Below are 113745 nucleotides of genomic sequence, written 5' to 3' on the forward strand. Positions count from 1 at the left end.
GGTTGGCGGGGCCGGCCTGAGGGGCGCTCCGCGGGGTCGGCGGGTCTGCTGGGGCGGGGTGGGGTTTTTCGCCCCCGCCGCCCCTACCCGTCCCATCCCTGGGGGCTGTGCCCCCAGACCCCCCTTACGGCCCTGAACGGGCCTCGTCCTCAAACGCCGGACGGGCTGGAAGTGCCGCTGGACGGGCTGGGAGGGTCGTCGACGGGCTGGAAGTGCCGCTGGACGGGCTGGGAGGGTCGTCGGACGGCTGGGAGGGTCGTCGGATGGGCTGATGGGACCGGCTAGTCTCGGGCTATGTTCTGGCCGATGTTCGCGATCGCTGTGGGGTTTTTGGGGCTTGTCGTTCTCGGGGTGCTTGCCGTTCGGGTTTTTCTGGAGGCGCGGCGTCTGGGGGTGCAGGTCGCGGACTCGGCTCGGCGGATCAATCGGGCCGCCGAGGATCTGGAGCGGGCCGCCGTGCATACGGCACGTTCCGTCGATGCGCTGTGACTGTGCGGCGGCAATTCTGTGAGTCCATGGGTTGATGTGTTTTGGGCGACTTCGCCCTGTCACCTTGTCGGGGTCGGCAGGTACGCTGCTGATCGCGGTCGGAAAACGAGGCCCGGACCGCAAACCGGGAGTACGCACAGGGATTGCCTCAGGTTTACCCCCGAGCGTTACGATCGCTGTGAACACGACGGTCGGACACCTGTCCGAACGATCGGACAGCACCCCCACCCAGCCGCCTCGGTGAGAAGGTAAAGACTTATGTTCGGAAGGCTCGGAGCTCCCGAGATCATTCTCATCCTCGTCGTCATCATCCTGTTGTTCGGCGCGAAGAAGCTTCCGGACATGGCGCGCTCGCTCGGCAAGTCCGCGCGCATCCTGAAGAGCGAGGCCAAGGCGATGAAGTCCGAGGGCCAGGACCCCGCCCCCGCCGCTCCGCCGCACACCGACGAGCAGCCCCCGGCACAGCGCACCATCCAGGCCGCCCCCGGTGACGTGACCAGCTCGCGCCCGGTCACCGAGCCGACGGACACGACCAAGCGCTGACGCTGACGCAAGGCCGGATCCCCTCCGGCCTGCCGCACGAGATGAGGACGTGGGTTGCTCAAGTCTGCCCGCAACAAGGAGGAGAAGGAGAAGGATCCCGAGGGGCGGATGCCCCTCGTGGAGCATCTCCGCGAACTCCGCAACCGGGTCGCGAAGGCCATGCTGGCCATCGTGATCGTCACGGTCGTGGCCGCCTTCTTCTACAACGACATCATCAACTTCTTCACCAAGCCGGTGCTCGACTCGGTCGGATGCCCGTCATCCTTCTCCGAGCTGGCGAAGCAGCAGAAGCAGGGGGACACCCCCTGCGCGCAGATCACGATCAACGGCCTGCTCGCGCCCTTCACGCTCGCGCTGAAGGTGTCGCTCATGGCCGGTGTCGTGCTCGCCTCGCCGATCTGGCTCTACCAGCTCTGGGCGTTCGTCGCGCCGGGTCTGCACAAGAGTGAGAAGAAGTACGCGTACGCGTTCGTCGCCTCCGGTGTCCCGCTGTTCCTCGGTGGCGCCTACTTCGCCTACCGGGTGCTCCCCACCACCGCGAAGGTCCTGATCGAGTTCACGCCGTTCGGCGTCGACAACCTGCTTCCGCTGGACGACCTGCTCGACCTCGTCACGCGCATGGTGATCGTCTTCGGTCTTTCCTTCGAACTTCCGCTGCTGCTGATCATGCTCAACCTCACCGGGATTCTCACCGGTAAGCGTATGGCCGGCTGGTGGCGCGCCATGATCATGGGCATCACGGTGTTCGCGGCGATCGCTACGCCCAGTACGGACCCGCTGACCATGATGGCGCTCGCGGGACCCATCTGGATCCTGTACTTCGGCGCGGTGGCCTTCTCGCTGGCGAACGACCGGCGCAAGCGTCGGCGTGACGAGGCCGGCCCCGGTGACGACGAGGCCTCCGACCTGGACCTTACCCCCGAGGACATCGGCGAGGTCGAGACCGTCTCCGCCAGCCGCGCCCTGCCCGAACAGGCGGGCACGGACCGGGTCAACGGCTACGACGACGTGACCTGAGGTTCGCCCCCAAAAAAACCTGACGCGGAAGCGGCCAGGGTGCCAACCCGGCGCCCCGGCCGCTTCCGCGTCTGCCTGAGCTGCGCGGATCCCGGGTTTACCAGGCATCGATCCGGATAATGATCGTCCTGTTGTCAGTGGGGGCCGGTAGTCTCGAAAGCACGATGACAGAGGACCTCTCCCCGGCCGAGCGGTATGCGGCAGCACGCAAGCGCGCTGTCGAGCAGGCCACCGCGCTCGCGTCCTTCCGCGAGATGTACGACTTCGGCCTCGACCCCTTCCAGATCGAGGCCTGCCAGGCGCTCGAAGCCGGGAAGGGCGTGCTGGTGGCCGCCCCCACCGGGTCGGGCAAGACGATCGTCGGCGAGTTCGCCGTCCATCTCGCCCTCCAGCAGGGCAAGAAGTGCTTCTACACGACACCCATCAAGGCACTGTCGAACCAGAAGTACTCGGACCTGTGCCGTCGTTACGGCGCGGACAAGGTCGGCCTGCTCACCGGCGACAACAGCGTCAACTCCGATGCCCCCGTGGTCGTGATGACCACCGAGGTGCTGCGGAACATGCTGTACGCGGGCTCACAGACCCTCCTGGGCCTCGGCCATGTGGTCATGGACGAGGTGCACTACCTCTCCGACCGCTTCCGCGGCGCCGTCTGGGAGGAAGTGATCATCCACCTTCCCGAGTCGGTCACCCTCGTCTCGCTGTCGGCGACCGTGTCCAACGCCGAGGAGTTCGGCGACTGGCTCGACACCGTGCGCGGCGACACCCAGGTGATCGTCTCCGAGCACCGGCCCGTTCCCCTGTTCCAGCACGTGCTCGCCGGACGCCGGATGTACGACCTCTTCGAGGAGGGCGAGGGCAGCCGCAAGGCCGTCAACCCCGATCTCGCCCGGCTCGCGCGGATGGAGGCCCAGCGGCCCTCCTTCCAGGACCGCAGACGCGGACGCGCCATGCGCGAGGCCGACCGTGAGCGGGAACGCAGATCGCGCTCACGCGTGTGGACGCCCGGACGCCCCGAGGTCATCGAACGGCTCGACGCCGAGGGCCTGTTGCCCGCCATCACGTTCATCTTCAGCCGCGCCGCCTGCGAGGCCGCCGTACAGCAGTGCCTCTACGCGGGACTGCGGCTGAACGACGACGAGGCGCGGGAGCGGGTGCGGGCCATCGTCGAGGCGCGCACCGCGTCCATCCCCACCGAGGACCTGCACGTCCTCGGGTACTACGAGTGGCTCGAAGGCCTGGAGCGAGGGATCGCGGCCCACCACGCGGGCATGCTGCCCACGTTCAAGGAGGTCGTCGAGGAACTCTTCGTACAGGGCCTCGTGAAGGCCGTGTTCGCCACCGAGACCCTCGCGCTCGGCATCAACATGCCCGCCCGCTCGGTCGTGCTCGAGAAACTCGTCAAGTGGAACGGCGAACAGCACGCCGACATCACCCCCGGCGAGTACACGCAGCTGACGGGGCGTGCGGGGCGGCGTGGCATCGACGTCGAGGGTCATGCCGTGGTGCTGTGGCAGCGCGGGATGAGTCCTGATCACCTCGCGGGACTGGCCGGCACGCGCACGTACCCGCTGCGCTCCAGCTTCAAGCCGTCGTACAACATGGCGGTCAACCTCGTGGACCAGTTCGGGCGCCACCGTTCGCGCGAGCTGCTGGAGACCTCGTTCGCGCAGTTCCAGGCCGACAAGTCGGTCGTCGGGATCTCCCGGCAGGTGCAGCGCAACGAGGAGGGCCTGGACGGCTACAAGCAGTCCATGACCTGCCACCTCGGCGACTTCGAGGACTACGCGCGGCTGCGCCGCGAACTCAAGGACCGGGAGACCGATCTGGCCCGGCAGGGCGCCGCCCAGCGGCGCGCCGAGGCCGCCGTCGCGCTGGAGAAGCTCAAGCCCGGCGACATCATCCACGTCCCCACCGGCAAGTACGCGGGCCTCGCCCTCGTCCTGGACCCCGGGCTGCCCGCCGGCCGGTCCAACGGCCACCGCGGGTTCGAGCAGCACGACGGCCCGCGCCCGCTGGTGCTGACGTCCGAACGGCAGGTGAAGCGGCTCGCGTCCATGGACTTCCCGGTACCCGTCGAGCCGTTGGAGCGGATGCGGGTTCCCAAGTCCTTCAACCCGCGCTCTCCGCAGTCCCGTCGCGACCTCGCCTCCGCGCTGCGCTCCAAGGCCGGGCACATCCCGCCCGAGCGGGCCCGCAAACAGCGGTCCCAGGCGGCCGACGACCGCGAGATCGCCCGGCTGCGCACCGCGATCCGCGCCCACGCCTGCCATGGCTGCAACGACCGTGAGGACCACGCGCGTTGGGCCGAGCGCTACTACCGGCTGCTGCGCGACACCTCGCAGCTGGAACGGCGCATCGAGGGCCGCACCAACACCATCGCCCGTACCTTCGACCGCATCGTGGCCCTGCTCACCGAGCTGGACTATCTGCGCGCCGACGAGGTGACCGAGCACGGCAAGCGACTTGCCCGGCTCTACGGCGAGCTGGATCTGCTGACGAGTGAATGCCTGCGCGCGGGCGTGTGGGACGGGCTGTCGCCCGCCGAACTCGCCGCGTGCGTCTCGGCGTTGGTGTACGAGTCCCGGGCGGCCGACGACGCGATGGCACCGAAGGTGCCCTCCGGCAAGGCCAAGGCCGCGCTCGGCGAGATGGTCCGCATCTGGGGCCGGCTCGACGCGCTGGAGGAGGAGTTCCGGATCACCCAGAGCGAGGGCGTCGGCCAGCGCGAGCCCGACCTCGGCTTCGCCTGGGCGGCCTACGAGTGGGCCTCCGGCAAGGGCCTCGACGAGGTGCTGCGCGAGGCGGAGATGCCGGCCGGTGACTTCGTACGGTGGTGCAAGCAGGTCATCGACGTCCTCGGGCAGATCTCGGCTGCGGCACCGGTCGTCGGCGGCGAGTCGTCGACGGTCGCGAAGAACGCGCGCAAGGCCGTGGAGGGGCTGCTGCGGGGGGTTGTGGCTTACTCGTCGGTGGGGTAGCCGCCGACGGTTCGGCGGGGTCGCCCCCGGCGGTTTGGCGGGGTAGCCCACCGGCGGATGGGTGGGTTGTGGTTTGGCTTGGTGGGGTTGGGCCCCGGTGGTTCGGTGGGGTAGCCCACCGGCGGGTCGGTGGGTGTGGTTCGGTTCGGTGGGGTCGCCCCCGGCGGTTTGGCGGGGTAGCCCACCGGCGGGTGGGTGGGTTGTGGTTGGGCTTGGTGGGGTTGGGCCCCGGTGGTTCGGTGGGGTAGCCCACCGGCCCGTCGGTGGGTTGTGGTTTGGCTTGGTGGGGTTGGGTTTGGCGGGTCGGTGGGTGTGGTTCGGCTTGGTGGGGTAGTCCCGGCGGTTCCGTGGGTTGTGTTTGGCGGGGCGGCCGGTTGGGCTTGGTGGGTGCGGGCGGGTTTGTTGTGGCTTCGCTCGCACCCCAGTAGTGGAGTCGCAAAGGCCGTCAGGGGCGGTTGTTCAGGTACGCGCGCCAGCCGCCGTACGTCGTGATGTCCTCGGCGCCGGCCAGGGCCGCCGGTTCGCACAGGAAGCCGGGTACGTGCGTGCCGTCGGCGAGTTCGAGGCGGCCCAGGGTCATCGGGCGGGGCAGGGCGGCGAGGAAGTGGCCGAGGCCTTCCGCGGGCAGGCGCCATACCTCGGCCTCGATGGCCGCTCCGCCGGTTCCCCCTTCGCCCACGTGCACCAGCCCCGGCTTCGGCGGGGTCGTCGGGAGGGCGTGCAGTCGGTAGACGGGGGCCGTCGTGGTCGTCCGCTCCAGTCGGGCGCCCAGGGCGAGGAGCTGGGGATTGAGCGGCTGGCCCGCGAGATGCGCGCCGACCACCGCCAGGCGGGCCTCGGGCTGGAACAGGCGGGCGATCGTGGCGAGCCGGTCGTCGGTGAACGCCGGGCCGATCAGCATCACGCCGAACGGGAGCCCGTCCACCTGGCCCGCGGGTACGGCCACCGCGGCCAGGTCGAAGAGGTTGGTGGAGTTCGTGAAACGGCCCAGCCGGGCGTTGGCGCCCAGTGGATCGGCGGCGACTTCGGCGAGGGTCGGGTGACCGGGGGCCGTGGGCAGCAACAGGGCGTCCGCGTCGGCCAGTTCGGTCAGTGCACGGGTGCGCAGGGCGGCCAGTCGGTCCTGGTCGGCGTAGAGCTGGTGGGCGGGGATGTCGCGGGCACGGGTGATGATGCCGGCGACGGTGGGATCCAGCGTCGCGCTCGCCTCACCTCCCTCGGCGAGCACCTTGTCGACGAAGGCGCCCACCGCTGTGTAGCGCTCGGCGACGAACGCGCCCTGGTACAGCATCTCGGCGGCCTCGGTGAAGGGCGTGAGGTCGAGGGTGCGGACCGAGACGCCTGTGGCGCGGAGGGCTGTCACGGCTGCCTCGTACGCCTGTGCCCAGCCCGGGTCGAGTTCGCCGAGCTGGGCGAGCGGCGGGACGGCCACCCGCCAGGGGCCGGGGGCGCGCTGGGGCAGGGGCGGCAGGTCACGGGCCGGCGGGGACACCATGTGTGCGAGTGCCCGCTCGGCCTCGGGGAGCGTACGGGCGAAGACGGTTACACAGTCGAGGGACGCGCAGGCCGGGACGACGCCGGTCGTGGGGACCAGGCCTCGGGTGGGCTTGAGGCCGACGATGCCGTTGAAGGCGGCGGGGACGCGGCCCGAGCCGGCGGTGTCGGTGCCGAGGGCGAAGTCGACGAGGCCCAGGGCCACGGCTGTGGCGGAGCCGGAGCTGGAGCCGCCGCTGATGCGGGTGGGGTCGTGGGCGTTGCGGACGGGGCCGTAGGGGGAGCGGGTGCCGACCAGGCCGGTGGCGAACTGGTCGAGGTTGGTGGTGCCGAGGAGGAGGGCGCCGGCGGCTCTGAGGCGGGCGATGACGGGGGCGTCGGTCTCGGGGTGGTAGGCGTAGGCGGGGCAGCCGGCGGTGGTGGGGAGGCCTTGGACGTCGATGTTGCCCTTGGCGGCGAAGAGGGTGCCGGCCAGGGGGAGGTGGTCGCCTGCGGCGAGGCGTTCGTCGATGTGGGTGGCTTCTGCTTCGAGGTCGGCCTGGGGGCGTAGGTCGATCCAGATTTCGGGGCGGTTCACTGCGGTGATGCGGGTGTAGGCGAGGTGGACTCGGGTGAGGGTGGGGGTGGGCATGGGGGCTCCTTGGGGTGTCTGTGCTTCTTTCGCCCCCGCCGCCCCTACCCGTCCCATCCCTGGGGGCTGCGCCCCCAGACCCCCGCTTTCGCGCTGAACGCGCTCGTCCTCAAACGCCGGACGGGCTGACTTCCAGCCCCTCCGGCGTTTGAGGAGCGGGGTGGGTAGGGGCGGCGGGGGCGAGAGAGCGGGCGGGGTCAGGGGGTTGGGGTCAGGATGAGTAGTGCTGTGCCTGCTTCCACCTGGGCGCCCGGTCTCGTCAGGATCTGGTGGATCACTCCCGACGCCGGGGCATGCACCCGGGACTCCATCTTCATCGCCTCCAGGGCGAGCAGCGGCTGGCCCGCTGTCACCTCGTCGCCGGGGGACACGTTCAACTGCCATACCGACGCGGCGAATTCGGCCTCGATCAGCCGGCTCCCAGGGGGAACCGTCACCTCGGGCGCGGCAGCGGCCGGTGCCGTGGCCGTCTCCGCCCTCGTGAACTCGCCCGCCGCCTCCCACGCGTCCCGTTCCGCCGCGAACGCCGCGCCCTGGCGGGAGCGGAACCCGGCGATCGACTCGGCGTTCCGGGTCAGGAAATCCTCGTACTCGGCCAGGGAGAACACGCCCTCCTCGATGCGGGGGACGAAACGGCCCGAGGTGATGTCGGCCCGCAGTTCGAGGAGTTCGTCGGGCTCGACGGCGTACCACTTGATGCGGTCGAAGAACCGCAGCAGCCACGGTGACCCCGGCTCGAACGCGCCGCGCTGCTGCCAGCCCGACCACACCTGGGTGGTGCGGCCGACGAACTGGTAGCCGCCGGGGCCCTCCATGCCGTAGACGCAGAGATAGGCGCCCCCGATGCCGACCGAGTTCTCCGCGGTCCAGGTGCGGGCCGGGTTGTACTTCGTCGTCACCAGGCGGTGGCGGGGGTCCAGCGGCGTGGCGACCGGGGCGCCCAGGTAGACGTCTCCCAGGCCCAGGACGAGGTACTCCGCGTCGAAGACCGTGCGGTACACGTCGTCGACCGAGTCCAGGCCGTTCACGCGGCGGATGAACTCGATGTTCCAGGGGCACCAGGGGGCGTCGTCGCGGACGCCCGCCATGTAGCGGGCTATCGCCTCGCGGGTCGCCGGGTCGTCCCAGGAGAGGGGGAGGTGGACGGTCCGGGAGGGGACCGTGAGGCGGTCCGCCGGGGGCAGGGCGGTGGCCGTCCGCCGTATCGCGGCGAGGAGTTCGGGCTGCGGGAGGACGGCCGGGTCGGCCTGGATCTGGAGGGAGCGGATGCCCGGGGTCAGGTCCTTCACCCCGTCCAGGTCCAGCTCGGCCACCGCCTCCATCAGGGCGTGGACCCGCATCCGGAGGCCCAAGTCGAGCTGCATGGGGCCGAATTCGACCAACAGGTTGTCGTCGCCGCTGCGGCGATAGGTGATGTCGCCGTCACGGGCCAGGACGCCACCGTCCTCAATTTCCGGCCTTGGTGCGCCCGTTGTGTCCACGGGGGTGAAGCGGACCGTGTCGCCGGGGCGCAACTGGCCCAGTTTCCAGCGTTCCGTGCTGAGGACAGTCGCCGGGCACACGAAACCGCCCAGGGATGGGCCGTCCGGGCCCAGCAGGACCGGCATGTCGCCGGTGTAGTCGACGGCGCCCACTGAGTACGGCGTGTCGTGGATGTTGGAGGGGTGCAGGCCCGCCTCACCGCCGTCGGTGCGTGCCCAGCGGGGCTTGGGGCCGACCAGTCGTACGCCGGTGCGGGCCGAGTTGAAGTGGACCTTCCAGTCGGCCGCGTAGAAGTCGTGGATGTCCTCCTCGGTGAAGAACTCCGGTGCCGCGTGGGGGCCTTCGACCGAGCCGAGGTGCCAGGTCGAGGTGAAGGCGGGGCGGTCCTCCGGGGCGACCGTTTCCGCCGATTCCGTCGCCGCTCCGCCGTGCAGGACGTCGCCCGTGCGCAGCGCCCGGCCTCCGTGGCCGCCGAACCTGCCCAGTGTGAAGGTGGCCGCGCTGCCGAGGAACGGCGGCACGTCCAGGCCGCCGCCCGCGAAGAGCACGTACGTCCGCAGGCCCTGTTCCGTCGGGGCGCCGATCGTCAGTACGGCGCCCGCCGGTACCGTCACCGGCTCCCACTGTGCGACCGGCGTGCCGTCCAGCGTGACCGGTGCCGGGGCCCCGGTGACGCACACCGTGGTGGGGTGGGTGAATCTCAACGACGGCCCCTGGAGGGTGCATTCGAGGCCGGGGGCGCCCTCGGCGTTGCCCAGGGCCCGGTTGCCGAGCCGGAAGGAACGGTCGTCCATCGGGCCGCACGGGGGGACGCCGACCTGCCAGTAGCCGGTGCGGCCCGGCCAGTCCTGGACGGTGGTGAGGGTGCCGCCGGAGACGACCTCGATGCGTGGAGTCGGGTCGCTCACCCCGGCCAGGGTCGCCGTCGAGTGCCTCGCGGAGCGGAAGTCGCGGTTCGCCAGCGCCGCCCGGACCAGGCCGAGGTTGGTTTCGATGCCGTCTACCCGGGTGCGGGCCAGCGCCTCGTCCAGCCGGCGCAGGGCGTGCTCCCGGTCGGCGCCGTAGGCGATCACCTTCGCGAGCATCGGGTCGTACGACGTGGTCACCTCGGTGCCCGTCTCCACCCAGCCGTCGACCCGTACCCCGGCCGGGAACTCCACCCGCGTCAACAGGCCCGCGCTGGGCCGGTGTTCGCGCGAGGGGTCCTCGGCGTAGACGCGGGCCTCGACGGCGTGACCGCGCGGGGTGCCCGGGTCCCGTACGACATCGCGCTCACCGCGCGCCAGGCGCAGCATCCAGGCGACGAGGTCGACGCCGTAGATCTCCTCCGTGACCGGATGTTCCACCTGGAGCCGGGTGTTGACCTCCAGGAAGTACGCCTCCTCGCGCGCGGCGTCGTACACGAACTCCACCGTACCGGCGGAGCGATAGCCGACCGAGGCGCACAAGTCGCGGGCCGAGGCGGCGAGTTGTGCGCGGACGTGGGCGGGGATGCCGGGTGCCGGCGCCTCTTCCAGCACCTTCTGGTTGCGGCGCTGGAGTGAGCAGTCGCGGTCGCCGAAGGTGACGACCCTGCCCTCGCCGTCGCCGAAGACCTGCACCTCGACATGGCGGGCGTGTTCGACCAGCCGTTCCAGGAAGACACCGGCCGATGAGAAGGACGCGGCGGCTACGCGCTGCACCCGCTCCCAGGCGTCGGCGAGTTCGGCAGCCGAGGCGCACGCCGACATGCCGATGCCGCCGCCACCGCCGGTCGCCTTGAGCATCACGGGATAGCCGATGGCGGCTGCCCGCGCGTACGCCTCGTCGAGGGAGGCCAGCAGTCCTGTGCCGGGGGCCAGAGGCACGCCCGCCGCTTCCGCCGCCGCACGGGCCGTGTGTTTCGCGCCGAACAGTTCCAGCTGCCCCGGCGTCGGGCCCACGAACACGATCCCGGCGTCCTCGCAGCGCCGCGCGAAGCCGGCGTCCTCGGACAGGAAGCCGTACCCGGGATGGATCGCCCCCGCACCCGTCGCCTTGGCCGCCGCCAGCACGAGGTCGGCGTCGAGGTACGACTCCTTCGCGGGCGCCGGCCCCAGGCGCACCGCCTCGTCGGCGAGCCGGACGTGCGGGGCCGAGCGGTCGGGGTCGGAGTAGACGGCGACCGTGCGCAGGCCCAGCTCCCGTGCCGTACGGATGATGCGGACGGCGATCTCGCCCCGGTTGGCGACCAGCAGCGTGTCGAAGGTCATGCCGTGCCTGCCTCTGTGCCCGCCTCGGTGATGGTCATCTCCACCTCGGTCGGGTCGAAGCCGTTGCAGGGGTTGTTGATCTGGGGGCAGTTGGAGACGAGGACCAGGACATCGCGTTCGGCGCGGAGCGTGAGGGACAGGCCGGGCGCCGACAGGCCGTCCACGATGCCGAGCGTGCCGTCCTTCTCCACCGGCACGTTCATGTACCAGTTGATGTTGGAGACCAAGTCCCTTTTGCCCAGGCCGTGTCTGGCGCCCTCGGCGAGGAAGTTGTCCACGCACGCGTGCTGCGACCAGGTGTGGTGGCCGTAGCGCAGGGTGTTCGACTCCTTGGAGCAGGCGCCGCCGACCGTGTCGTGCCGGCCGACGTCGTCGGCGGCCACGGTCATCAGGGGCGTGTGTTCGTTCGACATCAGGACACTGCCGGTGGTGAGGAAGATGCCGCCCTGCGCGTGGATCGTGTCGGGCGCGCTGTAGCGCACGGATGTGTCGTGGGCGTCGTACACCAGGAAGTCGACGGCCTGGTTGCCGTGCAGGTCGGTGATGGTGAGGGTGCCGCCGGCCCGGACGACCGACGACCAGGCGGCGCGGGCGGGAACGACGGTCTTCCGGACGATCGGCGTGCTCATGCGAGCCCCCTCGCGGCAAGGAATTCGGCGGTGTTCAGGAACGCGCGGCGGCCTTCGGGCGTGGCCTCCCACAGGGGGTCGCCGGGGCGGGTGGCCTCGGCGCGCCAGGCCAGCACCTCCAGCGGGGTGCTGACGTAGTCGTCGCGCGGGTCGGCGGGGTGCGGGACGTTCGCGATCAGCACGGTGACGTCCTGCTCGGCGCGCAGCGTCACACTGCCGCCCGGTCCGGCCGAGCCGGTGAAGTCGAGGGCGCCGTCCTCGCGTATCTGCACGCCCTGGAAGAAGGAGAGCGACGGCGGCAGATCGCGCGGCTGGAGGCCGTTCTTGGCCGCGGCCAGCTTGAACAGCTCACGTCCGGCGGGGGAGGGCGACTGCGGGGTGCCGTCGCCGTACCGGGCGGTGTTGCGTACGAGGGTCGAGGTGCCGCAGAGCGCGTCATGGCGCCCCGAGGTGTCGGCGACCAGGGAGGCGAGGACGCGGCCCTGGTCGGAGAGGAGCAACTGGCCCTCGCCGAGGTAGGCGTTCCACTGCACCTTGACCGTGTCGGCGACGTTCAGCCGCTCCCAGGGCCGGTCCGCGACGAAGAGCAGCAGATGGGCGCAGGCGTCACCGCGCAGGTCGGTCAGGCGCAGCTCGGTGCCACGGGCCAGCACCCGGTGTGTGTAGTTGCCGCCTGCCACGGTCTCGGCCCACACCAGATGGCCGGCGGCGCAGGGTGGCGACGGCCAGTCGGCGGCCGGGACGACGGGCATGGCCTCGGCCTGAGCGCCCTCCTGGGCGCGGGCGTGGTCGCGGGCTCCGTACGTGGTCGATGTCCCCATCGAGGGTCCTCCGGCTCCGAAGTCGTACTGCGGGTGGTGTCGGGTGCGGGGCGGGTCGGCGGTGTGCTGGTCGTCGGTCCGGGGTCCGCCGCGCTATTTCTGTCGCCCGACAGAAATTAGGCGCGCGGCGAGACACCGCAGTTGCCCGTGCGTTTCGTCCCCGTTACCGATTGCTCACGAAGATCGTCGGGCGGCGCGGTGTGCGAGGATCGAACGCATGGGAACGACGGGTGGGCCGGGCGGACGGCGGGTCGGCAGACCGCGGGCCGCGCAGCGGCCGGACAGCGGGCTCGCCCCGCGGGCGGAACTGCTGACCGCGGCCGCCGAGTTGTTCACCACCCGGGGCTATGCCGCCACCACCACGCGGACCATCGCCGAGCGGGCGGGGATGCGCCAGGCGTCCATGTACCACTACGTCTCCGGCAAGGAGGAGCTGCTCGCCGAGCTCCTGGAGTCCACCGTCACGCCGTCCCTGACGTACGCCCGCGGGCTGCTCGCCGACGACGCGACCCCGGCCGAGAGCCGGCTGTGGAAGCTGTGCCGCACCGACGTCGAGCTGCTCTGCGGCGGCCCGCACAACCTCGGCGGCCTCTACCTCCTCCCCGAGGTGCGCGCCGAACGCTTCGCGGGCTTCCATGCCGTACGGGCGGAACTCAAGGACGCCTACCGGCAGTTGCTGGCGGCGACGGCGGCCGGGGGCGCGCTCGCCAAGAGTGAGCTGGACCTGCGGACGGATCTGCTCTTCGGGCTCATCGAGGGCGTCATCCTCGTGCACCGCTCCGATCCCGAGCGCCCGGCCGCGGTCTTCGCGGAAGCCACGGCGGACGCGGCGCTGCGCATCGCCGGAATCTGAGGCTCAGGGCGCTTCCGGGCCTCCAGGAGGCCTTTGTTCACCCGTCACGGTGAGTGGTCCTCGCACATCCATGCGCCGTTACTCAGCGTGTGCGATTGCATCCGCAGCGTGTAAATGGGCCGAGGGTACTCCAGTTGCGAAGGGCATTTCAGAGGCTTGCCGAATATGACACGGCGTTGATCCGGTCGGACTAAGCTCGCCCGCAGCGCACCGAGTTGGGATGTATTCGTGCGCTTGTTCCCAAAGATGCGGAAGATCCAGAAACTCCTGACAGTTCCCAGACGTACCCCCAAGCAAGTTCCCCCAACCCCAGCCGATTTGTCTCAGAGGGCATACATGGTGAGTGTTCAATCGCCCCCCGGTGGCCGTGAACTTCCCTACGCGCGCGTGCTGTTGCTACCTGCCATAGCTATGGCCGGGGCGACCGGAGCCGCCGTCGCCCTGGTGACGGGCCCGGCCCGGTCCGCCGTCGGCTGGTTCGGGGCCATGGCCACGCTGCTGGTCGTCGCGGTCGCCGCCGAAGCGGTCCGCCGCGGCCGTACCGTCCGTGATCTGCGTGCCGGGCACGCCCGTGACACCGCGTATCTGGAACGGCGCATCGCCGCCCACGACGAGGACTTCGTCCGGCTCGGCGAGGAGATCCTGCCGTACGCGCTCCGTCTGATGCGCGGAGTCGGTTCACCCTCAGAGGTGATTCGCCACCTGGGTCTGCCGGACTCCGCGTACCCCGGGCTGCCCGTGCCGCAGCTCCGGCTGCTGGAGCACGTCCTGGAGATCGTCGACCGCGAGGAGGCCATGCGGGACGGCTCCGAGCGCGCGTTCGTCAGCATCGCCCGGCGAGTGCAGTCGATCGTCCACCAGCAGGCCAACGAACTCCGCGAGATGGAGGAGGACCACGGCCGCAACCCCGAGGTCTTCGACGACCTCCTGCGCATCGACCACGGCACCGCGCTGATCGGCCGCCTCGCCGACTCCATCTCCGTGCTCGGCGGCGGCCGGCCCGGACGCCAGTGGCCCGAGCCGGTCGCGCTGTACAGCGTGCTGCGCGGCGCGATGTCCAGGATCCTGGAGTACCGCCGTATCGACCTGACCTCCATCGCGCAGGTCAACGTCGACGGCAACTCCGTCGAACCGGTCATCCACGCGGCGGCCGAACTCCTCGACAACGCCACGCGCTACTCGCCGCCCCACACCAAGGTGCATGTCACGGCGACCGAGGTGCAGACCGGCATCGCCATCGAGATCGAGGACGCCGGCGTCAGCCTCAGCGAGGAGTCCCGCAAGCGCGCCGAGGGCATGATCGCCCGCGCCCAGGCGGGCTTCGACCTCAACGACCTCGGTGAGGCGCCGCGCCTCGGCCTGGCGGTCGTGGGACGCCTCTGCGAGTCGTACAACATGCAGATCTCGCTCAGGCAGTCCGCGTACGGCGGTGTCCGCGCCATCCTGGTCGTGCCGTCCGAGATGCTCACCACCGACCCGGCCGTCGGCCTCGCCCACGGCATCGGTGCCACCGCCGCGCCCAAGATCGAACTCGGTGCGCTGGAAGGCCCCAAGCGCCCGCCCAAGAAGCGCCGCCCCACGACCGGCCCGCGCATCCCGGCCTCCGTCTCCATGGAGGACGACATCCCCGAGGTCACCGAGTGGACCGAGAACGGCCTGCCGCAGCGCCGCAGCCGGGTCAAGACCCCGCTCAGCGAGCGGTACGCCCGCTCCCGGGCCGCCGAGGCCGAGATGGAGGCCAACCCGGAGCTGCGGAAACTGTGGGAGCCCGAGTCGCAGAAGAAGAAGGACAAGAAGGACGAGCCCCTGCCGGGCCTGTGGGTCGAGGCGTTCATGGAGGGGCTCAAGGGCGACCCGGACCCCACGGCCTACACCCGGAACCCCGACGACCCCACGACGCTCTCCGGCCACCCGGACGACGCGCCCGACTTCACCGGGTTCCCGGGCGGTTCCACGACCCCGGGCGGCCACCCGGACGACCTGGCGGCCTTCGGCGGCCACCGGGAAGACCCCACCGCAGCCAGTGCGACCAACCAGCAGCCGGCCCACGCTGAGGCCGACGACGAGGGGGACCTCAAGTGATCTCGCAGCGAGCCAACTTCGACTGGATGCTCAAGGCGCTCGCCGACGGCGTACCGGGTGTCCAGCAGATCGTGGTGCTCTCCGCCGACGGACTGCGCATCGCCCGCTACGGCGGCGACCCCGACGCCGCCGACCGTGTCGCCGCCGCCTGCGCGGGGCTGCAGAGCCTCGCGGGCGCCGTCGCGCACGAGATCCCGGACAGCGACGGCACGATGCGCATGGTCATCATCGAGGTCACCGGCGGCTACTTCTACCTGATGGCCGCCGGCCCCAACGCCTACCTCGCGGTCCTCGCCAACGTGGTCGCCGAACCCGGCAGCATGAGCCACCACATGCGTGACCTCGTCGTCCGGATCGGCGAGCATCTCACCAGTCCGCCCCGGCGGAACGGGCAGAGCGTATGACTCCTCCGCAGCGTCGACGGCGCTACCCACTGAAACAGGACCCCCCGCCGGAACGCCTGCTGAGCCTCGCCGGCACGGAAGGCGGCACGGGCCCGGAAGGCAAGGGCGGCGCGGAGGGCAAGGAAGGCGCCGAGGGAGAAGAAGGTGAGCGCAGGAATCCCGAGCGGCTCTATGTGCTCACCGGCGCGGCCCCGGGCGGCGAACGCGCCTCTCTCGACCTCGTCACGTTAATCGTGGCGTGCGCCGAACCCCCGCCCTCCGCTCCGCCGGAGCAGTCGGCGCTGCTCCGCCTCTGCAAGGCACCACTGTCCGTGGCCGAGCTCTCGGCTTACCTCAACCTGCCGTTCAGCGTGGTGACCGTCCTGCTCACCGAGCTGCTGACGGCCGAACTGGTCCAGGCGCGCGACCCGCTCATCAGCCAGTCGCTCGCCGACCGTTCCCTCCTCGAAGCGGTGATGCATGGACTTCAAAAGCTCTGACACCATCACGGGTCCACGAACCGAGGACCGGCTGCCGCAATCCACCCAGGCCGCGGTGAAGATCGTGATCGTGGGCGGTTTCGGCGTCGGCAAGACGACCATGGTCGGCTCGGTCAGCGAGATCAGGCCGCTGACCACCGAAGAGACCATGACGCAGGCCGGCATCGGCGTCGACGACAACTACGGCTCCGACTCCAAGACGGCCACCACCGTGGCCATGGACTTCGGCCGCATCAGCATCACCGACCAGCTGGTGCTGTACCTGTTCGGCACCCCCGGCCAGGAACGCTTCTGGTTCCTGTGGAACGGGCTGTTCGAAGGCGCCCTGGGCGCGGTCGTCCTGATCGACACCCGGCGCCTGGAAGTGAGCTTCGACGTGATGGGGCGACTGGAGGAACGAGGCGTCCCCTTCGTCATCGCGGTCAACTCCTTCCCGGACGCGCCCCGTTACCCGGTCGAGGACCTGCGCTCGGCTCTCGACCTGGCCCCGGAGATCCCCATCGTGGAGTGCGACGCCCGCCGCCGGGCCTCCAGCCGGGACACGCTCATGACGCTGATGCGCTTTCTGCACTCGCTGGAGATGAGGAAGGCGTCCGTCTGAACACGCCGATCAACGACCCCCGAGCAACTCATCTGACACCGGATCCATTTCAGTTTCGGAGCGATCACCGTGACGCTTGAACCCCACCCCTCGACCACCACGGACGACCCCCCGCTCGGACCACCCCCCGGTTGCCCCGCCCACGCCGGCGGCGGCGTCAGCGGCACCGGGCCCGGCGGGCTGCGTCGGCTCTACGGTCCCGAGGCGGAGGACCTGGGAGCCGTGTACGAGAAGCTCCGCGCCGAACACGGCGCGGTGGCTCCCGCGCTGCTCCACGACGACGTGCCGATCTGGGTCGTGCTCGGCCACGGCGAGAACCTGCACATGGTGAGCACCCCCTCGCAGTACTGCAAGGACAGCCGGCTGTGGACACCCATGCTGGAAGGCAAGGTCAAGCCCGACCACCCGCTGATGCCGCACTTCGCCTGGCAGCCCATCTGCGCCCACGCCGAGGGCGACGAGCATCTGCGGCTGCGCGGAGCGGTCACCGGCGCCATGTCGACCATCGACCACCGGGGCATCCGCCGCCACATCAACCGCGCCACCCAGCACCTCGTCAACCAGTTCTGTGAGGACGGCAGGGCCGACCTGGTCGGCCAGTTCGCCGAGCATCTGCCGATGGCGGTCATGTGCGAGATCCTCGGCATGCCCGAGGAGTACGGCGACCGGCTGGTGCAGGCCGCCCGCGACTGCCTCAAGGGCAGCGAGACCGCGCTCGCCAGCCACGCCTACCTCATGGAGGTCCTCAGCCGGCACGCCGTCCGCCGCCGGGCCCAGCCGCAGGACGACTTCACCAGCCATCTCGTCACCCACCCCGCCGGGCTGTCCGAGGACGAGGTCAGGGAACACCTGCGCGTGGTGCTCCTCGCCTCCTACGAGACCACGGCCAACCTGCTCGCCAACGTGCTGCGCATGGTGCTCACCGAACCGGGCTTCCGGGCGCAGCTGAACGGCGGCCAGATGACCGTGCCCGAGGCGGTGGAGCAGTCCCTGTGGGACGAGCCGCCGTTCAGCACCGTGTTCGCCTATTTCGCCAAGCAGGACACCGAGCTGGGCGGCCAGCGCATCCGCAAGGGCGACGGACTCCTCCTCGGCATGGCACCGGGCAACGTCGATCCGCGGGTCCGCCCCGACCTCAAGGCGAACATGCAGGGCAACCGCTCGCACCTCGCCTTCAGCGGCGGCCCGCACGAGTGCCCGGGCCAGGACATCGGCCGCGCCATCGCCGACGTCGGCGTCGACGCGCTGCTGACCCGTGTCCCCGACATCCAACTCGCCTGCGCGGAGCACGAGTTGCGCTGGCGGTCGACCGTCGGGAACCGGCATCTGGTGGAACTGCCCGTGAAGTTCGCGCCGAAGCCCCAGCAGGACGTCATGGAGCGGCCCGCCATCAACCCGTTGCAGCGGCAGCGCCCGACCAGCTGGCAGATCAGCTCCGAGCAGCCGCAGCCCACGGTTCCGGCACCCGCGGCTCCGGCCGACGAGCCCACTGCGCCGCCCGTGCCCGAGCCGGTCCGCCGACCGGGCGTGCTGCGCCGCGTCCTGCGCTGGTGGCGCGGCGAATGAGCCGGCCGGCCGGCGAGGTCAGCCGGCCCACTCCTCGTACGAGGACCAGGCCTCGAGCACACGCGGGCTGACGAACCGATGCTCGAGCCCCGTGACCGGATCGGTGAACTCCAGCACCCGGGCCAGCAGTTGGAGCGGGCGCCGGAAGTCACCGACGGCCACGGGGCCGGTCACCACCGGATAGAGGGGATCGCCGAGGATCGGCACCCCCAACGCGCTCATGTGCACCCGCAGTTGGTGGGTCTGTCCGGTGGCCGGCGTCAGCCGGTACCGGGCCCGACCGTCCCGGTGCTCGAGCAGCTCGACCCGGCTCTCGGCGTTGGGCTCGCCCTCTACCTCGTAGGCCGCCGGCACCCCGCGCTCCTTGACGATCCGGCTGCGCACGGTACGCGGCAGGACCAGCGCCGGATCGTGGGGGGCCACCGCCTCGTACTCCTTCGCCACCCGCCTGTCGCGGAACAGCGTCTGGTAGGCGCCGCGTTCGTCCGGTCTGACCGTGAACAGCACCAGGCCGGCCGTCAGCCGGTCCAGGCGGTGGGCCGCGCCCAGCGCCGGGATTCCCAGCTGACGGCGCAGCCGTGCCAGGGCCGTCTCGGCGACATGGCTGCCGCGCGGGGTGGTGGCCAGGAAGTGCGGCTTGTCGGCCACCACCACGTGCTCGTCCCGGTACACGACCTCGATCGGGAAGGGCACGTGCTCCTCGTCCGGCAGATCCCGGTGGAACCACACGAACATGCCCGGCACATACGCCGTGTCCCGCGTCACCGGGCGCCCGGTGACGTCCACGACGCGTCCCTCGTCGAGCATGCCGTCGATCACCCCGGCCCCGGCCGCGAGCCGCGCCACGAGGTGGTCCCGTACGGTCGCCCAGGTGTCACCGGGCGGCAACCGCACCCGCACCGGGTCCACTCCGTCACACTGGGGCAGTGGAGAGGGCGGGGGCGGGGTGCGGCGTCTCATCACGGTGAAGCGTACGTGGCGGTTCTGACAGGACGCCGGTCATCCCCGCCGGCGTCCCTCGGGTCGTCAGGAGCCGAGGGACGCGGACGGGACGTCTCCCGGGGCAGGGGCCTGGTACCGCTCGGCGATCGTCGTCCAGACGTCGACGGCGGCGAGGTGGTAACGCATCACTTCCAGCACGGCCGACAGCTGCTCACGGTCGTTGCCGTTCAGCTGCAACTGTTCGCAAAGCGCCGGGAGCTGGGTGCGCTCAAGATGGTCGTACTCCGACTGCCTGGCCGCTCGCAGCCGGGTGACCACGGCCGCGGCCTCGTCGACGGAGATGTCCAGAAACCTCGCGTACACGAGGACGAAGTTGCATGTCTCGTCCTCGTTCTCGACCTCTCGGCGGTAGGAGCGGACGTCGTTGTAGAGGGTCTGCAGGTCCGTCCAGGCGTCCATCAGCGCACGGAACTGACGGGACTGGCGCACCCGCGGCGGCACCTCCGCCGCTGCCACGTGCTCGGCGAGGCAGATCCCGACGTGGCCGCCGAACGAGCCGCGGCGGCGGACAAGGTACTCGGCAGGATCAGGAATTCGCCCGTCGCACATGCATTCAAGCTCCCAGCATTGTCCGTCGGCATATTCCATCACGGCGTTCAGCATGTTGTGTTTCCAGGCTGTCGACCGGGTCGGCCTCATTCGAAGCCATATGTCGGCGAGGGACCTCTCAATGGGGTGCTGCGGTATCGCGTGCGAGGTGCCTTCCTGTGGCATGAACCGGGAGAGTCCGTCCACCATGGCCCGCGCCCCCGGAAGGTCGCGTTCGGCTTTGAATGTCCTGACGAACATCAGGTCGAGGGCGAACATCCACGCGTACAGGTGGTAAGCCAGGAACAACTCGTCCTTTGACGCGAAGGGATAGCACCACGCGGTGCAATCGGCGAGTCCGATGGCCGCCCACTCGTCCGGGTCGGCCGCGAGGGGCAGCAGCCCCATGCTGTGCGTCCACGCGTCGCCGTCGCGGTTCAGCAGGTCGACGTTCGGGTTCCCCTGCCATGAGTAGAGCATGCGGAGCGAGGGTGTGCTCATCGTGCTGATCTCCTGTCGGGTATTCAAGACCTGGCACGAGCGGTAATTCGCGGATCCTTCGGCTTGGACGGAACACGGAACCGGAGGCTTTCGGGGGATACGGGAACCGGGCGGGAGCGGAGCCTTCCACAATGCCCTCCGGGTGACGGAGCCGACCAAGTCCATGAACTACGCGCTGTGCTCCGTACGCTGCGACCGCGGCCTGGCTGACCAGTACGGGAAAAGGGCCCGCCGGCTGAACCGGTCGAGCGGGGTTTCAGCGGCACGGTCGCGGATCGTCTCTACATTCCGGTGCGCCTGCGGTTTAGTCAACTGTTCGAGGCGATCGGAGCTTGTGCGAGGCGACTTGGCGCGGTAGCGCGGGAGGGTGCCCCGGGCGGCACCCGGTCCCGCGTTCTCGGAGATCGACTGGATGACCCGGCGAACGGTGTGCGCATCCGGACACCACCTCCACGGGCCCGGGCGCGGCACCCCTTCATGCCGTCAATTCGCCCTGAAGGCCGTCACTTTGGACCATGCGATGGTTTTCGGCCTTCGGACAGGGCGCCCGACCCCGGCGCATGGGGTTGCCCCGGCGCATGGAGCGGTCCTCCACCGGCCGGATGCGCGGCTTCGCGCTCCGCCCAATGCGCCGTCCGTGCGCTGCCCGGTTTGCACAACAAGGCTTACTGCAACGGCAATTGAGCCTTCTACGAGAGGGATCGAGCAGGATCCGCGCCAGAGCGCACGCGTCGTGCGCGCATGAGCCGGTACAGAGCTCCGAGCACTACCGTGACCACCAGGAACAGCACCGTGAACCACTGGAAGTACCAGTGTCCGCCCGCCGGGTCGTACACCGCCGCCCGCGGCCAGGCCAGGTTGACCGTCATGAACAGGCCGTACAGGAGTGCCAGCACGTTCACCGGGACGCCCCAGCGGCCGAGGGAGAAGAGGGGCTTGCCGGTCTCGTCGGTGCCGTCCGCCGTGAAGGAACCCTTCAGACGCCGTACGAGCAGTGGGCCCGTCACCATCGCGTACGCCAGGTACAGCATCACGATGCAGGTGGTGCCGATGGCCAGGAACGCCTCCGGGGACGCGAAGTTGAGGAGGAGCAGGGCCGCAGCCAGTATGCCGACGACCAGGGCCGGGGCGCTCGGCATGCCTGTGCGCGGGTTGACCTTCGCCAGTCGGGACGCGAAGGGCAGCTGGCCGTCGCGGGCCATGGAGAACAGCATCCGGCAGGCCGCCGTCTGGATCGCGAGGGTGGCCACCGCGATCGCCACCACCACGTCGACCAGCAGGGCGCGGCCCACGCCGTCGCCCAGGCTGCTCGTCAGGACGTAGCTCAGGCCCTCGACGCCGAGCCGGCCGTCGGTGAGGCTCGGCGCGGCGAGCAGGCCGGCGAGGATGATCAGGCCGCCCAGCAGGCCCGCCGAGGCGAGCGCGGTGAGGATCGTACGGGGTGCGGTACGCCGGGGATGGTGCGTCTCCTCGCTCATCTCGCCCGCGCTGTCGAACCCGATCATCACGTACGCCGCCGTGAACGAGCCCACCAGCAGCGCCCCGAACAGGCCGGACTCCAGGGCCGTACCCGTGTGGAAGGTGATCCCGGGAGTGCGCTCGGAGTGGGTGAGCAGGAGGACGATTATCAGGACGGCGCCGATGATCTCGGCGGTCACGCCGACCCGGTTGACCAGGGACATCACCCGGTTGTCGATGACGTTGACGAAGGTCGTCAGGAGCAGCAGGAGCACGCCGAGGATCGCCGCGTTGGCCGCGCCGCTCGCCGAGGTGGGCGCGGGGTCGTCGCCGACCAGCTGGAAGCCGGACCAGATGGCCGGCATGACGACCTGGAGCGCGAGGGCTGCCGCCGCGACGACCACGATCTGCCCGATCACCATGATCCAGCCGGCGAACCAGCCGAAGGTGAGGTTGGAGAGCCGGGACGACCACTGGTAGATCGCGCCGGAGATCGGATAGCGCGCGGCCAGTTCCGCGAAGCACGCGGCGACCAGCAGCTGGCCGATCAGTACGGCCGGCCAGGCCCAGAAGAAGACCGGGCCGCCGAAGGCGTACCCGAAGGCGAAGAACTGGAAGACGGTGGTCAGGACGGAGATGAAGGAGAAGCCGGCGGCGAACGAGGCGTACCGGCCGAGGCTGCGGTGCAGTTCCTGGCGGTAGCCGAACTCGGAGAGGGAGCGGTCGGCGGACGGCTCCGGCGGGTCGGGGCGTAGGTCGGAGGGAGCGGTCGTGGTCACGGTGGGACCTGCCTTCGGCGCGGTATTCCTGTCGGGTGACAGAAATTAGGGACGCGCTGTTTCGCAGGGATGTCGTGGCCGTGTCCAGGCGGGGCCCAAGTCCTCACGTGCCCGCGGCGGCGCGGCAAGTGGGAGGGCCCGGCGGTGCCCGGCGGCGGGAGGCCGGCTCGGGGAGCGTCCTCGGTCGATCTCCGCCCGCTCCGCCCCGGGCCGTCAAGTGGGCGGTGGGAGAGGGTAGTTCGGAGAAGCCCGCGACTCGAGCGAGGTTCGGCGAGGTACTGAGGCATTCGGAGGGGTTCAGCCGAGCTCGGGAGTGTCGCGCCGCCCGGACCGGGGGAATTCGCTCGGTCGGGGCGGCGGGGGAGGGGAGTTCGGCGGGACTCGGGGAGCGTTCCGCCGCCCGGACCGGGGGAATCCGCTCGCGACTGGGCGACTGGGCGACTCGCAGCGAGGTTCGGCGAGGTGCGGAGGCATTCGGAGGGGGTCAGTGGAGTTCAGTGGCGCTCATGAGCGTTATGCCGCCCCGGCCGGGGGGAATCCACTCGGCCGGGGCGTCTGGTGGCTCGGGGAATCAGGAGGTCGCCGGTGCGGCCGTCTCCTGCTCCGCCTCGACCTGCGCGTTCCAGTCCCGCTTGGACGCCTGCCAGCCGTCCTCGTCGTGGCCGAGGCGCCAGTAGCCGGAGATCGAGAGGTCCTCGCGCGGGATACCGCGCTCCACGCGCAGCAGCCGGCGCAGCTCCTTCACGAAAGCCGCCTCGCCGTGTACGAACGCGTGCACCCGGCCCGGGGGGAACTCCAGGGCGCGTACGGCCTCGACGAGGGCCTGGCCCAGGGGGCGATCGCCGCGGTGCAGCCAGCGGACCTCCACGTCGGAGTCGATCTTCTGCTCCTCCTCGGGGCCCGCGACCTCGACGAACGCGTAGGCCTTCGCGCCGTCCGGCAGTGACTCCAGGGAGCAGGCGATCGCGGGCAGCGCGCTCTCGTCACCGACGAACAGATGCCAGTCGGCCTCCGGGTCGGGGGCGTAGGCGCCGCCGGGGCCGCCGAAGGCCAGCGTCTCGCCCGGCTGGGCGCGCATCGCCCAGGGGCCGGCCAGGCCCTCGTCGCCGTGCAGCACGAAGTCGAGGGTCAGTTCGCGCAGTTCGGGGTCCCAGGCGCGCACCGTGTAGGTGCGGGTCACCGGCCACTGCTCGCGCGGGAACTCCTCGCGAATGCGCTGCATGTCGAAGGGCTGCGGATAGGTGACGCCCTCCGCCGGGAACAGCAGTTTCACGTAGTGGTCGGTGCGGGTACCGGCCGTGAACTCGGCGAGGCCGTCGCCGCCCAGGACCACGCGCTGCATGTGCGGTGTCAGGCGCTCGGTGCGGACGACCTGCGCGGAGTGGGTCTTCGGGGCCCTGCGTTCCGGGCGCTCTGCCATGACGGCCTCCCTGTTACCTTGCTTAGGCTTACCTAAGTTAGCATCTCCCCCTTGGAAATCCCTGTTACCCGAGACAATCTTCGTCCTGATGCCGGGGAAGCGGTACCTCACCTTCCGAGCGTTGTGAGCAATCTCTCCAGCGACCCCCCAAGTCCCCAGCGGGCAGCGAGCAGTTCGAGTGCCTCGGGGTCGCGTGGAGCATGCGGCACCGCCGTGTCGACGTCCGGCAGCGGGACATCGGCCGCGACGAGTACCACCTTGGGCGCGACCTCCACGTACGGCCGTGACTCGTCGAGCCGCTTCCGCTGCGACGGCGTCAGCTTCGCCCTCGGATCGTCGACCGCGGCCATGATCCCGGCCAGGTCGCCGAACTCTGCCAGCAGCTTCGCGGCCGTCTTCTCGCCGATGCCCGGCACACCCGGCAGCCCGTCGCTCGGGTCGCCGCGCAGCAGCGCCAGATCCGCGTACCCCTTCCCGTCCACCCCATACCTCTCGCGCAGCCAGGCCTCGTCGGTCAGCTGCAGGGACCCCACGCCCTTGAGCGGGTACAGGACACGCACCCCCCGATCGTCGTCGACCAGTTGATACAGGTCCCGGTCGCCGGTGACGATGTCGACAGGGCCCTTCGCGCGCGCGGTGAAGGTGCCGATCACGTCGTCCGCCTCGTAGCCCGCGACGCCCACGCGCGCGATGCCGACCGCGTCCAGTACCGCCTCGATGACCGGCACCTGCGGCGACAGCGTGTCCGGCACCTCCTCCTCGTCCGGCCCCACCTCGCGCTCCTCGGCGACGCGGTGGGCCTTGTACGAGGGGATCAGGTCGACCCGCCACTGCGGCCGCCAGTCCGCGTCCATGCACGCCACCAGGTGGTCCGGGCGATGGTCCTTGACCAGCCGGTCGATGAACTCGAGCAGCCCGCGCACGGCGTTCACCGGCATGCCGTCCGGAGCCTTCACGGACTCCGGGACGCCGAAATAGGCGCGGAAATAGAGCGAGGCGGTGTCGAGAAGCATCAGTCGTCCGGTCACGCCTCGCATCATGCCGTACGCCACTGACAGTCACCCGGCGCGCCACTTGCGGACGCTCCCCGAGGTCCGCACCGGAGGTCGCGCGTTACCTGTGCGAAGCGCTGTGAACTGGCCCACTCCTCTGTTTGCCCACGTCGAGCAAGGGCAGGCGCGGCCACGGAGGGGGTCGGTTGTTCGCTCGACATCGCACCCGAAAACGTCAGCACCCCGCACTACCCAGCACCACCACACAGCACCACGAGGAGCACCCCTTGTCTTCCAGGCTTGAGGCCGAACATCTGTACAAGGTCTTCGGCAGACGACCGGGCGACGCGGTCGCCCGACTAGAACAGGGAACCGACCGCGACGAACTGCGCGACGACGGCACCACCGCCGCCGTCATCGACGCGTCCATCACGGTCGAACCGGGCGAGATCTTCGTCGTCATGGGCCTGTCCGGCTCGGGCAAGTCGACGCTGCTGCGCATGCTCAACGGCCTGCTGGAACCCACCGCGGGACACGTCCGCTTCGACGGCCAGGACCTGACCGCGCTCGGCGACCGCGAACTGCGCGCACTGCGCGCGAACAAGATCAGCATGGTCTTCCAGCACTTCGCGCTCTTCCCGCACCGCAGCGTCCGCGAGAACGCCGCGTACGGCCTGTCCGTGCAGGGCGTGCCCCGCGCCGAGCGCGAGCGCCGCGCCGACGAGGCGCTCGCCCTGTGCGGCCTGGCCGGCTGGGAGGACTCGTGGCCCGACGAGCTGTCCGGCGGCATGCAGCAGCGCGTGGGCCTCGCCCGCGCCCTCGCGACCGACGCCGACCTGCTGCTCATGGACGAGTCGTTCAGCGCCCTCGACCCACTGATCCGCCGGGACATGCAGGACCAGCTCCTGGAACTCCAGAAAACCCTGAAGAAGACCATCGTGTTCATCACCCACGACCTCAACGAGGCCATGCGCCTGGGCGACCGCATCGCCGTCATGCGCGACGGCCGCATCGTCCAGACCGGCACCGCCGAGGACATCCTCGTCCGCCCCGCCGACGACTACGTGGCGTCCTTCACCAAGGACGTCGACCGCACGCGCGTGCTCACCGCCGGCGCCGTCATGGACCCGGCGACGCGCGGCGACGAGGCCGACTGCGACTGCCCGACGGCGACGCCCGACACGCCGTTCACCGAACTGTGCGCGCTCAGCGCCCGCCTCTCCCATCCGGTGGCCGTGGTCACCGCGCCCCCGGACCGCCGACTCGTCGGGGTCGTACCGCGACAGCGCCTCGTCGGGTTCCTGGGCGACGAGCAGGGAGACCCCGAGCCCTGCGGCAGCCCGAGCGCCCCGGCCCACCCGGAGGGGAAGGTGACCGCCCGTGCCCAGGCTGCGGCTCGGTGACTGGGTCGACGACGGCGTCAGCTGGCTCGTCGCCCACATGTCCTGGCTCTTCGACGCGATCAAAACGGTCGTCGAAGGCCTGTACGACGGCATCAACGCGGTACTCACCGCCCCGGAGCCCCTCCTCCTGGCCGGCATCCTCGCGGTTGCCGCCTGGTGGCTGCGCGGCCTGGTCGCGGGTGTCCTCGCCTTCGCCGGATTCGCGCTCGTCGACTCCATGGCCCTGTGGGACCGAGCCATGTCGACGCTCGCCCTGGTGCTCGTCGCCACCCTCATCGCCCTGGTGATCTCGATCCCGCTGGGCATCTGGGCGGCCCGCTCCAGGACGGTCGGCGCCGTGCTGCGGCCCGTCCTGGACCTGCTCCAGACGATGCCGTCGATGGTGCTGCTGATCCCGGCGATCCTGTTCTTCGGCATGGGCGTCCCGGCGGGCGTCGTCGCCACCCTGATCTTCGCCCTCGCTCCCGGCGTACGCATGACCGAACTCGGCATCCGCCAGGTCGACGCCGAACTCGTCGAGGCCGCCGAGGCGTTCGGTACGCCGCCCCGCGACACACTGCTGCGCGTGCAGCTGCCGCTCGCCCTTCCGACGATCATGGCGGGCGTCAACCAGGTCATCATGCTCGGCCTGTCCATGGTCGTCATCGCCGGCATGGTCGGCACCGGCGGGCTCGGCGGCGCCGTCAACGAGGCCATCGGCCAGCTCGACATCGGGCTCGGCTTCGAGGCGGGCCTCGGCATCGTCGTCCTCGCCATCTACCTCGACCGGATGACCGGCGCGCTCGGCGCCCAGATCTCCCCGCTGGGCCGCCGCGCCGCCGCCAGGGCCCGAGCCGCGGGCACCCCGAAGCTCTGGAACCACCGCCCCAGCCCGGTCGTCGCACTGGCCGGCGTACTCGTCCTGGCGCTCGTCGCCGGCGGCCTCGGCGTCTTCGGCTCCTCCTCGCAGACCACCCGGGCCACCGGGACGGACGTGGGCCGGGGCAAGAAGGTCACCATCGGCTACATCCCCTGGGACGAGGGCATCGCCACCACGTTCCTGTGGAAGGAGCTCCTCGAGGAGCGCGGCTTCGACGTCACGACCACCCAGTACGCGGCCGGCCCGCTGTACACGGGCCTGGCCACCGGCCAGATCGACTTCCAGACCGACTCCTGGCTGCCCGTGACCCACGCCGAGTACTGGAAGAAGTACGGCGACCAGCTCGACGACCTGGGCAAGTGGTACGGCCCCACCTCCCTGGAACTGGCCGTCCCGTCGTATGTGAAGGGCGTCGACTCGCTCGCCGACCTCAAGGGACAGTCGTCGAAGTTCAAGGGGCGGATCGTCGGCATCGAACCCAGCGCCGGGATCATGAGCCTCCTCAAGGACAAGGTCCTGGGGGAGTACGGCCTCGGCGACGAGTACCAGGTCGTCGACGGCTCCACCCCGGCCATGCTCGCCGAACTCAAGCGCGCGTACGCCAAGAAGGAACCGATCGTCGTCACCCTCTGGTCGCCGCACTGGGCGTACAGCGACTACGACCTGACGAAGCTCAAGGATCCCAAGGGCGCCTGGGGCAAGGGCGACGGTCTGCACACGCTCGCCCGCAAGGGCTTCGCCGACGACAACCCCGAGGTCGGGGCCTGGCTGAAGAACTTCTCCATGACCGAGGCACAGCTCACCGGTCTGGAGGCGCGCATCCAGCAGGCGGGCAAGGGCGGCGAACAGGACGCAGTCCGCGCCTGGCTGAAGGCGAACCCCGGGCTCGCCGAGAAATGGGCACCGGCCGCCGGTCCCGAGGGGAAGAGCGGCGCGAACGGGGTATCGAACAACTGAGGGAGCCGCTCAGGAGGGGTGGGTCGAAACCGGCGACACGCGCGCGTGCGGGTGTCTCCGGTGCGGCCCACCCCTCGCGTCGTTCCCGGGCACGGATGTCTCCGCGTACGAAAAGGATCCGGACAACCACGGAGCGCTATGCCCTCACCCCGGCCTGACCGGCGTGGTAACCCGTTCCGCTGGTCAGCTCGGCCGCCCGCGCGCGTGGGACGGTCGTACAAGGGGCTCAGCCGCCCCTCCGACGGCGTGAACCGTGGGGGTCGTATCCGACTGCGGACGGTACCGATCTGACGGGCGCATGAAACGGTTTGACGAACATGCGTAGGGTGCAAGGAAGTCATCAGGGAACGCGTCGTGCATGCTTCGGGGACGATCCGGCGAACAGCCACCGAACACGCGGCGCGATGCGCTGTGATGGACGTACACGAACCGGGCGCGACGACGAGCCGAGGAGGGAGCCGGAGCTATGGGCGACCACAAAGAACAGCCCCTCCGGGTGGGCGCGGCCGTCCGGCGGCGGCGCCGGGCGCTGGAGCTCACCCTCGCCGTCGTGGCCGAACGCAGCGGGCTGTCGGTGCCCTTCCTGAGCCAGATCGAGAACGAGCGGGCGCGGCCCAGCCGCAGCTCGCTGGAGAAGGTCGCCGACGCCCTGCGCACCACGGCGGTCGAACTGCTCGCCGCGGCGGACCCGGCCTGCAGCGTCGACGTCGTCCGCGCGGACGCCCTCGAGCCCGCCCCCGACGAACCCCGGGTGCGCTCCCTCGTCCGAGGACACCAGCAGCTGCACGCGATGGAGTTCACCGGCGACCACGACGCGGGCCGCGAGTTCCAGCACCGCAACGACGAGCTGATGTACGTCGCCGACGGCGCCGTGGAGATCGAGGCGGAGGGCCGCGCACACCGGCTCGGCCGCGGTGACACGCTGTACCTGACCGGTGGCGTACGGCACCGCTGGCGGGCGACCGTGCCGGACACCCGGGTGATCGTGGTGGCCGTGGCCGAGCACATCGAGGCGGTGCAGGAAGGGCGCCGCTGAGACGCGGCAGGCGCGTTCGCCGTCAACTCGTATCCCGCGAGCAGCAGTTGAGGAAACCCACCATGAGAGTGATTTCGCTGGTGCCGTCCCTGACGGAGGCGGTGGCGGTCAGCGTGCCGGGCGCTCTCGTCGGGGTCACCGACTGGTGCAGCCACCCGGCCGACCTCGGCGACGACGTCGTACGCGTCGGCGGCACCAAGAACCCCAAGGTCGAGCAGATCGTCGCGCTCGCCCCGGATCTGGTCGTCGCCAACGAGGAGGAGAACCGCGAACCCGACCTCGCCGCCCTGCGCGAGGCGGGCATCGAGGTGCTGCTCACCGAGGTGCGGGACGTCCCGCAGGCCTTCCGGGAACTGGAGCGGGTGGTGACGGCGTGCGGGGCCGCGTCGCGCCCCCGGTGGCTCGACGAGGCGCAGACGGCGTGGGCGGCGCCGGAACGCTGGTGGAGCACGTCCACCGACCTGCGGACCACCGCCGTCGTGCCGATCTGGCGGCGACCGTGGATGGTGTGCGGCCGGGACACCTTCGCGGGTGACGTGCTGGCGCGGCTGGGCGTCGACAACGTGTACGCGTCCCACGCCGAACGCTATCCGCGCGTGCCGCTCGAGGAGCTGCGAGCCGCCGCTCGGCCAGGAATCGTCGTGCTGCCGGACGAGCCGTACCGCTTCACGGCCGAGGACGGTCCCGAGGCGTTCGACGGGGTGCCGTACGCCCTCGTCAGCGGGCGCCACCTCACCTGGTACGGGCCGTCACTGGCCGAGGCGCCGAGAGTGCTGGGCGAGGCCCTGCGAGCAGCTCACCGCTGAGCACACCCCGGACGGTACGGACGGCGGCCCCCGCCCAGGCGGCGACGAGCAGGACGTACAGGGCGACGGCGAGCACGCCGAACACGGCGAGCCCGGTGTGCCGGGCGAGACCCGCCGCCCCCGTCACACAGGTGCCCACCGGGAAGGTGAAGGCCCACCAGGTCATCGCGAAGCCCATGCCCCGGCTTCGGGCACGCAGCACCAGAACGCCGGCGAGGGCGAGCCACAGCAGGGCGAAGCCCATGACGGGGACGCCGTAGAGGACGGCGGCGCCGGCGGCGGCATGCGGGACGGGTACGACGCCCGGGGCGAGGTCGGCGAAGTTGCCGGCGGCGGTGGTGGACTGGCCGAGCGGGCCCAGCGCCAGGAACAGGGTCGGGGTGAGGACGAGCGGGAGCGGACCGCTCGTGAGGAGGCGGGCCACGACGACCGGCAGCATCACCAGGGTCGCGAGCAGACTCGCGCCGAACATGGCCAGGCAGGCGATCAGCAGCGACCGCTGACCCTGCCCGGGCGGGAGGTGCGGGACGAGAAGCGGACCGAGCGCCGCGGACACCATGGGCGCGACGACGGGCAGCAGCCATACGGGGCTGGGGGTCCCACCGCGCACGACCAGGAGGCAGGGGATCGCGACGGCCGCGACGAGCCCGACGAGCGTCCCGGCGGTGAAGAGGACGGCGTCGAGGGCGACGGCTGCCGGTACGCCGATCCAGTCCCGCCCGACGATGAGGGCGCCGCCCCCGACCGCCGTCAGGGCCATGGCGAGACAGCCGTAGAAGGGTGCCGTGGACGGGTCGAGGAGGTGGGCTCGGCCCTGGTCGCGGTGGTGGACCCAGTGCAGGGCACGGGCGCAGAGCAGCGCGAGCAGGAGGGCGAGGGAGAGGGCCCAGACGGCCGCGCAGACGGTACGCAGTCCCGGGACGCCGTCCGCGCCGGGGAGCCCGGCGCCCGCGGTGCCCACGATGGCGGTGCCCATGACCGGGGCGTACCAGTTGGGGCCTAGGTGGCGGAGGCCGGCGAGGGGGAGGGGGCGCTCGGAGTGGGGGCGCCGGGTGTGGGGGCGCAGGGAGTGGGGCTCGAGCGCGGCCGGCGGGAGTGTGTGGGCGGCGGTTGCGGTGACTGCGGTTGCCATGGCCCCACGCTCGCGCGGGGTGAGGGCGATCACCAGGGGGTTCGGATGAATGAGGGCATAAGCTGGATCTATGGGCGATGTGGAGGGCAGGGCCGCGCGGTCGGCGGGGGTCGCGCACCGGGTCCCGGACCTTGGCGCGATGGAACTGCTGCTCGCGGTCGCGCGACTGGGCAGTCTCGGGCGGGCCGCGCAGGAACTCGGCGTCACACAGCCGGCCGCCAGCAGCCGCATCCGGTCCATGGAACGCCAGCTGGGCGTGGCCCTCGTGGACCGCTCACCGCGCGGCTCCCGGCTCACGGACGCCGGTGTGCTCGTCACCGACTGGGCCCGACGGGTCGTCGAGGCGGCGGAGGCGTTCGACGCCGGGGCGCAGGCCCTGCGGGCGCGGCGCGACTCCCGGCTGCGGGTGGCGGCGAGCATGACGATCGCCGAGTACCTGCTGCCGGGCTGGCTGCTGGCGCTGCGCGCGCTGCGACCGGAGACAGCGGTGTCGCTGCTGGCCGGGAACTCGGCGACGGTGGCGGAGCGCGTCCTGGCGGACGAGGCCGACCTCGGGTTCGTGGAGGGGACGGGCGTACCGAGCGGTCTTGACTCGACGGTCGTCGCGAAGGACCGGCTGATCGTCGTCACCGCGCCGGGACATCCGTGGGCGCGGCGGCGGAAGCCGGTGGGGGCGCAGGAGTTGGCGGTGACGCCGTTGATTCTGCGGGAGGAGGGGTCGGGGACTCGGCAGGTGCTGGACGCCGCGTTGGGTGGGTTGGCGCGTCCGCTGATCGAGTTGTCGTCGACGACCGCGGTGAAGGCTTCGGCGGTGGGTGGGGCGGGGCCGGCGGTGCTGAGTGAACTGGCCGTGGGGGAGGAGTTGGCTACGCGGCGGTTGGTGTGTGTGCCGTTGGACGGGGTGCGGTTGGATCGGGAGTTGCGGGCGGTGTGGCCGGTGGGGCATCGGCCCGTTGGGCCGGCTCGGGAGTTGTTGGGGTTGACCCGGGGGTGAGTTCGCCCCCGCCGCCCCTACCCGTCCCATCCCTGGGGGCTGTGCCCCCAGACCCCCCTACGGCCCTGAACGGGCCTTGTCCTCAAACGCCGGACGGGCTGAGAGGAGCCGGCCGGGCTGAGAGGAGCAGCGCCTCCATTACCCGCGTGTCCTCTCCCATCTCCGGATGCCACTGCACTCCCAGGACCCACCCGGCGCCCGGATCCTCCAGCTCCACCGCCTCCACCGTGCCGTCCGTCGCGTATGCCGAGGCCAGTAGGCCCCGGCCCAGGCGGTCCACTGCCTGGTGGTGGTAGGTCGGGACCGATGTCTCCTCGGGGACCGCCTCCTCGTAGCGGGTGCCCGGTACCGGCTTCACGGTGTGGTGGCCGAAGGTGCCCGGGGTTCGCGCGTGGCCGTCGATGTGCTGGACGAGTGTGCCGCCCAGGGCGACGTTGAGGAGCTGCATGCCACGGCAGATGCCCAGCAGTGGCGTGCCGGACGCCAACGCCGCCTCGATCAGGGCGAGTTCCCACGCGTCCCGCGCCTCGGCGGGCGGGCCCGTGCGCGGGTCGCGCTCCGCGCCGTAGCGGGACGGATCGACGTCGGGGCCGCCCGCGATCACGACCCCGTCGAGCCGGGCGACCGTCGCCGCGGCGTGTGCCGGGTCGTCCGGCGGGAGCATCGCGGCGATGCCCCCCGCCCGCTGCACGAGTCGCGGATAACCGGCCGGCAGCAGCGCCGCGGGCAGCTCCCAGACCCCCCAGCGCGTGCCGGCCTCCAGATATGTGCTGACGCCGATGAGCGGTCGTCGTCCGGTCGTCGGTGTCACGAGGGGCTCCCTGGCATCCGGTAGGGAATCAATGGCGTACGGCCATACCTTTGCCGACCTTCGCCCCGGGTGGCAACCCCATCACGCCAGGAACCCCCGCAACAGGGCCGCCGTCCCCGAACAGTGCTCCCGCATCATCTCGCGCGCACCCTCCGCGTCCCCGTCGAGCACCGCGTCGACCAGTGCCGCGTGCTGGCGCTGCGAGTGCTCCAGGTTGCGTACCAGCAGCGGGATGCAGTCCAGCAGGTCGTTCACCTTCGCCCGTACCGCCGCGTACTGCGAGGTCAGCGTCGGGGAGCCGCAGAGTTCGGCCAGGGTGAGGTGGAGCAGCGTGTCCAGGCGGCGGTAGTCCGCGAGGGGGGCGTCCTGGGTGCGGACCAGCGCGTCCCGCAGTCGGTCCGCCTGGTCCGGCGACAGCCCGTGCTGGGCGCACAGCCCCGTCGCGCCCACCTCAAGGACCTCCCGGAAGCGCAGCACGTCCTCGAGGTCCACCGCGCTGATCCGACGCCGCAGCTCGTCCTCGCCGCCCGCGTCACCGCGCGGCAGCACGAACGTGCCGCCGTACCGGCCGCGCCGCGACTCCACGAGCCCCTGGTCCTGGAGCACCTTCAGCACCTCGCGCAATGTCACCCGGCTGATCCCGAGCCGGTCCGCGAGTTCGCGCTCGGCCGGCAGCCGCTCGCCGCCGGGGACCAGGCCCAGCCGAACGACCTGCAGGATCTGTTCCAGTGCCTCCTCGAACCCGTTGCCCGCCCGCACAGGCCGAAGTACCGGCGTCAACCGGTCCTCCAGGCCGCCATCGGCGTCCAGCGACATCTCGCCGTGCCCCCTTCCCAAGCAATGGTTCTCGGCAATACCTTATGGCTTCCGGGCCCGGCCGAAAAAACGCGCAGAAGCCGAAGGAGCTTTCCCGTGGCAGACCGCACACCCCCGCTCGGCGTCGAGGAGCTGCACGCCCTCGTCGCGAGCGGTGAGATCGACACTGTTGTCCTGGCCTTCCCCGACATGCAAGGGCGGCTCCAGGGCAAGCGGTTCGCCGCTCGCTTCTTCCTCGACGACGTCCTGGAGCACGGCACCGAGGGCTGCAACTACCTCCTCGCCGTCGACACCGAGATGAACACCGTCGACGGCTACGCGATGTCCTCCTGGGAGCGCGGGTACGGCGACTTCGCCATGCACCCCGACCTGTCGACGCTCCGGCGGCTGCCCTGGAACGCGGGCACGGCGTTCCTCGTCGCCGACCTCGCCTGGAACGACGGGACCCCGGTCGTCGCGGCTCCCCGCCAGATCCTCCGCCGTCAGCTGGACCGGCTCGCCGAGCTCGGGTTCACCGCGAAGGTCGGCACCGAGCTCGAGTTCATCGTCTTCAAGGACACCTACGAGCAGGCCTGGGACGCCAACTACCGCGGGCTGACCCCGGCCAACCAGTACAACATCGACTACTCGGTCCTCGGCACCGGCCGTATCGAGCCCCTGCTGCGCCGCATCCGCAACGAGATGACGGCCGCCGGGCTGATCGTCGAGTCCGCCAAGGGCGAGTGCAACCCGGGCCAGCACGAGATCGCCTTCAAGTACGACGACGCCCTCGTCACCTGCGACCAGCACGCCGTCTACAAGACCGGCGCCAAGGAGATCGCCAGCCAGGAGGGCGTCTCGCTCACCTTCATGGCCAAGTACAACGAGCGCGAGGGCAACTCCTGCCACATCCACCTCTCGCTGGCCGACGCCGACGGCACGAACGTCATGGCCGGTACCGCCACCGACCCCGGCGGCATGTCCGAAGTCATGCGGTACTTCCTCGCCGGGCAGCTCGCCGCCCTGAGGGACTTCTCACTCCTCTACGCGCCCAACATCAACTCGTACAAGAGGTTCCAGCCCGGTTCCTTCGCGCCGACCGCCGCCGCCTGGGGGTACGACAACCGGACCTGCGCGCTGCGGGTGGTCGGCCACGGGCGGTCCATGCGGTTCGAGAACCGGCTGCCCGGCGGTGACGTCAACCCGTACCTCGCCGTCGCGGGGCTCGTCGCCGCCGGGCTGTACGGCATCGAGCAGAAGCTGGAGCTGCCGGAGGCGTGCGCGGGCAACGCCTACGCCGGCGACTACGCCCACGTCCCCACCACCCTGCGCGAGGCCGCCGAGCTCTGGGAGAACAGCCCCATCGCCCAGGCCGCCTTCGGTGACGAGGTGGTCGCCCACTACCGCAACATGGCCCGCGTCGAACTCGACGCGTTCGACGCCGCGGTGACCGACTGGGAGCTTCGCCGCTCCTTCGAACGTCTGTGAGAGGTCCTTTCTTGTCGTACGAGCCTGAGCGCGAACTCGCGTACGAACGTGAGCTGCGCGTCCTCAATCCCGCCACCGAGGACGTCATCGCCACCGTCCCCGCCGCCACCCGCGAGGACGTCGACGCGGCTGTCCGGCGGGCCACGCACGCGCAGACGCGCTGGGCGGCCCTCGCACCCGGCGAACGCGCCCGCCTGCTGCGCCGCTTCGCCGCCACGGTCGACGAACACCTCGAGGAACTGGCCCAGTTGGAGGTGCGGGAGGCCGGGCACGTCATCGGCAACGCGCGCTGGGAGGCCGGCAACGTCCGCGATCTGCTCGACTACGCGGCCGGGGGAGTGGAGCGGCTGACCGGACGCCAGATCCCGGTCGCCGGCGGCCTCGACATCACCATCCTCGAACCGCTCGGCGTCGTCGGTGTCATCGCGCCCTGGAACTTCCCCATGCCGATCGCCGCCTGGGGTACGGCTCCCGCGCTCGCCGCCGGCAACGCGGTGCTCCTCAAGCCCGCCGAGACGACCCCGCTGACCGCTCTGCGGCTGGCCGAACTCGCCCTGGAGGCAGGCCTTCCCGAGCACCTCTTCCAGGTGCTGCCCGGCCACGGTCCCGTCGCGGGCAACGCGCTCGTCGAACACCCGGGCGTCGCGAAGATCGTCTTCACCGGGTCGACCGGCGTGGGCAAGCAGGTGCTGGCGAAGGGGTCCGCGCTCCTCAAGCGCGTCACCCTCGAACTCGGCGGCAAGAGCCCCAACATCGTCTTCGCCGACTCGGACCTCGAGGCCGCCGCGGCCGCCGCGCCCATGTCGTTCCTCGACAACTCCGGCCAGGACTGCTGCGCCCGCACCCGCATCCTCGTCCAACGCTCCGTGTACGACCGCTTCCTCGCCCTCCTCGCCCCCGCCGTGGAGTCCGTCCTCGTCGGCGACCCGGCGGACGAGAAGACCCAGATGGGCCCGCTGATCTCCAGGGCCCAACTGGACCGCGTACGCGCGTACGTCACCGACGACCTGACCGGCATCCGGGGCGAGGCGCCCACGGGACCCGGCTTCTGGTTCCCGCCGACCGTCCTCACCGATGTCGACCCGCACGCGCGCGTGGCCGTCGAGGAGGTCTTCGGCCCCGTCGCGGTCGTCCTCCCCTTCGACGACGAGGCGGACGCCGTAGCACTCGCCAACGGCACCGACTACGGACTCTCAGGGTCCATCTGGACCCGGGACGTCGGCCGCGCCCTGCGCGTCTCACAGGCCGTCAGGGCAGGCAACCTGTCCGTCAACTCGCACTCCAGCGTGCGCTACTGGACCCCCTTCGGCGGTTTCAAGCAGTCCGGGATCGGGCGGGAGCTCGGGCCGGACGCCCTGACCGCATTCACCGAGACGAAGAACGTCTTCATCAGCACGGAAGGCCCCGCACAGTGACCGAATCGACCGAACAGAACGTCTGCCGCCGCCTGGTCGGCCGTACCGCCGTCATCACCGGCGCGGGCAGCGGCATCGGCCTCGCCACCGCGCGCCGGCTCGCCTCCGAGGGCGCGCACGTCGTCTGCGGCGACGTCGACGAGGCACGTGGCAAGGCCGCCGCCGACGAGGTGGGCGGGATCTTCGTCAAGGTCGACGTCACCGACCCCGAGCAGGTCGAGACGCTCTTCAAGACGGCGTACGACACCTACGGCAGCGTCGACATCGCGTTCAACAACGCCGGTATCTCGCCGCCCGACGACGACTCCATCCTGGACACCGGCCTCGAGGCGTGGAAGCGCGTCCAGGAGGTCAACCTGACCTCCGTCTTCCTGTGCTGCAAGGCCGCGATCCCCTACATGCGCCGCCAGGGCAAGGGCTCGATCATCAACACGGCCTCGTTCGTGGCGAGGATGGGCGCGGCGACGTCCCAGATCTCGTACACCGCGTCCAAGGGCGGTGTCCTCGCCATGACCCGTGAACTGGGCGTGCAGTTCGCCCGGGAGGGCATCCGCGTCAACGCCCTCTGCCCGGGGCCGGTCAACACCCCCCTCCTCCAGGAACTGTTCGCCAAGGACCCCGAGCGCGCCGCCCGCCGGCTCGTCCACATCCCGGTCGGGCGGTTCGCCGAGGCCGAGGAGATCGCCGCCGCGGTGGCCTTCCTGGCCAGCGACGACTCGTCCTTCGTCAACGCCACCGACTTCCTGGTGGACGGTGGCATCGCGGGTGCGTACGTCACGCCGGTGTAGGCCGTACGCGCAGCCGCCCCCGCCGCATCCCGGCGGGGCGCTGGCGCGCCGGCAACGGGCCCGGTCAGCGGCGCGGGCAGCCCTGAACGAAGCCCGCCGGGGGCGATTTCCGCAGGACAGGGGGACGATCCGGGCAGAAGCCCCAGGTGCCCCGGACTGGTTCCCGTTCGGTGGGTGTCAGCCCGTAGAGTGACGCTTCACGCAGGGAGGAGCCACCGCGCGCGGAGGTACGCGCCCGGATGGGCGCCCGCCCGCGCGGGTATGCGTGCCCGGGACGGCCGCGTCCCGCGCCGCACGGACTCCGCCGGCCCTGCGCCGGTACGAGGAAACGGGGGGTGCATGAGCACGGAAGCGCGCCGCGCCTCCATCCCCCCGCGCCCGGCCACGCCCCCGTCCGAGCCGCAGCCGACGGACACGACGGGCGAAACGCCCCGGGACGCGACGACCGACGAAGCGCCGAACACGCCCCGAGGCGGTGAAGAGGGCACACGAACGCCCGGCACGCCTTCGAATCCGCTGCCCCCCGGCTCGACGCCTCCCGGTGCCCCCGCTGCCGCCCCCGCACAGACACCGAATCCGGCGCGATCCGCCGCCCCGCCCCGCTTCCCGTACCTGCGCGCACCCTCCCGCGAGGGCACCGACCCGATAGCCCCGCCCCCGCCGCCCTCCTCGGCCCGGCTCCCCGACGCACCGCCCGCAGGCCGTGCCCCGACACCGCCGCGCCCCCGCCCCGACCTCCCGCCGCGCCCGACGCACCAACCGCCGGTGGCGCCCTGGCGCCCGACGGTCCCCACCGACCCCGAGTCGGACACGACCAGGCGCCTGCGCAAGTTCCCCCCGCCTGCCCCGGGCGGGACACCCCCCGCCCCGAACAACAGACTGCGCACGCCTCGACAACCGCGCCCCACAGGCACGCCTTCCACACCGCGCGCTTCGGACCAGCCCCTGGCCCCGACGGGCCGCCCATACCTCGCGGACCAGCAACCGAACGGCCGTCCAGCCACCACTGAACAGCCGACACCCCCCGCTGACCCACCACGCCCGCCGAACACGCCCACCAGCCGCCCGTACCGCCTGGATCCGCCGTCGAACACCCGCCCGGACGCCACCGGGACGCCCTCGGCCCCCGCAGGGCCCTCCGGCCGCCCGTACGGCCCGCCTCCGACCCCGGCATCGAACGCCCGTCCGGGGAGCGCCGGGACGCCCTCGACGCCCACAGATCCGCCGCGCCCGGCGACCGCGCCCTCCGCGCCGATGGGCCGCTCCTATCGCCAGGAGCCGCCCCAGTCGCCGAACGAGCGCCCGGGTGCCGCAGAGACGGCCTCGACCCCCGCGGACCCGCCGCGCCCTGCCGGGGGGCCCTCCGCGCCCATCGGCAGTCCCTACCGCCCGGATCAGCCCCAGGCGTCGAACGTCCGTCCGGGGAGCCCCGAGACGCCTTCAGCCCCCGCTGACCCGCCGCGCCCGGTGAACGCGCCCTCCGCGCCGTTGGGCCGTTCGTACCGCCCGGCCCAACCCGAGGCCAGCCGTCCGGGGAGCCCTGAGACGCCTTCGGCCCCCGCTGACCCGCCGCGCCCTACCGACGAGCTCTCCGGTGGGCCGTACCCGTCGCAGGCCTCGACCAGCAGGTCGGGCAGTGTCGCACCGCCCGATGATCCGCCGCGCCCGGTGAACGCGCCCTCCGCGCCGATGGGCCGCTCCTATCGTCAGGAGCCGTCCCAGCCGACGAACGGCCGTCCGGGCGCCCCCGGGACGGCGTCCGCCCCCGCTGATCCGCCGCGCCCTGCCGGCGCGCCCTCTGCGGCCGTCGGGCGCCCGTATCGGCCGGATCCGTCCCACGGGTCGGGCGGGCAACCCGGTTCCGGTGGGGTGTCCTCGGCGGCCGGTGATTCGGCTCGGCCCGTGAGCGCGTCCTCCGCGCCGACGGGGCGCCCGTATCCGGCCGCCCCGTCGCAGACGGTGAACGGGCGACCCGGTTCCGCCGCCGATTCATCCCGTCCCGTGGGTGCACCGCCCGGGACCCCGGAACCGCCCCCGGCGTCCGTGACCCGGCCCACCGGTCCGCCCCCTGCGTCCGTCGGTGCGGTGCCCCCGGTTCCCCCTGACGCTCCGCGCTTCGCGCAAGGCGTGCCCGATCCCGCTCTCTCCTGGAGTGCCCCTTACAGCGACACCGGCGGTGTCGGTTCCGGGCGGCGGCCCTTTGTTTCGCTGGCTCAGCCCGATGTGTACGGGCGTGAAGTGCGGTCCCGGTCGTTCAGTGGGCGGGCGCTGCTCGCCGTCGCCTGTGCCGTGCTCGGGCTCGGGCTCATCGGCGGGGCGCTGACCGGGAGTTGGCTCACCGGAGACGACTCGGGTGACCTCGGTGCGCGTACCGCGTTCACCGCGGCCGGGAACCTCTGGCACAGCGTCCCCGTGGACCAGCTCTTCCCGCCCACCGTCGAGGGCGACGGAGCCGGCCCCGGTGGCGCCGACCGGACCTGGATCCGGATCGCCGTCGCGCCCGACACCGGCTGCGCCGACGCCTTCGACCCGCTGCTGCGCCAGGCCCTCGCCCCCGTCGGCTGCCAGCGTCTCCTGCGCGCCACCTACACCGACGAGACCCAGAGTTACGTCACCACCGTCGGCCTGCTCTTCACCAAGGCCGACGAGACGGCGATGAACGCCCTGCGCACCCGCTTCAGTAAAGAGAAGCTGGACCGTCGTACGGACCTGATGCCCCGCCCCTACGCCGCGAAGAACACCGTCGCCGCCGGCTTCAAGGACGCCCAGCGCGCCTCCTGGACCATCTCCGTCCTCACCGACGCCCCCGTAGTCGCGTACGCCGTCTCCGGCTGGGCCGACGGCCGCAAGGCCGACACCCCGCAGCCCGCCGAGGAGGCCATCGCGCCCGGCGGCACCACGGCCGTCGACCAGGCGGGCCTCGGCAACGAGGCGAAGGGCCTGGCCGACCGCGTCGAACGGGCCCTGCGCAAGAACGTCGGCTCGGCCGCGAAGCAGCCGTCATGACCCGTACCGGCACCCGCGTCCGCACCCGCACCCGTACGGCCCGCAGCGGGCTCCTCGTCCTCCTCCTCGCCGGCTCCCTCGCCCTCCTGCCCTCCACCACCGCGTACGCCGACGGCATCCGGAGCCAGCAGTGGGCCCTGGACGCCATGCACATGCAGGAGGCCTGGCGGACGACCAAGGGCAAGGGCATCACCGTCGCCGTCCTGGACACCGGCGTCGAGGCCAACCACCCCGACCTCGTCGGCAACGTCCTCAAGGGCAAGGACCTGGTCGGCTTCGGAGCCAGCCGGGGCAACCCGTACTGGGCCAAGCACGGCACCGCCATGGCCGGCATCATCGCCGCTCACGGCCACGGTTACGACAACGAGGACGGCGTCGTGGGCATCGCCCCCGAGGCGAAGATCCTGCCGATCCGGGTGATCCTCGAGGACGGCGACTCGGCCCGCCGCAAGGCCCGCAACACCCGCGGCAACGCCCTCGCCGAAGGCATCCGCTGGGCCGCGGACCAGGGCGCCGACGTCATCAACCTCTCCCTCGGCGACGACTCCAAGTCCGCGCATCCCGAGCCCGCCGAGGACGAGGCCGTCCAGTACGCCCTGGAGAAGGGCGCCGTCGTCGTCGCCTCGGCAGGCAACGGCGGCGAGAGGGGCGACCACATCTCCTACCCGGCTGCCTACCCCGGCGTGATCGCCGCGACCGCCGTCGACAAGTACGGCGTCCGCGCCCCCTTCTCCACCCGCCGCTGGTACGCCACCGTCAGTGCCCCCGGCGTCGGCGTCGTCATCGCGGCCCCCGACGAGCGCTACTACGAGGGCTGGGGCACGAGCGCCGCCGCCGCGTTCGTCTCCGGCACCGTCGCCCTCATCAAGGCCGCCCATCCCGGACTCTCCCCGGCACAGATCAAGAAGCTCCTGGAGGACACGGCCCGCAACGAACCGAAGGGCGGCCGGGACGACTCCCGGGGCTACGGTTTCATCGACCCGGCGGCGGCCCTCGAGGCGGCGGGCAGGCTCAAGCCGGAAGAGCTCGACTCGGCCGCGTACGGCAAGAAGTACTTCGGCGCGGGCCCGTCCCCCGTGCTCCCGGAGGACGACTCCTTCAACTGGGCCGGCCCGGCCGCGGGCGGCCTCGGTGTCGCGCTCCTGCTCGCCGCCGTCCCTCTGTGGCGAGGCCGCCGCAGGATGGTCGAGCCCCCCGCCCACGACTCGTACGACGACGACTTCCTGATCCACTGACGGGCCGTCAGGACTCGCCCGCGGTACCGGACTTCGTGGTGAGCGCCGAGACCGCCGCCCGCGCCGCCGACTCCACCAGCGAAACCCCCTTCGCCTTCGTCGTGTTGCCCTTCGACACCACCGCGACGAGGAACTCCCGCCCGTCCGCCGCAGTCACCCGTCCGATGCTGTTGATGTCCCACAGCCCGGTCGCCGTACGCGGCAACCACCCGTTCTTCAGGGCGAATCGACCGCCCGCGACACCGCCGCCGGCCGCGGCCGACACTCCCCAGTCCTGGTCCTCGGCGATGGTGGACATCAAGCCCTGGAGATACTTCCGCGACGCCTCACTCAGCACCGAATCCGCCCCGGACGTGGCGAACACCTGCTGGAGCAGGGTGAGTTGATCCGCCGCCGTGGTCTGCGTCAGGCCCCACAGCGCACCCGAGCCACCCTCCGTGTCCGTCAGCCCGAAACGCTTGTTGGCGGCGGCGAGTCCCGCCGCCTCCCCGATCGCCGTCCACAGCGCCGACGCCGAGGCGTTGTCACTGACCTCGATCATCGAGGTGGCGTACCGCTTCTCCCGCGCCGTGAGACTGCGGTTCTCGTCCTGCGCCTGGAGCAGCAGCGTCGCCAGGATGTCCACCTTGACGATGCTCGCCGTGTCGAACCGCCCGTCCCCGTAGGCGGCGTGGTCGCCCGACTCGACGTCGAGCACCGCCACGGACACCTGGGCCCCGTCCTCGGCCGCCGCGACCACCGGTCTCATCGCCTCGGAGAGCAGCGTGTCCGGTTCCACCGTGGGCTTGGGCTGTACGACGGGTTCCACCGACGCCTCCTCGCTCGCCTTGGCCCGTACGGGCGCTGCTGCCGCCGCCGACGTCACGCGTCCCACCGCCGCGTGAGCCTGTGCCTTCACATACGCGGTGCCCGCGCCCGTACCACCCATGACGATCGCGGAGGCGGCGACGACCAGCACGACGGACCGGCGCCGGGGAACTCTCTCAGAGGCCATGCCGTGATGCTGGCGGCCGTGACTGTGCGGTTGATTAGCCGAATGTTAGATGTGTGTCAGCGATCGCTGAGAATCCCGTGAAACCGGTGAACGCCGGGTTTCCGGGGCGGCGAATGCCCAGGAGCGATCCCCCGATAGGGTCGGTCACCGTGGCGAACAAGAACATTCCCGACTCCGGCTTCCCCGACGACGACGGCGGCGCCGACCCCGGGCTGAGCGCCGCGCTGGCGGCCTGGGCCGAGGACCGCACCGCCGTCGGACCGGTGCTGGCGGCCCTCAAGGGAGCCCGACTGCTCGTCCCCGTCGTCGCCGTGCTCGGCGAGGTCGAGGAGGACGCGAACGGTCTGCGCCACGAGAAGACCAGCGACATGGCCGTACCCACGCTCAAGGCCGGCGACCGGACCGCCCTGCCCGCCTTCACGTCCACCGACTCGCTCGCCCGCTGGGACCCCGCCGCCCGCCCCGTCGCCGTACCCCTGCACCAGGCCATCCAGGCGGCCGTGCACGAGAAGGCGGACACGATCGTCCTCGACCTGGCCGGACCCGTGCCGTACGAGCTGACCGGCCCGGCGCTGCGCGCGCTCGCCGAGGGGCGGACGACCGCCGATCCGCTCGCCGACCCCGCAGTGGTCGACGCCGTACGGGCCGTCGTGGCCGCCGAGCCCGCCGTGGTCCGCGCCCACCTGGGCCCGGGGCGGGCCGACGGCACCCTCGCGCTCGTACTGGACCCGGCCGCGCCCCCCGCCGAGGCCGCCCGCGCGGTCGCCGAGAGCCTGGCCGCCGACGAAACGCTGAGGGCCCGCCTGGTGCGCGGCCTCGACCTGGCACTCCTGCCGGCCGAGGCGACGCCCCCCGGCGAGCCCCTCTACGTACGTTCCCGACCGGCTTCCTAGCCGTAGACCGGGCCCGTGTACTTCTCGCCCGGGCCCTGACCCGGGTCGTCCGGGACCAGGGACGCCTCGCGGAAGGCGAGCTGGAGCGACTTCAGGCCGTCGCGCAGGGGGGCCGCGTGGAAGGAGCTGATCTCCGTCGTGCTCGCGTCGAGCAGCCCGGCGAGGGCGTGCACCAGCTTGCGGGCCTCGTCCAGGTCCTTGTACTTGTCGCCCTCGTCGGTCAGACCGAGTTTCACTGCGGCGGCGCTCATCAGGTTCACCGCGACCGTCACGATCACCTCGACCGCCGGAACCTCGGCGATGTCGCGGGTCATGGCGTCGAAGTCGGCACCCGGGGAAGCGTTCTCGGAACTCTGGGCAGGGGTCTCACTCATGACCCACACGATAGGCCCCGGCGGTACGGCACCCTTGTGCGGGCGCCCGGTACCCGCCGGTTAGCACCACCTCCTACTTGGTGCTAACCTTTTGTAACGACCGGCTGGACACTTGCGTGCCCGGCCCACAAGTGGAGGCTCCGATCTCCCACCCGACCGCCCTCACGGACGGCGGGTCACTCCGGTCAGGCGGCCACCATCGTTCCGTACGGACGATGGAGTCGCCCGATGTGCGCCCCGCGGTTGACCGCGGCGGTGCTCCGGTATTCCTTTGGAGCCCCGCCTGTGTCCCGTCGGGGCATTTTTCATGAGCCCCGGTAGTTGGTCCCATTGTCATCAGAGACATACGCGACGGTCCGCCAGACCGCCGTGTGGTGCTACCGAGGAGGATCCATCAGCACCGAGCCCCGCATCAACGACCGGATTCGCGTTCCCGAAGTGCGACTTGTCGGTCCCAGCGGCGAGCAGGTCGGGATTGTTCCGCTTGCCAAGGCCCTGGAGCTTGCGCAGGAGTACGACCTCGACCTGGTCGAGGTGGCGGCGAGCGCGCGCCCGCCGGTCTGCAAGCTCATGGACTACGGGAAGTTCAAGTACGAGTCGGCCATGAAGGCCCGTGAGGCGCGCAAGAACCAGGCGCACACGGTCATCAAGGAAATGAAGCTCCGGCCGAAGATCGACCCGCACGACTACGACACCAAAAAGGGTCACGTCGTCCGGTTCCTCAAGCAGGGCGACAAGGTCAAGATCACGATCATGTTCCGTGGTCGCGAGCAGTCCCGGCCCGAGCTGGGCTACCGACTGCTGCAGCGGCTCGCCTCGGACGTCGAGGACCTCGGGTTCATCGAGTCGAACCCGAAGCAGGACGGCCGAAACATGATCATGGTTCTCGGTCCGCACAAGAAGAAGACCGAGGCGATGGCCGAGGCCCGTGAGGCCCAGGCGGCCCGCAAGGCGGAAGCGAAGGCCAACCCGGGCAAGTCGCAGAACGCCGCGGAGACCGACGGAGGAGCCGACGAGAACATCGTCGACGACGCCGGCATCGCCGAGGAGAGCGCCGAGGCTTCGGCCGAGGCATCCGCCGAGGTCTGATCCCGGGGCTCACGCCCTGGGATGGCAACCCATACACATGACGTTCCACCGTGCCCGGTTTCACGACCGGGCACCGGAACGCCACTGACGAGGAGAGAACGGCGCTATGCCGAAGAACAAGTCGCACAGCGGTGCCAGCAAGCGCTTCAAGATCACCGGCTCCGGCAAGGTGCTCCGCGAGCGCGCCGGCAAGCGCCACCTGCTCGAGCACAAGTCGTCCCGCGTGACGCGTCGCCTCACCGGCACCGCCGAGATGGCCCCGGGCGACACCGCGAAGATCAAGAAGCTTCTCGGTAAGTGACGTACCGGCGCCCGAGCGCCGTACGTACATCTGAAGACCGGGACCCCATCGAAATCGGGCCGTGTGACGACGACCACGGCCCCGCTGCAAGGAGTTAAAAGTGGCACGCGTCAAGCGGGCGGTAAACGCCCACAAGAAGCGCCGGGCGATCCTCGAAGCCGCCTCCGGCTACCGCGGTCAGCGTTCGCGCCTGTACCGCAAGGCCAAGGAGCAGGTCACCCACTCGCTGGTCTACAACTACAACGACCGCAAGAAGCGCAAGGGCGACTTCCGTCGGCTGTGGATCCAGCGCATCAACGCCGCTGCCCGCGCCAACGGCATCACGTACAACCGCTTCATCCAGGGCCTGAACGCGGCGAACATCGAGGTCGACCGCAAGATCCTGGCCGAGCTGGCCGTCAACGACGCGGGTGCGTTCGCCGCGCTCGTCGAGGTCGCGCAGAAGGCGCTGCCGGCGGATGTCAACGCGCCCAAGGCGGCGTGACGCTCGCGCTGGCTTGAGCGGCTTGTGAAGTGATCCCGGGCCCACAGGTGTTCGCCGCCTGTGGGTTCGGGCGTTTTTTGGGTGCGTTGTCGGGTGCGGGCACGGTGGGGGCTGGTCGCGCAGTTCCCCGCGCCCCTGAAAGCAAAGACACCGGCCCTGCGGGCCGAAAAGCACGAGGCGCAGCCTCTGCTTTTCAGGGGCGCGGGGAACTGCGCGAGAAACCCCCACCGGACCCGCACCCGACAACGAAACCGAACCCTGGAAAAGGTAGCCCCATGCCCGCCGCCCCCGAGTTGATCTCACCGCGTTCGCCCCGCGTGTCCGCCGCGCGGCGGCTCGCCCGGCGGAACTTCCGGGGGAAGGAACGGCTGTTCCTCGCCGAAGGGCCGCAGGCCGTGCGGGAGGCGGCCGGGCACGCGGACACCCTGGTCGAGCTGTTCGCCACCCTCGACGCCGCGGAGCGCTACGCCGACATCGTCGGCGAGGCCCGCGCCGCCGGAGCCCGTGTGCACCTCGCCGACGAGGACGTCATCGCCGACATCTCCACCACCGTCACCCCGCAGGGCCTCGTCGGGATCTGCCGGTTCCTCGACACCCCGTTCGAGGACATCCTCAAGGCGCGGCCCCGGCTCGTCGCCGTCCTCGCCAACGTGCGCGACCCCGGCAACGCCGGCACCGTCCTGCGGTGCGCGGACGCCGCCGGCGCCGAGGCCGTCGTCCTCACCGACGCCTCCGTGGACCTGTACAACCCGAAGGCCGTACGCGCCTCCGTGGGCTCCCTGTTCCATCTGCCCGTGGCGGTCGGTGTGCCCGTCGAGGACGCCGTGGCAGGGCTCAGGGACGCCGGCGTACGGATTCTCGCCGCCGACGGCGCGGGCACCGACGACCTCGACGACGAGCTGGACAACGGGACCATGGGCGGGCCCACCGCCTGGGTGTTCGGGAACGAGGCCTGGGGGCTCCCGGAGGAGACCCGTGCGCTCGCCGACGCCGTGGTGCGCGTTCCTATCCACGGAAAGGCCGAGAGCCTGAACCTGGCGACCGCCGCCGCCGTATGTCTCTACGCGTCCGCCCGTGCACAGCGCGCCTCCGGAGGGTGCCGTTCCGTCACCCAGAGCTAGTAGGGTGACGTAACTCGGGGGCCCACTGCGCCAGTACGAGAGGTGGGGTACGGCGATGACTGTCGGCACGAGCGGAACACTGGGGGCATGGGAATTGCGGAGCGACCCCGCCTCCCCGCACGGTGATCCCGCCGGGCCCGGAGCCGGATTCCGGGCCGGGTTCGGAGCCGAGCTGGGCATCGACCCCGACGACCTGCCGGACGGGCTCGTCGTCGCCGACGAGCACGGCCGGGTCATCTGCTTCAACGCCGCCGCCCAGCGCATCACCACCGTCCCCGCCGCCGACGCCCTCGGCCTGCGGCTCGAACGGGCCCTTCCGTTAGAAGACCTCGAAGGGCGCCGCTGGTGGCAGCTGACCGACCCGTACGGCGGGCTCGCCATCAGGAACGGCCAGCCCGAGCGGAACCTGCTGCTGCCCGGCGGGCGCGAGGTGCTCGTCTCGGCGCGCTATCTCCGTACGCGTCCCACCGGACCGGTCCGCCGTGTCGTCGTCTCCCTGCGTGACACCGAGGCCCGGCGGCGCACCGAGCGCAGCCACGCCGAGCTGATCGCCACCGTCGCCCACGAACTGCGCTCGCCGCTCACCTCCGTCAAGGGCTTCACCGCGACCCTGCTCGCGAAATGGGAACGCTTCACCGACGACCAGAAGAAACTGATGCTGTCGACCGTCGACGCCGACGCCAACCGCGTCACCCGGCTCATTGCCGAACTGCTCGACATCTCGCGCATCGACTCCGGCCGCCTCGAGGTGCGCCGCCAGCCCGTGGACATGGGCGCCGCCGTCGGCCGGCACATCCAGGCGTACGTCGCCGCAGGCCAGCCCGCCGACCGGTTCCTGCTGCGGATAGCGCAGCCGCTGCCCGCGCTGTGGGCGGACCCGGACAAGGTCGACCAGGTGCTCAGCAACCTCCTGGAAAATGCCGTGCGCCACGGCGAGGGAACCGTCACCATCGACGTCACGGCCGCGCTGTCCCCGCGAGAGGGGGACGCCGACCAGAACACGGCCACGTCGGTCACCGTGAGCGACGAGGGGCCCGGCATCCCGGAGGAGTCCATGAACCGCGTCTTCACCCGCTTCTGGCGGGGCAGCAAGCGCGGCGGCACCGGTCTCGGGCTGTACATCGTCAAGGGCATCGTCGAGGCCCACGGCGGCTCCATCACGGTCGGCCGGGCCCCCGGCGGCGGCGCCGAGTTCCGATTTACGTTGCCCGTGAGCACCCCGGCGTATCTGCAGTAACGCCGCCGAGGCCCCACGGGCGCGTTCGAACACCTCACCCCCGTTAGACTCGGCCTTTGGCACCTTTGCGTCCCTCTCTGTGGACCATTCGTCTCCGAGCCGTAGACGGGGACCATCCGCCAGCCAACCGGAAGCACGGGAAGAGATGTCGGCACCGAATAAGTCGTACGACCCTGTAGAGGTCGAGGCCTTGAAACCGGAAGAGATCGAGCGCATGCGGGACGAGGCGCTCGCCGCCTTCGCCGCCGCGGACTCCCTCGACGCGCTTCAGGAGGCCAAGGTCGCCCACACCGGCGGCACCTCGCCGCTGGCCCTCGCCAACCGCGAGATCGGCGCGCTGCCCCCGCAGGCCAAGGCCGCCGCGGGCAAGCTCGTCGGCCAGGCCAGGGGCGCCGTCAGCAAGGCGCTCGCCGCCCGCCAGACCGAACTGGAGGCGGACCGCGACGCCCGTGTGCTGGTCGAGGAGGCGGTGGACGTCACCCTGCCGTACGACCGCGTACAGGCCGGCGCCCGCCACCCGCTGACCACGTTCATGGAGCGCGTCGCGGACGTCTTCGTCTCCATGGGCTACGAGGTCGCCGAGGGCCCCGAGGTCGAGGCGGAGTGGTTCAACTTCGACGCCCTCAACTTCACCCCGGACCACCCGGCCCGGCAGATGCAGGACACCTTCTTCGTCGAGGGCCCCAAGGGCACGGTCGGCGACGAGTCCGGTGTCGTGCTGCGGACGCACACCTCGCCCGTGCAGGCCCGCTCCATGCTCGACCGCGAGCCGCCGGTCTACATCGTGTGCCCCGGCCGCGTGTACCGCACGGACGAGCTGGACGCCACGCACACCCCCGTCTTCCACCAGATCGAGCTCCTCGCCATCGACGAGGGCCTGACCATGGCCGACCTCAAGGGCACCATGGACCACATGGTCCAGTCGCTCTTCGGCCCGGGCACGAAGACGCGGCTGCGGCCCAACTACTTCCCCTTCACCGAGCCGTCCGCCGAGATGGACATGCTCTGCTACGTCTGCAAGGGCACGTCCGTCGGCAACCCCGACCGGCCCTGCCGGACCTGCTCCAGCGAGGGCTGGATCGAGCTGGGCGGCTGCGGCATGGTCAACCCGCGCGTGCTCGTCGCGTGCGGTGTCGACCCCGAGAAGTACAGCGGATTCGCCTTCGGGTTCGGCATCGAGCGGATGCTGATGTTCCGCCACAACGTCGAAGACATGCGAGACATGGTTGAGGGCGACGTCCGGTTCACCCGGCCGTTCGGGATGGAGATCTGATGCGGGTCCCGCTTTCTTGGCTGCGGGAGTACGTCGACCTGCCGGCGACTCAGACCGGCCGCGACGTCCAGGAGAAGCTCATCACGGTCGGCCTCGAGGTCGAGACCGTCGAGCAGATCGGCGCCGGCCTCAAGGGCCCCCTGGTCGTCGGCCAGGTGCTGACCATCGAGGAGCTGGAGGGCTTCAAGAAGCCGATCCGCTTCTGCACGGTCGACGTCGGCACCGCCAACGGCACCGGTGAGCCCCAGGAGATCGTCTGCGGCGCCCGTAACTTCGCCGTCGGGGACAAGGTCGTCGTGGTCCTCCCCGGCGCCGTCCTGCCCGGCGACTTCGCGATCGCCGCACGCAAGACGTACGGCCACACCTCCCACGGCATGATCTGCTCCGGCGACGAGCTGGGCATGGGCGACGACGGCAGCGGCGGCATCATCGTCCTGTCGCCGGAGCACGAGGTCGGCACCGACGCCATCGAGCTGCTCCAGCTCGTCGACGAGGTCCTCGACATCGCCGTGACCCCGGACCGCGGGTACGCCCTGTCCCTGCGCGGCATCGCCCGTGAGACCGCCATCGCCTACGGTCTGCCGCTGCGCGACCCGGCCCTGCTCGACGTACCGGCGCCGAACGCGTACGGCTACCCGGTCGAGGTCTCCGACCCGTTCGCCTGCACCCGCTTCACCGCGCGCACGGTGACCGGGCTCGACCCGGACGCGCAGTCCCCGATCTGGCTCAGGCGCCGCCTCCAGAAGGCGGGCATGCGCCCGATCTCGCTCGCCGTCGACGTCACCAACTACGTGATGCTGGAGCTGGGCCAGCCCCTGCACGCCTACGACCGCTCCCGCGTCCAGGGCGCGATCGGTGTGCGCCGGGCCGAACCGGGTGAGAAGCTCACCACCCTCGACGGTGTCACGCGCACGCTGGACCCCGAGGACCTGCTGATCGTCGACGACCGGGGTGCCATCGGCCTCGCGGGCGTCATGGGCGGCGCCAACACCGAGATCGACGACGCCGACGGCACCACCACCGAGGTCGTCATCGAGGCCGCCCACTTCGACGCGATCACCATCGCGCGCACGGCCCGCCGTCACAAGCTGGCCTCCGAGGCGTCCAAGCGCTTCGAGCGCGGTGTCGACCCGCTGGCCGCGTCGGCCGCCGCCCAGCGCACGGTCGACCTGCTGGTCCTCCTCGCCGGCGGCACCGCCGACGCGGGCGTCACCGAGGTCATCTCACCGTCCGCGCCGCGCACGATCTCCATCCCGGCCAACCACCCGGACAAGGTCGCGGGCGTCCACTACGGCCGCGAGACCGTCGTACGCCGTCTCCAGGAGGTCGGCTGCGACGTGTACGGGCAGGACGAGCTGATCGTCACCGTCCCGTCCTGGCGCCCGGACCTGACGGACCCGAACGACCTCGCCGAAGAGGTCATCCGGCTTGAGGGCTACGAGAACCTGCCCTCCACCCTGCCGAAGCCCCCGGCGGGCCGCGGCCTGACCGACCGGCAGCGCCTGCACCGCCGCGTCGGCCGGGCGCTGGCGGGCGCGGGCTATGTCGAGGCGCTGAACTACCCGTTCATCGGGGAGCACGTCTTCGACCAGCTCGGCCTGGCCGCCGACGACCCGAAGCGCAAGGTCGTCAAGCTGGCCAACCCGCTCTCCGACGAGGAGCCCGCCCTCCGTACGACGCTGCTGCCGGGCCTGCTCGGCGCGCTGCGCCGCAACGACGGGCGGGGCAGCCACGACCTGGCCCTGTTCGAGACGGGGCTGGTCTTCCACCCGCAGGACGAGCTGCTGGTCGCCGGGCGTCTCCCGGTCGACCGGCGTCCCACCGACGAGGAGATCGCGTCCCTCACGGCCGCGCTCCCCGTCCAGCCCCGGCACGCCGCCGTCGTCCTCGCGGGCGCCCGCGAGCAGGCCGGCTGGTGGGGCAAGGGCCGCCCGGCCGACTGGGCCGATGCGATCGAGGCGGCACGGAGCCTGGCGGAGGAGTCGGGTACCGAACTCCTCGTCCGTGCGGGCCAGTACGGGCCCTGGCACCCCGGGCGCTGCGCCGAGCTGGCCGTCGTGCTCGACAGTACGGAGACGGTCATCGGGTACGCCGGTGAGCTGCACCCCCGCGTGCTGAAGGCGCTGGGTCTGCCCGCGCGCACCTGTGCGATGGAGCTGAACCTGGACGAGCTGGAGGCGGCGAGTTCGGGTGTGCCCGAGGGGCCGAAGATCTCCACATTCCCGGTCGCCACGCAGGATGTCGCCCTGGTCGTCGCGCGCGAGGTGCCGCACGCGGCTGTCGAGGCGGCGCTGCGGGAAGGGGCGGGGGAGCTGCTGGAGTCGCTTCGGCTGTTCGACGTGTACGAGAGCGGGGAGCAGTTGGGGGAGGGGCGGAAGTCTCTTGCCTATGCGCTGCGGTTCCGGGCTGCTGATCGGACGTTGACCGTTGAGGAGGCGTCGGCTGCGAGGGACTCGGCGGTTGCGCTTGCCGGGGAGCGTACGGGAGCGGTGTTGCGCAGTTAGCGCCGTTGGGGGCGGGGGCTGTTTCTGGCTGCGGGTTCGTTGTGGCTGGTCGCGCAGTTCCCCGCGCCCCTGGGGGGTGGGGGGCGTTGCCCCCGCACCCCCCCAGGCCCCCCAGCGGTCACTTCACTCCTTCGGGTGAGAAGTTCGGGCGATCTGGTCCTTCGGGGCATCTGGTCGACAGAATCGGACCGGCCTTTTGGGGCCGGTCCGATTCTGTTGTCAGGGCCTGACTGGGGGACCATCGGCATGATCCGAATCAGGTGCGGGTCCTCGCGGCGGATGCTCTCGCTTGCGCTGCCCACCGTGTGGGGGGCCACGGCGATCACGTACAAGCTCGTCTGCCCGTTCGCCCAGCAGGACGGGCTGGGGGCTCGGATCGTCACCAGCGCCGTCTTCTTCGCCGTCGGGACCGGGCTCGTCCTGCACGTCCGCCGGACGTTCATGCGCGAGTTGCGGATCGCCCGGAAGGTCGCCGGGGCGGCGCAGAGCGTGCTGCTGCGTCCGCTGCCGCAGCGCATCGACGGGCTGCGGGTCGCCGCCGCCCAACTGTCCGCCGACCGGGGTGCCGTGGTCGGCGGGGACCTGTACGAGGTCATCGCCACCGAGCACGGTGTACGGGTCGTGATGGGCGACGTACGCGGACACGGCATCGCCGCCATCGGGACCGTCGCCGCCGTACTCGGCAGCTTCCGCGAGGCCGTGCACGACGAGGCTGAACTCGGCAGCGTACTGAGGAAGTTGGAGCGCGCGCTGGACCGGCATTTGAGCGAGGAGTCACACAGTCAGGCCGGCGAGGAGTTCGTCACCGTACTGCTCCTGGAGATCGGCGGGGACGGTGAGATGCGGGCCTTCAACTGCGGTCACCCGGCGCCGTATCTGCTCAGCGGCGGCCGGGCCGACGTACTCACGGTCGACGAACCCCTGCCTCCACTGGGGCCGTTCCCGTTGCCGGCCGAGCTCTCCGCCGAAGACTGCGGCCAACTGCTCCCCGGTGATGCCCTGTTGCTGCACACGGACGGGGTCGAGGACGCCCGCGACGCTCATGGCCGGTTCTTTCCCCTCCCGGCGGTGCTGGCGGAGGCCGTCCGCACTCAACCCGTCTCGCCGCAGGCGGTGTTGGGGGCTGTCTTCTCTCGCCTGTTGCGTCATACGGGCGGCTCTCCGGCCGACGACGTCGCGGTACTCGTACTGAGAAACGACCGCGGCCACCTCCCGAGACAGCAAGAGGAACTCCCGATCGCCCATCAGGTCACGTGAGCCGCACGCCTTCGCGGGAGCCAGGCCGCCGTACTTACGAGGGGGAGCCGGCGGCCCGGCGGCCTCTTGCGAGGCATTTCAGTCAATCGGACGGACACTCTCCGCGACAGCGCGCGCACGCTATGAATTCGGGCACTTCGATCACACCCCGTGTGAAGCCGGACACACTACGCTGACGGGCGCGGTAGGCGCACCGCCGGCACCGAGCCACCGGAGGGCATCCATGCAGCCCAACACCCTGCTCGACGCGATCCTCGACGAGGCGGGCATCTCGCACGCGGGACTCGCCGCCCATGTGAACCAGGCGGGCCGGGCCCGTGGCCTCGCCCTGCGGTACGAACACACCGCCGTGGCACGGTGGTTGAAGGGGCAGCGCCCCCGTGGCCAGGTGCCCGACCTGATCTGCGAGGTGCTCGCCGCCCGTCTGCACCGCCCGGTCAGGCTGGACGACATCGGGCTCGGCGTGCCCGGCGACACCGCCGGCCCGCTCGGCTCGGCCGGTACCTCGCTGTCCGGGTTCGTGGAGCGGGCGACCGCCCTGTGGCGCTCCGACGAACAGCAGCGCCCGCACCTCCTCGGCGCCCCCGCCGTCACCGGCACGCCCGCCGTGATGCCGGTGTGGGAGTGGGAGAACCCGCCCGAGGACGTCGATGTGTCGCGCGGCGGCAGACACCGGGTCAGCATGGCCGACATCGAGATGCTCCGCTCGGCCCGCGCGCACTACGAGCAGATGTACCGCAAGGCCGGCGGTGTCGCGACCCGCGCCCGGATCGTCGGCTTCCTGAACGCCGAGACCGCGCCCCTGCTGCGCGGCAGCTACACCGACGCCACCGGCCGCCAACTGCACCGGGCCACCGGCGGGTTGGTGGCGATCGCCGGCATCTGCGCGTACGACTCCGACGCCCACGGTCTCGCCCAGCGCTACTTCCATCAGGCGCTGCGGCTGGCGAAGGCCAGCGGGGACCGGGGCCTCGGGGCGTACGTCATCGGACTGCTGGTCAACCAGGCGCTGTTCATGCGGGAGTTCAGGCAGGCCGTCGCCTTCGCGGAGGCCGCGCTGCGTGCCGCGGGCAAGCACATCACGCCGGCGCTCGCCTCCGACCTCTACGCGATGCAGGCCAAGGCGTACGCGCATCTGGGCGACGGCAGCAGCGCGCTGTCCTGCATCCGGCGGGCCGAGCAGGCCGCCGATCGCATCCGGCGCGGTTACGAGCCCGACGAAACGGGCTATGTCCAGCCCGGGCTGGTCAACGTCCAGGTGGCGGAGGCGTTGCTGAGCCTCGGTGATCTGGCGGCGGCGGGGGAGCACGCGACGGCCGCGGTGGATACCCCGGCGCACGACCGGGGCCGGGTGCACCGGCTCGCCATGCTCAGCCAGATCGAGCTGCGCCGGGGCAACGCCGACAAGGCCGTGGCCACCGCCGTGCAGATGGCCGAGCAGGCGCGGGGAATGGAGTCCCAGCGGCTGCGGGACAGACTCCGGGCGGTGCGGGAACACCTGGTGCGCAACGGCTGCGCGGGCACGGCCGAGGCGGCCGAGATGATCGACGGGGCACTGCGCGTACCGCTCTAGACACCCTTGGGGCGACACCTTTGGCGCGCCGGTTCCCGGGTAACCGTGCGTCGGGGCGGATTCTGTGTACCTGCTGTCAGCACGCTCCTGCTGCCATATTGCCATCTACTCGGCGGAAGGTGGCAGAACCGTGCAGTGGACGAAACAGAACGAACAAACTGTGTATGAAAACCGCTGGTTCAGGGTCAATCTCGCGGATGTCGAACTGCCGGACGGACGGCACCTCGACCACTTCCTGATACGGCTGAGGCCGGTCGCCGTGGCGACCGTGGTGAACGAGGCCAACGAGGTGCTCCTGCTCTGGCGGCACAGGTTCATCACCGACAGCTGGGGGTGGGAACTCGCGGCCGGGGTGGTGGAGGACGGCGAGGACATCGTCCTCGCGGCCGCCAGGGAACTGGAGGAGGAGACGGGCTGGCGGCCGGGACCGTTACGGCATCTGCTGAGCGTCGAGCCGTCCAACGGGCTCACCGACGCCCGGCACCACATCTACTGGGCCGAGGAGGGCGAGTACATCGGGCACCCCGTGGACGACTTCGAGTCGGACCGACGGGAGTGGATCCCCCTCAAGCTCGTCCCCGACATGGTCGCCCGCGGGGAGGTCCCGGCCGCCAACATGGCGGCCGCGCTCATGCTGTTGCACCATCTCAGACTCGGCGAGGACGCCTAGGGTGCCGAGGGCGCTGGGTGCGCCCGGGGCTTCGCTCAGCGTCCGAGGGCCTGCCAGACCGTCACGACCAGTGCTCCGAGGGCCGTGAGGGCCGCGACGGCCGGCAGCGGCCATCGACCGTGTTCGAGGTGGACGACGCGGGTGCTCAGGTCGTCGAGTTCCTTGTCCGTCTCCTTCGTACGATGACTGAGCAGGGCCAGCCCTCCCTCGACGCGCGCGTACGCGACATCGAGGCGGCGGCGTAACTCTGCGAGTTCTCCATGGGCTCCGGGATGCTCCGGGTCGGCGGTCACTTGTCCGCTCCTTTCCGTAGTCGTCACATCCCTTGTCTGCGCGGTGAAGAGTCAACTCGCCTGGTGGGCAGTCGGGGAGAGTGTGCGAACGGCATATGCGTGTCCGGCGCGCACACGGTGTGTGAATGCGGCGGGCCCGGCACTCCGAAGAGTGCCGGGCCCACGAAGATCCCAGCATGACGCTGGGTGATGTTCACGCGTAGGTATAGAAGCCCGAGCCCGACTTCCGGCCCAGCCGGCCCGCGTCGACCATGCGCTGGAGCAGCGGGGGAGCGGCGTACAGCGGCTCCTTGTACTCCTCGTACATGCTGAACGCGACCGAGGCGACCGTGTCCAGGCCGATCAGGTCGGACAGCTTCAGCGGGCCCATGGGGTGTGCGCAGCCCATCTCCATGCCGTTGTCGATGTCCTCGCGGCTGGCCATGCCCGACTCGAACATCCGGATCGCGGAGAGCAGGTACGGGATCAGCAGGGCGTTCACCACGAACCCCGAGCGGTCCTGGGCGCGGATCGCGTGCTTGCCGAGGGCCTTCTCGGCGAACAGCTGGGCGCGGGCGAGGGTGCCCTCGGAGGTGGTGAGCGCCGGGATCAGCTCGACGAGGTTCTGCACCGGGGCCGGGTTGAAGAAATGTATGCCCACGACCTGGTCGGGCCGGGAGGTGGCAACCGCCAGCTTCACCAGGGGAATCGAGGAGGTGTTGGAGGCGAGGATCGCGTCGGGGCGGGTCACCACCTGGTCGAGCACCTGGAAGATCTCCGTCTTCACCTGCTCGTTCTCCACGACGGCCTCGATCACCAGATCGCGGTCCGCGAACTCGCCGAGGTCGGTGGTGAAGCTGAGCCGCGCCAGCGTCTCGTCCCGCTCCTCCTCGGTGATCTTGCCGCGCTCGGCCGCCTTCGAGAGGGAGTTGAACAGCCGGGTACGGCCGAACTCCAGGGCTTCGCCGGTGGTCTCGGCGACCTTCACGTCCAGCCCGGAGCGGGCGCACACCTCGGCGATGCCCGCTCCCATCTGGCCGCAGCCCACAACTCCGACGCGTGAGATCTCTCCCACTGGGCTGTCCGTCACATCGTCCCTTTCACAGATACTCTTCGCGGGCCGTCCGGCCTGCGCGGGCCCGCGGTCGTCCGGGGTCTTCCGTCCGTCCGGTGCCTGCGCCAAACCTGCACGTTACCTTCGGCGGCCCTTGCCCGATTGTCCGGGCCTCACATGGGAGTGTGGCCCGGGACGGGTGAGGACGGTCTGTGACTTGTCCGACACAGCACTTATCGGAGGTACGGGAATGAGTGGGAAGGCGCGGCACGCGCGCATGTCACGGCGGGCGTTCGCGGTGACCGCCCTGTCGACGCTCGTGGCGGGCGGGGCGGTGGCGGGAGCGGCCCTGGCCGGTGCGCAACCGAGCCGGTCCGACGGGTCCGACGGATCGAACGGCAAGGGCAGGCGGGCGACCCGTGAGCTGCGGGGCATGTGGCTGGCGACGGTCACCAACCGGGACTGGCCGTCCAAGCCGGGGCTGAGCGCGAGCCAGCAGCGCGCCGAGCTGATCGCCCACCTCGACACGGCGGTGAGCCGCGGCCTCAACGCCGTGTTCTTCCAGGTCCGCCCGACCGCCGACGCCCTGTGGCCCTCACCGTACGAGCCCTGGTCGCAGGTCCTCACCGGAACCCAGGGCAAGGACCCCGGCTGGGACCCGCTGGGCACGGCGGTCACCGAGGCGCACGCGCGCGGTCTCGAGCTGCACGCCTGGTTCAACCCGTACCGCGTCGCCAACAACACCGACCCCGGCAAGCTGATCGCCTCCCACCCGGCGCGCAGGCATCCCGACTGGGTGGTGCCGTACGGCGGCAAGCTGTACTACAACCCCGGTCTGCCGGAGGTCCGCCGCTTCGTCCAGGACGCGATGCTCGACGCGGTGCGCAAGTACGAGATCGACGGCGTCCACTGGGACGACTACTTCTACCCGTACCCGGTCGCCGGCCAGACCTTCGACGACGACGCCGAGTACGCCGAGTACGGCGGTGCCTTCCCCGACCGGGCCTCGTGGCGGCGCGACAACATCGACAAGCTGGTACTCGAGACCTCCGCCCGCATCAAGGCCGTACGGCCCGGCGTCGACTTCGGGATCAGCCCCTTCGGCGTGTGGCGCAACGCGGCGACCGACCCGGCCGGCTCGGACACGCGGGCGGGTGTGCAGACGTACGACGACCTGTACGCGGACACCAGGAAATGGGTGCGGCAGAACTGGATCGACTACATCTGCCCGCAGATCTACTGGAACATCGGCTTCGCCGCGGCCGACTACGCCAAGCTGCTGCCCTGGTGGGCGGAGGTCGCCAAGGGCACGGGCACCAAGCTGTACGTCGGTGAGGCGCTCTACAAGGCGGGCGACCCGGCGCAGCCCGCGGCCTGGCAGGACCCGGCCGAGCTGTCCCGGCACCTGACCCTCGCCCACAGCTATCCCGAGGCGCGCGGGCACATCTTCTTCTCCGCGAAGGAGGTGGGCACCGACAAGATCGGGGCCATGGCACGGGTGGTCGCCGACCACTACCAGCAGCCGGCGATGCCACCGCGCTGATGCCCAGCGGGAACCGAGCTGTACCTCAGAGGTCGTGAACCTAGCTTGCTAGCGGTCCGAGTCCTTGTGGCGGACCTGGCAGTCGGGGCCGGGGGACATCACTGCCTCGTGCCCGTCCGGGAAACGGACGCGGTACGGGGGAGTGCCCTCCTGGCCCATGACCTCGACGACTTCCGTGACCTGGTCGTGCTGGCCGACCACCCTGCCGTGCTGGACAAGCTGGTCGCCCACGGTTGCGCGCATCTGCGGGCCTCCTCTCAGCCGCGTGCCCGCTGGGTGACGGCGATACAGACGAGCACGGCCGCCGCCGTCAGCGGGGCGGCCGGCGTCAGCTGCTCGCCCAGCAGCAGGACCGACCACACCAGTGTGAGCAGGGGCTGCGCCAACTGCAACTGGCTGGCCTTCGGAATGCCGATCGCCGCCATGCCCCGGTACCAGACGACCAGGCCGAGGAACTGCGACCCCACCGCCACCCACAGCAGCCCGGCCACACTGTGCGCGGTGAACCGGACCGGCTCGTACGCCAGGGACAGCGCGGCGGCGGACGCGGTGAGCGGCAGGCACAGCACCAGCGCCCAGCCGATGACCTGCCACCCCGGCATGACCCGGGCCAGCCGGCCGCCCTCGGTATAGCCGGCCGCGCACACCAGCAGGGCGCCGAAGAGATACGCGTCCGCGCTGGTCAGGGCGCCGCCACTCTGCTGGACGGTGAACGCGACAACCGCCGCCGCGCCCACCAGGGCAGCCGCCCAGAAGGTGCGCGAGGGACGGGTGCCCATGCGCAGCGCCGAGAAGAGGGCCGTCGTCAGCGGCAGCAGGCCGACCACGACGGCGGCATGCGCGGTGGTCGACGTCCGCAGGGCGAGCGTCGTGAGGAGCGGGAAGCCGACGACGACCCCGGCGGCGACGACCGCGAGCCCCGCCCAGTGGCGGCGCGCGGGCGGCTGTACGCGCAGCGCCAGCAGACAGCCACCCGCGACGACCGCCGCCAGGACCGACCGCACGGCCACCAGCGACCACGGGCCGAAGCCCTCCAGCCCCCAGGCGGTCGCCGGGAAGGTGAGCGAGAAGGCGGTGACGCCGAGAGCAGCCTGAAGGGTCCCGGCGCGGCGGGCGGGGGACTTCACGGACTTCACCGACTGCGCGTGCGGCGGGCTCGGGGCTGCTGTGCGCCCGCTGACCGCTATCGGAGTCGGTGCGGTAGCGCTATCGTGTGCTCTCATGCAAGAGCGTAGCAGTGTCGGTGAACTGGCGAATCAGCTGCGACAGGAGCTCAACCGCTACTCTCCAGGCGGAAAGCTACCGTCGAGCCGGGTGCTGGTGGAACGCTTCCGGGTGAGCCCGGTGACCGTCTCCCGGGCGCTCGCTCAACTGGCTGCCGAGGGCCTGGTCGTGACCCGGCCGGGGGCCGGCGCGTACCGCGCGGAGGCCCGTCCCGCGACCGCCCCCGCCGGGGACACCTCCTGGCAGGAGGTCGCCCTGAGCGCGGACGGCGCCGCCGACCTCGTACCGCGCACGGTGGACGCGGCCGGTGTCGTCGTCTCGCTGGCCGCGCCACCGCCCGGCGTGATCGAGTTCAACGGCGGCTATCTGCACCCCTCCCTCCAGCCCGAGCGGGCGATGGCGGCGGCCCTGTCGCGGGCCGGACGCCGTCCCGGAGCGTGGGGACGGCCGCCGCTGGACGGGCTGCCGGAGCTGCGCGAGTGGTTCGCGCGAGGTATCGGCGGTGCCGTCACGGCGGCCGAGGTGCTGATCACGGCGGGCGGCCAGGCGGCCCTGACGACAGCCCTGCGCGCCCTCGCCCCGCCCGGTGCCCCGGTGCTGGTCGAGTCGCCCACCTACCCCGGGATGCTGGCCATCGCCCGCGCGGCCGGCCTGCGCCCGGTGCCGGTCCCGGTGGACGCGGACGGCGTACGCCCGCCGCTGCTCGCCGACGCGTTCCGGGCGACCGGCGCCCGGGTGTTCGTCTGCCAGCCCCTGTTCCAGAACCCGACCGGGGCCGTGCTCGCGCCCGAGCGGCGCGCCGAGGTCCTGCGGATCGCCCGCGAGGCCGGCGCCTTCGTGATCGAGGACGACTTCGTACGGCGGCTGGTGCACGAGGACGCGGCCCCGCTGCCGCGCCCGCTCGCCGCGGAGGACCCGGACGGGGTGGTCGTCCACGTCGGCTCGCTCACCAAGGCGACCTCTCCGAGCTTCCGGGTGAGCGCGCTCGCGGCCCGGGGGCCCGTCCTGGAACGGCTGCGCGCCATCCAGATCGTCGACACCTTCTTCGTCCCGCGCCCGTTGCAGGAAGCGGCCCTTGAGCTCGTCGGCTCACCGGCCTGGCCCCGTCATCTCCGCGCTGTGTCCGCCGAGTTGAGGATCCGCCGGGACGCCATGACGGCCGCGCTGCTGAGCGGCCTGCCCGAGCTGTCCCTGCCCCACATCCCCTCCGGCGGCTACCACCTGTGGCTGCGCCTGCCCGACGGCACGGACGACACGGCTCTCGTCGCGGCGGCCCTGCGCGCGGGCGTCGCGATCACCCCCGGCCGCCCCTACTTCAGCGCCGAACCCCCGGCGGCGCACGTGCGGCTGAGCTTCGCGGCGGTCACGGGGACGGGAGAGATCGGGGAAGGGGTACGGAGGCTGCGTACGGCCTGTGACGAGGTGTTCCGTGATGGGCGGACCACGGGAAAACCGTTCGACAGCGCCCGCCCCGACCTGTGAACCTCCCGCCATGAACGACGACATACCCGCCTTCCCCGAGGGCTACGAATGCTCCACCGACCCCGCCCGGATCGATGTCGAGCGGGTGCACCGCTGGCTGTCGAGCGACGCCTACTGGGCGCTGGGCCGGCCCCGGGAGAAGTTCGAGGACGTCATCGCGCACTCGCTCAACTTCGGGGTGTACGACGTGACTTCGGGGGAGCAGGTGGCGTACGCGCGGGTGGTGACCGACCACGGGTTGTTCGCTTGGCTGTGCGATGTGTACGTCGACCGGTCGGTACGGGGTACCGGGGTCGGCACGGCGATGGTGCGCGAGGTGCGCGATCACCTCGGGGCACTCGGGGTGCGCCGCATCCTGCTCGCCACGAGCGACGCGCACGGCGTCTACGAGAAGATCGGTTTCCGGCCGCTCGCCAAACCCGAGCAGTGGATGGCGCTCTACTTCGAGTGAAGCCCCTGTGGAGCCGGCGTAAAGCCCGTGTGACGGTCGTCGGCGACTCGTGCGGAGGTCGGCGCACACCCTCGATAACTCCTGAGTAACGCCACTTGACCTGCGCACTTTCCCGGCACACCATCGCCGCATGCAACTTCGGGTCACCTTCGTCGCCGCCGCGCGCAGCTCCCCGCTGCTCGCCGAGCGCTTCGACGACGACCGGCCGCTGGACCAGGCCGGCTGGGACGAGGTGCAGCGCGCCGCCCAGGACCTGGTGCCGCTGGCGGCGGCCGAGCTGCGCTACTGCTCGCCGACGCCCCGCAGCCGGGCCACCGGGGACGCGCTCGGCTACGGGCCGCTCGTCCAACTGGCCCTGCGCGACTGCGACATGGGCCGCTGGCGCGGGCTCACCCTCGGCGAGGCGATGGCCCGGGAGCCCGAGTCCGTGGACGCGTGGCTCGCCGATCCGCGCGCCACGCCCCACGGCGGCGAGTCGCTGCTGGACTTCATCGCGCGGGTCGGCGGCTGGCTCGACACCCGGCCCGTCGACGACGGTGGCCGGATCGTCGCGGTCGCCGAGCCCTCGGTCGTCAGGGCGGCCCTCGTCTACGCCCTGAAGGCACCGCCCTCGACCTACTGGAACCTCGACGTCCGCCCGTTGTCCACGACCGTCGTCACGGGCCGCAAGGGCCGCTGGAACCTGCGCTTCGAGGGCGTGTTCCCGCAGTCGGTGCGCGGCTAGGCCGACGGCTGGACCGTCGTGCCGCGCACGTAGTCGGTGGTGAGGACGAGGTCCTTGGCCGGGCCCGCCACCCGCCACACCGTCCGCCAGTGGTCCTCGTCCAGGACCGTGAACTCGCCGCGGTAGAGATCGGCCGCGCAGGGGTGGTCGGTGACCCAGCGGCCCGAGGTCAGGTCCAGGTCGTGGAAGGGGCGGCCGTCCGCGAAACGCACGTCCGCAGTGCCCGGGGTGGCGCCCGGGAGGAAGCGGAGCGTCCGCTCGGCGGGGCGGGCGACGCCCTGCCATACGAACGTGCCCGACTCGTGGTGCAGCAGACCCCGTGAAACTCCCTCGTACAGCGGGCTGAACGTCGTGGTGCCGGTGAAAGTCCCCTCGTCCCTGCCTGCGAGATCCCGTACCGACCGCTCCAGCCGCCAGCTCCCCGCCAAATACAGCAGGACATCCGCTACTGGCCGGAACTCGTCCACGCCGCCCTCCGCTCGAAACCTTCGAGTTGTCGCACGCCCCATTGACGCACTCCAGTCACATACCTATCTTGCCGTTCGAAGTGCTGATCGATGTCCGATATCCCGAACTGCACCGACAGAGCCGCGGAGTATCCATGTCACGCACACGCACCCGCTGGAGACTAGGTCTCACGGCATCCGCTCTCCTGGTGGTCTCGGCGGTGGTCCCCGCCCCGGCCAGTGCCGAGGACGTCACCGACTACGCCATCACCGTGGACCCGGCCGCCAAGGGCGCCAAGATCGACGACACGATGTACGGCGTCTTCTTCGAGGACATCAACCGCGCCGCCGACGGCGGTCTGTACGCCGAACTCGTACAGAACCGCTCCTTCGAGTACTCCACCGCCGACAACCGCTCGTACACGCCCCTCACCTCCTGGGCCGTCGGCGGTACGGCGACAACCGCGGACGACGACGGGCGCCTGAACGCCCGCAACCGCACCTACCTCTCCCTGGGATCCGGCTCGTCCGTCACCAACTCCGGCTACAACACCGGGATCAGGGTCGAGGACGGCAAGAGGTACGACTTCTCCGTCTGGGCCCGCGCCGACCGGGCCACCGGGTTGACCGTGTCCCTCGCCGACGCCGGGGGCACCCTCGCCGAGGCCCGCCAGGTCACGGTGAAGGGAGGCTGGGCCAAGTACCGGGCGCGATTCACCGCGACCCGCTCGAGCACCACCGGCCGGCTGACGGTCGCGACGGACAACCCCGTCGCCCTGGACATGATCTCGCTGCTGCCCAAGGACACGTACAAGGGCCACGGGCTGCGCGAGGACCTCGCCCGGAAGATCGCCGCGCTCGACCCCGGCTTCGTCCGCTTCCCGGGCGGCTGCCTGGTCAACACCGGGTCCATGCAGGACTACAGCGAGGCCTCGAACTGGCAGCGCCAGCGCTCGTACCAGTGGAAGGACACCATCGGCCCGGTCGAGCAGCGCGCCACCAACTCCAACTTCTGGGGCTACAACCAGAGTTACGGACTCGGCTACTACGAGTACTTCCAGTTCTCGGAGGACATCGGCGCGATGCCGCTGCCCGTCGTCCCGGCACTGGTCACCGGCTGCGGGCAGAACAAGGCCGTCGTCGACGAGGCGCTGCTCAAGCGGCACATCCAGGACACCCTCGACCTCATCGAGTTCGCCAACGGGCCCGTGACCAGCGAGTGGGGCCGCAAGCGGGCGCAGCTGGGCCATCCCAAGCCCTTCCACCTCACCCACATAGAGGTGGGCAACGAGGAGAACCTGCCGAACGAGTTCTTCGCCCGTTTCACCGAGTTCCGGACCGCCATCGAGGCCAAGTACCCGGACATCACCGTGATCTCCAACTCGGGCCCGGACGACAGCGGTTCGACCTTCGACACCGCCTGGAAGCTCAACCGGGACGCGAACGTCGCGATGGTCGACGAGCACTACTACAACAGTCCGCAGTGGTTCCTGCAGAACAACGACCGCTACGACTCGTACGACAGGAACGGCCCGAAGGTCTTCCTCGGCGAGTACGCCTCCCAGGGCAACACCTTCAAGAACGCCCTGTCCGAGGCCGCGTTCATGACGGGCCTGGAGCGCAACGCGGACGTCGTCAAGCTGGCCTCGTACGCCCCGCTGCTCTCCAACGAGGACTATGTGCAGTGGCGCCCCGACATGATCTGGTTCAACAACCATGCCTCCTGGGGCTCGCCCTCGTACGAGGTGCAGAAGCTGTTCATGAACAACGTCGGTGACCGCGTGGTGCCCACCACCGCCACCGGCACGCCCTCGGCGAGCGGCCCGATCACGGGCGCCGTCGGACTGTCGACCTGGGCGACCACGGCGGCGTACGACGACGTGAAGGTCACCGGCGCCGACGGCACGACCCTGCTGACCGACGACTTCTCGGGCGACGCCTCCCGGTGGACCCATACGGGCGGCGGGAGTTGGGCGGTCCAGGACGGACAGTACGTCCAGACGGACGTGGCCGCCGAGAACACCATGGTCTCCGCGGGCGACACCGCCTGGCACGACTACGACCTGCATGTGAAGGCCACCAAGAAGTCCGGCAAGGAGGGCTTCCTCGTCGCCTTCGGCGTCAAGGACACCGGGAACTACTACTGGTGGAACCTGGGCGGCTGGAACAACACCCAGTCCGCCGTCGAACAGGCCTCGGACGGCGGCAAGTCGACGCTCGTCTCGAAGGCCGGCTCGATCGAGACGGGTCGCGTGTACGACATCGACGTCAAGGTGCGGGGCCGACAGGTCACCCTCTACCTCGACGGCAAGGAGTGGGGCGGCTTCACCGACGACAAGCCGGCCGAGCCGTTCCGGCAGATCGTCACCAAGGACGCGAAGACCGGTGACCTGATCGTCAAGGTCGTCAACGCGCAGGCTGCGCAGGCCCGTACGACGATCGACCTGGGCAAGGCGAAGGTCAGGTCCAAGGCCGCGGTGACGACCCTGGCAGCCGCGCCGGACGCGGTGAACACCGAGACGGCGACCGCGGTGGCGCCGGTGAAGTCGACGTTCACGGGCGTCGCTCGGAAATTCACGTACACGTTCCCGGCGAACTCGATCACCTTCCTGCGAATCAAGAAGGGCTGACGGGAGGGGCGGCTCGGGCGCCGAAGGGCGCCTGGGCCGCCCGTGACGGGCGGGTAGCGATCAACCGCCCGCCGCCACGAACGCCCCGTCGACGAGGACCGGCACCACGGCGCTCGCATCCCCCTCCGTGGCGATCGCCACGTCCTCGGGGAAGCCGCCGTCGACCAGTTCCCGCCCCGAGGCGCTGGCGAGGACGGCTGCGGCGACGTCCGGGGAGGCGGCGAAGGCGGCGGCGGCCGCAGCGGCCTCGGGCGACAGGGACGTACGCGCGCTGCCGCGGCGGTCGCCCAGCGCGGCGATCACCGCACCCGCCCCCAGCAGATCCTCCAGGGCCGGACGCAGGCCGCCGTCGGGCCGGCGCTCACCGGCGGCGATCACACCGACCGGCCGCTCGGCGGTCCCGTACCGCTGCTCGGTGAGCCACGCGCCCACGGCGCTCGCGTTGCGCAGACATGCGGCGACCACTCTCGTCGTGTCGTCGGCCGCCGCCGAGATGGCCGAGCCGTTGGGGGACGGCAGCACCAGTCGGGCGGCGAAGGGCGCCCGGCGCAGCGCCGCCGGGGAGAGCGACCAGGGCGAGTCGGGCCCGACCGCCCTACGGCCGACCGCGAGCCGGGCGTCCTGCCGCGCGGCGAAGTCGATGGCCGTGTCGTCGCGCCAGGGGTAGGGGAAGACACGGGCACCACCCTCGACGGCGACCGATACCGACGTGGTGAACGACAGCACGTCGACGACGACCAGGCAGGACACGTCACGGGCGAGGTGCCGCGCCCCCGCCGGCCCCCACTCGAACCGGACCCCGTACCCGGACTGGAGAAAGTCCTCGGTCATACCGATGCTCACTTCTCCGGCGCGTCAGGACCGGGCGAGGACGCAGAACTCGTGGCCCTCCGGGTCGGTCAGCGGGGTCCACGGCACCTCGCCCTGGCCCACGTCGAGGTCGGCGGCGCCGAGGGCCCGCAGCCGGGCCACCTCCGCCGCCTTGTCGTCACCGGGGTCGGGCACCAGGTCGAGATGGACGCGGTCGGGCACGGTCTTCCCACCGGGTACGCGGAGGAACTCGAGATACGGGCCGACACCCCTGGCATCGCGCAGCACCGCGTGATCGTCGGTCACCTCGAGCAGGGTCCAGTCCACTGCCTCGCCCCAGAAGCGGGCCATGACCCGCGGATCCTCGCAGTCGACGACCACGGCGGCGATCGGCCCGGTGTCCCGGTAGACCTCCCGGGGCTCCAGCACACAGAACTCGTTGCCCTCGGGATCGGCGAGGACCGTCCACGGCACATCGCCCTGACCGATGTCGACGGGCGTCGCACCGAGCCCCTTCAGCCGCCGGACCAGTTCCGCCTGATGGGCGGCGGAGGTGGTGGCGAGATCGATGTGCACCCGGTTCTTCGTCAGGGTCTTGGGCTCCGGCACGGCGATGACATCGACGCACACACCGACCGGGTCCCGCCAGTCGAAATCGGCGGGCTTCGCGGCGGTCGCACCGGGCTCAGGGCTGGAAACGTCCCACCCGAGCGCGTCCGCCCAGAACCGGCCGATCTTCGCGTCGTCGAGAGCCTTGATGTTCACCAGGACGGGTCGCAGTGTCATGGCGATGATCTTAGGGAAACGTTCAACGACGACCTCTGCGCTCGCCCGCCCGGTCGGCTCCGCATACTGATCCACCATATTGCATAAACGTGCAACGAAACGTATAGTCATGCCATCAAGGAGGAGGGTTCCATGGCGGTACGTGTGGCGGTGGCCGGAGCGAGTGGGTACGCGGGTGGGGAACTGCTGCGTCTGCTCATCGTCCACCCCGAGGTCGAGATCGGCGCCCTGACCGGCAACTCCAACGCCGGACAGCGGCTCGGTGCGCTGCAGCCGCACCTGCTGCCGCTGGCCGGCCGTGTGCTCCAGGAGACCACACCCGACGTGCTCGCCGGGCACGACGTCGTCTTCCTCGCGCTGCCGCACGGTCAGTCCGCCGCCGTCGCCGAGCAGCTCGGCCCTGACGTCCTCGTCGTCGACATGGGTGCCGACTTCCGGCTCCACGACGCCGCCGACTGGGAGAAGTTCTACGGCTCCGCCCATGCCGGGACCTGGCCCTACGGCCTCCCCGAACTGCCGGGTGCCCGCGCCGCGCTGGAGGGGTCCAAGCGTGTCGCGGTGCCCGGTTGCTATCCGACCGCCGTCTCCCTCGCCCTCTTCCCGGCGTACGCCGCCGGGCTCGCCGAGGCCGAGGCCGTGATCGTCGCCGCCTCCGGGACCTCCGGCGCCGGCAAGGCGGCCAAGACGCATCTGCTGGGCAGCGAGGTCATGGGGTCCATGTCCCCGTACGGCGTCGGCGGCGGTCACCGGCACACGCCCGAGATCGTCCAGAACCTCAGCGGCGCGGCCGGTGAGCCCGTCGCCGTCTCCTTCACGCCCACCCTCGCCCCGATGTCCCGCGGCATCCTCGCCACCTGCACCGCCGCCGCCAAGCCCGGTGTGACCGCTGAGTCCGTGCGCGCCGCCTACGAGAAGGCGTTCGCCGACGAACCGTTCGTGCACCTCCTCCCGGAGGGGCAGTGGCCCGCCACGGCGTCCGTCTACGGTTCCAACGCCGTTCAGATACAGGTCGCGTACGACGAGTCCGTGCGCCGCATCATCGCGATCAGCGCCATCGACAACCTGACCAAGGGCACCGCGGGCGGTGCCGTCCAGAGCATGAACATCGCCCTCGGACTCGACGAGACCACGGGGCTTTCCACGATCGGAGTCGCACCGTGAGTGTCACGGCAGCACAGGGGTTCACGGCGGCCGGTATCGCCGCCGGGATCAAGGAGAACGGCAACCCGGACCTGGCCCTCGTGGTCAACAGCGGGCCCCGCCTGGCCGCCGCCGGCGTCTTCACCTCCAACCGCGTCAAGGCCGCACCGGTGCTGTGGTCCGAGCAGGTGCTGAAGGGCGGCATCGTCTCCGCCGTCGTCCTCAACTCCGGTGGCGCAAACGCCTGTACGGGCCCGAAGGGCTTCCAGGACACCCACGCAACCGCCGAGAAGGTCGCCGACACCCTCGGTCTGAACGCCGGAGAGGTCGCGGTCGCGTCGACCGGTCTCATCGGGCTGCTGCTGCCGATGGACAAGCTCCTCACGGGAGTCGAGACCGTCGCCGGTCAACTCTCCGAGCATGGCGGCGAGAAGGCCGCCATCGCCATCAAGACCACCGACACCGTCCACAAGACGGCCGTCGTCACCAGCAAGGACGGCTGGACCGTGGGCGGCATGGCCAAGGGTGCGGGCATGCTCGCCCCCGGCCTCGCCACCATGCTCGTCGTCCTCACCACGGACGCCGACGTGGACAGCGAGCACCTGGACCAGGCCCTGCGCGCGGCCACCCGCACCACCTTCGACCGCGTCGACTCCGACGGCTGCATGTCCACCAACGACACCGTGCTGCTCCTCGCCTCCGGTGCCTCCCAAGTCACCCCGGCCCAGGCCGAGTTCGCCGAGGCCGTACGGGCCGTCTGTGACGATCTCGGGCAGCAGCTGATCCGGGACGCCGAGGGCGCCAGCAAGGACATCAAGGTCGAGGTCGTGAACGCGGCCAGCGAGGACGACGCCGTCGAGGTGGGCCGCTCCATCGCCCGCAACAACCTCCTCAAGTGCGCCATCCACGGCGAGGACCCCAACTGGGGCCGCGTCCTCTCCGCCATCGGCACGACGAGCGCCGCCTTCGAGCCGGACCGGCTGAACGTCGCCATCAACGGCGTCTGGGTCTGCAAGAACGGCGGCGTAGGCGAGGACCGCGACAAGGTCGACATGCGCTACCGCGAGGTCCACATCGTCGCCGACCTCGCCGCCGGCACCGAGACCGCCACCATCTGGACCAACGACCTCACCGCGGACTACGTCCACGAGAACAGCGCGTACTCGTCATGAGCACTACACGCAAGCACACCGCCCTGCCCAAGGCCAGGATCCTCATCGAGGCGCTGCCCTGGCTGACCCGGCACAACGGCAAGGTCGTCGTCATCAAGTTCGGCGGAAACGCCATGGTGAACGAGGAGTTGAAGAGCGCCTTCGCCCAGGACGTCGTCTTCCTGCGCCAGGCCGGCCTCAAGCCCGTCGTCGTGCACGGCGGCGGCCCGCAGATCAGCGCCGCCCTCGACAGGCACGGCATCGTCAGCGAGTTCAAGGCGGGCCTCAGGGTCACCACCGAGGACGCCATGGACGTCGTACGCATGGTGCTGGCCGGACAGGTCCAGCGGGAGCTGGTCGGGCTGCTCAACCAGCACGGACCGCTCGCCGTCGGGATGACCGGCGAGGACGCGCACACCATCACCGCCACCAAGCACCAGCCCGAGATCGACGGGGAGTTGATCGACATCGGGCGGGTGGGCGAGATCACCGCGATCGACACGGGCGCGATCGAGGCACTGCTCGCCGACGGCCGTATCCCGGTCGTCTCGTCGATCGCCCGTAGCCAGGACGACGGACATGTCTACAACGTCAATGCTGATACGGCGGCTGCGGCACTCGCTGCTGCTCTTGACGCCGAAACCCTCATGGTCCTCACGGACGTCGAGGGCCTCTACGAGGACTGGCCCAACTCCGACGAGGTGATCAGCCGCCTCACCGCTTCCCAACTGGAGAAGCTGCTCCCGGAGTTGAGCTCCGGGATGGTGCCGAAGATGGAGGGCTGCCTGCACGCCGTACGCAACGGCGTCCAGACCGCCCGCGTCATCGACGGCCGGGTCCAGCACTCGATCCTGCTGGAGATCTTCACGGACGAGGGCATCGGCACGATGGTCGTGCCCGATGCGGAAGAAGAGGGGGACGACGCATGAGCGCCGCCGGCCAGGAGTCGCACGCCAGTCAGGAACCGAGCGCCAATCAGGAACTGACCACGCGCTGGCAGGGCGCGCTCATGAACAACTACGGCACCCCTCGGCTCCCCCTCGTCCGCGGCGCGGGCAGCACCGTGTGGGACGCCGACGGCAAGGCGTACGTCGACTTCGTGGGCGGCATCGCCGTGAACGCGCTCGGCCACGCCCACCCGGCGATCGTCGAGGCCGTCTCCACCCAGATCGCCTCCCTCGGCCATGTCTCCAACCTCTTCGTCGCCGAACCGCCCGTGGCGCTCGCCGAACAACTGCTCCGGCGCTTCGGCCGGGACGGCAAGGTGTTCTTCTGCAACTCGGGCGCCGAGGCCAACGAGGGCGCCTTCAAGATCGGCCGGCTGACCGGCCGGGGGCACATGGTGTCCACCGAGGGCGGCTTCCACGGCCGGACCATGGGCGCCCTCGCGCTCACCGGCCAGCCCGGAAAGCGGGAACCCTTCGTACCGCTGCCCCCTGACGTCACCTATGTCCCGTACGGGGACGCGCAGGCACTGGCCGCCGCCGTCACCGACGAGACCGCCCTCGTCATCATCGAGCCGGTCCAGGGCGAGAACGGCGTCGTCGTCCCGCCCGCCGGCTATCTGAAGGCCGCCCGCGCGATCACCGCCGCCACCGGCGCCCTGCTCGTCCTCGACGAGGTGCAGACCGGCATCGGCCGTACCGGAAACTGGTTCGAGTACCAGGCCCACGACGGGGTCCTGCCCGATGTCGTGACCCTCGCGAAGGGCCTCGGCGGCGGACTGCCCCTCGGCGCGACCGTCGCCTTCGGCCGCGCCGCCGACCTGCTCCAGCCCGGCCATCACGGTACGACCTTCGGCGGCAACCCGGTCGCCTGCGCCGCCGGACTCGCCGTACTCGACGCCATCGAGAACGAGGGGCTGCTGGAGAACGTCAAGCGGCAGAGCGAGAGGTTGCGGGACGGAATCGAGGGGGCGGGCCACCCGTTGATCGATTATGTCCGGGGCGCGGGACTCCTCCTGGGTATCGTGCTCAGCGAGCCCCTCGCGCCCCAGGTGCAGCAGGCGGCTCAGGACGCCGGGTTCCTGGTGAACGCGCCCGCTCCCGATGTCGTACGGCTGATGCCGCCGCTGAACATCGGTGACGCCGAGGTGGACGCGTTCCTCCAGGCGCTTCCCGGGGTTCTCGACGCGGTTCACGCAAAGGACTAGCCCGGGGAATGAGACGACGACGATGACGCAGGCGCAGGATCACGAGCACGCGGGGCCTGCCGTACCGCAGACGCGCACCGCACGCCACCGCCGGATCGTGGACATCCTCAACCGGCAACCGGTGCGGTCGCAGAGTCAGTTGGCGAAGCTGCTCGCCGATGACGGGCTGACCGTCACTCAGGCGACGCTCTCCAGGGACCTGGACGAACTGAACGCGGTGAAGATCCGTAACACCGACGGCGATCTCATCTACGCCGTGCCGAGCGAGGGTGGGTTCCGTACGCCTCGCGCTCCGCTGGGGGAGTCGGCGAAGGAGGAGCGGATGCGGAGGTTGTCCGCGGAGTTGTTGATCTCCGCGGAGGCTTCGGCGAATCTTGTGGTCCTGCGGACCCCTCCGGGGGCTGCGCAGTTCTTGGCGTCGGCCATTGATCAGGCGGAACTGCACGATATTTTGGGGACGATCGCGGGGGATGACACCTTGATGCTGATCAGTCGGGATCCTGTGGGGGGTCAGGCTTTGGCTGATCATTTGTTGGGGTTGGCTCAGAAGGGGCATTGACCGACCGGTTGTGGGGTGGGTGCGGGCCGGTGGGGGCTTGTCGCGCAGTTCCCCGCGCCCCTAAAAGCAAAAGCCCTCCCCTCAGCCGAGTCGTCTTGCCAGGCCCCCTGTGCACCTCACCTCGTCGCCCGCTGTGATCAGTAGGGCTTCGACGTCCGGGAGGGACTCCAGCCAGCGCAGGGCCTGTCTCGAACCCATCGCGAAGGCCGCTGTCGCCCAGGCGTCCGCCCAGGTCAGTTGGGGGGCCACCACCGTCACCGCGACCAGGTCCGTCACCGCGGACTTGCCGGTGCGGGGGTCGACGATGTGGGTGCCTCGTTCCGCTGTGCCAGAGGTGGCCACCGCCAGTTCGTCCGCGCCCGCCGCCGAGACCACGGCCGCCAGACCGCCGGGGCGCAGCGGGTCGGACACACCCACCCGCCAGGGGCGCCCGGGGCCCGGCGCGCCGCACAGCTGGACGTCTCCGCCGCCGTTGACGCTGACCCCGCTCACCCCGGCCGCGGCCAGGGTCCTCGCCGCGCGTTCCGCGGCCCAGCCCTTGACGATGCCGGTCGGGTCGATCTGCCCCTGGTACGTGTGGCTGAACCAGCCCTCGCTGGTCCGCTCCGCCTCGGCGCACAGGTCGAGCACCTCGGCGACCTCGGGATCGCAGTCGGCGACGGTGAGCTCGCCCCGGGCGAGCCGGGAGATCTGGCTGTTCGCCCGGTAGGTGCTGAACACCTCGTTGACCTGGTGCAGTCCGGCGATCGCCGCTGCCAGCGCCGCCCCGACCGCACGGGGTTCCCCGCCGCGGACGTCAAAGGAGAAGACGGTCCCCATGACCTCCTCCGCATGGCGTACCGCGACGGGAGCTTCTGCGGGATCAACCACCGGCCTGGTCCAGGGCCGACTGGAGGGACTTCTTGTAGCCGGCGCTGGTGTAACTGGCGCCGGACACCGCGTCGATGTCGCCGTCGCCCGCTGTCACCGCTTCCAGGTTGAGCTTGGGGATCGCGTCGGCGGACACCTGGTCGCTGCGACCGCCCTTGGGCGCCTGCACCGCCGACGCCGAGGTGATCCTGCCCTTGGTGAGCGTGACCCGGACCTGCACCGGGCCGTACTCCGTCTGGACCACGCTCCCGGTGTACGTGCCGCCGCCGTCGGAGGTCGCCCCGCCGGCCGCGGCACCCGAACCCGCTGCCGAACCGGGGGTCGTCGCCGGGGCCGGAGCCGGCGCCGGGGCGGCCGCGCCTGTCCCCGAGCCCTTGTCCGATTCGGCTGCCGGAACCTTGTCCAGCGCCGACTGCAGCGACTTCTTGTAACCCGCGCTGGTGTAGGTGGCACCCGAGATCGCGTCGATGTCCGCCGTGCCGGCGGCGACCGCCTCCTGGTTGAGCTTGGGCACGGCGTTGCCGGTGATGATGTCGCTCTGGCCGCCCTTGGGCTGCTGGACCGCCTCCGCCTTGGTGATCTTGCCGCCGGCCACCGTGATCCGGACCTGCATCGGACCGTACTGGGTGTCGACCTTGTCACCGGTGACCGTGGCGGTCTGCGCCGCACCGCCGCCGGCCCCGCCACCCGAGGCGCCCGTACCGGCACCCGCACTGGCCTTGTCCAGGGCGGACTGGAGCGACTTCCCGTAGCCCGCGCTGGTGTAGCTGGCGCCGGAGACCGCGTCGACCGTGCCGCCGAGGCCGGCCGCGACCGCCTCCTGGTTGAGCTTGGGGATCGCGTTGCCGGAGATCTGGTCGCTCTGGCCGCCCTTGGGCTGCTGGAGCGCCTCCGCCTTGGTGATCTTGCCGCCGCTCACCGTGACCCGGACCTGGACCGGCCCGTACTGGGTCTGGACGGTGTCGCCGGTGAAGGTGCCGTCCTTGGCGGCAGCGCCGCCCTGGGCCGACTCCTGCGCCGCCGACGTCTGCTGCGGCAGAGCGCCGGCCGCCTGTGCGCCCCCGGGGTCCGAGGACGGCTTCAGCGTCAGCAGCAGGACGATTCCGGAGACTGTGGCGGCGCTCGCCAGCATGACGCGCCGAAAGGGGTGACTCTTCTTCATCGCTCCTGGCTCCCGTCGCTCACATCTCGAACGACTCGTGGTGGATACGGCGCGCCGGAACACCCGCGCCGCGCAGTGCCTCGTACACACCCTGGGCGAAGCCGGGCGGCCCGCACAGGAAGACGTCGTGGTCGTCGATGTCCGGCAGCTTCCGGCGCAGCGACTCCGGCGAGATGTCCGGGCGCTCCCCGTCGGGGCTGTTCACCGCGTACATGAGACGGGCGCCGCGCTCGTTGGCGATGGTCGCCAGCTCGTCCCACAGGGCCAGGTCCTGGGTGCTGTTGGCCCGGTACAGAAGGGTCAGGTCGCCCGCCGCGCCGGGCAGGGTCTCGAACAGGGCGCGCATCGGGGTGATGCCCACACCGCCGGCCACCAGCAGCACCTTGCCCTGGCTGCGCTTGGCGGCGGTCAGGGCGCCGTACGGGCCCTCGGCCCAGACCCGGGTGCCGGGCTCCAGCTCACGCAGGGCCGAGCTGTGGTCGCCGATCGCCTTCACCGTGATGCGCAGCATGTTGGGGCGGGGGGCCGCCGAGAGCGAGTACGGGTGCGAGCTGAACCGCATACCGGGGGCCAGGAAGCGCCAGCGGAAGAACTGGCCCGCCTCCGCGCCCATCCGGTGCAGCTTCCGGCCGCTCATCAGCACGGACACGATGCCCGGCGTCTCCTCGATGACCGCCTCGACCCGCAGCCGGTGGCGCAGGTTCAGCCGGACCGGCGTGACGATGCGGTACCAGACGACCAGCGCGGTCACCGAGCCGTACAGCGCGTACCAGGCGGTCTTCGCGGCCGGCTCCACGACGAACTCGTTGCCCGTGGACAGCTGGTGCCAGAAGGTCAGGAACGTGGCCGCGTACGTCAGCAGGTGCACGTGGTACCAGAGGTCGTACGGGATCATCCGGCGGACCGGGCCGATGGAGATGAGCCCGATGACCACCAGCAGACCCGTGCCGATCGCCGCCTTGCCCATGTCGGGCAGCTGGTTCACCGAGTCGACCGTCTGCTGGACGATGTCGCCGAACGTCTTCCCGGCCTGGAGGGCGTACCCGTACATGATCAGGACGACGTGCGCCACGACGAGGGAGAGCGTGTACCGGCCGCTCATTGCGTGCCAGCGCGCCACCCGGTCCGAGCCGACCCGGCGCTCCAGCGCGGGCACCCGGGCCATCTGGAGCACGACCAGGGCCATCAGATAGCCGGCGAGCAGACCGGTGATCCGGCCCGCCGCGATGACCTGGGCGGTGGTGTCGGCGAGGGAGGGGGTGTTGTGCCACCACAGCCAGATCACCCCGGCCGCGCCGGCTCCTACGGCGAGCAGCAACGGGACGGCGGGGGAGCGGCGGGGGCGGATGCGGCGCATCGTCTGGCGCCGCGCGGCACGTCCGCCTGCGATCGTGGTGGTCACGGTTCCTCCGTGGGACGGGGTCGAGAGGCTTTGACCCTTGGCCCACACATACGTGCCGCGCCCGCCGAGTGTTCAGTGACCCGATAAGTCCACAGATAATTGGGGGTGACGACCGGTAACACCTGCCCGGTAAACACCTGCGCGATGACACCTGCCCGATGACATCTTCCCGGTGACCCGGGCCGCTCCCCTGTCGCTGTCGCTCAGTAGCGGACGACGGCCGTCGGTCCGCTCTCCGTGCCGATCGCGATGTGCGGCCGACGCGCCGGATCGGCCCACGCCAGGATCGCCCGCATCGCCTCCGCCGACACCGACACACAACCCGCCGTCGCTCCCCGCCCGTTGACGTGCAGGAAGACCCCCGCGCCGCGCTGGCGCACCGGCCTGGCGTAGTTGAAACCGATGACGTACGCGTGCGCGTACTGCTGCGTGTACGAGATGAGGTGCTCGGACTCGGAGGCGCGGCAGTCGGCGGGGCGGGGCTCGGTCCAGCGGTTGTAGGAACGCGAGTCGTTGTCCTGGCACCACCAGGAGTTCTGCCGCACGGGCCGGTAGACGACCTTGGTGCCAGTGGGCGCCTGCTTGACGCCGAAGGCGTAGGGGAGGTCGTACAGCCCGGTGGGAGTGGTGTTCGTGCCCTGTCTGCGGGAGTTGCCCTCGACGAGCCCGTTTGCGCCGAAGCGGGCGGGCGCGGAGCCGGCCTTCGTCCAGGTCCCGTCGCGCAGGTTCCACCAGGTGACCGTGCCCGAGGTCGACTTGGCGCCCGGCGCCTGGGCGGTGATCAGCTGGGAGCCGCCGCCGGTGTCGGCCATCCGGAAGGGCAGCGGCGGCGCGGCCGTGGGTGGGGCACCGGGGGCGAGCACGAGAAGGGACGCGGACGCGAGGACGACGGCGGCTCCGGGACGCATGGCTCAGACCGTACTGGGCGGGAGCGGCAACGGCAGCCCCGGTAGTCCGTCCAGGCTCGTCGCGATGTGGTCCTTCTTCTCGAAGTAGGCGTTGAGCGAGGCGTCGTCCTCGCGGGCGAAGCGCCTGGCGTGCAGATCGCGGTCGCCGTCGTACGACATGAGGGGGACCGAGTAGCCGCAGCTGTCCCGGACGAGGTCGGCCTGTACGACGATGATCGCCCGCAGCCCGTGATCGGCGGGGTCGATGTCCGGAAAGCGGGCGAGGAGTTCGGGAAAGCGCGGGTCGTCACGGAAGACGGGCTCACCGCGGCCGTGCACACGCACGATGTTCGGCGGGCCCTCGAAGGCGCACCACATGAGCGTGATCCGGCCGTTCTCGCGCAGATGCGCGACGGTCTCGGCGTTGCTGCCCGCGAAGTCCAGATAGGCCACGGTCAGCTCGTCGAGGATCACGAAGGAGCCCTTGAGGCCCTTGGGGGAGAGGTTGACCGTGCCGTCGCCGGACAGGGGGGCGGTCGCGGTGAAGAAGAGAGGCTGCGCCTCGATGAACGTACGGAGGCGGCCGTCTATGCGCTCGTAGGTCTTTCCCATGACTGACGATTGTGCGGGAAAGTAGTTCGCCCGTCTAAGGGTTTGGTGATCCATCCCCGGTGGTGCGGGGCCGGAAAGGACCGCGGCCGCCCCGGCGGTATCGCCAGGGCGGCCACAGTGCCTTTCACGTCACTTGGTGAACGTGCAGGCGGCCAGCGCGTTGAGGCCGGTCGGCTTGGCGGCGGTGCGCCCGATGGCGATGGCGATGCGGTCGATGGTCGACTCGCGCTTGCCGTTGAGCGGACCGACGATCGCGTTCTGGACGAAGTTGGGGCCGCCCTGGCCGACCGTGTTCACGAGCCGCGTGTTGGCCTCCTGGATCTGCGTGTTCAGCAGGGCCAGGTTGCGGGTGACCTCGGCCTGCGCCGACGCCGGGATCGCGGGCAGCTTCGAGGCCACGTCCGGGCAGCTGATGGTGCCCGCGCCGCCGTTGTTGCCGGCGTTGCCCGCATTGCCCGCATTGCCCGCGTTACCGGCGTTGCCGGTGTTCCCCGCATTGCCGGCGTTACCAGCGTTACCAGCGTTACCGGCGTTGCCACCGGCCTGCTGGGGCGGCGTCGCGGCGGGCGCGGCCACCCCGGCCGCGTTGAGGGTGCAGGGGGCCAGCGCGTCGAGGCCGACCGGCTTGGCGGCGGTGCGGCCGATGGCGGTGGCGATGCGGTTGATCGTCGCCACGCGCTTGTCCTTCAGCGGACCGGTGATCGCGTTCGCGATGAAGTTGGGGCCGCCCTGGCCCTGGGTGTCGACGATGCGCTTGTTGGCCTCGGCGATCTGCGTGTCCAGCAGCGCCAGGTTGCGGGTGACCTCGGCCTGCGCCGACGCGGGGATCGCGGGCAGTCTGTTCGCGACCGCCGGGCAGTTCACCGTCGGGACCGCGGCCTTGGTGGTCGCCTGGGTCGTCGTGCTGTTGTTGGACGTTTCCCCGGCAAGGGCGGAGCCGGCGACGATCGCACCGGACAGAGCCACCGCGGCGGCGCCGCCGATGATGCCCACACGACGCTTGTTGTACTTCGGAAGAGCCCTGGACATGCGGATGCCTCACTCGGGTCAGGGGTGGGTGCGTGCTTCAACTCGCTTTACAGACGCGGCGCCTGCGTCGGCGTGAAGTACGGGCAAGCGGTTTCTCGTGTTCAAAGACTCGCCAAACATCTGGAAGAAAATTTCCCGAGATTGACGAACCATGCAGACTCCTGCATACTCATGCATGTCAGCGAATGCACTGTGAGGAGAAAACCCGTGACCGAGCGCGTCGTACTCGCCTACTCAGGCGGTCTGGACACCTCCGTCGCCATCGGCTGGATCGCCGAGGAGACGGGCGCCGAGGTCATCGCGGTCGCGGTCGACGTCGGCCAGGGCGGCGAGGACCTGGACGTCATCCGCAAGCGCGCCCTTGCCTGCGGCGCCGTCGAGGCCGAGGTCGCGGACGCCAGGGACGAGTTCGCCGAGGAGTACTGCCTCCCGGCGATCAAGGCCAACGCCCTCTACATGGACCGCTACCCGCTGGTCTCCGCCCTCTCCCGGCCGACGATCGTCAAGCACCTCGTCGCCGCCGCCCAGAAGCACGGCGCCACCACGGTCGCCCACGGCTGCACCGGCAAGGGCAACGACCAGGTGCGGTTCGAGGCCGGCATCGTCGCCCTCGCCCCCGACCTCAAGTGCATCGCCCCGGTCCGTGACTACGCGATGACCCGCGACAAGGCGATCGCCTTCTGCGAGGAGAAGCAGCTCCCGATCGCCACCACCAAGAAGTCCCCGTACTCCATCGACCAGAACGTCTTCGGACGCGCGGTCGAGACGGGCTTCCTGGAGGACATCTGGAACGCCCCGATCGAGGACATCTACGAGTACACCTCGAACCCGGCCACCCCCCGCGAGGCCGACGAGGTGATCGTCTCCTTCAAGGAGGGCGTCCCGGTCGCCATCGACGGCAAGCCTGTCACCGTCCTCCAGGCGATCCAGCGGCTCAACGAGCGCGCCGGCGCCCAGGGCATCGGCCGGATCGACATGGTCGAGGACCGTCTCGTCGGCATCAAGTCCCGCGAGGTGTACGAGGCTCCGGGCGCCATCGCCCTGATCACGGCCCACCAGGAGCTGGAGAACGTCACGGTCGAGCGCGAGCTCGCCCGCTACAAGCGCCAGGTCGAGCAGCGCTGGGGCGAACTGGTCTACGACGGCCAGTGGTTCTCCCCGCTCAAGCGCGCCCTGGACGGCTTCATCAACGAGGCCAACCAGCACGTCAACGGCGACATCCGGATGACCCTGCACGGCGGCCGCGCGGTCGTCACGGGCCGTCGCTCGGACACCTCGCTCTACGACTTCAACCTGGCCACGTACGACACGGGCGACACCTTCGACCAGGCCGCGGCCAAGGGCTTCATCGACATCTACAGCCTGTCGTCGAAGATCGCGGCCAAGCGCGACCAGGCGTAACCGATACGGTTGTTGCGACCGCCTCCCCTCCGTACGGGTGGGGAGGCGGTCGCACATCCACCCCCTGCCTTTCTGTCTTCGAGGAGCAACGCAAGTGAGCAGCAACAGCGGTGACGTACGGCTCTGGGGCGGCCGTTTCGCCGACGGTCCCGCCGAGGCCCTGGCGAAGCTGTCCGCGTCCGTCCACTTCGACTGGCGGCTCGCGCCCTACGACATCGCCGGATCGCGTGCCCACGCGCGCGTGCTGCACAAGGCGGGCCTGCTCACCGAGGACGAGCTGACCCGCATGCTGGCCGGCCTCGACCAGCTCGAGGCGGACGTCGCCGACGGCACCCTGGTCGGCACGATCGCCGACGAGGACGTCCACACGGCTCTGGAACGCGGCCTGCTGGAGCGGCTCGGCCCCGACCTCGGCGGCAAGCTCCGCGCCGGCCGCTCCCGCAACGACCAGGTCGCGACGCTCTTCCGCATGTACCTGCGCGACCACGCCCGGATCATCGGCGGTCTGATCGCCGACCTCCAGGAGGCGCTGATCGGCCTCGCGGAGGCCCACCCGGACGTGGCGATGCCCGGCCGCACCCACCTCCAGCACGCCCAGCCGGTCCTGTTCGCCCACCACGTCCTGGCCCACGTCCAGCCCCTGTCCCGGGACGCGGAGCGCCTGCGCCAGTGGGACGAGCGCACGGCGGTGTCGCCGTACGGCTCGGGCGCGCTGGCGGGTTCGTCGCTAGGCCTGGACCCGGAGGCAGTCGCCGACGACCTCGGCTTCGAACACGGCAGCGTGGGCAACTCGATCGACGGCACGGCGTCCCGCGACTTCGTCGCCGAGTTCGCGTTCATCACGGCGATGATCGGGGTCAACCTCTCCCGGATCGCCGAGGAGATCATCATCTGGAACACGAAGGAGTTCTCCTTCGTGACCCTGCACGACGCGTTCTCCACGGGCTCGTCGATCATGCCGCAGAAGAAGAACCCGGACATCGCGGAACTGGCACGCGGCAAGTCCGGCCGCCTGATCGGCAACCTGACGGGCCTCCTGGCCACCCTGAAGGCCCTGCCCCTCGCCTACAACCGTGACCTCCAGGAGGACAAGGAGCCGGTCTTCGACTCCATCGACCAGCTCGAGGTCCTCCTCCCCGCCTTCACCGGCATGATGGCCACGCTCACCGTCCACCGCGAGCGCATGGAGGAACTGGCCCCGGCCGGCTTCTCCCTCGCCACCGACATCGCCGAGTGGCTGGTCAAGCAGGGCGTGCCCTTCCGGGTCGCCCACGAGGTCGCCGGCGAGTGCGTCAAGGCGGCGGAGGCGGACGGGGTGGAGCTGGACGGCCTCACCGACGACCAGTTCGCGAAGATCAGCGCCCACCTCACCCCCGAGGTCCGCACGGTCCTGAACGTCAAGGGCGCCCTGGCCTCCCGCAACGGCCGAGGCGGCACGGCCCCCAGCGCGGTGGCAATCCAACTGACCGAGGTAAAGGCAAACGTGGCAGCCCAGCAGGAATGGGCCACGGCCAAGAAAAAATGAAGGGCCGCAGGCCCCTTCAGAGGCGCGGGGAACTGCGCGACAAGCCACAACGCACCCGCACCCGCCCACGCACCTCAGGTCCCGAGCCAGAAGGCGCAAGGGGGTCAAAGGGGCACAGCCCCTGAAGGATGGGACGGGTAGGGGCGGCGGGGGCGAAAAACACCCCGCACCCCATCCGCAGCAAACCCCCATCAACTCATCGCGGGTACGTTGGTCGAAAGCCGCACCGGACCGACCGAACGGAACCCGCGATGCCCTTCACCCGACTGGCCACAGCAACCACCCCCACCTGCCACCTCGGACTGGGCCTCGCCGCAGTAGCCCGCCCCGGCTACATCACCCTCGGCCGAGCCGAAGACCTCGGAGACAACCGCAGCGTCGAGACACTGCGCACCCGCACCCACGAACTCCTCGACGCCGCCTACGCCCAGGGCGTGCGCTACGTCGACGTGGCCCGCTCGTACGGCCGCGCCGAAGAGTTCCTCGCCGACTGGCTGACGGCACGCCCCGACGTCGACGACATCGTGATCGGCAGCAAGTGGGGCTACACCTACACCGCCGGCTGGACCACCGACGCCGAGCGGCACGAGGTCAAGGACCACAGCCTCCAGACGTACGAGCGTCAGCGCGCCGAGACCGACGAACTGCTCGGCGCCCGGCTGGACCTCTACCAGATCCACTCGCTGACCCCCGACAGCCCGGCCCTGTCGGACAAGGAACTCCACGCCCGCCTCGCGGAGGCCGCGGCGGCGGGCCTGACCATCGGCTTCTCCACCACGGGCCCCGCCCAGGCCGACACCGTCCGCGCCGCCCTCGCCGTCACGGTCGACGGCGAGCCCCTCTTCCGTACCGTCCAGTCGACGTACAACGTCCTGGAGACCTCCGTCGGGCCCGCGCTGGCCGAGGCCCACGACGCCGGACTGACGGTGATCGTCAAGGAGGGCATGGCCAACGGCCGCCTCGCCGCCGGGCAGGCCCCGGACGCCGTACGGGCGATTGCCGAGGAGACGGGGCTCGGCGCGGACGCCGTCGCCCTCGCTCTGGTGCTGCGGCAGCCATGGGCCGGGGTCGTGCTGTCCGGCGCGGCCACGGCTGGTCAGCTCGCCTCGAACCTGCACGCGGCGGTCGTCGATCTCGACGAGGACCACCTGTCACGCCTGGCCGCGCTGGCGGAGGAGCCGCGCGCCTACTGGGAGCGACGCGGGCAGCTGCCCTGGAACTGAGAACCTCGCGGAGCGAGCAACGGTAAGACGCCCATGCCCACTCTGAGACATCAGTGTCTCAAGTGGGCTATGGTTGTCTCATGGCTGTCGATCGTGACCACGTGCTGCGCACCGCCGCGGCCCTGCTGACCCGCAAATCCACCGCGACCATGGACGAGGTCGCGAAATCGGCGGGAATCAGCCGGGCCACGCTGCACCGCCACTTCGCCGGCCGGGACGCGCTCGTACGGGCGCTGGAGTCGCTGGGCATCGCGGAGTGCGAGGCCGCGCTCGACGCGGCCCGCCTCGAGGAGGGAGCGGCGGTCGACGCCGTACGACGCCTCGTACGTGAGAGCGAGCCCGCCGCCGGACTGCTCAGCTTTCTCTACACCGAGAACCAGCTGTTCGAGGGCGAGGAGCAGAACGAGGGCTGGGCCCGGACCGACGCCCGTATCTCCGCGCTGTTCCGGCGCGGACAGCGGGACGGCGAGTTCCGTATCGACCTGACGCCCGCCTGGCTCGCCGAAGCCCTGTTCGGCCTGCTGGCCAGCGGGGCCTGGATGGTGCAGAGCGGCAAGGGCGCACCCAAGGACTTCCACCACATGATCGTCGAACTTTTGCTCGGCGGCGCACTACGGAGAGAGGAATCATGACCAGCACCCTGCAGCCGGCCCACGCGACGGAGGAAGGGAGGCGTCCGGGCCGCTGGCTCGCGCTGTCCGTCCTCGTGCTGGCCGTGCTGCTGGTGGCCGTCGACGCGACCGTTCTCGGTCTCGCGACCCCCTACATCAGCGAGGACCTGCAGCCGTCCGGCACGCAGTTGCTGTGGATAGGCGACGTCTACTCGTTCGTCATCGCGGGCCTGCTCGTCTCCATGGGCAGCCTCGGTGACCGCATCGGCCGCAAGCGGCTGCTGCTCATCGGCTCGACCGCGTTCGGCGCGGTGTCCGTGCTCAACGCCTATGCGACGACACCCGAGTTGATGATTCTGGCGCGTGCGCTCCTCGGTGTCGCGGGCGCGACCCTGATGCCGGCCACGCTCGCCCTGATCCGCAACCTCTTCCACGACCCGCGCGAACGCAGCCTCGCCATCGGCATCTGGGGCGCGACCGCCTCCGCCGGTACGGCCGTCGGCCCGGTCGTCGGAGGCTTCCTGCTCGAACACTTCTGGTGGGGCTCGGTCTTCCTGATCAACCTGCCCGTCATGGCGGTCCTCGTCCTGGTCGGCATCAGGCTGCTCCCCGAGTCACGCAACCCTGCCCCGGGCCCGTGGGACCTGCCGAGCGTCGCCCTGTCGCTCGTCGGCATGGTCGGCCTGGTGTACGGCGTCAAGGAGGCGGCGTCACACGGTTTCTCGTGGCAGGCGCTGGGCGTGGCGGCCATGGGCGCAGGCGCGCTGTACGGCTTCGTGCGCCGCCAACTCGCCCTCCCTGTCCCGCTCCTGGACATGCGGCTGTTCCGCGACCGGGGGTTCAGCGGGGCCGTGCTCGCCGACCTGCTGACCGTCCTCGGACTGTCCGGGCTGGTGTTCTTCCTCTCGCAGTATCTGCAACTGGTGCAGGGGCGGGGCCCGTTGGAGGCAGGCCTCGCCGAACTCCCGGCGGCGATCGGCGCGGTGATGGCGGGCCTGCTCGCCGGTGCGGCGGCCCGGCGTTACTCGGTACGGGCCGTGGTCTCGGGCGGCCTCGCGGCGATCGGCCTGGCCCTGGGGGCGCTCACCCTGGTGGACCAGTCGACCGGCTACCCGATGCTCGGCTCTGCGCTGCTGCTCGTGGGGGTGGGTGCGGGCCTGTCGTTCACGGTGACCTCCGACGTCATCCTGGCCGGCGTCCCCAAGGAACAGGCGGGTGCGGCGGCCGCGGTCTCGGAGACGGCGTACGAACTGGGCGCCGCCCTCGGCATCGCCCTGCTCGGCTCGATCGTCACCGGCGCCTACCGCGACTTCGCCGCCCCACCGGGCACCCCGCCAGAGGCCCACGAATCCCTGGGCGGCGCAGTGGAAACGGCCTCAACCCTGCCACCACACACCGCGGAGCCCCTTTTGAACGCGGCCCGAGAATCCTTCACAGAAGGAATAGCCCTGGCCTCAGGCGCGGGCGCCCTGGTCCTACTGGCAGCAGCGGGAGCATCCTGGGCCCTACTGAAAGGCCAACGCCTGGAGGGCCGCTTTTAGGGGCGCGGGGAACTGCGCGACAAGCCACGAAGCACCCGCAGTTCGCAACGCACCGGTACGTTCTGCTCAACCCAGCCGAGCGACTATGCCGCCTTCGCCTTCGTCGCGTACATATCCACATACTCCTGCCCCGACAACCGCATGACCTCAGCCATCACAGAGTCAGTCACCGCCCGCAACACATACCGATCCCGATCCATCCCCTCGTACCGAGAGAACTCCATCGCCTCACCGAACCGCACCGTCACCCGCCCCGGCCGCGGCATCCCCGCCCCACCCGGCTGCAACTTGTCCGTACCGATCATCGCGAACGGCACAACCGGCGCCCCCGTCATCAGGGTCAGCCGGGCGATGCCGGTACGCCCCCGGTACAGGCGCCCGTCGGGGGACCGCGTGCCCTCGGGATAGATCCCGAACATGCGGCCCTCCTCCAGCACCCGGCGACCGGTCATCAGCGCCGCGACACCACCGTTGGCCCCGTCGCGGTCGACCGGGATCATGCCGACGCCGGTGAAGAACCAGGCCATGAGGCGGCCCTTGAACCCCTTGCCCGTGACGTACTCGTCCTTGCCGATGAACACGACCTGCCGGTCACAGACCAGCGGCAGGATCATCGAGTCGATGAACGTGAGGTGGTTCCCGGCCAGGATCACCGGACCGTCCCCCGGGATGTGCTCCATGCCTTCCACCCGAGGGCGGAACATCAGGCGCATGATCGGTCCGAGCAGTGCCTTGATGAGCGCGAAGCGGGACAACGGGCCCTCCGGTGTCAAGGGATCGGTATAAGTCTGTGCAGGTGAGGACGATACTCGCGCCTCGGGGGGTAGTGCACATCGGGTTCACCCACTGCTTACACACTGTTGACCCGCGTTTACCTGCGGTTGCACGGTGTTGTGGCTGTGTGACGCACCGCCACGAGTGTGACGTAGATCGCGCGAGTCGCGTGGCGCACATCGAACGTGTGCCCGCCGTATCCGCGTCGATGCCGACATCCGGCGTCACCCGTGTGTTCCGTCCGAGGCCTCCCTCTCGCCATGTACACGCACCTACGATCGGTCCGCTTGGGACACATGACGGTGCGGCAGAGGAGCGCTCATGGGCACGCGGGACTCGAACGGGCATGCGCAGGAGGAGTCGACGGCGACGGGGCGGCGGAAGCTGCTCGGAGCCGCGATGCTGGGTGCGGGCGGCGCGGTCCTCGGGCTGCCCGGCGCGGCCAGAGCCGACGCGCAGGGCGCCGGGCCGGACACGCGGCAGGGCGGGAAGCATGGAGGCGGTGGCTTGAAGAGCCTGCCCGTACCGACGATCATCGGCCACCGGGGTGCCAGCGGCTACCGCCCGGAGCACACCTTCGGCTCCTACCAACTCGCCCTCGACCTGGGCGCGGACGTCGTCGAGGCCGGTGACCTGGTGCCCACCAGGGACGGTCACCTCGTCTGCCGCCACGAGCCCGAGATCAGCCAGACGACCGACGTCGCCGACCACCCCGAGTTCGCGGGCCGCAGGACCACCAAGGTGCTGGACGGCGTCTCCCTCACCGGCTGGTTCACCGAGGACTTCACGCTCGCCGAGCTGAAGAGGCTGCGCGCGGTCGAGCGGATTCCGGCCAACCGCCCGCACAACACCCTCTACAACGGCCGCTGGGAGATCCCCACCTTTGAAGAGGTCCTGCGCTGGCAGGACGAGCAGACCCGCAAGCGGGGCAAGCAGGTCTGGATCTACCCCGAGACCAAGCACCCCACCTACTTCCGGGCGCTCGGCCTGGGCCTGGAGGAGCGGGTCGCGAAGCTCCTGAAGAAGCACGGCAAGGACCGGAAGAACTCGCCGGTCATCCTCCAGTCCTTCGAGCCGACCAGCATCCAGCGGCTGAACCGACTGGTGGACAACCCGCTCGTCGTCCTCCTCTCCGCCGCGAACACCCAGCCCTGGGACTTCAGGACGAACGGCGACCCGCGCACGGTCGCCGACCTGATCAAGCCGGCCGGGCTGAAGGAGATCGCCTCGTACGCGCAGGGCATCGGCCCGACCCTCGACCTGGTCATCCCCAAGGACTCCACGGGAGCCCTCACCACACCGACCACCCTGGTCGCCGACGCGCACAAGGCGGGCCTGGTCCTGCACCCGTACACCATGCGCAACGAGAACCCCTTCCTCCCGGCGAACTTCCGCAAGGGCACGGACGAGGACGCGTACGGAGACGTCTTCGGGGCGTACCGGACGTACTTCGCGACGGGTATCGACGGTGTCTTCACGGACAACGCGGACACGGGTGTGCTGGCCCGCGCGGACTTCCTGAACGACTGAGACGGACCGGGGGCCGCGTCAACAGCTGAGCGCACGGCCCCGGTTGGGGTGACAACCGGCCGCTCCGGCAACCTCCCGCCGGGGCGGCCGCGTCGTGCCGCATATGACCCACGACATGGTTGCCACCCTCAGCCCGCTGCTCGCCGCCGAGGCCTCGGCGGAGGCGTACGCCTACGGTGCCGAGCCGAGCGACCTGGAACAGGCCGTCTGGCTCCGCCTCCTGGAACGCCTTCAGTCCGACGGCCCGCCCGCCGACCCGCACAACTGGCTCCGCCGGGCCGTCCGCTCCGAGGCCCGCCGCAACCGTCGTACCGCTCGCGTCGAACGGCCGTACGGCGATGAGCCCGCGGCCGACGAGGGGCCGGGCCCCGAGCAACTCGCCCTCACCGCCGCCCGGCACCGCGCCCTGCGCGACGCGGTGCGCCGGCTGCCCGGTCGCTGCCCGAGTCTGCTGGAGGCCCTGCTCTCGCCCAAGGACCTCACCTACAGGGAAATCGCGGGGGAGTTGGGTATCTCACAGGGGAGTCTTGGTCCGGAACGTTCCAGATGCCTGGGATGTCTCCGTCGATTGCTGACGCCGGAGGTTGCGGCCCGCGAAGCACGGGGATAGGAGTGAGGACATACGACTGAGCAGGTGAGCGGGAGGCGTGCACACATGGGCATGAGCGTGACCATCTCCGTGGCGACGGAACGGGACGTCGAACAGATCTTCCGGCTGCAGTACCTGTGCTTCCAGAGCGAGGCCGCTCTGTACGGCAACTACCGGATCGACCCGCTCGTACAGAGCCTGGACTCCGTACGGGAGGAAGTCGGCACGGACTGCGTCTACGTGGCGCGGCTGGGCGAGGAAGTGGTCGGCTCGGTACGCGGCACGCCGAACGCCGACGGCACGGCGTCCATCGGCAAGCTCTGTGTCCACCCCCGCCTCCAGGGCCACGGCATCGGCGCCAGACTCCTGCGCGCCGCCGAGTCGGCCCTCGCGGAGGAGCGCGGCGCCAAGAGGTTCCGGCTCAGCGCGGGCCACCGCAGCGACAAGGGCCTGCGGCTGTACCGCCGGGTCGGCTACGAAACGGTGGGCACGGACAAGGGCACCGACGGCGTACCGATGATCGTCCTGGAAAAGCCGGCGGAAACGTACGCGGCGACGGCTTGAGCCCCGTAGGGGCGCGGGGAACTGCGCGACAAGCCACAGCGAACCCGCAGTCGCGCAGAACCCTCAGCCACCCGCCCCCTGAGACGCCCGAGCCTTGCGCAACCAGTACATCGCGGAGATCGGCAGCAGCACCGGGATGAACAAATACCCCACCCCATAGTCGGACCACACGGTCGAGTCGGGAAACGCGGACGGCTCAACCAACGTCCACGTCCCCACGATCAGCACGCCGGCGAGCTCACCCGCGCAACAGACCAGCGCAGCGCGCCGCGCCGTCTCCCCACCCCGCACCAGCGAGTACGTGATGAACCCGTACACCACCCCGGCGACAGCCGACAGTGAGTAGGCGAGCGGGGCGTGCCCGAACTCGGTGGAGATCTGCACGGCGGACCGCGACACCGCCCCGACGACCATCACGCCGTACAGCCAGACCAACAGCATCCCCGGCCCACTGATGAGCCGCTTACGCACGGGCTTCTCCTCCGTGGGCCCAGCTGTGGGCTCCGTCATGGGCTCCTCCGTGGTGGCCACTTCACCCTCCCCAGATGTCATAGAGCCGCACCTCCAGCACGGCCAGCACCACACCGCCGGCGGCGACCGTCACCGAGCCCCAGCGGGTGCGCTCCGCGAGCGACATGAACCCCGTCACCGGTACGCACGCCAACGCGCCCAGCAGATACGCCACGAAGATCGTCGTACCCTGCTCCGGCTTCTCGCCCCGTGCGAGCTGGACGATCCCGACGACCAACTGGACCACGGTGAGCAGGGTGACCACGCCCATGCCGATGAAGTGCCAGTCCTTGGTGGGCTGATCGCGGGAGGCGGCCCAGCCGCACCAGGCGGCGAGCGCGAGAGCGGCGACGGCGGTCGCCACCGTCAGGGCATCAAGCATGCCGTGACCCTATTACGGGCCAAAAGACCTGGTGCGGTCGGCCCCGCGGGCTCGCGCCGGCCGAGCGGCCGCCCGTAACGGCTGTCCGAAATATGGACAGCCGTGAGACACGTATTCTTGGCCGCGCCTATAGGTCTGCTTTACTGATCGCATGACCACTTCGAGCAGCCGCACCCTTGCGACCGAGGCGACCCTGACGCCCGGTGCTCGTTGTCTGTGTCGAATGTGCGCCTTCTAGAGGGCCCCCGCACCAGCCCCTGAGCCTCGCGCCCCGAAGCGAGCCGCCCTGGCATGTCCGTGCGCCGCAGCCGTACGACTCCTTTGATTCGTACCCGGCACCCGCGCGCCCGTGACAGACCCGAGCCGCGCACCTCCTCCTCCGTGTCCGGGCACACCCACGCCCGCGCACTCGACAGTGACGGAAACCCCTGTGATCACCACGTCCGGCCTCACGAAGGTCTACCGCTCCCGCGGTCGTGAAGTCACCGCCCTCGACGGCGTCGACCTGCACGTCCGCGAAGGCGAGGTGTACGGCGTCATCGGCCAGTCCGGCGCCGGCAAGTCCTCGCTCATCCGCTGCGTCAACCTCCTGGAACGCCCCACCGCCGGCACGGTCACCGTCGCCGGGCAGGACCTCACCGCCCTGGCCGGGCGCGGACCCAGGGCGGGCCGGGAACTGCGCCGGGCGCGCAGCCGTATCGGCATGGTCTTCCAGCACTTCAACCTGCTCTCCACCCGGACCGTTCAGGACAACGTCGAACTGCCGCTCGAGATCCTCGGTACGTCGGGCAAGGAGCGGTCCCGCAAGGCGCTGGAGCTGCTCGAGCTCGTCGGGCTCTCCGGCCAGGCCAAGGCCTACCCGGCCCAGCTGTCGGGCGGCCAGAAGCAGCGCGTCGGCATCGCCCGCGCCCTCGCCGGGGACCCCAAAGTGCTGCTCTCCGACGAGGCCACCAGCGCCCTCGACCCGGAGACCACCCGCTCGATCCTCCAGCTACTGCGCGACCTGAACCGGCAGTTGGGGCTCACCGTGCTGCTCATCACCCATGAGATGGACGTCGTCAAGTCCATCTGCGACTCGGCCGCTCTCATGGAGAACGGGCAGATCGTCGAGTCCGGCACCGTCGGTGAACTGCTCGCCACGCCCGGCTCCGAACTGGCCGCCGCGCTCTTCCCGGTGAGCGGCGACGCCTCCGGGGACGACCGCACGGTCATCGACGTCACCTTCCAGGGGGACGCGGCCACCCGGCCCGTCATCTCGCAGCTCTCGCGCACCTACAACATCGACATCTCGATCCTCGGCGCCGCGATGGACACCGTCGGGGGCAGGCAGGTCGGCCGGATGCGCATCGAACTCCCGGGCGGATACGAGGAGAACGTCGTGCCGATCGGCTTCCTGCGCGAGCAGGGCCTGCACCTGGACGTGCTGGGCCAGGAGTCGCCGCTGCTGACGGAGGGTGCCAAGTGAACTGGTCCGAGATGCGACCCCTGCTGGAGCAGGCGTGTTGGGACACCCTCTACATGGTCGGCTGGTCCACGCTGATCGCCGTCGTCGGCGGGCTTCCGCTCGGCATCCTGCTGGTCCTGACCGACCGTGGCGGACTCCTCCAGAACGTCGTCGCCAACAAGGTCATCGGGCAGGTCGTGAACATCGCCCGCTCGATGCCGTTCATCATCCTGATGGTCGCGCTGATGAGCTTCACCCGGACCATCACCGGTACGACGATCGGCCGGGAGGCCGCCATCGTGCCGCTCGCCATCGGCGCGATCCCGTTCTTCGCCCGCCTCGTCGAGACGGCTGTCCGCGAAGTGGACCACGGGCTCGTCGAGGCCGTGCAGGCGATGGGCGGCAACACCTGGACCGTCGTCCGCAGGGTCCTCGTACCCGAGTCCCTGCCCTCGCTGATCTCGTCGGCCACCACGACCGTCGTCGCCCTCATCGGCTACTCCGCGATGGCGGGCACGGTGGGCGCGGGCGGCCTCGGCGACATCGCCATCCGCTACGGCTACCAGCGCTTCGAGACCGGCCTGATGTGGATCACCGTGGCCGTCCTCGCGGTCGTCATCTCGGTCATCCAGTTCGCCGGCGACTTCGCGGCCCGCAGGCTGCACCGGCGCGGCGGCGGTTCCGGGGTGGCACCCAGGCTCCGGCTGCTGAAGTCCGGGCCGAGGGCGACCTCCGCCGAGGAACCCGCCACCGCGGACGTCGGCAAGGCGGCCTGAAGACCGCCCCCAGCCGTCGGGCGCGACCCCTTTCACCACCTCCACCCACCCCCAGATTTCCCCGTACCACCCATCACGGGGACAGCCACACCCAAACGGAAAGGCACTTTTCGTGCGTAACGCCACAAAGTTCACCACCGCCGTCCTCGCCACCGGAGCCCTCACCCTGGGCCTGACGGCCTGCGGTTCCGACAAGGACTCCGCCTCCTCCGACACCAGCGGCCCGCTGGTCGTCGCCGCGAGCCCCACCCCGCACGCCGAGATCCTCACCTTCGTGAAGGACAACCTGGCGCAGAAGGCGGGCCTCGACCTGGAGGTCAAGGAGTTCACCGACTACGTGACGCCGAACACGGCGACCGAGGACGGCTCGGTGGGTGCCAACTACTTCCAGAACCAGCCCTACCTGGACGACTTCAACAAGAAGAACGGCACCCACATCGTGCCGGTCGTCACGGTCCACCTGGAGCCGCTCGGCCTCTACTCCCACAAGGTCAAGAGCGCGGACGCCCTCAAGAGCGGTGCCACCATCGCCGTCCCGAACGACAGTGTGAACGAGGCGCGCGCCCTCAAACTGCTCGCCGCGAACGGGATCATCACCCTCAAGGACGGCGTGGGCAACGAGGCGACCCCCGCCGACATCACCAAGAACCCCAAGGACCTCAAGTTCAAGGAGCTGGAGGCGGCCCAGACCCCCCGGTCCCTGGACGACGTCGACGCGGCGGTGATCAACGGCAACTACGCGCTCGAGGCCGACCTCTCGCCCGCGAAGGACGCCCTCGTCTCGGAGTCCCCCAAGGACAACCCGTACGGCAACTTCCTCGCGGTGAAGGAGGGCAGCGAGGACGACCCCCGGGTCGCGAAGCTGGCGAAGCTGCTGACCTCCGCCGAGGTCAGGAAGTTCATCGAGGACAAGTACGACGGCTCCGTGATCCCGTCCTTCTGATCGGCCGCACTCCGGTAACTGTCACCCGTTGACCGCCACCTCGGTACTTACCGACACGTACGGGGTCCATGCCCTCACCCGGTGTGGACCCCGTGCTGGGGTTCCGGGGCCGCATGCTGCATGCTGGGCAGTTCAGCAGGCCGGCACGTTCGTAGGTTTGTAGGTCTGCAGGATTCGACGGCTACGGAGTGGCGCATGACGAGCACCTTCCCCAACATCTCCATCAGTACGGAGCGGTTGGTACTGCGCCCCCTCGACGAGGACGACATCCCCGCGCTGGCCGAGATGATGAACGACGAACAGGTGGCCGCCTGGACGGACGTCCCCCGGCCCTTCACCGAGGACGCGGCCCACACCTGGATCACCGAGTACGCGCCCGCCGAACGCACCGAGGGCCGCGGCCTCGACTTCGCCGTCACCGAGTTCCTCACCCAGCGCCTCGTCGGCGTCGTCCAGCTCTCCAAGACGGACTGGCACATACGGTCCACCGAGCTCTCGTACGTCATCGCCCCCTGGGCGCGCGGCGAGGGATACGCCTCCGAGGCCGCGCTCGCCACCTCCCAATGGGTGCTCGGCGACCAGAAGTTCGAGCGCGTCGAACTGCGCACCGCCGCCGACAACACCGCCGCCCAGCAGGTCGCCCAGAAGATCGGCTGTATCAGCGAAGGTGTCCTGCGGGGCGCCTGTATAGCGCACGTTCGCACCGAGGACGGCACCTGGACCGACGTACGCACCGACTTCATCGTGTGGAGCCTGCTCCCCGAGGACCTCGAGGGAGCGGGCGACGAACTGGCCGACTCCGGCGGTTTCACCTCGTACTCCGACTGGAAATGACCGCGGGCGGTCGCCGCCGGCACACCAGGTACGCTCACGGAGCCCCGTGACGGCCGACTCCGTACGGCATGTCCCTGTTCCACGATGCCCCGCGCGAACCACCTCTGGAGACTGACGACGATGGCCGACCGGGTCACGGTGATCGGCTGGGACGGCTCGCCCCTGACCGCCACGGCGCGCTCCGCACTCGGCGCCGCCACCCTGGTGGCCGGCGCGGCCCACCACCTCGCGCTCCCCGAGGTACCCCCGGCCGCCGAACGCGTCCGCCTCGGCAGCGTCGCCCTCGCCGCCCGCCGCATCGCCGGCCATCGAGGCACCGCCGTCGTCCTCGCCGACGGCGACCCCGGCTTCTTCGGTGTCGTACGCACCCTGCGCAACCCCGAGTTCGGCCTGGAGGTCGAGGTCGTCCCCGCCGTGTCCCCGGTGGCCACCGCGTTCGCCCGCGCGGGCATGCCCTGGGACGACGCCCAGGTGGTCGTCGCCCACCGCCGCACCCTGCGCCGCGCGGTCAACGTGTGCCGCGCCCACGCCAAGGTCGCCGTCCTCACCTCGCCCGGGGCCGGCCCCGCCGAACTCGGCCTCCTCCTCGACGGCGTCCACCGCACCTTCGTCATCTGCGAGGAACTGGGCACCGAGCGCGAACAGATCACCGTCCTCACCTCCGACAAGGCCGCCGACCGCATCTGGCGCGACCCGAACGTCGTCATCGTCATCGGCGGCCCCACCGCAGGCGGCGACACCGGCTGGCTCGCCGGCCGCGACCCGGCGGCGGGCCCGCGCGGCTGGACCCTGCCCACCGAGGAGTACGGCCACAGCTCCACCGCCGGCGGCCCGCCCGCCCCCGGCGACGGCGAGACCGAGCTGCTGCGGGCCGCCCAACTCGCCCGTCTGGGGCCGCGCGTGGGCGACCTCGTCTGGGACATCGGCTGCGGCAGCGGCGCCTTCGCCACCGACGCGGCCCGCGGCGGCGCCGCCGTCATCGCCGTCGACCGCAACGTGGAGGCCTGCGCCCGCACCGACTTCGCCGCCCGCCGCTTCGGCGTCCAGCTCCAGATCGTGCGCGGCGAGGCCCCGCACATCCTGGAGAACCTCCCCGAGCCCGACGTCGTCCGGGTCGGCGGCGGGGGAGCGGCGGTGGTCTCCGCGGTCGCCGACCGGCGCCCCCAGCGCATCGTGACCCACGCGGCGACCCGCGACGACGCCGAACTCATCGGCCGCGACCTGACCGAACACGGCTACCGGGTCGAGTGCGCCCTCCTCCAGTCCGTCGAACTCGATACCCGCGCCTGGACGGAGACGGAGCGGAGCGTGGCGTTCCTGCTCAGTGGAGTCCTCCCCGACCGCGCGCCCTGACGCCGGTTGCCGTCCCGTGATCCTGTTGTCGTACTGCGCGAGGTAGGCTGGCCGACCGTTGTACCGCACTCGGTGGCCCGGCACTTCGTAGCCCAATGTCCGGAAAACGCGCCCGTTTTGGGGTGAGTGTGGTACGGCGGAACCGGTGGGGCGCGCAACGTGGCGCAGTCCACAGCGGACTGTGGCGGATCAAGCTCCCGTTACGACGGAACGACCGCAAGAATGCCAGTTGATGGCGACAATGCCAGTTAATGGCTTTGTCGTCTTTCTGGAGACGGGTCGTTCGTGCCGCTGGGCACGCATGCTCGTTCTTCACTACGGGGCGATCGGTGAGCCGTTACGGGTGAACCGGTCGTAGAAGCACTAACCGATGGGCGAGGGGTACGCATGACCGACACCGGCCAGGTTCCGGCCGAGGGACTGCCGGAGAGCGCAGGCATGGTGGAACAGCCGGGCGTTCCCGCGCACGGTGCGTACGCCTACCTCTCCGAGACCACCGCCGAGGACGAAGACCTGCTGCTGCTCCCGGGCGCCCAGAGCGCGTGGGGCAACGAGGTCGCTCCACCCGCCCCCGCGCCCGTCGTCGAGGCGGTCCACGAGCCCGGTCCGCACGAGATGAGCGGCCGCGACAGCGGCTCGGTCGACCTCAGCGCCGTCCGCCTCGCGACGGCGGCGCCGAGCGCGCCCCGACGCCCGCTGCACCTCGGCCCGCCCACCCCCGACGCCTCCGCGAGCCCGGTCCGCTCCCTCGCCGACCGGGGCCCGGCGGGCGCGCCCGCACCGGTACGCCAGTTCGGCACACCGGCGCCGGCCCCCGGCCCCGAGTACCTCGACGCGCCCCCACTGCTCGCCGACCCGGCCCCGCAGGGCGCGGCTCCCTGGGGCGCCCAGGCCCAGGCCCAAGCTCCGGCGCAGGCAGCGGTACAGGCCGCGCCGGCCCCGCTGCTGGTGAGCGAGGAGGCGCACCCCGCGGAAACGGTTGCCCCCCTCCTCGCCGAGACCCCGATCGCCGCCCCGACCCCGGAGCCGGCCCCCGAGCCGGCCGAGATCCCGGCGCCGACAGACCCCGAACCGCCGCTCCAGCAAACGCCGGAGGCCGCGTACGGGGCTCCGCAGGAGGCCTACGAGACGCCCGAGGCCATGCCCACGCCTTCGCCCGAGAGCGCGTACGCCTTCGAGGCGCCCGTACTTCCGGAGCCTCCCGCTGCGATGCCCGAGGCAGCGAACCCTGAGGGAGCGGGCCCCGAGGCCGACGGCGACCTCCCGGCGCCCCCGGTGACTCTGGTGACCCCCGAGGCGGCTCAGGCTGCGCAGGCGCCCGAGGAGGCCCCGGTCGTCGTACCGGAGGCGGCACCCGTACAGGCCGCGCCGGTCACGCCGGAAGAGCCGCTCGTAGCGGAAGCGCCGGTTGCGCCCGTGGCGCCGGACCCGCAAGTCGTCGTACCGGAGGCACAGTTCGCCCCCGAGACGCACCCGGAGGCGACCCCGCAGATCACCCCGGAGGCGACCCCGCAGGCCGCCCTCGAGATCACCCCGCAGGCAGTCGACCCCGGCGCACCTGTCGAGGCCCCGGCCGTCCCCGTGGAGGAGGCCCCGGTGGAGGAGGCCCCGGCCGCCCCCGCCGCCGAGGAGCCCCCGGTCGTCCACCTGACGGAACCGGTGTCCCAACTGGCGGACACCGGCGCTCAGGTGACCGAGGTCGCCCCGCCGGCGGAACCCCAGCCCGAGACCGTACCGGTGGAGGCGCCCGCCCCCGAACCGGAGAACGCCGGGCACACCTCTGTCGAGGCACAGCCCTCCGTCGCCGCGGCCCCGGAAGAACCGGCAGAGGCGCCCGACGCGGTACTGGCCCCGACGACCCCGAGCGACGAGGAGCCCACGCCGGCCGCGCCCGCGATCCCCGTCCCGGAACCCGTTGCCGCGACCGCTGACGCGCTCGTGCCCGAGCAGCTCACGGAACCCGCCGAGGAGCCCGCCCCGTTCGTCGAGCCGCAGCCGGCCCAGCCGGTGGGTGCGTTCATCGCGGTGGACGGCACCGTGCCCACCGCCCCGCACCTGGCCCCGACGCCCCCGCACGCCCTCGTACTCCCGCCGCGGACCGAACCCGTCCCGGCGGTGGCGGAGACCGAGGCCCCGGCCCCGCCCGAGGAACCCGAGGCAGAAGTCGAGCCCGCACCCGAAGCCGTGCAGGTGGCCCAGCAGGCGGAAGACCTGGATACAACGGCCGCCGACGAGGAGGCGCGGGAAGACCTGGCGGAGGGCGAGGAGAACCCGGCCGCAGAACAGGCGGAAGAGGTACGGCAGCCCACCGGCCCCGCCGCCCCCGGCTACGACGACGCCGAGCGCGAGGCCGTGCTCAAGGTGATGCGCGAGCGTCGGGACATCCGCAACGGCTTCCGCAGCGACCCGATCCCGCACGACGTACTGCTGCGCGTGCTGGAGGCGGCGCACACCGCGCCGTCCGTCGGCCACTCGCAGCCCTGGGACTTCGTCGTGATCCGCTCGGCGGAGACCCGAGGCACGATGCACGAACTGGCCGCGCGCCAGCGGGAGGCGTACGCGAAGTCGCTGCCCAAGGGCCGGGCCAAGCAGTTCAAGGAACTGAAGATCGAGGCCATCCTCGACACGCCCGTGAACATCGTCGTCACGGCGGACCCGACCCGCGGCGGCCGCCACACCCTCGGCCGGCACACGCAGCCGCAGATGGCCCCGTACTCCTCCGCGCTCGCGGTCGAGAACCTGTGGCTCGCGGCCCGTGCCGAGGGCCTCGGTGTCGGCTGGGTCAGCTTCTTCGACGAGCGCGAGATGGTCCGGACGCTGGGACTGCCCGAGCACCTGGAGGTCGTGGCCTACCTCTGCGTCGGCTACGTCGACGAGTTCCCGGAGGAGCCCGAGCTGATGCAGGCGGGTTGGTCCAAGCGCCGCCCGCTGTCGTGGGTCGTCCACGAGGAGACGTACGGCCGTCGGGCACTGCCCGGTGAGGAGCCGCACGACCTGCTCGCCGAGACCGTCGCCAACATCCGCCCGCTGGACGCCAAGGCACTCGGCGAGGCGTGGGAGCGGCAGAAGCGCATGACCAAGCCGGCGGGCGCGCTCGGCATGCTGGAGATCATCTCCGCCCAGCTGTCGGGACTGTCCCGTATGTGCCCGCCTCCGATCCCGGAGCCCGCGGCCGTCGCGATCTTCGCGGGCGACCACGGAGTGCACGCCCAGGGCGTCACCCCCTGGCCGCAGGAGGTGACGGCCCAGATGGTCGCCAACTTCCTCGGCGGCGGCGCGGTCTGCAACGCCTTCGCGAACCAGGTGGGCGCCGAGGTCTGCGTCATCGACGTGGGCGTCGCCTCGGACCTGCCGGCCACCCCCGGCCTGCTGCCCCGCAAGATCCGCGCGGGCACGTCCGACATGACGACCGGTCCCGCGATGAGCCGCGAGGAGGCCAAGGCGGCCATCGAGGTGGGCATCGAAACGGCCCGCGACCTGGTGGCGGCCGGCAACAAGGCCCTGCTCACGGGCGAGATGGGCATCGCGAACACCACCGCGTCGGCGGCCCTGATCTCGGTCTTCACGGACACGGACCCCGCCGAGGTCACGGGCCGGGGCACTGGCATCAACGACGAGACCCTCGCCCGCAAGACCGAGGTCGTCCGCCGCGCCATCGACTTCCACCAGCCGGACCCGGCCGACCCGATCGGCGTCCTGGCGGCGATCGGCGGCTTCGAACACGCGGCCATGGTCGGCCTCCTCCTCGGCGGCGCCTCACTGCGTACGCCGGTGATCCTGGACGGCGTCAGCGCGGGCGCCGCGGCCCTGGTGGCCCGCGCGATCGCCCCCGAGGTCCTGGCCGCGTGCATCGCGGGCCACCGCAGCGCGGAACCGGGCCACGTCGCGGCCCTGAACAAGCTGGGCCTGCGCCCCCTGGTCGACCTGGACCTCCGCCTGGGCGAGGGCACGGGCGCCCTCCTGGCCCTGCCTCTGGTCCAGAGCACGGCGAGGGCGATGCACGAGGTGGCGACGTTCGACTCGGCAGGAGTAACGGAAAAGTAGCCCTTTGCCAACGCTGGCGGCTGTGGGCAGTCGTTCCGCAGGGCGGAACGGGTGGGCACAGCCGCCAACGAACCCGCACGTACGGGGGTCTGGGGGCAAAGCCCCCAGTTTTCGGGAAGGGGTGGGCTTGGGGAAGAGAAAACCCCCACCCCAGCCCCCACCCACCCCGCACCGTAAAATGCGCACGTCAGGGCCCACCCCCAAACCCCAGGCCCCTGATCAGAACCACCCGCAAGAGGGAGCCGCACCCCCATGGCCGAACACCCCGCCTACCCCGTAGGCCTCCGCCTCACCGGCCGCCGAGTGGTGGTCCTGGGCGCCGGCCAGGTGGCCCAGCGCCGCCTCCCCGCCCTGATCGCGGCGGGCGCGGACATCCTCCTCGTATCGCCGGAGGCAACCCCCTCCGTGGAGGCGATGGCCGACGCGGGCGAACTCACCTGGGAGCGCCGCCCCTACGCCGACGGCGACCTGGCGGACGCCTGGTACGCCCTGATCGCGACCAGCGACACACAGGCCAACGCCCAGGCCTCCGCCGAGGCGGAACGCAGCCGCGTCTGGTGCGTCCGCTCCGACGACGCCGACGCGGCGACCGCCTGGACCCCGGCCACCGGCCACAGCGAGGGCGTCACGGTCGCCGTCCTCACCACGGACGCCAAGGGCCGCGACCCCCGCCACACCGCCGCCATCCGTGACGCGGTCGTCGAAGGCCTGCGCGACGGCACGCTCGTCGCACCCCACCACCGCACCCGGGCCCCCGGAGTCGCCCTGGTCGGCGGCGGTCCCGGCGACCCGGACCTGATCACGGTCAGGGGCCGCCGCCTGCTCGCCGAGGCGGACGTGGTCATCGCCGACCGGCTCGGCCCGCGTGACCTCCTCGCCGAACTCCCCCCGCACGTCGAGGTGATCGACGCGGCGAAGATCCCGTACGGCCGTTACATGGCCCAGGAGGCCATCAACAACGCGCTGATCGAACACGCGAAGCTGGGGAAGCGTGTCGTCCGGCTCAAGGGCGGCGACCCGTACGTCTACGGCCGGGGCATGGAGGAGGTCCAGGCGCTGGCGGAAGCGGGCATCGCCTGCACGGTGGTCCCCGGCATCTCCAGTTCGATCTCGGTACCGAGCGCGGCCGGCATCCCGGTCACGCATCGCGGTGTCGCCCATGAGTTCACCGTGGTCAGCGGCCATGTCGCCCCCGACGACGAACGCTCCCTCGTGGACTGGCCGTCCCTCGCGAAGCTGACCGGCACGCTCGTCGTCCTCATGGGCGTGGACAAGATCGGCCGGATCGCGGAGACCCTGGTCGCGCACGGCAAGTCCCCGGACACGCCGGTCGCCCTGGTCCAGGAGGGCACGACAGCGGCCCAGCGTCGCGTCGACGCGACCCTGGCCACGGTCGCCGAGACGGTCCGTACCGAGGACGTGAAGCCGCCCGCGGTGATCGTGATCGGCCCGGTCGTGAACGTAGGCCCGGAACCGGAGCTGTAACCCCCGGTAACACAATCCGTCCCCAGCCGTTGGCACCGCACCCAGGACAAGGCAGTATCACCTCTGTGGCCGATCTCATCACCGTCGAGGACCCGGACGACCCGCGCCTGCGCGACTACACGGGCCTGACCGACGTCGAACTGCGCCGCAAACGCGAGCCCGCGGAAGGCCTGTTCATCGCCGAGGGCGAGAAGGTCATCAGACGGGCCAAGGACGCGGGTTACGAGATGCGTTCGATGCTCCTGTCCGCGAAGTGGGTCGACGTCATGCGTGACGTCATCGACGAACTCCCGGCCCCGGTGTACGCGGTCAGCCCGGAGCTCGCCGAACGCGTCACCGGCTACCACGTGCACCGTGGCGCCCTCGCCTCCATGCAGCGCAAACCGCTCCCGACGGCGCACGAACTCCTGCAGACCGCACGCCGGGTGGTGGTCATGGAGTCGGTCAACGACCACACCAACATCGGGGCGATCTTCCGCAGCGCCGCCGCTCTCGGCATGGACGCGGTGCTGCTCTCCCCGGACTGCGCGGACCCCCTGTACCGACGCAGCGTCAAGGTCTCGATGGGCGCGGTCTTCTCCGTCCCGTACGCCCGTCTGGACACCTGGCCCAAGAGCCTCGACTCGGTACGCGAGGCCGGCTTCACGCTCCTCGCGCTCACCCCCGACGAGAAGGCCAAGACCCTCGACGAGACCGCCCCGCACAAGATGGACCGCGTCGCCCTGATGCTCGGCGCGGAGGGCGACGGCCTCTCCACCCAGGCCCTGGTCGCCGCCGACGAATGGGTCCGCATCCCGATGGCCCACGGCGTCGACAGCCTCAACGTGGGCGCGGCAGCCGCGGTCGCCTTCTACGCGGTGGCAACAGGCCGCCCGCGCCCCTAGGGGCGCGGGGAACTGCGCGACCAGCCCCCACCGGCGCACAGCGAACAGACCGTACACGTACCGGAGGTCTCAGCCGGCGTTGGAATGCAACTCCGACCGCACCTGCTCCTGCCGCTGCTGCCGACTTCCGCCGCTGTCGTCCCCGAGCCCATGACTGGGCCCCTGGCACCCCTGAGCGGCCGCGATCCCCAGGGCGACGAGCAGCGTGACCACGACGAACACGAACAACCGCTGCCGCAGCAGCCGCGGATTGGCGGGCCGCCGCCCGGTACTCGTGCCACGCGGCCCAGGACGCCCGGTACCACTACGGGGCCCGGGACGGTTCCCTGAACGTGTCGTGTTCCGAGCCCCGGGAACCGGCCGCGCCCCGGAACGGGACGAGGGGTTGCCACCACGCGAGACCCCGCCACCACCCCGGGACGGCACGCCCCCGCGCGACCCGCCCGTACCGGCCCCCGAGGCGGGCCCCTGAGGCCGCCGCTGGGACTGCGACGGCGACTGCGACGGGGACGCGGAACGCGGGTGGGACTGCGTCTGCGCGTGATACGGAGGCCGCTGGTCCGGATAGCTCTCGGTGAGCCGCCCCGTCGGCCGGTCCGCCTCGGCGGCACGCGGCCCGGGCGGCCGTACGTCCGCCATCCCCTGTGCCTCGCGCGCCGCGATCTCCTTGAGCCGCAACGACAGTTGAAGCGTGCTCGGCCGTTCCTCGGGGTCCTTCGCCAGACACGCCCGTACGAGGGGTGCCAGCGCGTCCGGAACGCCCTGCAGGTGGGCCTCCTCGTGCACCACCCGGTACAGCATCACCTCGGAACTGCCGTGCCCGAAGGGCGAGTCGGCCATCGAGGCGTACGCGAGGGTGGCGCCGAGCGAGAACACGTCCGTGGCCGGCGTCACGGCCGCACCCCGCACCTGCTCGGGCGCGAGGAAGCCGGGCGAACCGACCGCCGTACCGACATGGGTGAGCGTGGAGGCCCCGGTCGCCCACGCGATGCCGAAGTCGATGATCCGCGGCCCCTTCGGGGACAGCAGGATGTTGGACGGCTTCAGATCCCGGTGCACGACACCGGCCTCGTGCACCGCGACCAGCCCCTCGGCGAGGGCGGCGCCGATGGAGGCGACGTCGGCCGCGCTGAGCGAGCCTTCGTCGGCCACTTTGTCGTGCAGGGAGGGGCCGGGCACGTACTGCGTGGCGAACCACGGCCGGTCCGCGTCCAGATCCGCGGCGACCAGCCGGGCGGTGCAACCGCCCCGGATCCGCCGCGCCGCCGACACCTCGCGCGCGAACCGCGACCGGAACTCCTGATCCTCCGCCAGATCGGGCCGGATCACCTTCAGCGCGACCCGCTGTCCCCGCTTGTCGGAGCCCAGGTAGACGACGCCCATCCCGCCCGCGCCGAGCCGTCTGTGAAGCCTGAACGAGCCGACGACGCGCGGGTCCTCGCGCCTCAGGCGCATCATCGCCATGTTCATCCCCGCTGCCCGGTCCGTTTGACGAGCGACAGCTTACGTTTCCGCGGCCGGGTGCGCGCAGAGGCCGCGCCCTCTCGTCCCGACGGATTGTCAGTGCCGGGTGGGAGACTTGAGGAGTGGTCAGGGAGCGCGCGAGCAGGGCGGCTTGAGGTCGCGTGTGATCCCAACCACCCGTTACAGAAGGGGGATTGGACCCGTGAAGGGTGACCGCGTGGAGATAGTCGTGGATGCCGGGGACACCACACGTACCTACGAGGTGGTGGCGAGCAGGGCGGGCCGCAGGGTGGAGACGGCGGTACGCCGAGGTGTCGTGGAAGTGAGCGAAGTCACCAGGAACGGGTCTGTCGTGCGTACAGCCCGCTTCATGGCGAACCGTGTCCTGGCCCTGGTCGAGCAGCCGGTGCCGAGGGAGGACAGCGCGGAACAGTAGGGACACACCGGGCACCCCTTCCGGGATGACCCTGAGACCTAGGACTCCGTCTCCACCCAGGGGAGTAGTCCGCAGGTCACAGGTCATCCTCCGGGAGGCCCGGCAATCGGTACGAGGGCATGACGACCGCTGCTCGTCGGCAGCCTAGATTTGAGGTCAAGCGGCGGGTGCAGCACTCGTCCCCCGAGGTCAGACACCCGCCGCTGCCAACCAAAGAGAGAACGGTCAGGAGAGGGACCAATGGCCCACACGGCATCGCGGACGGCGCTCCGCACACAGGGACGCAAGGCGTACGTAGCCGCGTTCCGCCCGCGCCGACAGGGCCAGCGTCACCCACTGGTGGCGACAGCGATGGTCCTTCCCCTGGCAGCCCTGCTCGTGGTCGTCTTCGGCGGCTGGGAAGCAGTGGTCACACAGGCGTCGTCCGTGGGAGTGATGCTGGGGCGCTGAGCGGCGACCTCAGGCCCGGAAGAGCGGTCCGGGCGGGGACATCCACCCATGAAACCCCGTGGGGACGGGGGTGCGGCGGACGGCAAAAAATGCCCGCGCAGCTGGGGAGCTGCGCGGGCATTGCTTTGCCCCTTTCAGCCCGTCCGGCGTTTGAGGACGAGGCCGTCCAGGCCAAAGGGGGGTCCAGGGGGCGCAGCCCCTTGGCGGGGTCGAAGGGGCGGAGCCCCTGGGGATGGGACGGGTAGGGGCGGCGGGGGCGAAAAATCGCCCCCGGCAACCGGCACCGTACCCTCGCGACCAGACCCACCCACCCACACCCCCGGCCCGCCCCAGGGAGCCCCCGTGAAAGCCACCCCCTTGCTCTCAGCCCTCACCACCCGAGCCAAGGCCAAGGCCCACACACGCACCCCCACCCCCACCTGCCCCTGCGGCGCAGCCACCCTCACCGACCGCCCCGACGGCACGGTCGTCCGCCACGCCGACACAGTCGCGAAGGCCCACGCCCCCGACACACCCCCCACCGAACTCACCGCCCGCCTCTCCACCGCAGCCGCCCTCCCCGGCATCCTCCTTCCCCCGCTCAGCCCGACGCCCGTCGACCTGCACGGCAGACTCGTGACGTTCTGGCCGTACGGCACCCCGGTCGACCCGGAGGACCCGGACGCGGCCCCCTGGGAGGAGGCCGCCACCCTCCTGGCCCGCCTCCACCGCACCCCCGCCCCACCCGGCCTCCCACCCATGCGCGGCCCGGCCAAGGCGGCCAGAGCCATCGCCCGCCTCCAGGCCACCACCCCCCAACCGGCCACAGAGCCGGTAATGCGCGCCTGGGCGGCACTCCCACCCTGGGCCAGAGCCGACGCCCCCATGCCGGACCTGCCGACCCCACTGCCCCCCACACCTGGCACAGCCCACGCACCTGGCACAGCCCACGCACCCCACACAGCCCACGCACCTCACACCCCCCACCCAACCCTCTGCCACGGCGACCTCCACCTGGGCCAACTCGTACGCCACCCGTCCCCGGACGGCCCCTGGCTGCTCATCGACGTCGACGACCTCGGCATCGGCACCCCCACCTGGGACCTGGCCCGCCCCGCAGCCTGGTACGCCTGCGGACTGCTCCCGCCCGACGAGTGGACCCGCTTCCTCACCGCGTACCGCACTGCGGGCGGCCCGGCCGTACCCGCCGAAGGCGACCCCTGGCCCGCGCTGGACGTCGCCGCCCGCGCCCTCACCGTGCAGACGGCGGCACTCGCGATCGTCAAGGCGACGGCGGCGGACCGCCCGCTGGACGAGGTACAGCAGGCCGTCGTCGACGCATGTGACCGAATGGGTGCGGTACCACCCGAGTTGACCCACGGCCACCCGAAGTAGGGTGCAACCGACCGGAGCCGGACAGAGTCTGTCCTGGCGAGAGACGAAACCGGATCAAGAAGCAGTCCGGATCAAGAAGCAGTACCGACGGCAGGGAGTTGAACCGAGCATGCAGTGTCCGAAGTGTCACGCGCCGATGCACACGTACAACCGCAATGGTGTCCAGATCGAGCAGTGCAGTGGCTGCCGGGGGATCTTCCTCGACTACGGCGAGCTCGAGGCGCTGACCCGCGTGGAGTCCCAGTGGGCGGGGCCCGCCGCGCCGCCGCCTCCGGCCCCGCAGGCCTACCCGTCCGCTCCGGCACCCGCCTGGGGCGCCCCGCAGGGCGGCCACCACGGCGGCCACGGCGGTCACTACGGCCACAAGCGTCACAAGAGCTTCGGCCACATGCTGTTCTCCAGCTGACCGGAACGACCGAGGCCCCCAGCCGTACAAGACGGCTGGGGGCCTCGGTGATGTGTGGACGATACTGGGATTGAACCAGTGACCTCTTCCGTGTCAGGGAAGCGCTCTCCCGCTGAGCTAATCGTCCTCGGAACTACGTAGAACTGCGTGCGCGATACTGGGATTGAACCAGTGACCTCTTCCGTGTCAGGGAAGCGCTCTCCCGCTGAGCTAATCGCGCGGGGACCCTTGCGGATCAAGTCCTTGCGGACCAGTGGACGATACTGGGATTGAACCAGTGACCTCTTCCGTGTCAGGGAAGCGCTCTCCCGCTGAGCTAATCGTCCTTGGAGGTGGAGACGGGATTTGAACCCGTGTAGACGGCTTTGCAGGCCGTTGCCTCGCCTCTCGGCCACTCCACCAGGAGTGCGGGGGTTCGGGAAGATCCCCCTCATCCTGCGAGCGGACGACCAGGTTCGAACTGGCGACCTCAACCTTGGCAAGGTTGCGCTCTACCAACTGAGCTACGTCCGCGTGCCGTTTCGGTGCGCTCTCGCGTCCCGGCGACGTGTTGAACTCTAGCGGATTCCGGGGCCAGCACAAAAACGCGTTTGTGCAGCGTGCTGCGCTGTGCCCGCTCGAAGACATGGTCAGGGCACCCGCAGGACACCCGCCATAGACTCAGCGGTGTGTCCGATCTCGCTCCTCTCGCCCGCTTCGGCGGGCTCGTCGCCACCGGTCTCCTCGACGTCACCAGTGATCCCGCGGCCCTCGACTCCACCGGTTTCTGGGCCGTGTGCGCGGACTACGGTGGCCGTCTGACCTGCGCCCGCTTCCGTGACGTACGAAAAGAGGCGGTGCCCGCGCCGGGGTCGGGGCGCGCGGTGTGGCGGGGACCGAACGCGGATGACTGGACGTCGTCGCTCGACCGCGCCGCGTACACGGCGGGGGTGCGCCGGATCCGCGAGCACATCGCGGCCGGCGAGGTCTATCAGGCGAACCTCTGCCGGGTGCTGTCCGCGCCCGTCGCACCCGACGCGGATGTGGACGCACTGACCTCGCTGCTGGCGCACGGCAATCCCGCGCCCTTTGCAGGAACGATCCGCCTGCCCGCGCACGGCGTCGAGATCGCCACCGCGTCCCCCGAACTCTTCCTCCGCCGCGCGGGCCGCACCGTCGAGTCGGGCCCGATCAAGGGGACCGGACGCACCGAGGCGGACCTCCTGGAGAAGGACTACGCCGAGAACGTGATGATCGTGGACCTGGTCCGCAACGACATCGGGCGCGTCTGCACGACGGGTTCGGTGACCGTCCCCGAACTGTGCGTCGTCGAGAAACACCCGGGGCTCGTCCACCTCGTGTCGACCGTACGGGGCGAACTGGGCCCGGGGACCGGCTGGCCCGAGCTGCTGGCGGCGGCCTTTCCGCCGGGGTCGGTCACCGGCGCGCCCAAGTCGAGCGCCCTGCGGATCATCGACGCCCTGGAGACGGCACCCCGGGGGCCGTACTGCGGCGGCGTCGGCTGGGTCGACGCGGACCGGGGCACCGGCGAACTGGCGGTCGGTATCCGCACCTTCTGGATCGACCGGGCCGACGGCATGCTCCGCTTCGGCACCGGAGCGGGCATCACCTGGGGTTCGGACCCGGAGGCGGAGTGGCGGGAGACCGAGCTGAAGGCATCCCGGCTGCTCGCGATAGCGTCGGGTCCGTACGAGGCGAGTGAAGAAGGGTCGTTGACGTGAAGCTCTGGCTCGACGGCGGGCTGCGGGACACCGAGTCCGCCCGTGTCTCCGTGTTCGACCACGGACTGACCGTGGGCGACGGCATCTTCGAGACGGTGAAGGCGGTCGGCGGCCGGCCGTTCGCGCTCACCCGTCACCTGGACCGGCTGACCCGCTCGGCCCGCGGCCTCGGCCTGCCCGACCCCGACCTCGACGAGGTCCGCCGTGCCTGTACGGCCGTGCTCGACGCCAACCCGATGGCGCTGGGCCGCCTGCGCATCACCTACACCGGCGGCCACGGCCCCCTCGGCTCGGACCGTGGGGAGCACGGCCCGACGCTGGTCGTCGTCATCGGCGAGTCCGCCCGGCGCCCCGACTCGACCGCCGTGATCACCGTCCCCTGGACGCGCAACGAACGCGGCGCCGTCACCGGCCTGAAGACCACCTCGTACGCCGAGAACGTCGTCGCGCTCGCCAGGGCGCGTGAACAGGGCGCGTCCGAGGCGCTGTTCGGCAACACGGTCGGCCAACTGTGCGAGGGGACGGGGTCGAACGTCTTCGTCGTCCTGGGCGGCGAGATCCACACCCCGCCGCTCGCCTCCGGCTGCCTCGCCGGCATCACTCGAGCCCTGGTCGTGGAGTGGACGGGGGCCAAGGAGACCGACCTGCCCCTGGACGTGCTGGAAGGCGCCGACGAGATCTTCCTGACGTCCACGCTGAGGGACGTACAGGCCGTGGGGCGGGTCGACGACCGGCAACTCGCCGGTGCGCCGGGCCCGGTGACGGCCAAGGCGATGCGGGTCTTCGACGAGCGGGCCGGAAACGACCTGGACCCCTGATCGCGAATAATGAGCTGCCGTTGGTCTCCACAGTGGGTAGAACACCCCTGATGACCACCACCCTGCGGCCGATCGAGCCGCTGCAGCGCGAGACCGACGGGGCGCTTTCACGCCGTTACCAGGTGTGCGTGAACAGCCGTCCCGTCGGCGCGATACACCTTGGCACCGACCCCACGTTCGGGGACCGGGTCGCAAAGATCCTCGACCTCCGTATCGACGAACGCGACCGGCGGCGCGGCCGGGGCACCGTGGCCGCACTCGCGGCGGAGGAGGTCGCGCGCGGCTGGGGCTGCCGGCGCGTCGAGGCGTCGGTCCCGGAGGCCGCCCCGGAGGCGCTGCGGCTCGCGACCGCGCTCGGTTACGTGCTGCGCAACCGCCGTATGGACAAGGTGCTCGGCGCCACCGCGCCCGAACTGCCCGCCGGAAGCCGCGGTCGGCCCATGACGGAGGCCGAGTTCGAGGTGTGGGAGGCGGCGGGCCGGCAGAGCTACGCGGAGAGCTGGATCCAGCGGGGCGTGCCCACGGCGGAGGCGCACGCCAAGGCGAAACGGGATCACGAGCTGCTGCTGCCGCGGGGTGCGGCCAGTGAGGGCGTGACGCTCAGCGTCCTGGAGCACGAGGGCACCAGGGTCGGCACCCTGTGGCTGGGCTCCCGCGAGGGGCGGGCCTTCGTCTACAAGGTCGAGACCGAGCCGGAGCACCGTGGCAGGGGCCACGGCCGCGCCCTCATGCTCCTGGCGGAGGCCCAGGCGATCGCGGCCGGCCGTGCCGCGATCTCCCTGAACGTCTTCGCGGGCAACAGCCCGGCGGAACGGCTCTACGAGTCGCTGGGGTACGAGACGGTGACCCGCCACATGTACAAGGACCTGCTGTAGACGAACGGCCGGTGGCGGGTGCGAGAGGCTCGGCGCGAGGGCGTCAGGCCTCCGGCCCGGCGAGCAGCCGCTCCACGATCTCCTCGATCCTCTCCCGCAGCCCTTCCTGGCTCTTGCCGCCGTCGAGGCGCTCACCGGCGATGACATACGTCGGCGTGCCCGTCACGCCGATGGCCTTGCCCTCGGCCTGGTCGGCGTCGACGATCAGGATGTGCCGGCCGTCGATCAACGCGGTGTCGAACTCCTCGGCGTCCAGACCGAGTTCGCGGGCCACCTCGACCAGGAAGGGTTCGCCCCTACGGTCCAGCTCCTCGACCCGGCCGAGCACCGCCTCGACGTACGGCCACGCCTGCCCCTGCTCGGCAGCCTCCTCGGCGGCCTGGGCGGCGGCGAAGGCGTGCTTGTGCCGCTCCAGCGGGAAGTGCCGCAGCCGCACCTCCAGACGGTCTCCGTAGCGGGCACGCAGGGCGCGTACGTCGTCCAGGGCGGTGCGGCAGTCCGCGCACTGGAGCTCGCACCACACGTCGAGGACGGGGACGGAGGCCGGGGCGGAAGGGTCGGCGGGGGCGGGGGAGGAGTCGCTCATGGGCACCAGTTTCCCAGCCTCGGCGGGGGTGTCGTACGAGGGGACCGGGACCTGTGGAGGAGCCGACCCGGAGATGTCCCTGATCTCGGGCCGGAGCATGGCATCACGAGGACCGGGCGGTGCAGGATGGAAGGGACAAAAGCGCGTCTGCGCGACCCAACCCTGCCTGGAGGACCGGATGATTGCCGAGACCCTCTGTTCCGCCGTCTCCGCGGCCGGCCTGGGCATCGCGGTGGTCACGGCATACCGCAAGCGGTTTCTCGCGGCTGCCCGTATCGCCGCTTACTCACTGGTGCCCGTCGGCCTGGTGATGACCGGGGTGGTCGGGTGGGCGGCGGACACCGCCTTCAGTCCCTCCGCCTGGGCGGGCTTCGGGGTGCTCGGCGGCGCCTGGCTGCTCTTCGTGACCACACGCGCGGTGGAGCGACGCAGGGGCGGCAGCCGCAAGGAACGCGGGGAGATACGGACCGCGCAGCGTGACGCGGTGGCTCCGGCGGCGTCTGCTCCCTCGCTGGCGCAGGGGCGCGGCAAGGCCTCCCGCCCGGCGGCCCGGCCGACGGCTCAGCCGCGCGGCGGTGGCGCCGGGGACGACTTCAGCGACATCGAGGCGATCCTGAAGAAGCACGGCATATGAAGGCACAGCCCGCGCGGCGCACCACGAGGCCCCGACAACCGCTGACGTGCTGAAACGACACAAACGACCGGGAGACGACGGCGGTCGCTCGGAAACGATCATGACTCGCTGCGAACAATAAGGAATTCAGCGAACTACCGTGCATTTCGGATGGGTTGATCGCGTCGAGGGTGCCTGCTGCGTCATCATCGCGGCGAGATGCTGGACACAACACAGAGCGAGGCCGTGCCGCCGAAGGATGAGCCGCGCGGGTGCCTCTTCGCCCTTTCCCAGCCACCGCTGATGATCTTCCTTGCGGTGATCGGGTGTCTGCTGCTCATGGCTTCGTTGCATGATCTGCTGTTGCTGTGAGCTGTACACGCCAGTCCCCGGCGCCACCCGCCGGGGGCTGCGTCAGCACCGGGCCCGGGCCTTTCGCCCGTCAGCTCGCGGACTCCTTGCGGCGCGCCCGGTAGGCCGCGACATGGAGCCGGTTTCCGCAGGTGCGGCTGTCGCAGTAGCGGCGTGACCGGTTGCGGGAGACGTCGACGAAGGCGCGCCGGCAGTCCGGGGCCTCGCAGCGCCGCAGTCGTTCCTGCTCGCCGGCGGTGACGAAGAACGCCAGCGCCATCCCGCAGTCGGCGGCGAGGTGGTCCGCGACGGACGCGCCGGGGGCGAAGTAGTGCACATGCCAGTCGTACCCGTCGTGGTCCGTGAGCCGGGGCGTGGTGCCCGCCGCGGCGACCAGCTCGTTGATGAGCGTGGCGGCGGTCCGGGCGTCCTGGGCCGCGAACACCCCGGCGAAGCGTCCCCGGATCCGGTGCACGGCGGCGAGATCGATCTCGGACAGCACGCCCACGTCGCTGATGTCGTGCTTTCGTACGAACTCCGCGAGCGCCTCGACATCGGGCAGCGCGTCCGTGGTGTCGTCCTCCGGCGCGGTGTTCACCAGATCGACCACGGCGTCGAGGGAGCACCGGGTGTCGTGGGTGATCAGCACGTTGCTCTCCCTGGCCTGCCTGGACGGTCGGGCGGGCACCCGCCCGCCGATGCTGGCCGATGGTAGTGGCTCACGGCGACGGAGGCGTCCGTCGGCCCTGACGGGGCCGGGGACGGGACCGGTGCGAGGGCCCCGGGAAGGGCGCGCGGACATACCGCCGCCGCCCCACGGAGACCCGCGGGGCGGCGGCGGTATGCCATATGCGGTTGTGACCCGAGCCGTCTCCCCGAGTGGACGGCGCCGGGCGGCTCGGTGGGGGCCGTCCTAGCTTTCCGCCAGGATGTGGGACAGCTCCTGGTCGAGGTCGAAGTGGCGGTGTTCCGTGCCGGGTGGCACGGCGGCGTCCGTTCGCTTCAGGAAGGACTCCAGGGCTCGTGCGGGGGCTTCGAGCAGTGCCTCGCCCTCCGGGGAGCTCAGGGCGATGCAGACAACGCCCTGACCGTGGCTCCGGGACGGCCAGACTCTGACGTCACCGGTGCCGGTGGGCCGATGGAGGCCCTCCGCCAGCAGGTCGCGGGCGAACACCCACTCGACGGTTTCCTCGGCTCCGGTGTGGAAGGTGGCGTGCACGGCGTAGGGATCGGCCGTGTCATACCGCAGTCCTGCGGGAACGGGCAGTGAGGACTCGCTCGACACAACGAGGCGCAGGTGCAGCTCGCAGCTGACCGTGGTGTTCATAAGCGCCAAGGCCTTTCGCTCAGTGTGCGCTCGGGGATTCGCACGTCGGCGAAATCGACATGCCACCTACGGTGCCGTTGTAAACCCCTCTGAGTGTTTTGCGTGCGTTTACGTAACTCTTCCGGCCGAGAACCGGTTCGTCGGCTACGACCATTACGGTGACCGGTTTCGGTCCGGTAGGGTTTGGCCGTATGAATACGGGGAGTGACAAGCCGGGTGAGGCTGTCGTGACACCAGATGAGACCGGGGCCGGTGAGGCGCCGAACGAGCGGGAGCTCGGGTCGAGAGCACCGGAATTCATCAAGGCGCGCCGCGTGCTGCACATGAGCTGGCAGGTCTGCGTGTTCATCGTGGGCCTCGCCGTGGTGGTCGCCGGCATCATCATGCTGCCGCTGCCCGGGCCCGGCTGGCTGGTGATCTTCGGCGGTATGGCGATCTGGGCGACCGAGTTCGTCTGGGCCCAACTGGTGCTGCGTTGGACGAAACGCAAGGTCACCGAGGCGGCACAGCGCGCGCTCGACCCCAAGGTGCGTCGCCGCAACATCATTCTGACGACGATCGGCCTGGTGATCATCGCGGTTCTCGTGGGGATCTACGTATGGAAGTTCGGGCTGGAAATGCCCTGGAAGATCAAGGATCAGTGATCCGGGGCGTGTCCGAGGCACCCCCTGACATGGGGTAATGTTCTCTCTGCGTCCGGGCGATTAGCTCAGTGGGAGAGCGCTTCGTTCACACCGAAGAGGTCACTGGTTCGAACCCAGTATCGCCCACCGGATCAAGTGCGGCCCTGTCCACGGAATCGTGGGCAGGGCCGCACTCGTCGTTTCCGGGCAGGGCTTCGGTGGCGCTCGTGGGACTCACAGGGGGGTTCGTTTCTGTGACCCGTCGACTCCGCCGCATCCCCTCCCCACCTCTCTCCCGCGGCCCCTCGCGTCGCCCCATGCTCACCCGAGGAGGTCACGCTGAGCCTCCGGGAGAACGTCCTTCGGCGCCCGCGGACCCTCCGCCGCGCCACTCCTTCAACCTCCGTCGCTCCCGGCTCCAACTTCCCACCAGTGAGGCGCATTTCGGCCCGGCGCCAAATAATCACGGGCGGCCCGCCGCTGTTCGACCAGTCGACCCCAGCCGCCTCACCTGCGACGTCAACCCCCTTTGTGGGTACGGGAGTCGACTCGTGCACCCCCTGCCGTCGGCCCGCTCACAGAAAAATCCTGTCCGAATCATTGACGCATTCCGAGCCCCTCCGTAGCTTGTGCCAGCAAGCGCTTACTTGAAACGATTCACGCAGGCGCCAATGACGTCGCGGGGAGGGCCCGACTATGCCTAAGAACGGGAATGTTGAGAGGCGAACGATCCTCAAGGCGGCCGGAGCCTCGGCCGCCGCGCTGGGGCTGGCGGCCACGACCGGGTGCGGTGGTGACAGCGGTGCCGGGGACGGGAATGTGACGCTCCGTTATGCATGGTGGGGCGGCGAGCCGCGCACCATCGCCATCAAGAAGACGATCGCGCTCTTCGAGAAGAAGTACCCGAAGATAAAGATCAAGCCGGAATTCACCGACTACGAGGCGTACTGGGAGAAGTTCCAGACCCAGGCCTCCGGTGGTAATCCGCCGGACGTTTTCCAGAATGCGGTCGGATTCCTGCGCAAGTACGACAAGCGTGGCGTTCTGCTGGATCTCAAGACGCAGGCGGACGCCGGGAATCTGAACCTGGAGAACTTCCGCAACGGCGTTCTGGCGAACGGTCAGGTCGACGGCAAGCAGATCGGCATCCCCGTCGGCGCCAACACCATGGCGCTCGTCATCGACCTCAAGGCCTTCGAGAAGGCGGGCGTCGAGGCGAAGTTCGGCTGGACCTGGGACGACTACTTCGCCGCGCTGCAGAAGATCCAGGACAAGCTGAAGATCGCCGGTGACACCGGCTACTTCGCCATCATGTACCTCTACGACCTCTACCTGCGCCAGAACGGCAAGGCCTTCTTCACCGACACCGACCTCGGCTTCACCGAGGACGATCTGACGCAGTGGTGGACGGACGGCTACAAGCGCGTGAAGTCCGGCCTGGTCGCCGACCCCAAGAAGATCGAGCAGGTGAAGCCCAAGTCCGGTCTGTCGGCGGGCCTCGCCGCGTCGGAATTCACCTGGGACAACTTCTCCATCCGGTACGAGGGCGAGGGCGAGTCCGACTACGGCCTCGCGCCGATCCCCACCACCGACGGCAAGGCCACCGGCCAGTACCTCGGTTCGCTGATGCTCAGCGGCTTCTCCGGGACAAAGCACCCGAAGGAGGTCGCCCAGTTCATCAACTTCATGGTCCACGACCCCGAGGTCGGCAAGATCATGGGCTACGACCGGGGCATCCTCGCCACCACCGAGCAGTTCGACGCCTTCAAGCCGACCGACCCCAACAACAAGGGTGTCGCCGCCTACGAGGACGAGGTCGCCAAGGCCGGCGTCCTCGGGAAGATCACCCCGCACCCGTCCGGCGCGGACGTCATCGAGGCGGCCTTCCTGCGCATCGGCGGTGAGGTCGCCCAGGGCAAGACCAAGCCGGCCGACGCCGCCAAGGCACTGTTCGGCGAGGCCAAGGCCGCGTTCGCGGGCTGAGGGGACGTACCACCATGACGCTCGTCAAAGAAGCGCCCGCGCCCCCGGCGCAGAAGCGGTCCGCCGCTCCTGACGCCGGGCGGCGCGGGCGGCGCCGCGAGAACCTCGCCGGCTATCTCTTCATGTCGCCGTGGATCGCGGGGTTCCTGCTGCTCACGGCGGGGCCGATGATCGCGTCGCTGTACTACGCGTTCACCAGCTACAACCTGTTCACACCGCCCAAGTGGGTGGGGCTGGACAACTTCACGACGATGTTCCAGGACCCGCGCTGGCAGAAGTCGGTCGAGGTCACCCTGAAGTACGTCGTCGTGGCCACACCGCTGAAGCTGCTGCTGGCCCTCGGAGTGGCGCTGCTGCTCGCGCAGAACCGGCGCGGTCAGGCCCTGTACCGGGCCGCGTTCTACATGCCGTCGCTCATCGGGGCCAGCGTCTCCGTGGGCT

At 70.8% G+C, this 113745-nt stretch carries 104 protein-coding genes and 6 tRNA genes (2 of these 110 cut by a window edge); 71 read left to right on the forward strand and 39 right to left on the reverse strand.

Annotation, left to right across the window (positions count from 1 at the left end):
* The 5 genes from ABZ855_RS11330 to ABZ855_RS11350 all read left to right on the forward strand — a co-directional run.
* Positions 1-20 carry the end of a hypothetical protein gene (locus tag ABZ855_RS11330; RefSeq protein ID WP_360804904.1) on the forward strand. 271 nt of this gene lie to the left of the window's left edge, so the window shows 20 of its 291 coding nt (coding positions 272-291); its start codon lies beyond the left edge, outside the window; its stop codon occupies positions 18-20.
* A gap of 274 nt (positions 21-294) precedes the next feature.
* A complete protein-coding gene (locus tag ABZ855_RS11335; RefSeq protein ID WP_360804577.1) occupies positions 295-489 on the forward strand; it encodes a hypothetical protein in 195 nt (64 codons plus the stop codon).
* Positions 490-747: 258 nt separating this feature from the next.
* Entirely contained in the window at positions 748-1032 is a 285-nt protein-coding gene (tatA, locus tag ABZ855_RS11340; RefSeq protein WP_360804580.1) for a Sec-independent protein translocase subunit TatA, read from the forward strand.
* Between the two features lie 54 nt (positions 1033-1086).
* Positions 1087-2049 (forward strand): twin-arginine translocase subunit TatC, encoded by a 963-nt coding sequence (gene tatC, locus ABZ855_RS11345; protein WP_360804583.1) that lies wholly within the window; start codon positions 1087-1089, stop codon positions 2047-2049.
* A gap of 119 nt (positions 2050-2168) precedes the next feature.
* Positions 2169-5030, forward strand: a complete 2862-nt coding sequence (locus ABZ855_RS11350; RefSeq protein ID WP_360804586.1) for a DEAD/DEAH box helicase — start codon at positions 2169-2171, stop codon at positions 5028-5030.
* Positions 5031-5475: 445 nt separating this feature from the next.
* Here ABZ855_RS11350 and atzF read toward each other — a convergent pair whose 3' ends face one another.
* The 4 genes from atzF to ABZ855_RS11370 all read right to left on the reverse strand — a co-directional run bounded on the left by atzF (position 5476) and on the right by ABZ855_RS11370 (position 12318).
* The gene (gene atzF / locus ABZ855_RS11355) at positions 5476-7155 is read right to left on the reverse strand and encodes an allophanate hydrolase (protein ID WP_360804589.1); all 1680 of its coding nucleotides are present in this window, start codon (positions 7153-7155) and stop codon (positions 5476-5478) included.
* A gap of 197 nt (positions 7156-7352) precedes the next feature.
* Positions 7353-10868 carry a 5-oxoprolinase/urea amidolyase family protein gene (locus ABZ855_RS11360; protein ID WP_360804592.1) on the reverse strand — a complete coding sequence of 1172 codons (3516 nt, stop codon included), beginning with the start codon at positions 10866-10868 and terminating at the stop codon, positions 7353-7355.
* Complete coding sequence (locus ABZ855_RS11365; RefSeq protein ID WP_360804595.1) at positions 10865-11497, reverse strand: urea amidolyase associated protein UAAP2; 633 nt, start codon at positions 11495-11497, stop codon at positions 10865-10867. Before ABZ855_RS11365 ends, ABZ855_RS11360 begins: the two co-directional genes overlap by 4 nt.
* Entirely contained in the window at positions 11494-12318 is an 825-nt protein-coding gene (locus ABZ855_RS11370; protein WP_360804598.1) for an urea amidolyase associated protein UAAP1, read from the reverse strand. The genes ABZ855_RS11365 and ABZ855_RS11370 overlap by 4 nt, the downstream gene beginning before the upstream one ends.
* Positions 12319-12535: 217 nt before the next feature.
* Between ABZ855_RS11370 and ABZ855_RS11375 the strand changes: the two genes are divergently transcribed.
* The 6 genes from ABZ855_RS11375 to ABZ855_RS11400 all read left to right on the forward strand — a co-directional run bounded on the left by ABZ855_RS11375 (position 12536) and on the right by ABZ855_RS11400 (position 18303).
* Complete coding sequence (locus tag ABZ855_RS11375) at positions 12536-13171, forward strand: helix-turn-helix domain-containing protein (RefSeq protein WP_360804601.1); 636 nt, start codon at positions 12536-12538, stop codon at positions 13169-13171.
* A gap of 336 nt (positions 13172-13507) precedes the next feature.
* Positions 13508-15253 (forward strand): ATP-binding protein, encoded by a 1746-nt coding sequence (locus ABZ855_RS11380; protein WP_360804604.1) that lies wholly within the window; start codon positions 13508-13510, stop codon positions 15251-15253.
* Positions 15250-15657, forward strand: a complete 408-nt coding sequence (locus ABZ855_RS11385; RefSeq protein WP_360804607.1) for a roadblock/LC7 domain-containing protein — start codon at positions 15250-15252, stop codon at positions 15655-15657. The genes ABZ855_RS11380 and ABZ855_RS11385 overlap by 4 nt, the downstream gene beginning before the upstream one ends.
* Positions 15654-16136, forward strand: a complete 483-nt coding sequence (locus ABZ855_RS11390) for a DUF742 domain-containing protein (RefSeq protein WP_360804610.1) — start codon at positions 15654-15656, stop codon at positions 16134-16136. Before ABZ855_RS11385 ends, ABZ855_RS11390 begins: the two co-directional genes overlap by 4 nt.
* Positions 16117-16737: an ATP/GTP-binding protein gene (locus ABZ855_RS11395; RefSeq protein WP_360804613.1), complete on the forward strand. Its 621-nt coding sequence runs from the start codon at positions 16117-16119 to the stop codon at positions 16735-16737. Before ABZ855_RS11390 ends, ABZ855_RS11395 begins: the two co-directional genes overlap by 20 nt.
* Positions 16738-16806: 69 nt before the next feature.
* A complete protein-coding gene (locus tag ABZ855_RS11400; protein ID WP_360804616.1) occupies positions 16807-18303 on the forward strand; it encodes a cytochrome P450 in 1497 nt (498 codons plus the stop codon).
* Positions 18304-18321: 18 nt separating this feature from the next.
* Here ABZ855_RS11400 and ABZ855_RS11405 read toward each other — a convergent pair whose 3' ends face one another.
* From ABZ855_RS11405 to ABZ855_RS11425, 5 genes are all read right to left on the reverse strand, one after another.
* Positions 18322-19263, reverse strand: coding sequence for an RluA family pseudouridine synthase (locus tag ABZ855_RS11405; RefSeq protein ID WP_360804619.1), 942 nt, complete (start codon positions 19261-19263; stop codon positions 18322-18324).
* A gap of 66 nt (positions 19264-19329) precedes the next feature.
* Entirely contained in the window at positions 19330-20334 is a 1005-nt protein-coding gene (locus tag ABZ855_RS11410; RefSeq protein ID WP_360804622.1) for a terpene synthase family protein, read from the reverse strand.
* A gap of 689 nt (positions 20335-21023) precedes the next feature.
* Entirely contained in the window at positions 21024-22571 is a 1548-nt protein-coding gene (locus ABZ855_RS11415) for an amino acid permease (protein WP_360804625.1), read from the reverse strand.
* A gap of 571 nt (positions 22572-23142) precedes the next feature.
* Positions 23143-23991, reverse strand: a complete 849-nt coding sequence (locus tag ABZ855_RS11420; RefSeq protein WP_360804628.1) for a siderophore-interacting protein — start codon at positions 23989-23991, stop codon at positions 23143-23145.
* Positions 23992-24098: 107 nt separating this feature from the next.
* The gene (locus tag ABZ855_RS11425) at positions 24099-25028 is read right to left on the reverse strand and encodes a 5'-3' exonuclease (protein ID WP_360804907.1); all 930 of its coding nucleotides are present in this window, start codon (positions 25026-25028) and stop codon (positions 24099-24101) included.
* A gap of 242 nt (positions 25029-25270) precedes the next feature.
* Between ABZ855_RS11425 and ABZ855_RS11430 the strand changes: the two genes are divergently transcribed.
* The 4 genes from ABZ855_RS11430 to ABZ855_RS11445 all read left to right on the forward strand — a co-directional run bounded on the left by ABZ855_RS11430 (position 25271) and on the right by ABZ855_RS11445 (position 30044).
* Positions 25271-26386, forward strand: a complete 1116-nt coding sequence (locus tag ABZ855_RS11430) for a glycine betaine/L-proline ABC transporter ATP-binding protein (protein ID WP_360804631.1) — start codon at positions 25271-25273, stop codon at positions 26384-26386.
* The gene (locus ABZ855_RS11435) at positions 26364-28202 is read left to right on the forward strand and encodes an ABC transporter permease/substrate binding protein (RefSeq protein ID WP_360804634.1); all 1839 of its coding nucleotides are present in this window, start codon (positions 26364-26366) and stop codon (positions 28200-28202) included. Before ABZ855_RS11430 ends, ABZ855_RS11435 begins: the two co-directional genes overlap by 23 nt.
* 466 nt (positions 28203-28668) lie before the next feature.
* Positions 28669-29238 (forward strand): XRE family transcriptional regulator, encoded by a 570-nt coding sequence (locus tag ABZ855_RS11440; RefSeq protein WP_360804637.1) that lies wholly within the window; start codon positions 28669-28671, stop codon positions 29236-29238.
* A gap of 62 nt (positions 29239-29300) precedes the next feature.
* Positions 29301-30044 carry a helical backbone metal receptor gene (locus ABZ855_RS11445; RefSeq protein ID WP_360804640.1) on the forward strand — a complete coding sequence of 248 codons (744 nt, stop codon included), beginning with the start codon at positions 29301-29303 and terminating at the stop codon, positions 30042-30044.
* Here ABZ855_RS11445 and ABZ855_RS11450 read toward each other — a convergent pair.
* On the reverse strand, positions 29971-31020 hold the full coding sequence (locus tag ABZ855_RS11450; protein ID WP_360804910.1) for a TDT family transporter: 1050 nt from the start codon (positions 31018-31020) through the stop codon (positions 29971-29973). The genes ABZ855_RS11445 and ABZ855_RS11450 overlap by 74 nt on opposite strands.
* Before the next feature lie 226 nt (positions 31021-31246).
* On the opposite strand from ABZ855_RS11450, the gene ABZ855_RS11455 reads away from it, so the two are divergent.
* Positions 31247-32170 carry a LysR family transcriptional regulator gene (locus ABZ855_RS11455; RefSeq protein ID WP_360804643.1) on the forward strand — a complete coding sequence of 308 codons (924 nt, stop codon included), beginning with the start codon at positions 31247-31249 and terminating at the stop codon, positions 32168-32170.
* 82 nt (positions 32171-32252) lie between these two features.
* Here the strand turns inward: ABZ855_RS11455 and ABZ855_RS11460 are convergent, their stop codons facing one another.
* Together ABZ855_RS11460 and ABZ855_RS11465 are read right to left on the reverse strand one after the other, a co-directional pair.
* Complete coding sequence (locus ABZ855_RS11460) at positions 32253-32981, reverse strand: gamma-glutamyl-gamma-aminobutyrate hydrolase family protein (RefSeq protein WP_360804646.1); 729 nt, start codon at positions 32979-32981, stop codon at positions 32253-32255.
* Between the two features lie 81 nt (positions 32982-33062).
* A complete protein-coding gene (locus ABZ855_RS11465; RefSeq protein ID WP_360804649.1) occupies positions 33063-33797 on the reverse strand; it encodes an FCD domain-containing protein in 735 nt (244 codons plus the stop codon).
* Between the two features lie 96 nt (positions 33798-33893).
* On the opposite strand from ABZ855_RS11465, the gene ABZ855_RS11470 reads away from it, so the two are divergent.
* The 5 genes from ABZ855_RS11470 to mycP all read left to right on the forward strand — a co-directional run bounded on the left by ABZ855_RS11470 (position 33894) and on the right by mycP (position 41708).
* Positions 33894-35264, forward strand: a complete 1371-nt coding sequence (locus tag ABZ855_RS11470) for a glutamine synthetase family protein (protein WP_360804652.1) — start codon at positions 33894-33896, stop codon at positions 35262-35264.
* Positions 35265-35275: 11 nt separating this feature from the next.
* The gene (locus ABZ855_RS11475) at positions 35276-36679 is read left to right on the forward strand and encodes an aldehyde dehydrogenase family protein (protein ID WP_360804655.1); all 1404 of its coding nucleotides are present in this window, start codon (positions 35276-35278) and stop codon (positions 36677-36679) included.
* Positions 36676-37467: a 3-oxoacyl-ACP reductase gene (locus ABZ855_RS11480; RefSeq protein WP_360804658.1), complete on the forward strand. Its 792-nt coding sequence runs from the start codon at positions 36676-36678 to the stop codon at positions 37465-37467. The genes ABZ855_RS11475 and ABZ855_RS11480 overlap by 4 nt, the downstream gene beginning before the upstream one ends.
* Positions 37468-39594: 2127 nt before the next feature.
* The gene (locus ABZ855_RS11485; RefSeq protein ID WP_360804661.1) at positions 39595-40473 is read left to right on the forward strand and encodes a hypothetical protein; all 879 of its coding nucleotides are present in this window, start codon (positions 39595-39597) and stop codon (positions 40471-40473) included.
* Positions 40470-41708 (forward strand): type VII secretion-associated serine protease mycosin, encoded by a 1239-nt coding sequence (mycP, locus tag ABZ855_RS11490; protein ID WP_360804664.1) that lies wholly within the window; start codon positions 40470-40472, stop codon positions 41706-41708. Before ABZ855_RS11485 ends, mycP begins: the two co-directional genes overlap by 4 nt.
* Positions 41709-41715: 7 nt before the next feature.
* On the opposite strand, the gene ABZ855_RS11495 is transcribed toward mycP, so the two are convergent.
* Positions 41716-42702 (reverse strand): serine hydrolase, encoded by a 987-nt coding sequence (locus tag ABZ855_RS11495; RefSeq protein WP_360804667.1) that lies wholly within the window; start codon positions 42700-42702, stop codon positions 41716-41718.
* A gap of 149 nt (positions 42703-42851) precedes the next feature.
* Here ABZ855_RS11495 and ABZ855_RS11500 point away from each other — a divergent pair, with 149 nt between their 5' ends.
* Positions 42852-43595, forward strand: coding sequence for an SseB family protein (locus ABZ855_RS11500; RefSeq protein WP_360804670.1), 744 nt, complete (start codon positions 42852-42854; stop codon positions 43593-43595).
* Here ABZ855_RS11500 and ABZ855_RS11505 read toward each other — a convergent pair.
* The gene (locus ABZ855_RS11505; RefSeq protein ID WP_360804673.1) at positions 43592-43969 is read right to left on the reverse strand and encodes a DUF1844 domain-containing protein; all 378 of its coding nucleotides are present in this window, start codon (positions 43967-43969) and stop codon (positions 43592-43594) included. The two genes, ABZ855_RS11500 and ABZ855_RS11505, sit on opposite strands and share 4 nt — an antisense overlap.
* 369 nt (positions 43970-44338) lie before the next feature.
* On the opposite strand from ABZ855_RS11505, the gene infC reads away from it, so the two are divergent.
* The 10 genes from infC to ABZ855_RS11555 all read left to right on the forward strand — a co-directional run bounded on the left by infC (position 44339) and on the right by ABZ855_RS11555 (position 55478).
* Complete coding sequence (infC, locus tag ABZ855_RS11510) at positions 44339-45058, forward strand: translation initiation factor IF-3 (protein WP_360804913.1); 720 nt, start codon at positions 44339-44341, stop codon at positions 45056-45058.
* A gap of 106 nt (positions 45059-45164) precedes the next feature.
* A complete protein-coding gene (rpmI, locus tag ABZ855_RS11515; RefSeq protein ID WP_055528302.1) occupies positions 45165-45359 on the forward strand; it encodes a 50S ribosomal protein L35 in 195 nt (64 codons plus the stop codon).
* A gap of 100 nt (positions 45360-45459) precedes the next feature.
* On the forward strand, positions 45460-45843 hold the full coding sequence (gene rplT, locus ABZ855_RS11520; RefSeq protein WP_105974242.1) for a 50S ribosomal protein L20: 384 nt from the start codon (positions 45460-45462) through the stop codon (positions 45841-45843).
* A gap of 275 nt (positions 45844-46118) precedes the next feature.
* On the forward strand, positions 46119-46964 hold the full coding sequence (locus ABZ855_RS11525; RefSeq protein WP_360804677.1) for an RNA methyltransferase: 846 nt from the start codon (positions 46119-46121) through the stop codon (positions 46962-46964).
* A gap of 55 nt (positions 46965-47019) precedes the next feature.
* The gene (locus ABZ855_RS11530) at positions 47020-48201 is read left to right on the forward strand and encodes an ATP-binding protein (protein WP_360804680.1); all 1182 of its coding nucleotides are present in this window, start codon (positions 47020-47022) and stop codon (positions 48199-48201) included.
* A gap of 145 nt (positions 48202-48346) precedes the next feature.
* The gene (gene pheS, locus ABZ855_RS11535; protein WP_360804683.1) at positions 48347-49474 is read left to right on the forward strand and encodes a phenylalanine--tRNA ligase subunit alpha; all 1128 of its coding nucleotides are present in this window, start codon (positions 48347-48349) and stop codon (positions 49472-49474) included.
* Positions 49474-51978 (forward strand): phenylalanine--tRNA ligase subunit beta, encoded by a 2505-nt coding sequence (pheT, locus tag ABZ855_RS11540; protein ID WP_360804686.1) that lies wholly within the window; start codon positions 49474-49476, stop codon positions 51976-51978. The genes pheS and pheT overlap by 1 nt, the downstream gene beginning before the upstream one ends.
* 246 nt (positions 51979-52224) lie before the next feature.
* A complete protein-coding gene (locus ABZ855_RS11545; RefSeq protein ID WP_360804689.1) occupies positions 52225-53235 on the forward strand; it encodes a PP2C family protein-serine/threonine phosphatase in 1011 nt (336 codons plus the stop codon).
* Positions 53236-53458: 223 nt separating this feature from the next.
* Positions 53459-54808: a transcriptional regulator gene (locus ABZ855_RS11550; RefSeq protein ID WP_360804692.1), complete on the forward strand. Its 1350-nt coding sequence runs from the start codon at positions 53459-53461 to the stop codon at positions 54806-54808.
* A gap of 130 nt (positions 54809-54938) precedes the next feature.
* Positions 54939-55478 (forward strand): NUDIX hydrolase, encoded by a 540-nt coding sequence (locus ABZ855_RS11555; RefSeq protein WP_360804695.1) that lies wholly within the window; start codon positions 54939-54941, stop codon positions 55476-55478.
* Positions 55479-55513: 35 nt separating this feature from the next.
* Here the strand turns inward: ABZ855_RS11555 and ABZ855_RS11560 are convergent, their stop codons facing one another.
* Together ABZ855_RS11560 and ABZ855_RS11565 are read right to left on the reverse strand one after the other, a co-directional pair.
* Complete coding sequence (locus tag ABZ855_RS11560; protein ID WP_319207891.1) at positions 55514-55771, reverse strand: hypothetical protein; 258 nt, start codon at positions 55769-55771, stop codon at positions 55514-55516.
* Positions 55772-55964: 193 nt separating this feature from the next.
* Positions 55965-56840: a 3-hydroxybutyryl-CoA dehydrogenase gene (locus ABZ855_RS11565; RefSeq protein ID WP_360804698.1), complete on the reverse strand. Its 876-nt coding sequence runs from the start codon at positions 56838-56840 to the stop codon at positions 55965-55967.
* 214 nt (positions 56841-57054) lie between these two features.
* Between ABZ855_RS11565 and ABZ855_RS11570 the strand changes: the two genes are divergently transcribed.
* Positions 57055-58347: a family 10 glycosylhydrolase gene (locus ABZ855_RS11570; RefSeq protein ID WP_360804701.1), complete on the forward strand. Its 1293-nt coding sequence runs from the start codon at positions 57055-57057 to the stop codon at positions 58345-58347.
* Positions 58348-58395: 48 nt separating this feature from the next.
* Here the strand turns inward: ABZ855_RS11570 and ABZ855_RS11575 are convergent, their stop codons facing one another.
* Together ABZ855_RS11575 and ABZ855_RS11580 are read right to left on the reverse strand one after the other, a co-directional pair.
* Entirely contained in the window at positions 58396-58590 is a 195-nt protein-coding gene (locus tag ABZ855_RS11575; protein WP_319208052.1) for a DUF1918 domain-containing protein, read from the reverse strand.
* A 14-nt stretch (positions 58591-58604) separates the two neighbouring features.
* Positions 58605-59570, reverse strand: a complete 966-nt coding sequence (locus ABZ855_RS11580) for a DMT family transporter (protein ID WP_360804705.1) — start codon at positions 59568-59570, stop codon at positions 58605-58607.
* On the opposite strand from ABZ855_RS11580, the gene ABZ855_RS11585 reads away from it, so the two are divergent.
* The 3 genes from ABZ855_RS11585 (at position 59569) to ABZ855_RS11595 (ending at position 62228) form a co-directional block, all read left to right on the forward strand.
* Positions 59569-61053, forward strand: a complete 1485-nt coding sequence (locus ABZ855_RS11585; RefSeq protein ID WP_360804708.1) for a PLP-dependent aminotransferase family protein — start codon at positions 59569-59571, stop codon at positions 61051-61053. The genes ABZ855_RS11580 and ABZ855_RS11585 overlap by 2 nt on opposite strands.
* A gap of 10 nt (positions 61054-61063) precedes the next feature.
* Positions 61064-61504, forward strand: coding sequence for a GNAT family N-acetyltransferase (locus ABZ855_RS11590; RefSeq protein WP_360804711.1), 441 nt, complete (start codon positions 61064-61066; stop codon positions 61502-61504).
* A gap of 130 nt (positions 61505-61634) precedes the next feature.
* Positions 61635-62228 carry a histidine phosphatase family protein gene (locus ABZ855_RS11595; RefSeq protein ID WP_360804714.1) on the forward strand — a complete coding sequence of 198 codons (594 nt, stop codon included), beginning with the start codon at positions 61635-61637 and terminating at the stop codon, positions 62226-62228.
* Here ABZ855_RS11595 and ABZ855_RS11600 read toward each other — a convergent pair.
* Entirely contained in the window at positions 62225-62695 is a 471-nt protein-coding gene (locus ABZ855_RS11600; RefSeq protein WP_360804717.1) for a DUF6314 family protein, read from the reverse strand. The two genes, ABZ855_RS11595 and ABZ855_RS11600, sit on opposite strands and share 4 nt — an antisense overlap.
* Before the next feature lie 134 nt (positions 62696-62829).
* On the opposite strand from ABZ855_RS11600, the gene ABZ855_RS11605 reads away from it, so the two are divergent.
* Positions 62830-65304, forward strand: coding sequence for an alpha-L-arabinofuranosidase C-terminal domain-containing protein (locus ABZ855_RS11605; protein ID WP_360804720.1), 2475 nt, complete (start codon positions 62830-62832; stop codon positions 65302-65304).
* Positions 65305-65364: 60 nt separating this feature from the next.
* Here the strand turns inward: ABZ855_RS11605 and ABZ855_RS11610 are convergent, their stop codons facing one another.
* A complete protein-coding gene (locus ABZ855_RS11610) occupies positions 65365-66135 on the reverse strand; it encodes a 2-phosphosulfolactate phosphatase (RefSeq protein ID WP_360804723.1) in 771 nt (256 codons plus the stop codon).
* A 24-nt stretch (positions 66136-66159) separates the two neighbouring features.
* On the reverse strand, positions 66160-66900 hold the full coding sequence (locus tag ABZ855_RS11615) for a VOC family protein (RefSeq protein ID WP_360804726.1): 741 nt from the start codon (positions 66898-66900) through the stop codon (positions 66160-66162).
* Between the two features lie 132 nt (positions 66901-67032).
* Between ABZ855_RS11615 and argC the strand changes: the two genes are divergently transcribed.
* The 5 genes from argC to ABZ855_RS11640 are packed head-to-tail and all read left to right on the forward strand — an operon-like array spanning position 67033 to position 71902.
* Positions 67033-68061 (forward strand): N-acetyl-gamma-glutamyl-phosphate reductase, encoded by a 1029-nt coding sequence (gene argC, locus ABZ855_RS11620; protein ID WP_360804729.1) that lies wholly within the window; start codon positions 67033-67035, stop codon positions 68059-68061.
* Positions 68058-69212 (forward strand): bifunctional glutamate N-acetyltransferase/amino-acid acetyltransferase ArgJ, encoded by a 1155-nt coding sequence (gene argJ, locus ABZ855_RS11625; RefSeq protein ID WP_360804732.1) that lies wholly within the window; start codon positions 68058-68060, stop codon positions 69210-69212. Before argC ends, argJ begins: the two co-directional genes overlap by 4 nt.
* The gene (argB, locus tag ABZ855_RS11630; protein ID WP_360804735.1) at positions 69209-70120 is read left to right on the forward strand and encodes an acetylglutamate kinase; all 912 of its coding nucleotides are present in this window, start codon (positions 69209-69211) and stop codon (positions 70118-70120) included. The genes argJ and argB overlap by 4 nt, the downstream gene beginning before the upstream one ends.
* Positions 70117-71343 (forward strand): acetylornithine transaminase, encoded by a 1227-nt coding sequence (locus tag ABZ855_RS11635; protein ID WP_360804738.1) that lies wholly within the window; start codon positions 70117-70119, stop codon positions 71341-71343. The genes argB and ABZ855_RS11635 overlap by 4 nt, the downstream gene beginning before the upstream one ends.
* A 22-nt stretch (positions 71344-71365) precedes the next feature.
* On the forward strand, positions 71366-71902 hold the full coding sequence (locus tag ABZ855_RS11640) for an arginine repressor (protein ID WP_319208078.1): 537 nt from the start codon (positions 71366-71368) through the stop codon (positions 71900-71902).
* Positions 71903-71983: 81 nt separating this feature from the next.
* Here ABZ855_RS11640 and ABZ855_RS11645 read toward each other — a convergent pair whose 3' ends face one another.
* From ABZ855_RS11645 to ABZ855_RS11670, 6 genes are all read right to left on the reverse strand, one after another.
* On the reverse strand, positions 71984-72721 hold the full coding sequence (locus ABZ855_RS11645; RefSeq protein ID WP_360804741.1) for an FAD:protein FMN transferase: 738 nt from the start codon (positions 72719-72721) through the stop codon (positions 71984-71986).
* A 43-nt stretch (positions 72722-72764) separates the two neighbouring features.
* Positions 72765-73934: an FMN-binding protein gene (locus tag ABZ855_RS11650; protein ID WP_360804744.1), complete on the reverse strand. Its 1170-nt coding sequence runs from the start codon at positions 73932-73934 to the stop codon at positions 72765-72767.
* Between the two features lie 19 nt (positions 73935-73953).
* Positions 73954-75336 carry a ferredoxin reductase family protein gene (locus ABZ855_RS11655; RefSeq protein WP_319208083.1) on the reverse strand — a complete coding sequence of 461 codons (1383 nt, stop codon included), beginning with the start codon at positions 75334-75336 and terminating at the stop codon, positions 73954-73956.
* Positions 75337-75539: 203 nt separating this feature from the next.
* On the reverse strand, positions 75540-76244 hold the full coding sequence (locus ABZ855_RS11660; protein WP_360804747.1) for a L,D-transpeptidase family protein: 705 nt from the start codon (positions 76242-76244) through the stop codon (positions 75540-75542).
* A gap of 3 nt (positions 76245-76247) precedes the next feature.
* Positions 76248-76835: a pyridoxamine 5'-phosphate oxidase family protein gene (locus tag ABZ855_RS11665; protein ID WP_360804750.1), complete on the reverse strand. Its 588-nt coding sequence runs from the start codon at positions 76833-76835 to the stop codon at positions 76248-76250.
* A gap of 129 nt (positions 76836-76964) precedes the next feature.
* A complete protein-coding gene (locus ABZ855_RS11670; protein ID WP_360804753.1) occupies positions 76965-77864 on the reverse strand; it encodes a hypothetical protein in 900 nt (299 codons plus the stop codon).
* Positions 77865-78071: 207 nt separating this feature from the next.
* Here ABZ855_RS11670 and ABZ855_RS11675 point away from each other — a divergent pair, with 207 nt between their 5' ends.
* The 5 genes from ABZ855_RS11675 to ABZ855_RS11695 all read left to right on the forward strand — a co-directional run bounded on the left by ABZ855_RS11675 (position 78072) and on the right by ABZ855_RS11695 (position 84165).
* On the forward strand, positions 78072-79265 hold the full coding sequence (locus ABZ855_RS11675; RefSeq protein ID WP_360804756.1) for an argininosuccinate synthase: 1194 nt from the start codon (positions 78072-78074) through the stop codon (positions 79263-79265).
* Between the two features lie 94 nt (positions 79266-79359).
* The gene (gene argH / locus ABZ855_RS11680; RefSeq protein WP_360804759.1) at positions 79360-80790 is read left to right on the forward strand and encodes an argininosuccinate lyase; all 1431 of its coding nucleotides are present in this window, start codon (positions 79360-79362) and stop codon (positions 80788-80790) included.
* Between the two features lie 251 nt (positions 80791-81041).
* Positions 81042-82013, forward strand: coding sequence for an aldo/keto reductase (locus ABZ855_RS11685; RefSeq protein ID WP_360804763.1), 972 nt, complete (start codon positions 81042-81044; stop codon positions 82011-82013).
* An 80-nt stretch (positions 82014-82093) separates the two neighbouring features.
* Positions 82094-82645 (forward strand): helix-turn-helix domain-containing protein, encoded by a 552-nt coding sequence (locus ABZ855_RS11690; protein WP_360804766.1) that lies wholly within the window; start codon positions 82094-82096, stop codon positions 82643-82645.
* Positions 82642-84165, forward strand: a complete 1524-nt coding sequence (locus tag ABZ855_RS11695; RefSeq protein WP_360804769.1) for an MFS transporter — start codon at positions 82642-82644, stop codon at positions 84163-84165. The genes ABZ855_RS11690 and ABZ855_RS11695 overlap by 4 nt, the downstream gene beginning before the upstream one ends.
* 83 nt (positions 84166-84248) lie before the next feature.
* Here ABZ855_RS11695 and ABZ855_RS11700 read toward each other — a convergent pair whose 3' ends face one another.
* Complete coding sequence (locus ABZ855_RS11700; protein ID WP_319208433.1) at positions 84249-84920, reverse strand: lysophospholipid acyltransferase family protein; 672 nt, start codon at positions 84918-84920, stop codon at positions 84249-84251.
* Positions 84921-85260: 340 nt separating this feature from the next.
* Here ABZ855_RS11700 and ABZ855_RS11705 point away from each other — a divergent pair, with 340 nt between their 5' ends.
* The 3 genes from ABZ855_RS11705 (at position 85261) to ABZ855_RS11715 (ending at position 87622) form a co-directional block, all read left to right on the forward strand.
* Entirely contained in the window at positions 85261-86469 is a 1209-nt protein-coding gene (locus ABZ855_RS11705; protein ID WP_360804772.1) for a glycerophosphodiester phosphodiesterase, read from the forward strand.
* A gap of 103 nt (positions 86470-86572) precedes the next feature.
* Positions 86573-87079, forward strand: a complete 507-nt coding sequence (locus ABZ855_RS11710; RefSeq protein ID WP_319208104.1) for a sigma-70 family RNA polymerase sigma factor — start codon at positions 86573-86575, stop codon at positions 87077-87079.
* 45 nt (positions 87080-87124) lie between these two features.
* The gene (locus tag ABZ855_RS11715) at positions 87125-87622 is read left to right on the forward strand and encodes a GNAT family N-acetyltransferase (RefSeq protein ID WP_360804775.1); all 498 of its coding nucleotides are present in this window, start codon (positions 87125-87127) and stop codon (positions 87620-87622) included.
* 63 nt (positions 87623-87685) lie between these two features.
* Here the strand turns inward: ABZ855_RS11715 and ABZ855_RS11720 are convergent, their stop codons facing one another.
* Together ABZ855_RS11720 and ABZ855_RS11725 are read right to left on the reverse strand one after the other, a co-directional pair.
* Positions 87686-88132, reverse strand: coding sequence for a hypothetical protein (locus ABZ855_RS11720; protein WP_360804778.1), 447 nt, complete (start codon positions 88130-88132; stop codon positions 87686-87688).
* 22 nt (positions 88133-88154) lie between these two features.
* The gene (locus ABZ855_RS11725) at positions 88155-88514 is read right to left on the reverse strand and encodes a hypothetical protein (protein WP_006373857.1); all 360 of its coding nucleotides are present in this window, start codon (positions 88512-88514) and stop codon (positions 88155-88157) included.
* 430 nt (positions 88515-88944) lie between these two features.
* Here ABZ855_RS11725 and ABZ855_RS11730 point away from each other — a divergent pair, with 430 nt between their 5' ends.
* From ABZ855_RS11730 to ABZ855_RS11765, 8 genes are all read left to right on the forward strand, one after another.
* Entirely contained in the window at positions 88945-89979 is a 1035-nt protein-coding gene (locus ABZ855_RS11730; RefSeq protein ID WP_360804782.1) for an ATP-binding cassette domain-containing protein, read from the forward strand.
* Positions 89976-90734 carry a methionine ABC transporter permease gene (locus ABZ855_RS11735; protein ID WP_360804785.1) on the forward strand — a complete coding sequence of 253 codons (759 nt, stop codon included), beginning with the start codon at positions 89976-89978 and terminating at the stop codon, positions 90732-90734. Before ABZ855_RS11730 ends, ABZ855_RS11735 begins: the two co-directional genes overlap by 4 nt.
* Before the next feature lie 112 nt (positions 90735-90846).
* Positions 90847-91677, forward strand: a complete 831-nt coding sequence (locus tag ABZ855_RS11740; protein ID WP_360804788.1) for a MetQ/NlpA family ABC transporter substrate-binding protein — start codon at positions 90847-90849, stop codon at positions 91675-91677.
* A gap of 195 nt (positions 91678-91872) precedes the next feature.
* Positions 91873-92511: a GNAT family N-acetyltransferase gene (locus tag ABZ855_RS11745; RefSeq protein WP_360804791.1), complete on the forward strand. Its 639-nt coding sequence runs from the start codon at positions 91873-91875 to the stop codon at positions 92509-92511.
* 120 nt (positions 92512-92631) lie between these two features.
* Positions 92632-93864 carry a precorrin-6y C5,15-methyltransferase (decarboxylating) subunit CbiE gene (gene cbiE, locus ABZ855_RS11750; RefSeq protein WP_360804794.1) on the forward strand — a complete coding sequence of 411 codons (1233 nt, stop codon included), beginning with the start codon at positions 92632-92634 and terminating at the stop codon, positions 93862-93864.
* 387 nt (positions 93865-94251) lie between these two features.
* Entirely contained in the window at positions 94252-97908 is a 3657-nt protein-coding gene (gene cobT, locus ABZ855_RS11755) for a nicotinate-nucleotide--dimethylbenzimidazole phosphoribosyltransferase (protein ID WP_360804797.1), read from the forward strand.
* A gap of 252 nt (positions 97909-98160) precedes the next feature.
* Positions 98161-99393 (forward strand): uroporphyrinogen-III C-methyltransferase, encoded by a 1233-nt coding sequence (gene cobA, locus ABZ855_RS11760; protein ID WP_360804800.1) that lies wholly within the window; start codon positions 98161-98163, stop codon positions 99391-99393.
* Between the two features lie 65 nt (positions 99394-99458).
* On the forward strand, positions 99459-100277 hold the full coding sequence (locus ABZ855_RS11765; RefSeq protein WP_360804803.1) for an RNA methyltransferase: 819 nt from the start codon (positions 99459-99461) through the stop codon (positions 100275-100277).
* Between the two features lie 69 nt (positions 100278-100346).
* Here the strand turns inward: ABZ855_RS11765 and ABZ855_RS11770 are convergent, their stop codons facing one another.
* Positions 100347-101747 (reverse strand): serine/threonine-protein kinase, encoded by a 1401-nt coding sequence (locus tag ABZ855_RS11770; RefSeq protein ID WP_360804806.1) that lies wholly within the window; start codon positions 101745-101747, stop codon positions 100347-100349.
* A 196-nt stretch (positions 101748-101943) separates the two neighbouring features.
* Here ABZ855_RS11770 and ABZ855_RS11775 point away from each other — a divergent pair, with 196 nt between their 5' ends.
* The 4 genes from ABZ855_RS11775 to ABZ855_RS11790 all read left to right on the forward strand — a co-directional run bounded on the left by ABZ855_RS11775 (position 101944) and on the right by ABZ855_RS11790 (position 104407).
* The gene (locus tag ABZ855_RS11775; RefSeq protein WP_319208125.1) at positions 101944-102177 is read left to right on the forward strand and encodes a hypothetical protein; all 234 of its coding nucleotides are present in this window, start codon (positions 101944-101946) and stop codon (positions 102175-102177) included.
* A 240-nt stretch (positions 102178-102417) separates the two neighbouring features.
* Positions 102418-102627, forward strand: coding sequence for a hypothetical protein (locus tag ABZ855_RS11780; RefSeq protein WP_053740242.1), 210 nt, complete (start codon positions 102418-102420; stop codon positions 102625-102627).
* Between the two features lie 342 nt (positions 102628-102969).
* Positions 102970-104001 carry an aminoglycoside phosphotransferase family protein gene (locus ABZ855_RS11785; protein ID WP_360804810.1) on the forward strand — a complete coding sequence of 344 codons (1032 nt, stop codon included), beginning with the start codon at positions 102970-102972 and terminating at the stop codon, positions 103999-104001.
* Positions 104002-104110: 109 nt separating this feature from the next.
* Positions 104111-104407, forward strand: coding sequence for a zf-TFIIB domain-containing protein (locus ABZ855_RS11790; protein WP_319208128.1), 297 nt, complete (start codon positions 104111-104113; stop codon positions 104405-104407).
* A gap of 55 nt (positions 104408-104462) precedes the next feature.
* Here the strand turns inward: ABZ855_RS11790 and ABZ855_RS11795 are convergent.
* From ABZ855_RS11795 to ABZ855_RS11815, 5 genes are all read right to left on the reverse strand, one after another.
* Positions 104463-104534 (reverse strand) — tRNA-Val (locus ABZ855_RS11795).
* Between the two features lie 21 nt (positions 104535-104555).
* Positions 104556-104627: transfer RNA gene (locus ABZ855_RS11800), tRNA-Val, on the reverse strand.
* Between the two features lie 34 nt (positions 104628-104661).
* Positions 104662-104733 (reverse strand) — tRNA-Val (locus tag ABZ855_RS11805).
* Between the two features lies 1 nt (position 104734).
* Positions 104735-104808, reverse strand: a tRNA-Cys gene (locus tag ABZ855_RS11810).
* A 39-nt stretch (positions 104809-104847) separates the two neighbouring features.
* Positions 104848-104920 (reverse strand) — tRNA-Gly (locus ABZ855_RS11815).
* A 155-nt stretch (positions 104921-105075) separates the two neighbouring features.
* Here ABZ855_RS11815 and ABZ855_RS11820 point away from each other — a divergent pair.
* The 3 genes from ABZ855_RS11820 to ABZ855_RS11830 are packed head-to-tail and all read left to right on the forward strand — an operon-like array spanning position 105076 to position 107821.
* The gene (locus ABZ855_RS11820) at positions 105076-106128 is read left to right on the forward strand and encodes a chorismate-binding protein (RefSeq protein WP_360804814.1); all 1053 of its coding nucleotides are present in this window, start codon (positions 105076-105078) and stop codon (positions 106126-106128) included.
* Complete coding sequence (locus ABZ855_RS11825; protein ID WP_360804817.1) at positions 106125-106946, forward strand: aminodeoxychorismate lyase; 822 nt, start codon at positions 106125-106127, stop codon at positions 106944-106946. Before ABZ855_RS11820 ends, ABZ855_RS11825 begins: the two co-directional genes overlap by 4 nt.
* A gap of 50 nt (positions 106947-106996) precedes the next feature.
* Positions 106997-107821: a GNAT family N-acetyltransferase gene (locus ABZ855_RS11830; RefSeq protein WP_360804820.1), complete on the forward strand. Its 825-nt coding sequence runs from the start codon at positions 106997-106999 to the stop codon at positions 107819-107821.
* A gap of 43 nt (positions 107822-107864) precedes the next feature.
* Here ABZ855_RS11830 and ABZ855_RS11835 read toward each other — a convergent pair whose 3' ends face one another.
* Complete coding sequence (locus tag ABZ855_RS11835; protein WP_360804823.1) at positions 107865-108407, reverse strand: DsbA family protein; 543 nt, start codon at positions 108405-108407, stop codon at positions 107865-107867.
* 178 nt (positions 108408-108585) lie between these two features.
* Here ABZ855_RS11835 and ABZ855_RS11840 point away from each other — a divergent pair, with 178 nt between their 5' ends.
* On the forward strand, positions 108586-109041 hold the full coding sequence (locus ABZ855_RS11840; RefSeq protein WP_360804826.1) for a hypothetical protein: 456 nt from the start codon (positions 108586-108588) through the stop codon (positions 109039-109041).
* Between the two features lie 198 nt (positions 109042-109239).
* Positions 109240-109392, forward strand: a complete 153-nt coding sequence (locus tag ABZ855_RS11845) for a hypothetical protein (RefSeq protein ID WP_006375961.1) — start codon at positions 109240-109242, stop codon at positions 109390-109392.
* Between the two features lie 70 nt (positions 109393-109462).
* On the opposite strand, the gene ABZ855_RS11850 is transcribed toward ABZ855_RS11845, so the two are convergent.
* Both ABZ855_RS11850 and ABZ855_RS11855 read right to left on the reverse strand, forming a co-directional pair.
* Complete coding sequence (locus ABZ855_RS11850; protein WP_360804830.1) at positions 109463-110020, reverse strand: CGNR zinc finger domain-containing protein; 558 nt, start codon at positions 110018-110020, stop codon at positions 109463-109465.
* A gap of 264 nt (positions 110021-110284) precedes the next feature.
* A complete protein-coding gene (locus tag ABZ855_RS11855; protein WP_004002642.1) occupies positions 110285-110698 on the reverse strand; it encodes an SsgA family sporulation/cell division regulator in 414 nt (137 codons plus the stop codon).
* A gap of 191 nt (positions 110699-110889) precedes the next feature.
* Between ABZ855_RS11855 and ABZ855_RS11860 the strand changes: the two genes are divergently transcribed.
* The 4 genes from ABZ855_RS11860 to ABZ855_RS11875 all read left to right on the forward strand — a co-directional run.
* Complete coding sequence (locus tag ABZ855_RS11860) at positions 110890-111342, forward strand: TIGR02611 family protein (protein ID WP_360804916.1); 453 nt, start codon at positions 110890-110892, stop codon at positions 111340-111342.
* Between the two features lie 54 nt (positions 111343-111396).
* Positions 111397-111468, forward strand: a tRNA-Val gene (locus ABZ855_RS11865).
* Positions 111469-112017: 549 nt separating this feature from the next.
* Positions 112018-113304 carry an extracellular solute-binding protein gene (locus tag ABZ855_RS11870; protein ID WP_360804835.1) on the forward strand — a complete coding sequence of 429 codons (1287 nt, stop codon included), beginning with the start codon at positions 112018-112020 and terminating at the stop codon, positions 113302-113304.
* 14 nt (positions 113305-113318) lie between these two features.
* Positions 113319-113745, forward strand: the start of a protein-coding gene (locus tag ABZ855_RS11875) for a sugar ABC transporter permease (RefSeq protein ID WP_360804838.1). Its footprint extends 530 nt past the window's final position; the window shows 427 of its 957 coding nt (coding positions 1-427); its start codon is at positions 113319-113321; the stop codon falls past the right edge of the window.

Source organism: Streptomyces sp. NPDC047042 (genome assembly GCF_040644035.1).
GTDB lineage: Bacteria > Actinomycetota > Actinomycetes > Streptomycetales > Streptomycetaceae > Streptomyces.

Excerpts from the sequence above, each read along its gene's own strand:
- ABZ855_RS11335 (WP_360804577.1), top strand. The coding sequence starts at position 295 with ATGTTCTGGCCGATGTTCGCGATCGCTGTGGGGTTTTTGGGGCTTGTC.
- tatA (WP_360804580.1), top strand. The coding sequence starts at position 748 with ATGTTCGGAAGGCTCGGAGCTCCCGAGATCATTCTCATCCTCGTCGTC.
- ABZ855_RS11350 (WP_360804586.1), top strand. The coding sequence starts at position 2,169 with ATGATCGTCCTGTTGTCAGTGGGGGCCGGTAGTCTCGAAAGCACGATG.
- atzF (WP_360804589.1), bottom strand. The coding sequence starts at position 7,155 with ATGCCCACCCCCACCCTCACCCGAGTCCACCTCGCCTACACCCGCATC.
- ABZ855_RS11360 (WP_360804592.1), bottom strand. The coding sequence starts at position 10,868 with ATGACCTTCGACACGCTGCTGGTCGCCAACCGGGGCGAGATCGCCGTC.
- ABZ855_RS11365 (WP_360804595.1), bottom strand. The coding sequence starts at position 11,497 with ATGAGCACGCCGATCGTCCGGAAGACCGTCGTTCCCGCCCGCGCCGCC.
- ABZ855_RS11370 (WP_360804598.1), bottom strand. The coding sequence starts at position 12,318 with ATGGGGACATCGACCACGTACGGAGCCCGCGACCACGCCCGCGCCCAG.
- ABZ855_RS11375 (WP_360804601.1), top strand. The coding sequence starts at position 12,536 with ATGGGAACGACGGGTGGGCCGGGCGGACGGCGGGTCGGCAGACCGCGG.
- ABZ855_RS11380 (WP_360804604.1), top strand. The coding sequence starts at position 13,508 with ATGGTGAGTGTTCAATCGCCCCCCGGTGGCCGTGAACTTCCCTACGCG.
- ABZ855_RS11390 (WP_360804610.1), top strand. The coding sequence starts at position 15,654 with ATGACTCCTCCGCAGCGTCGACGGCGCTACCCACTGAAACAGGACCCC.
- ABZ855_RS11395 (WP_360804613.1), top strand. The coding sequence starts at position 16,117 with ATGGACTTCAAAAGCTCTGACACCATCACGGGTCCACGAACCGAGGAC.
- ABZ855_RS11405 (WP_360804619.1), bottom strand. The coding sequence starts at position 19,263 with ATGAGACGCCGCACCCCGCCCCCGCCCTCTCCACTGCCCCAGTGTGAC.
- ABZ855_RS11410 (WP_360804622.1), bottom strand. The coding sequence starts at position 20,334 with ATGAGCACACCCTCGCTCCGCATGCTCTACTCATGGCAGGGGAACCCG.
- ABZ855_RS11420 (WP_360804628.1), bottom strand. The coding sequence starts at position 23,991 with ATGGCAGAGCGCCCGGAACGCAGGGCCCCGAAGACCCACTCCGCGCAG.
- ABZ855_RS11425 (WP_360804907.1), bottom strand. The coding sequence starts at position 25,028 with ATGCGAGGCGTGACCGGACGACTGATGCTTCTCGACACCGCCTCGCTC.
- ABZ855_RS11440 (WP_360804637.1), top strand. The coding sequence starts at position 28,669 with ATGGGCGACCACAAAGAACAGCCCCTCCGGGTGGGCGCGGCCGTCCGG.
- ABZ855_RS11445 (WP_360804640.1), top strand. The coding sequence starts at position 29,301 with ATGAGAGTGATTTCGCTGGTGCCGTCCCTGACGGAGGCGGTGGCGGTC.
- ABZ855_RS11450 (WP_360804910.1), bottom strand. The coding sequence starts at position 31,020 with ATGGGCACCGCCATCGTGGGCACCGCGGGCGCCGGGCTCCCCGGCGCG.
- ABZ855_RS11455 (WP_360804643.1), top strand. The coding sequence starts at position 31,247 with ATGGGCGATGTGGAGGGCAGGGCCGCGCGGTCGGCGGGGGTCGCGCAC.
- ABZ855_RS11465 (WP_360804649.1), bottom strand. The coding sequence starts at position 33,797 with ATGTCGCTGGACGCCGATGGCGGCCTGGAGGACCGGTTGACGCCGGTA.
- mycP (WP_360804664.1), top strand. The coding sequence starts at position 40,470 with ATGACCCGTACCGGCACCCGCGTCCGCACCCGCACCCGTACGGCCCGC.
- ABZ855_RS11495 (WP_360804667.1), bottom strand. The coding sequence starts at position 42,702 with ATGGCCTCTGAGAGAGTTCCCCGGCGCCGGTCCGTCGTGCTGGTCGTC.
- ABZ855_RS11505 (WP_360804673.1), bottom strand. The coding sequence starts at position 43,969 with ATGAGTGAGACCCCTGCCCAGAGTTCCGAGAACGCTTCCCCGGGTGCC.
- rpmI (WP_055528302.1), top strand. The coding sequence starts at position 45,165 with ATGCCGAAGAACAAGTCGCACAGCGGTGCCAGCAAGCGCTTCAAGATC.
- ABZ855_RS11525 (WP_360804677.1), top strand. The coding sequence starts at position 46,119 with ATGCCCGCCGCCCCCGAGTTGATCTCACCGCGTTCGCCCCGCGTGTCC.
- ABZ855_RS11530 (WP_360804680.1), top strand. The coding sequence starts at position 47,020 with ATGACTGTCGGCACGAGCGGAACACTGGGGGCATGGGAATTGCGGAGC.
- pheS (WP_360804683.1), top strand. The coding sequence starts at position 48,347 with ATGTCGGCACCGAATAAGTCGTACGACCCTGTAGAGGTCGAGGCCTTG.
- pheT (WP_360804686.1), top strand. The coding sequence starts at position 49,474 with ATGCGGGTCCCGCTTTCTTGGCTGCGGGAGTACGTCGACCTGCCGGCG.
- ABZ855_RS11545 (WP_360804689.1), top strand. The coding sequence starts at position 52,225 with ATGATCCGAATCAGGTGCGGGTCCTCGCGGCGGATGCTCTCGCTTGCG.
- ABZ855_RS11550 (WP_360804692.1), top strand. The coding sequence starts at position 53,459 with ATGCAGCCCAACACCCTGCTCGACGCGATCCTCGACGAGGCGGGCATC.
- ABZ855_RS11570 (WP_360804701.1), top strand. The coding sequence starts at position 57,055 with ATGAGTGGGAAGGCGCGGCACGCGCGCATGTCACGGCGGGCGTTCGCG.
- ABZ855_RS11575 (WP_319208052.1), bottom strand. The coding sequence starts at position 58,590 with ATGCGCGCAACCGTGGGCGACCAGCTTGTCCAGCACGGCAGGGTGGTC.
- ABZ855_RS11585 (WP_360804708.1), top strand. The coding sequence starts at position 59,569 with ATGCAAGAGCGTAGCAGTGTCGGTGAACTGGCGAATCAGCTGCGACAG.
- ABZ855_RS11580 (WP_360804705.1), bottom strand. The coding sequence starts at position 59,570 with ATGAGAGCACACGATAGCGCTACCGCACCGACTCCGATAGCGGTCAGC.
- ABZ855_RS11590 (WP_360804711.1), top strand. The coding sequence starts at position 61,064 with ATGAACGACGACATACCCGCCTTCCCCGAGGGCTACGAATGCTCCACC.
- ABZ855_RS11595 (WP_360804714.1), top strand. The coding sequence starts at position 61,635 with ATGCAACTTCGGGTCACCTTCGTCGCCGCCGCGCGCAGCTCCCCGCTG.
- ABZ855_RS11605 (WP_360804720.1), top strand. The coding sequence starts at position 62,830 with ATGTCACGCACACGCACCCGCTGGAGACTAGGTCTCACGGCATCCGCT.
- ABZ855_RS11610 (WP_360804723.1), bottom strand. The coding sequence starts at position 66,135 with ATGACCGAGGACTTTCTCCAGTCCGGGTACGGGGTCCGGTTCGAGTGG.
- ABZ855_RS11615 (WP_360804726.1), bottom strand. The coding sequence starts at position 66,900 with ATGACACTGCGACCCGTCCTGGTGAACATCAAGGCTCTCGACGACGCG.
- argC (WP_360804729.1), top strand. The coding sequence starts at position 67,033 with ATGGCGGTACGTGTGGCGGTGGCCGGAGCGAGTGGGTACGCGGGTGGG.
- argB (WP_360804735.1), top strand. The coding sequence starts at position 69,209 with ATGAGCACTACACGCAAGCACACCGCCCTGCCCAAGGCCAGGATCCTC.
- ABZ855_RS11635 (WP_360804738.1), top strand. The coding sequence starts at position 70,117 with ATGAGCGCCGCCGGCCAGGAGTCGCACGCCAGTCAGGAACCGAGCGCC.
- ABZ855_RS11640 (WP_319208078.1), top strand. The coding sequence starts at position 71,366 with ATGACGCAGGCGCAGGATCACGAGCACGCGGGGCCTGCCGTACCGCAG.
- ABZ855_RS11645 (WP_360804741.1), bottom strand. The coding sequence starts at position 72,721 with ATGGGGACCGTCTTCTCCTTTGACGTCCGCGGCGGGGAACCCCGTGCG.
- ABZ855_RS11650 (WP_360804744.1), bottom strand. The coding sequence starts at position 73,934 with ATGAAGAAGAGTCACCCCTTTCGGCGCGTCATGCTGGCGAGCGCCGCC.
- ABZ855_RS11660 (WP_360804747.1), bottom strand. The coding sequence starts at position 76,244 with ATGCGTCCCGGAGCCGCCGTCGTCCTCGCGTCCGCGTCCCTTCTCGTG.
- ABZ855_RS11665 (WP_360804750.1), bottom strand. The coding sequence starts at position 76,835 with ATGGGAAAGACCTACGAGCGCATAGACGGCCGCCTCCGTACGTTCATC.
- ABZ855_RS11670 (WP_360804753.1), bottom strand. The coding sequence starts at position 77,864 with ATGTCCAGGGCTCTTCCGAAGTACAACAAGCGTCGTGTGGGCATCATC.
- ABZ855_RS11685 (WP_360804763.1), top strand. The coding sequence starts at position 81,042 with ATGCCCTTCACCCGACTGGCCACAGCAACCACCCCCACCTGCCACCTC.
- ABZ855_RS11690 (WP_360804766.1), top strand. The coding sequence starts at position 82,094 with ATGGCTGTCGATCGTGACCACGTGCTGCGCACCGCCGCGGCCCTGCTG.
- ABZ855_RS11695 (WP_360804769.1), top strand. The coding sequence starts at position 82,642 with ATGACCAGCACCCTGCAGCCGGCCCACGCGACGGAGGAAGGGAGGCGT.
- ABZ855_RS11705 (WP_360804772.1), top strand. The coding sequence starts at position 85,261 with ATGGGCACGCGGGACTCGAACGGGCATGCGCAGGAGGAGTCGACGGCG.
- ABZ855_RS11710 (WP_319208104.1), top strand. The coding sequence starts at position 86,573 with ATGACCCACGACATGGTTGCCACCCTCAGCCCGCTGCTCGCCGCCGAG.
- ABZ855_RS11715 (WP_360804775.1), top strand. The coding sequence starts at position 87,125 with ATGGGCATGAGCGTGACCATCTCCGTGGCGACGGAACGGGACGTCGAA.
- ABZ855_RS11720 (WP_360804778.1), bottom strand. The coding sequence starts at position 88,132 with ATGACGGAGCCCACAGCTGGGCCCACGGAGGAGAAGCCCGTGCGTAAG.
- ABZ855_RS11725 (WP_006373857.1), bottom strand. The coding sequence starts at position 88,514 with ATGCTTGATGCCCTGACGGTGGCGACCGCCGTCGCCGCTCTCGCGCTC.
- ABZ855_RS11745 (WP_360804791.1), top strand. The coding sequence starts at position 91,873 with ATGACGAGCACCTTCCCCAACATCTCCATCAGTACGGAGCGGTTGGTA.
- cbiE (WP_360804794.1), top strand. The coding sequence starts at position 92,632 with ATGGCCGACCGGGTCACGGTGATCGGCTGGGACGGCTCGCCCCTGACC.
- cobT (WP_360804797.1), top strand. The coding sequence starts at position 94,252 with ATGACCGACACCGGCCAGGTTCCGGCCGAGGGACTGCCGGAGAGCGCA.
- cobA (WP_360804800.1), top strand. The coding sequence starts at position 98,161 with ATGGCCGAACACCCCGCCTACCCCGTAGGCCTCCGCCTCACCGGCCGC.
- ABZ855_RS11770 (WP_360804806.1), bottom strand. The coding sequence starts at position 101,747 with ATGAACATGGCGATGATGCGCCTGAGGCGCGAGGACCCGCGCGTCGTC.
- ABZ855_RS11780 (WP_053740242.1), top strand. The coding sequence starts at position 102,418 with ATGGCCCACACGGCATCGCGGACGGCGCTCCGCACACAGGGACGCAAG.
- ABZ855_RS11790 (WP_319208128.1), top strand. The coding sequence starts at position 104,111 with ATGCAGTGTCCGAAGTGTCACGCGCCGATGCACACGTACAACCGCAAT.
- ABZ855_RS11830 (WP_360804820.1), top strand. The coding sequence starts at position 106,997 with ATGACCACCACCCTGCGGCCGATCGAGCCGCTGCAGCGCGAGACCGAC.
- ABZ855_RS11835 (WP_360804823.1), bottom strand. The coding sequence starts at position 108,407 with ATGAGCGACTCCTCCCCCGCCCCCGCCGACCCTTCCGCCCCGGCCTCC.
- ABZ855_RS11840 (WP_360804826.1), top strand. The coding sequence starts at position 108,586 with ATGATTGCCGAGACCCTCTGTTCCGCCGTCTCCGCGGCCGGCCTGGGC.
- ABZ855_RS11845 (WP_006375961.1), top strand. The coding sequence starts at position 109,240 with ATGCTGGACACAACACAGAGCGAGGCCGTGCCGCCGAAGGATGAGCCG.
- ABZ855_RS11855 (WP_004002642.1), bottom strand. The coding sequence starts at position 110,698 with ATGAACACCACGGTCAGCTGCGAGCTGCACCTGCGCCTCGTTGTGTCG.
- ABZ855_RS11860 (WP_360804916.1), top strand. The coding sequence starts at position 110,890 with ATGAATACGGGGAGTGACAAGCCGGGTGAGGCTGTCGTGACACCAGAT.
- ABZ855_RS11870 (WP_360804835.1), top strand. The coding sequence starts at position 112,018 with ATGCCTAAGAACGGGAATGTTGAGAGGCGAACGATCCTCAAGGCGGCC.